107 protein-coding genes, 2 pseudogenes and 1 other annotated feature (2 of these 110 cut by a window edge) are annotated in these 115,343 nt (G+C 41.2%); of the genes and pseudogenes, 21 read left to right on the top strand and 88 right to left on the bottom strand.

All coding sequences use genetic code 11. The features are described 5' to 3' along the window. The 3 genes from MFF31_RS10390 to MFF31_RS10380 all read left to right on the top strand — a co-directional run. A protein-coding gene (locus tag MFF31_RS10390; RefSeq protein WP_238187936.1) for a GAF domain-containing sensor histidine kinase crosses the window boundary here: on the top strand, positions 1 to 1,491 show its 3' portion. It extends 195 nt beyond the left edge of the window; only the last 1,491 of its 1,686 coding nucleotides appear in the window; its start codon lies off the left edge, out of view; the stop codon is at positions 1,489 to 1,491. Next, positions 1,488 to 2,144: a response regulator gene (locus MFF31_RS10385; protein WP_238187935.1), complete on the top strand. Its 657-nt coding sequence runs from the start codon at positions 1,488 to 1,490 to the stop codon at positions 2,142 to 2,144. Before MFF31_RS10390 ends, MFF31_RS10385 begins: the two co-directional genes overlap by 4 nt. Before the next feature lie 256 nt (positions 2,145 to 2,400). Further along, positions 2,401 to 2,949 (top strand): NADPH-dependent FMN reductase, encoded by a 549-nt coding sequence (locus MFF31_RS10380; RefSeq protein WP_238187934.1) that lies wholly within the window; start codon positions 2,401 to 2,403, stop codon positions 2,947 to 2,949. Between the two features lie 50 nt (positions 2,950 to 2,999). Here MFF31_RS10380 and MFF31_RS10375 read toward each other — a convergent pair whose 3' ends face one another. The 3 genes from MFF31_RS10375 to MFF31_RS10365 all read right to left on the bottom strand — a co-directional run bounded on the left by MFF31_RS10375 (position 3,000) and on the right by MFF31_RS10365 (position 5,395). Next, positions 3,000 to 4,133, bottom strand: a complete 1,134-nt coding sequence (locus MFF31_RS10375; RefSeq protein WP_238187933.1) for an amidohydrolase family protein — start codon at positions 4,131 to 4,133, stop codon at positions 3,000 to 3,002. Positions 4,134 to 4,356: 223 nt separating this feature from the next. Then, complete coding sequence (locus tag MFF31_RS10370) at positions 4,357 to 4,890, bottom strand: YceI family protein (RefSeq protein ID WP_238187932.1); 534 nt, start codon at positions 4,888 to 4,890, stop codon at positions 4,357 to 4,359. Positions 4,891 to 5,245: 355 nt separating this feature from the next. Further along, positions 5,246 to 5,395 carry a hypothetical protein gene (locus tag MFF31_RS10365; RefSeq protein ID WP_238187931.1) on the bottom strand — a complete coding sequence of 50 codons (150 nt, stop codon included), beginning with the start codon at positions 5,393 to 5,395 and terminating at the stop codon, positions 5,246 to 5,248. Between the two features lie 261 nt (positions 5,396 to 5,656). On the opposite strand from MFF31_RS10365, the gene MFF31_RS10360 reads away from it, so the two are divergent. The 6 genes from MFF31_RS10360 to MFF31_RS10335 all read left to right on the top strand — a co-directional run bounded on the left by MFF31_RS10360 (position 5,657) and on the right by MFF31_RS10335 (position 11,628). Next, positions 5,657 to 6,253, top strand: coding sequence for a hypothetical protein (locus tag MFF31_RS10360; protein ID WP_238187930.1), 597 nt, complete (start codon positions 5,657 to 5,659; stop codon positions 6,251 to 6,253). 239 nt (positions 6,254 to 6,492) lie between these two features. Further along, positions 6,493 to 6,996, top strand: a complete 504-nt coding sequence (locus MFF31_RS10355; RefSeq protein ID WP_238187929.1) for a hypothetical protein — start codon at positions 6,493 to 6,495, stop codon at positions 6,994 to 6,996. A gap of 60 nt (positions 6,997 to 7,056) precedes the next feature. Next, positions 7,057 to 7,554, top strand: a complete 498-nt coding sequence (locus MFF31_RS10350; protein ID WP_238187928.1) for a hypothetical protein — start codon at positions 7,057 to 7,059, stop codon at positions 7,552 to 7,554. A gap of 64 nt (positions 7,555 to 7,618) precedes the next feature. Beyond that, positions 7,619 to 9,913 carry a PAS domain S-box protein gene (locus tag MFF31_RS10345; RefSeq protein ID WP_238187927.1) on the top strand — a complete coding sequence of 765 codons (2,295 nt, stop codon included), beginning with the start codon at positions 7,619 to 7,621 and terminating at the stop codon, positions 9,911 to 9,913. 71 nt (positions 9,914 to 9,984) lie between these two features. After that, entirely contained in the window at positions 9,985 to 10,695 is a 711-nt protein-coding gene (locus MFF31_RS10340) for a futalosine hydrolase (protein WP_238187926.1), read from the top strand. Between the two features lie 87 nt (positions 10,696 to 10,782). Further along, positions 10,783 to 11,628: a 1,4-dihydroxy-6-naphtoate synthase gene (locus tag MFF31_RS10335; protein ID WP_238188558.1), complete on the top strand. Its 846-nt coding sequence runs from the start codon at positions 10,783 to 10,785 to the stop codon at positions 11,626 to 11,628. 146 nt (positions 11,629 to 11,774) lie between these two features. Here MFF31_RS10335 and MFF31_RS10330 read toward each other — a convergent pair whose 3' ends face one another. Both MFF31_RS10330 and MFF31_RS10325 read right to left on the bottom strand, forming a co-directional pair. Beyond that, positions 11,775 to 12,161: an ArsR/SmtB family transcription factor gene (locus tag MFF31_RS10330; RefSeq protein ID WP_238187925.1), complete on the bottom strand. Its 387-nt coding sequence runs from the start codon at positions 12,159 to 12,161 to the stop codon at positions 11,775 to 11,777. Next, positions 12,136 to 12,603 (bottom strand): SRPBCC family protein, encoded by a 468-nt coding sequence (locus MFF31_RS10325; protein ID WP_248565452.1) that lies wholly within the window; start codon positions 12,601 to 12,603, stop codon positions 12,136 to 12,138. The genes MFF31_RS10330 and MFF31_RS10325 overlap by 26 nt, the downstream gene beginning before the upstream one ends. A gap of 246 nt (positions 12,604 to 12,849) precedes the next feature. Between MFF31_RS10325 and MFF31_RS10320 the strand changes: the two genes are divergently transcribed. From MFF31_RS10320 to MFF31_RS10310, 3 genes are all read left to right on the top strand, one after another. Then, a complete protein-coding gene (locus tag MFF31_RS10320) occupies positions 12,850 to 13,416 on the top strand; it encodes a beta-class carbonic anhydrase (protein ID WP_238187923.1) in 567 nt (188 codons plus the stop codon). A 150-nt stretch (positions 13,417 to 13,566) separates the two neighbouring features. Then, positions 13,567 to 14,409, top strand: coding sequence for a hypothetical protein (locus MFF31_RS10315; protein ID WP_238187922.1), 843 nt, complete (start codon positions 13,567 to 13,569; stop codon positions 14,407 to 14,409). Positions 14,410 to 14,597: 188 nt separating this feature from the next. Then, positions 14,598 to 15,368, top strand: coding sequence for a hypothetical protein (locus tag MFF31_RS10310; protein ID WP_238187921.1), 771 nt, complete (start codon positions 14,598 to 14,600; stop codon positions 15,366 to 15,368). A 73-nt stretch (positions 15,369 to 15,441) separates the two neighbouring features. On the opposite strand, the gene MFF31_RS10305 is transcribed toward MFF31_RS10310, so the two are convergent. The 9 genes from MFF31_RS10305 to murQ all read right to left on the bottom strand — a co-directional run bounded on the left by MFF31_RS10305 (position 15,442) and on the right by murQ (position 24,769). Next, positions 15,442 to 16,629: an anhydro-N-acetylmuramic acid kinase gene (locus MFF31_RS10305; protein WP_238187920.1), complete on the bottom strand. Its 1,188-nt coding sequence runs from the start codon at positions 16,627 to 16,629 to the stop codon at positions 15,442 to 15,444. 34 nt (positions 16,630 to 16,663) lie between these two features. Continuing rightward, entirely contained in the window at positions 16,664 to 17,587 is a 924-nt protein-coding gene (locus MFF31_RS10300) for an N-acetylglucosamine kinase (RefSeq protein WP_238187919.1), read from the bottom strand. A gap of 18 nt (positions 17,588 to 17,605) precedes the next feature. Next, the gene (locus MFF31_RS10295; RefSeq protein ID WP_238187918.1) at positions 17,606 to 18,745 is read right to left on the bottom strand and encodes an exo-beta-N-acetylmuramidase NamZ family protein; all 1,140 of its coding nucleotides are present in this window, start codon (positions 18,743 to 18,745) and stop codon (positions 17,606 to 17,608) included. 20 nt (positions 18,746 to 18,765) lie between these two features. Then, positions 18,766 to 19,473 (bottom strand): PIG-L deacetylase family protein, encoded by a 708-nt coding sequence (locus MFF31_RS10290; RefSeq protein ID WP_238187917.1) that lies wholly within the window; start codon positions 19,471 to 19,473, stop codon positions 18,766 to 18,768. Further along, on the bottom strand, positions 19,470 to 20,441 hold the full coding sequence (locus MFF31_RS10285) for a GNAT family N-acetyltransferase (protein WP_238187916.1): 972 nt from the start codon (positions 20,439 to 20,441) through the stop codon (positions 19,470 to 19,472). The genes MFF31_RS10290 and MFF31_RS10285 overlap by 4 nt, the downstream gene beginning before the upstream one ends. A 35-nt stretch (positions 20,442 to 20,476) precedes the next feature. Beyond that, complete coding sequence (locus MFF31_RS10280; RefSeq protein WP_238187915.1) at positions 20,477 to 21,337, bottom strand: carbohydrate ABC transporter permease; 861 nt, start codon at positions 21,335 to 21,337, stop codon at positions 20,477 to 20,479. A gap of 20 nt (positions 21,338 to 21,357) precedes the next feature. Continuing rightward, a complete protein-coding gene (locus MFF31_RS10275; protein WP_238187914.1) occupies positions 21,358 to 22,260 on the bottom strand; it encodes a carbohydrate ABC transporter permease in 903 nt (300 codons plus the stop codon). 84 nt (positions 22,261 to 22,344) lie between these two features. After that, a complete protein-coding gene (locus tag MFF31_RS10270) occupies positions 22,345 to 23,799 on the bottom strand; it encodes an ABC transporter substrate-binding protein (RefSeq protein WP_238187913.1) in 1,455 nt (484 codons plus the stop codon). 55 nt (positions 23,800 to 23,854) lie between these two features. Then, a complete protein-coding gene (murQ, locus tag MFF31_RS10265) occupies positions 23,855 to 24,769 on the bottom strand; it encodes an N-acetylmuramic acid 6-phosphate etherase (RefSeq protein WP_238187912.1) in 915 nt (304 codons plus the stop codon). Between the two features lie 146 nt (positions 24,770 to 24,915). Between murQ and MFF31_RS10260 the strand changes: the two genes are divergently transcribed. Continuing rightward, positions 24,916 to 25,062 (top strand): hypothetical protein, encoded by a 147-nt coding sequence (locus tag MFF31_RS10260; protein ID WP_248565451.1) that lies wholly within the window; start codon positions 24,916 to 24,918, stop codon positions 25,060 to 25,062. A gap of 8 nt (positions 25,063 to 25,070) precedes the next feature. On the opposite strand, the gene MFF31_RS10255 is transcribed toward MFF31_RS10260, so the two are convergent. Beyond that, positions 25,071 to 25,934: a MurR/RpiR family transcriptional regulator gene (locus MFF31_RS10255; RefSeq protein WP_238187911.1), complete on the bottom strand. Its 864-nt coding sequence runs from the start codon at positions 25,932 to 25,934 to the stop codon at positions 25,071 to 25,073. A 244-nt stretch (positions 25,935 to 26,178) separates the two neighbouring features. On the opposite strand from MFF31_RS10255, the gene MFF31_RS10250 reads away from it, so the two are divergent. Continuing rightward, positions 26,179 to 27,474 (top strand): 6-phospho-beta-glucosidase, encoded by a 1,296-nt coding sequence (locus MFF31_RS10250; protein ID WP_238187910.1) that lies wholly within the window; start codon positions 26,179 to 26,181, stop codon positions 27,472 to 27,474. Positions 27,475 to 27,481: 7 nt separating this feature from the next. Next, the gene (locus MFF31_RS10245) at positions 27,482 to 28,477 is read left to right on the top strand and encodes an N-acetylglucosamine kinase (RefSeq protein WP_238187909.1); all 996 of its coding nucleotides are present in this window, start codon (positions 27,482 to 27,484) and stop codon (positions 28,475 to 28,477) included. A 126-nt stretch (positions 28,478 to 28,603) separates the two neighbouring features. Here the strand turns inward: MFF31_RS10245 and MFF31_RS10240 are convergent, their stop codons facing one another. The 33 genes and pseudogenes from MFF31_RS10240 to MFF31_RS10080 form a co-directional block, all read right to left on the bottom strand. Next, the gene (locus MFF31_RS10240) at positions 28,604 to 29,221 is read right to left on the bottom strand and encodes a LysE/ArgO family amino acid transporter (RefSeq protein ID WP_238187908.1); all 618 of its coding nucleotides are present in this window, start codon (positions 29,219 to 29,221) and stop codon (positions 28,604 to 28,606) included. 111 nt (positions 29,222 to 29,332) lie between these two features. After that, positions 29,333 to 30,889: an ABC-F family ATP-binding cassette domain-containing protein gene (locus MFF31_RS10235; protein WP_238187907.1), complete on the bottom strand. Its 1,557-nt coding sequence runs from the start codon at positions 30,887 to 30,889 to the stop codon at positions 29,333 to 29,335. A 210-nt stretch (positions 30,890 to 31,099) separates the two neighbouring features. After that, positions 31,100 to 32,242, bottom strand: a complete 1,143-nt coding sequence (locus MFF31_RS10230; RefSeq protein WP_238187906.1) for a WxL domain-containing protein — start codon at positions 32,240 to 32,242, stop codon at positions 31,100 to 31,102. Continuing rightward, on the bottom strand, positions 32,223 to 33,299 hold the full coding sequence (locus MFF31_RS10225) for a COG1470 family protein (protein WP_238187905.1): 1,077 nt from the start codon (positions 33,297 to 33,299) through the stop codon (positions 32,223 to 32,225). Before MFF31_RS10225 ends, MFF31_RS10230 begins: the two co-directional genes overlap by 20 nt. Before the next feature lie 353 nt (positions 33,300 to 33,652). After that, positions 33,653 to 33,910 carry a hypothetical protein gene (locus tag MFF31_RS10220; RefSeq protein WP_248565450.1) on the bottom strand — a complete coding sequence of 86 codons (258 nt, stop codon included), beginning with the start codon at positions 33,908 to 33,910 and terminating at the stop codon, positions 33,653 to 33,655. 159 nt (positions 33,911 to 34,069) lie between these two features. Beyond that, positions 34,070 to 40,717, bottom strand: a complete 6,648-nt coding sequence (locus tag MFF31_RS25190; RefSeq protein WP_282570440.1) for a glycine rich domain-containing protein — start codon at positions 40,715 to 40,717, stop codon at positions 34,070 to 34,072. Positions 40,718 to 41,143: 426 nt separating this feature from the next. Next, positions 41,144 to 42,220, bottom strand: coding sequence for an S-layer homology domain-containing protein (locus MFF31_RS10210; RefSeq protein WP_238187903.1), 1,077 nt, complete (start codon positions 42,218 to 42,220; stop codon positions 41,144 to 41,146). Positions 42,221 to 42,886: 666 nt separating this feature from the next. After that, positions 42,887 to 43,480, bottom strand: coding sequence for a pentapeptide repeat-containing protein (locus tag MFF31_RS10205; protein ID WP_238187902.1), 594 nt, complete (start codon positions 43,478 to 43,480; stop codon positions 42,887 to 42,889). Between the two features lie 10 nt (positions 43,481 to 43,490). Beyond that, entirely contained in the window at positions 43,491 to 45,083 is a 1,593-nt protein-coding gene (locus tag MFF31_RS10200) for a pre-toxin TG domain-containing protein (RefSeq protein ID WP_238187901.1), read from the bottom strand. A gap of 523 nt (positions 45,084 to 45,606) precedes the next feature. Then, positions 45,607 to 46,683: an S-layer homology domain-containing protein gene (locus MFF31_RS10195; protein WP_238187900.1), complete on the bottom strand. Its 1,077-nt coding sequence runs from the start codon at positions 46,681 to 46,683 to the stop codon at positions 45,607 to 45,609. Between the two features lie 414 nt (positions 46,684 to 47,097). Next, positions 47,098 to 47,355 carry a hypothetical protein gene (locus tag MFF31_RS10190; RefSeq protein WP_238187899.1) on the bottom strand — a complete coding sequence of 86 codons (258 nt, stop codon included), beginning with the start codon at positions 47,353 to 47,355 and terminating at the stop codon, positions 47,098 to 47,100. Between the two features lie 193 nt (positions 47,356 to 47,548). After that, positions 47,549 to 47,953, bottom strand: a complete 405-nt coding sequence (locus MFF31_RS10185; RefSeq protein ID WP_238187898.1) for a hypothetical protein — start codon at positions 47,951 to 47,953, stop codon at positions 47,549 to 47,551. Between the two features lie 4 nt (positions 47,954 to 47,957). Further along, positions 47,958 to 49,499, bottom strand: a complete 1,542-nt coding sequence (locus MFF31_RS10180; RefSeq protein ID WP_238187897.1) for a pre-toxin TG domain-containing protein — start codon at positions 49,497 to 49,499, stop codon at positions 47,958 to 47,960. A 101-nt stretch (positions 49,500 to 49,600) separates the two neighbouring features. Then, positions 49,601 to 50,251, bottom strand: a complete 651-nt coding sequence (locus MFF31_RS10175; protein ID WP_238187896.1) for a WxL domain-containing protein — start codon at positions 50,249 to 50,251, stop codon at positions 49,601 to 49,603. Between the two features lie 5 nt (positions 50,252 to 50,256). After that, positions 50,257 to 51,279, bottom strand: coding sequence for a WxL protein peptidoglycan domain-containing protein (locus MFF31_RS10170; RefSeq protein ID WP_238187895.1), 1,023 nt, complete (start codon positions 51,277 to 51,279; stop codon positions 50,257 to 50,259). Between the two features lie 142 nt (positions 51,280 to 51,421). Further along, positions 51,422 to 51,676 (bottom strand): hypothetical protein, encoded by a 255-nt coding sequence (locus MFF31_RS10165; RefSeq protein WP_238187894.1) that lies wholly within the window; start codon positions 51,674 to 51,676, stop codon positions 51,422 to 51,424. Positions 51,677 to 51,769: 93 nt separating this feature from the next. Then, positions 51,770 to 52,213, bottom strand: coding sequence for a hypothetical protein (locus MFF31_RS10160; RefSeq protein ID WP_238187893.1), 444 nt, complete (start codon positions 52,211 to 52,213; stop codon positions 51,770 to 51,772). A gap of 39 nt (positions 52,214 to 52,252) precedes the next feature. Beyond that, positions 52,253 to 53,836 carry a hypothetical protein gene (locus MFF31_RS10155; protein WP_238187892.1) on the bottom strand — a complete coding sequence of 528 codons (1,584 nt, stop codon included), beginning with the start codon at positions 53,834 to 53,836 and terminating at the stop codon, positions 52,253 to 52,255. Between the two features lie 52 nt (positions 53,837 to 53,888). Then, a complete protein-coding gene (locus MFF31_RS10150) occupies positions 53,889 to 55,805 on the bottom strand; it encodes a hypothetical protein (RefSeq protein WP_238187891.1) in 1,917 nt (638 codons plus the stop codon). Between the two features lie 2 nt (positions 55,806 to 55,807). Further along, positions 55,808 to 57,673, bottom strand: a complete 1,866-nt coding sequence (locus tag MFF31_RS10145; protein WP_238187890.1) for a serine/threonine-protein kinase — start codon at positions 57,671 to 57,673, stop codon at positions 55,808 to 55,810. A gap of 47 nt (positions 57,674 to 57,720) precedes the next feature. After that, entirely contained in the window at positions 57,721 to 58,527 is an 807-nt protein-coding gene (locus tag MFF31_RS10140; RefSeq protein ID WP_248565449.1) for a protein phosphatase 2C domain-containing protein, read from the bottom strand. Positions 58,528 to 58,529: 2 nt separating this feature from the next. Beyond that, positions 58,530 to 59,279 (bottom strand): vWA domain-containing protein, encoded by a 750-nt coding sequence (locus MFF31_RS10135; RefSeq protein WP_238188556.1) that lies wholly within the window; start codon positions 59,277 to 59,279, stop codon positions 58,530 to 58,532. A 198-nt stretch (positions 59,280 to 59,477) separates the two neighbouring features. After that, positions 59,478 to 60,185: pseudogene (locus MFF31_RS10130) on the bottom strand (serine/threonine protein kinase); the annotation flags it as partial. 69 nt (positions 60,186 to 60,254) lie between these two features. Further along, a complete protein-coding gene (locus MFF31_RS10125; protein WP_238187888.1) occupies positions 60,255 to 60,779 on the bottom strand; it encodes a DUF5085 family protein in 525 nt (174 codons plus the stop codon). Position 60,780: 1 nt separating this feature from the next. Further along, positions 60,781 to 61,230, bottom strand: coding sequence for a DUF5085 family protein (locus MFF31_RS10120; protein WP_238187887.1), 450 nt, complete (start codon positions 61,228 to 61,230; stop codon positions 60,781 to 60,783). Positions 61,231 to 61,256: 26 nt separating this feature from the next. Then, positions 61,257 to 62,435 (bottom strand): hypothetical protein, encoded by a 1,179-nt coding sequence (locus tag MFF31_RS10115; protein WP_238187886.1) that lies wholly within the window; start codon positions 62,433 to 62,435, stop codon positions 61,257 to 61,259. Positions 62,436 to 62,450: 15 nt separating this feature from the next. Beyond that, positions 62,451 to 63,605 (bottom strand): hypothetical protein, encoded by a 1,155-nt coding sequence (locus MFF31_RS10110; protein WP_238187885.1) that lies wholly within the window; start codon positions 63,603 to 63,605, stop codon positions 62,451 to 62,453. A 51-nt stretch (positions 63,606 to 63,656) separates the two neighbouring features. Then, positions 63,657 to 64,022, bottom strand: coding sequence for a hypothetical protein (locus MFF31_RS10105; RefSeq protein WP_248565448.1), 366 nt, complete (start codon positions 64,020 to 64,022; stop codon positions 63,657 to 63,659). Between the two features lie 47 nt (positions 64,023 to 64,069). After that, on the bottom strand, positions 64,070 to 64,372 hold the full coding sequence (locus tag MFF31_RS10100) for a pore-forming ESAT-6 family protein (protein WP_238187883.1): 303 nt from the start codon (positions 64,370 to 64,372) through the stop codon (positions 64,070 to 64,072). A gap of 20 nt (positions 64,373 to 64,392) precedes the next feature. After that, a complete protein-coding gene (locus MFF31_RS10095) occupies positions 64,393 to 64,695 on the bottom strand; it encodes a WXG100 family type VII secretion target (RefSeq protein WP_238187882.1) in 303 nt (100 codons plus the stop codon). Between the two features lie 28 nt (positions 64,696 to 64,723). Continuing rightward, a complete protein-coding gene (locus tag MFF31_RS10090; RefSeq protein ID WP_238187881.1) occupies positions 64,724 to 64,975 on the bottom strand; it encodes an EsaB/YukD family protein in 252 nt (83 codons plus the stop codon). Next, entirely contained in the window at positions 64,968 to 69,584 is a 4,617-nt protein-coding gene (gene essC, locus MFF31_RS10085; protein ID WP_238187880.1) for a type VII secretion protein EssC, read from the bottom strand. Before essC ends, MFF31_RS10090 begins: the two co-directional genes overlap by 8 nt. Then, positions 69,584 to 70,081, bottom strand: a complete 498-nt coding sequence (locus MFF31_RS10080) for a hypothetical protein (protein ID WP_248565447.1) — start codon at positions 70,079 to 70,081, stop codon at positions 69,584 to 69,586. Before MFF31_RS10080 ends, essC begins: the two co-directional genes overlap by 1 nt. Before the next feature lie 52 nt (positions 70,082 to 70,133). Between MFF31_RS10080 and MFF31_RS10075 the strand changes: the two genes are divergently transcribed. Beyond that, positions 70,134 to 70,517, top strand: coding sequence for a hypothetical protein (locus MFF31_RS10075; RefSeq protein ID WP_238187878.1), 384 nt, complete (start codon positions 70,134 to 70,136; stop codon positions 70,515 to 70,517). Between the two features lie 3 nt (positions 70,518 to 70,520). Here MFF31_RS10075 and MFF31_RS10070 read toward each other — a convergent pair whose 3' ends face one another. The 28 genes from MFF31_RS10070 to MFF31_RS09935 all read right to left on the bottom strand — a co-directional run bounded on the left by MFF31_RS10070 (position 70,521) and on the right by MFF31_RS09935 (position 94,684). Further along, entirely contained in the window at positions 70,521 to 70,883 is a 363-nt protein-coding gene (locus MFF31_RS10070; protein WP_238187877.1) for a hypothetical protein, read from the bottom strand. Further along, entirely contained in the window at positions 70,828 to 71,157 is a 330-nt protein-coding gene (locus MFF31_RS10065; RefSeq protein ID WP_238187876.1) for a hypothetical protein, read from the bottom strand. The genes MFF31_RS10070 and MFF31_RS10065 overlap by 56 nt, the downstream gene beginning before the upstream one ends. 48 nt (positions 71,158 to 71,205) lie before the next feature. Beyond that, the gene (locus MFF31_RS10060) at positions 71,206 to 71,907 is read right to left on the bottom strand and encodes a hypothetical protein (protein ID WP_238187875.1); all 702 of its coding nucleotides are present in this window, start codon (positions 71,905 to 71,907) and stop codon (positions 71,206 to 71,208) included. 20 nt (positions 71,908 to 71,927) lie between these two features. After that, positions 71,928 to 72,881: a M23 family metallopeptidase gene (locus MFF31_RS10055; protein WP_238187874.1), complete on the bottom strand. Its 954-nt coding sequence runs from the start codon at positions 72,879 to 72,881 to the stop codon at positions 71,928 to 71,930. A gap of 2 nt (positions 72,882 to 72,883) precedes the next feature. Next, positions 72,884 to 73,879 carry a hypothetical protein gene (locus MFF31_RS10050; protein WP_238187873.1) on the bottom strand — a complete coding sequence of 332 codons (996 nt, stop codon included), beginning with the start codon at positions 73,877 to 73,879 and terminating at the stop codon, positions 72,884 to 72,886. Between the two features lie 7 nt (positions 73,880 to 73,886). Further along, entirely contained in the window at positions 73,887 to 74,333 is a 447-nt protein-coding gene (locus MFF31_RS10045; protein WP_238187872.1) for a hypothetical protein, read from the bottom strand. 12 nt (positions 74,334 to 74,345) lie between these two features. After that, entirely contained in the window at positions 74,346 to 74,780 is a 435-nt protein-coding gene (locus tag MFF31_RS10040; RefSeq protein ID WP_238187871.1) for a hypothetical protein, read from the bottom strand. 2 nt (positions 74,781 to 74,782) lie between these two features. Then, a complete protein-coding gene (locus MFF31_RS10035) occupies positions 74,783 to 75,169 on the bottom strand; it encodes a hypothetical protein (protein WP_238187870.1) in 387 nt (128 codons plus the stop codon). Continuing rightward, positions 75,162 to 75,653 (bottom strand): hypothetical protein, encoded by a 492-nt coding sequence (locus MFF31_RS10030; RefSeq protein ID WP_238187869.1) that lies wholly within the window; start codon positions 75,651 to 75,653, stop codon positions 75,162 to 75,164. The genes MFF31_RS10035 and MFF31_RS10030 overlap by 8 nt, the downstream gene beginning before the upstream one ends. Positions 75,654 to 75,752: 99 nt before the next feature. Further along, positions 75,753 to 76,310: a hypothetical protein gene (locus tag MFF31_RS10025; protein ID WP_238187868.1), complete on the bottom strand. Its 558-nt coding sequence runs from the start codon at positions 76,308 to 76,310 to the stop codon at positions 75,753 to 75,755. A 66-nt stretch (positions 76,311 to 76,376) separates the two neighbouring features. Continuing rightward, positions 76,377 to 76,919, bottom strand: a complete 543-nt coding sequence (locus MFF31_RS10020) for a hypothetical protein (RefSeq protein ID WP_238187867.1) — start codon at positions 76,917 to 76,919, stop codon at positions 76,377 to 76,379. 66 nt (positions 76,920 to 76,985) lie between these two features. Further along, positions 76,986 to 77,537 (bottom strand): hypothetical protein, encoded by a 552-nt coding sequence (locus MFF31_RS10015; protein ID WP_238187866.1) that lies wholly within the window; start codon positions 77,535 to 77,537, stop codon positions 76,986 to 76,988. Between the two features lie 66 nt (positions 77,538 to 77,603). Continuing rightward, positions 77,604 to 78,149 carry a hypothetical protein gene (locus MFF31_RS10010; RefSeq protein ID WP_238187865.1) on the bottom strand — a complete coding sequence of 182 codons (546 nt, stop codon included), beginning with the start codon at positions 78,147 to 78,149 and terminating at the stop codon, positions 77,604 to 77,606. Between the two features lie 75 nt (positions 78,150 to 78,224). Then, positions 78,225 to 80,222 carry a hypothetical protein gene (locus MFF31_RS10005; RefSeq protein WP_238187864.1) on the bottom strand — a complete coding sequence of 666 codons (1,998 nt, stop codon included), beginning with the start codon at positions 80,220 to 80,222 and terminating at the stop codon, positions 78,225 to 78,227. A gap of 3 nt (positions 80,223 to 80,225) precedes the next feature. Beyond that, complete coding sequence (locus MFF31_RS10000; RefSeq protein ID WP_238187863.1) at positions 80,226 to 82,055, bottom strand: CpaF/VirB11 family protein; 1,830 nt, start codon at positions 82,053 to 82,055, stop codon at positions 80,226 to 80,228. Between the two features lie 62 nt (positions 82,056 to 82,117). Beyond that, positions 82,118 to 82,906 (bottom strand): CpaE/TadZ family protein, encoded by a 789-nt coding sequence (locus MFF31_RS09995; RefSeq protein WP_238187862.1) that lies wholly within the window; start codon positions 82,904 to 82,906, stop codon positions 82,118 to 82,120. Beyond that, entirely contained in the window at positions 82,903 to 83,475 is a 573-nt protein-coding gene (locus tag MFF31_RS09990) for a hypothetical protein (protein ID WP_238187861.1), read from the bottom strand. Before MFF31_RS09990 ends, MFF31_RS09995 begins: the two co-directional genes overlap by 4 nt. Continuing rightward, positions 83,475 to 84,536: an SAF domain-containing protein gene (locus tag MFF31_RS09985; protein ID WP_238187860.1), complete on the bottom strand. Its 1,062-nt coding sequence runs from the start codon at positions 84,534 to 84,536 to the stop codon at positions 83,475 to 83,477. The genes MFF31_RS09990 and MFF31_RS09985 overlap by 1 nt, the downstream gene beginning before the upstream one ends. After that, entirely contained in the window at positions 84,533 to 85,348 is an 816-nt protein-coding gene (locus MFF31_RS09980) for a hypothetical protein (protein ID WP_248565446.1), read from the bottom strand. The genes MFF31_RS09985 and MFF31_RS09980 overlap by 4 nt, the downstream gene beginning before the upstream one ends. A 607-nt stretch (positions 85,349 to 85,955) precedes the next feature. Further along, entirely contained in the window at positions 85,956 to 87,215 is a 1,260-nt protein-coding gene (locus tag MFF31_RS09975) for an MFS transporter (RefSeq protein ID WP_238187858.1), read from the bottom strand. Positions 87,216 to 87,579: 364 nt separating this feature from the next. After that, a complete protein-coding gene (locus MFF31_RS09970) occupies positions 87,580 to 88,191 on the bottom strand; it encodes a flavin reductase family protein (RefSeq protein ID WP_238187857.1) in 612 nt (203 codons plus the stop codon). A gap of 28 nt (positions 88,192 to 88,219) precedes the next feature. Then, entirely contained in the window at positions 88,220 to 88,834 is a 615-nt protein-coding gene (locus MFF31_RS09965) for an alpha/beta hydrolase (protein ID WP_238187856.1), read from the bottom strand. 2 nt (positions 88,835 to 88,836) lie between these two features. Further along, positions 88,837 to 89,799, bottom strand: a complete 963-nt coding sequence (locus MFF31_RS09960; RefSeq protein ID WP_238187855.1) for a ring-cleaving dioxygenase — start codon at positions 89,797 to 89,799, stop codon at positions 88,837 to 88,839. A gap of 130 nt (positions 89,800 to 89,929) precedes the next feature. Further along, a complete protein-coding gene (locus tag MFF31_RS09955; protein WP_238187854.1) occupies positions 89,930 to 90,376 on the bottom strand; it encodes a MarR family winged helix-turn-helix transcriptional regulator in 447 nt (148 codons plus the stop codon). A gap of 100 nt (positions 90,377 to 90,476) precedes the next feature. Continuing rightward, entirely contained in the window at positions 90,477 to 91,595 is a 1,119-nt protein-coding gene (locus MFF31_RS09950) for a GerAB/ArcD/ProY family transporter (protein WP_238187853.1), read from the bottom strand. Between the two features lie 28 nt (positions 91,596 to 91,623). Further along, on the bottom strand, positions 91,624 to 91,857 hold the full coding sequence (locus tag MFF31_RS09945; protein WP_238187852.1) for a hypothetical protein: 234 nt from the start codon (positions 91,855 to 91,857) through the stop codon (positions 91,624 to 91,626). 7 nt (positions 91,858 to 91,864) lie between these two features. After that, the gene (locus MFF31_RS09940) at positions 91,865 to 93,061 is read right to left on the bottom strand and encodes a Ger(x)C family spore germination protein (RefSeq protein WP_238187851.1); all 1,197 of its coding nucleotides are present in this window, start codon (positions 93,059 to 93,061) and stop codon (positions 91,865 to 91,867) included. Between the two features lie 36 nt (positions 93,062 to 93,097). Then, complete coding sequence (locus tag MFF31_RS09935; protein WP_238187850.1) at positions 93,098 to 94,684, bottom strand: spore germination protein; 1,587 nt, start codon at positions 94,682 to 94,684, stop codon at positions 93,098 to 93,100. 185 nt (positions 94,685 to 94,869) lie between these two features. Continuing rightward, positions 94,870 to 95,152 (top strand) — a binding site (T-box leader). Positions 95,153 to 95,236: 84 nt separating this feature from the next. Between MFF31_RS09935 and trpS the strand changes: the two genes are divergently transcribed. Beyond that, positions 95,237 to 96,220: a tryptophan--tRNA ligase gene (trpS, locus tag MFF31_RS09925; protein ID WP_238187849.1), complete on the top strand. Its 984-nt coding sequence runs from the start codon at positions 95,237 to 95,239 to the stop codon at positions 96,218 to 96,220. A gap of 114 nt (positions 96,221 to 96,334) precedes the next feature. Here trpS and MFF31_RS09920 read toward each other — a convergent pair whose 3' ends face one another. From MFF31_RS09920 to MFF31_RS09905, 4 genes and pseudogenes are all read right to left on the bottom strand, one after another. Continuing rightward, entirely contained in the window at positions 96,335 to 98,683 is a 2,349-nt protein-coding gene (locus MFF31_RS09920; RefSeq protein WP_238187848.1) for a S9 family peptidase, read from the bottom strand. Between the two features lie 207 nt (positions 98,684 to 98,890). Continuing rightward, positions 98,891 to 99,217, bottom strand: a complete 327-nt coding sequence (locus MFF31_RS09915; protein ID WP_248565444.1) for a hypothetical protein — start codon at positions 99,215 to 99,217, stop codon at positions 98,891 to 98,893. After that, entirely contained in the window at positions 99,214 to 99,414 is a 201-nt protein-coding gene (locus MFF31_RS09910) for a hypothetical protein (RefSeq protein WP_238187846.1), read from the bottom strand. Before MFF31_RS09910 ends, MFF31_RS09915 begins: the two co-directional genes overlap by 4 nt. A gap of 144 nt (positions 99,415 to 99,558) precedes the next feature. Beyond that, positions 99,559 to 99,812 (bottom strand): annotated as a pseudogene (locus tag MFF31_RS09905) (MBL fold metallo-hydrolase); the annotation flags it as partial. Between the two features lie 116 nt (positions 99,813 to 99,928). On the opposite strand from MFF31_RS09905, the gene MFF31_RS09900 reads away from it, so the two are divergent. Then, entirely contained in the window at positions 99,929 to 100,885 is a 957-nt protein-coding gene (locus MFF31_RS09900) for an N-acetylglucosamine kinase (protein WP_238187845.1), read from the top strand. Here the strand turns inward: MFF31_RS09900 and MFF31_RS09895 are convergent. The 5 genes from MFF31_RS09895 to MFF31_RS09875 form a co-directional block, all read right to left on the bottom strand. Next, positions 100,866 to 101,510: a DUF2306 domain-containing protein gene (locus MFF31_RS09895; protein WP_238187844.1), complete on the bottom strand. Its 645-nt coding sequence runs from the start codon at positions 101,508 to 101,510 to the stop codon at positions 100,866 to 100,868. The two genes, MFF31_RS09900 and MFF31_RS09895, sit on opposite strands and share 20 nt — an antisense overlap. A gap of 195 nt (positions 101,511 to 101,705) precedes the next feature. Continuing rightward, on the bottom strand, positions 101,706 to 103,133 hold the full coding sequence (locus MFF31_RS09890) for a GntP family permease (RefSeq protein WP_375541311.1): 1,428 nt from the start codon (positions 103,131 to 103,133) through the stop codon (positions 101,706 to 101,708). A gap of 54 nt (positions 103,134 to 103,187) precedes the next feature. Continuing rightward, on the bottom strand, positions 103,188 to 104,321 hold the full coding sequence (locus tag MFF31_RS09885) for a glycerate kinase family protein (RefSeq protein ID WP_238187842.1): 1,134 nt from the start codon (positions 104,319 to 104,321) through the stop codon (positions 103,188 to 103,190). Positions 104,322 to 104,483: 162 nt separating this feature from the next. After that, complete coding sequence (locus MFF31_RS09880; protein WP_238187841.1) at positions 104,484 to 105,638, bottom strand: CdaR family transcriptional regulator; 1,155 nt, start codon at positions 105,636 to 105,638, stop codon at positions 104,484 to 104,486. Between the two features lie 125 nt (positions 105,639 to 105,763). Then, the gene (locus tag MFF31_RS09875) at positions 105,764 to 106,498 is read right to left on the bottom strand and encodes a MerR family transcriptional regulator (RefSeq protein ID WP_238187840.1); all 735 of its coding nucleotides are present in this window, start codon (positions 106,496 to 106,498) and stop codon (positions 105,764 to 105,766) included. A gap of 175 nt (positions 106,499 to 106,673) precedes the next feature. Here MFF31_RS09875 and MFF31_RS09870 point away from each other — a divergent pair, with 175 nt between their 5' ends. Then, positions 106,674 to 106,892, top strand: coding sequence for a hypothetical protein (locus tag MFF31_RS09870; protein ID WP_238187839.1), 219 nt, complete (start codon positions 106,674 to 106,676; stop codon positions 106,890 to 106,892). 267 nt (positions 106,893 to 107,159) lie between these two features. Then, positions 107,160 to 108,614: a serine hydrolase domain-containing protein gene (locus MFF31_RS09865; protein ID WP_238187838.1), complete on the top strand. Its 1,455-nt coding sequence runs from the start codon at positions 107,160 to 107,162 to the stop codon at positions 108,612 to 108,614. 221 nt (positions 108,615 to 108,835) lie between these two features. Here the strand turns inward: MFF31_RS09865 and MFF31_RS09860 are convergent, their stop codons facing one another. The 3 genes from MFF31_RS09860 to MFF31_RS09850 all read right to left on the bottom strand — a co-directional run bounded on the left by MFF31_RS09860 (position 108,836) and on the right by MFF31_RS09850 (position 114,130). Beyond that, complete coding sequence (locus MFF31_RS09860) at positions 108,836 to 109,975, bottom strand: glycosyltransferase family 4 protein (protein WP_238187837.1); 1,140 nt, start codon at positions 109,973 to 109,975, stop codon at positions 108,836 to 108,838. Beyond that, positions 109,972 to 111,888, bottom strand: coding sequence for a CotS family spore coat protein (locus MFF31_RS09855; RefSeq protein WP_238187836.1), 1,917 nt, complete (start codon positions 111,886 to 111,888; stop codon positions 109,972 to 109,974). Before MFF31_RS09855 ends, MFF31_RS09860 begins: the two co-directional genes overlap by 4 nt. Before the next feature lie 331 nt (positions 111,889 to 112,219). Then, a complete protein-coding gene (locus MFF31_RS09850; protein WP_238187835.1) occupies positions 112,220 to 114,130 on the bottom strand; it encodes a beta-N-acetylhexosaminidase in 1,911 nt (636 codons plus the stop codon). Between the two features lie 248 nt (positions 114,131 to 114,378). On the opposite strand from MFF31_RS09850, the gene MFF31_RS09845 reads away from it, so the two are divergent. Next, positions 114,379 to 115,343 carry the 5' portion of a serine hydrolase domain-containing protein gene (locus MFF31_RS09845; RefSeq protein ID WP_238187834.1) on the top strand. It continues 94 nt past the right edge of the window, so 965 of the gene's 1,059 nt are visible here — the first part of the coding sequence; it begins with the start codon at positions 114,379 to 114,381; its stop codon lies beyond the right edge, outside the window.

The raw sequence follows: 115,343 nt of genomic DNA, 5'->3' as shown, positions 1-115,343 counted from the left end.
CCGCCTGGACTGCTTCATAATGAAAAAACGCTTATGCAATGCGGGTCTTGTTGGTGCATGGACCAATATCATGATGAACAGTTAAACGATGCTGTCAATATTATAAGTTGTCGCAGGCTTAGGCATGCAAGAGAAGTAAACAGCGGCGATACTTGCGGCTTCACCCATCATGCCACTGTCCCACTGAAGATTGGGGAATACAAATTCGGGATACTCAATGTAGGTGCGGCGAATAAGGATCATTTTACACTCGAAGAACTGGCATTACTTCAATCTGTTGCCTATCAGATCGGTGTTGCAGTAGAAAGAATGCGACTTCATAAGATCGAACAACGAAGAGCTGAGCTGTTCTCTCGTCTTGGCCACTTCAGTCGTTCCCTCAATTCGTCTATTAGCGCTGGACTGCTCCATAATCAATTCATAGAGCGTGCGATAGAGCTACTAACCATTCATTTTGACTGGCGGGGTATAACACTGTTAGCAAAGAGTGACCAATATTATCAACTACAAGCTCTTTACTCTGGCAAAATAATGCTGAACGGCATCACTGTCTCTGCTCCTATAGAAGCAGATTGGCTGACTCCTATTGGGAATAACGAACGCTTCGCCCAAGTACATAGCGAGCTTGCAGGTACATTAATTAAGCATTGGGGTAAGCAAGACCACTCCCCTAACATCCATACAGTACTCGCCACAAAAATGTCTGATAGAGATTCGTCAGCGGACATCTACTTACTTATCGGATGTTCAGGGCCACCTTTCCTATCGGGTGTAGATGGAGATGCTCTTTGTGGAATTGTAGAACACATCCAAGCAGCGTGCCAGCAAGCAGAGATGGAAGAAACGCGCAGAGAGCTTATCCGAGCCGAAGAACGTAATCGACTTGCAAGAGATTTACACGATTCTGTTTCGCAAATGTTATTTTCAATCAGTATGACAGCCAAAGGAGCTAACGCACTTCTTTTTGAGCAAAATATTGCAGCAGCTCGCCATGCCATCACTGACATGGGCAGCATGTCGCAGGAAGCATTAAAGGAAATGCGCAGCCTTATTCTGCAACTCAGACCGACTACTTTAAATAATGGTATTGTTACGGCACTAAAGGAGTATGGAACACGTCTTGGTATTACGGTACATATGAGCACTTGCGAGCAGCTTAAAGAGATTTCTCCCCTTATCCAAGAAACACTATGGCGCATCGGCCAAGAATCGTTAAATAATATTTCAAAACATGCTGCAACCGATCGTGTGGAGATGGCACTGTCTATCCATAATGGAGAGCTCATTTTTGTCGTACAGGACAAGGGTTGTGGGATGAGCTTAGCTGACTCAACGGCAACAGGCGGTCTAGGTCTATCCATAATGAGAGAAAGAGTTGATTCATTGGGTGGACGATTGAAGCTGACCAGTACACTTAATGAAGGAACATTGTTAGAAGTGTTTATTCCAATAGCAGCTACTTTGAATAAAAGAGAGGATAAAAGCTTATGAGCATTCGTATTTTATTAGCAGATGATCACAAAATGGTGCGAAAAGGTCTTCAAATGTTCTTATCCTCACAACGAGATATTGAATTAGTAGGCGAGGCATCTTCGGGTATTGAAGCATTGCAGCTCGTAAGTCAGCTAGCACCAGACATTGTTTTGATGGATATACGAATGCCGGATATGAGCGGTATCGAAGCGACAAAAGAACTTTCGCGCTCACACCCTAATGTGAAAGTAATCATCCTCACCTCTTTCTCTGATCAAGATCACGCATTGCCCGCTATTCGAGCTGGAGCAAAGGGCTATCTACTAAAAGATATTGAACCAGATGAGCTTGCTTCCGTCATTCGCCGGGTACATGAAGGGAAAGTGGAGCTTCATCCCGACATTGCGAGTCAGTTAATGAATCAATATATTTCACTCTATCAGGAGGAGAACGCAAGTGAGAAGCAACAACCATATGAACAGCTAACTAAGCGTGAACATGATGTGCTTCGATTGATCGCTTCTGGCATGAGCAATCGTTCAATAGCAGAGGAACTAGTGATTACGGAAAAAACGGTGAAAACGCATGTTAGTCATATTTTGAGCAAAATTGGTGTGTCAGACCGAACACAGGCGGCATTGTACGCCTTAAAACATGGGTTGCATGGATAGTTTGGCATGTATTAAAAACTAGCAATACAACATATACGTGACGTTAGCAATCATTGAAGTCTAATCGAGACTAGGCAGTTCTCATCCTCCCACGCGCTCCTCTTTAACTCTCATACTAAAGTCGTAGAACATTCAGCCAAAAGTTGAATGTTCTTTCCTTATAAAGATCAATCCATATGCTGACGCTACTCTCTTAGAGTCATGTTACGATTACATCAGATCAATAGCCGGTTGAAAAAGAAAGGGGAACATTACTATGAACATCGTTATTTTGGCAGGAAGTAATCGTAAGGATGCTACAAGCACTCGTTTATCCGAATTTGTTGGGAGAATCGTTGCAGAAAAGGGGCACCGCGCTCAAGTTTTTGATCTGTATCAGAAGCCGCTGCCGTTCTATTCGCCAGATGATGAATATGAAAACACAGAAACGATTGTTGAATTTCAACAATTGATGCATCAAAGCGAAGCTATCGTATTAGCTACACCAGAGTATCATAGCAGTATATCGGGTGTACTCAAAAATGCACTTGATCATCTTGGTCAGGATCACTTCCGTGGGAAAGCTATATTGTCGATGAGCTCAGCAGGAGGTGCTGTTGGAACAAGCTCCTTACAACAACTTCAGTCGATTGTCCGCAACCTTCATGGCATTAATTCGGCAGAATGGGTTTCAATCGGCGGTGCTCAGCGCAACTGGTTCGCTGAATCACATACCGATCACGAGGGGGCTGGCGGCGAAGTTGTCGAACGAATTAAGCGTGTAACTTATTCATTCTTGGAACTAGCAAGCCGAATAAGAAGCTAACTAATAGGGCTGTTATGCCAAGTTGGTTCTTGGTATAACAACCCCTATTTTTATTGTTTTGCATATATGATTTTGGCTGCTTCTACTTTAGATAATGATTTCATATCTGGCCTGTCCACTTCCTTAAGATTCAGCGCATCTATAGCCGCAAGTTGCGTCGCTGTTACTGGCTGCTGCTGGATTAAAGCATCTAAATTGTCATAAGCTACTTGCTTAGCAAGCTCACGATCATCAAGTGCATCGATTAGCTGATATACCGCCTCTATTGCAACTTCCTCACTCTCTAACCCAAAGCCTGAATCCGTGCTGAGCAAGAAACGATCCGGGTACTTTTTAATAACGGGTACATAATCTTCAAGCGTGTATTCGCTATCCTTGTTGAACGCAGTAAATCCTGCAAAAAAATCAGCGTAAAGATTGGGACGTCCCTCAAGCAACAACTCTACATGACCTGGAGAGTTATATGCGTTGGCATGTGCAAGAATAAATGTAGTGTCCGGATACTTCTCTACTGCCTCAAGCAACTTATCAATAACTACACCGTTCAGTGGATCAATATGTAGAAGGAGAGGGGCTTTATACTCTGCACATAGTTCATAAATTTGCGGTAATACACCGTCCATTGGATGCTTTGTCTTCCACGGTACATTGGCGAGCAATGGAGAATGTATCGATGCGGCTGCAATTTCACCGATTCCGAAATAACCCTTCTCCAAATTCGCTCTCACCGTCTCGATTCCCGACTCCTCCAACAAATTGACACCAGAGAAAAAAGGAATAAACCGATCTGGATGTTCCAAATAAGCCCTCCATGCCAATTGATCAGTTTCGACAGCAACGGGTTCGGATACAGCTCCGAATAAAACAACTCGGTCAATGCTATGTTTATCCCATACTTCCAGCATTGCATTATATTTTGAGCTGCCTGCATTGTGGTTATGTGCATCAATTATTGGAATGTCCCCGTAAGCCGCCACCAGTTCCTCCAAGGTTTTTTTAGCTGCAGGCACAGGGCTTAATACTGGTAATACCGTCGATTCACTAACTGGTTGGTTTACTTGTTCAGATCCTGAATTTTCATCTACTTCATCCAAAAAGAATTCTTTCGAATAAACTAATAATCCAATGATAGCAATTAAGCTAATAACCAGCTTAGCAATCCGTATCCCCTTTGAGTTTTCCACATCTATGCTCCCTTAACTATTCATGATCGTATCGAAAAGATCATACCATTCGACATAAAATGTGTAAATTAGTTACATATATAAACCTGTAATCGCTGCTTCATTCCACAGATACAAAAAAAAGAGCCGCTCCGCTATGAGCTGTACCCTTTTTGCTAGATCAAACTAACAATTAGGAGTACAGTTCACAATAGAGACAACCCCATTGCTTACATTATATATATTACACTTGCTCAACAGCTTCAATTTCTAACGAAATTTTTATATCATCAGCAATGAGCACGCCGCCTGTTTCCAATGCAGCATTATACGTTAAACCATAGTCACTGCGTTTAATTGTACTCTTTGCACTGAAGCCTGCTCTTGCGTTACCCCATGGGTCTTTGCCTGAACCTTCGTAAGTCACTTCGAATGTTTCAGTACGAGTAACACCATGCAGACTTACTTCACCGGCAATTTCATACTCACCTTCACCCGTTTTCACAATTGAAATAGCTTTAAAAGCAAGTGAAGGGAATTTTTCTACGTCGAAGAAATCTACACCTCTTAAGTGTGCATCACGATCGGCATTACGAGTATCAACACTGTTTAAATTAATAGTGAAAGAAATATCCGCCGAAGTCAGGTCATTAACATCTGCTTCAACTTTAGCGTCGAATGTGTGAAACGTTCCCTTTACTTTCGAAATCATCATATGTCTTACCGAAAAATCGATTGCACTGTGTGATGCGTCTACTGCCCATTGTTTTTTTGTCATTATAAAAACCTCCATATATTTTTATTAACTAACTTAAATTAATTAACTAACTTTTTATATTATACATTTATCTTAAACTAAAGACATTTCATTGTCAACTGCTTTCTAAACTAGCGCTGTATGTACTATTAAACTATATTCTCCCTTATTAATCAGATGGCTCCTGTACAAATAACAAAAGGACATCTCCTCTAAGTAGAAACGCGCCGGCATCCGAGGCCTATCGTTTCTCTACTTACTGAATATGTCCCTCTCTTGCACTCTATTTCAAAAAAACTTCTTAACATGCGAGTATGCTAACGCATTACTAACGATTAGAAACTCGCAAGAGTCTTATTAATTAGTATTAAAATAATTATTCCGCTTCTTCACTTGCTTCTTCGGATGACTCCTCAGCTTCGACCGCGGCTGCCGCTTCTTCCAATTCCGCTTCAACTACATCTGCAGCCTCTACTTCAGCTACTTCTTCCACGCTCTCTTGAACAATTTCTTGTTCTTGGCTCATATTTTTCACCTCCTAGCATATTGTATTTTAATTGTAGCGCTTTCATAGAAACTAACAAGAGGTGTAAAATGTCGTTTCATAGGAAGTTTCTCCGCAAGGTGTATCACCCGCATATTCTTATTTTTATATACCTCGACTCAAGTCTAGGTTAAGGATAAGACTCTCGGAGGTTTTAAGCGGACACTGCAAAGGCTACGATTAGTATACATAAACGAACGGTTCAATTATTGATTCGATACTGATCTAGGAGGAACGAAAGTAATGTACAGCATACTTACTGGAATCGAGCAAGGGGCCTTGCTACTTCTGCTTATTATGAGCCTAATTGCCAGCAATAAAGCATCCAAACTTATCTACAGCCGTACAGAGAAGGAACTTTATCACAAAGCACGCAAAATGAAATTTTGGGCCATTAGTCTAACTATTCTCCCCCTCATTGCTATTGCAACCGACATTATCCTAGCAACTGTCGCACACCCCCTCATATGGATGGATCGACTGCTCTTACGTGCTCCGCTAGCACTATTAACGGTGGTGCTCATCTGGAGACTGAGTATGCCTAGACTGCGTCTTTTGGTCAAACGAACAGCAGGCCAAAGTGAACGAACACTAGATATCGCACGTAGAAGACATGCATCATGTGGTGCACTTGTAGCTCCCTTTACAATTACATCAGTATTCGCCTTAGGCAACTTCTACTTTATAATCTCACCACCAGCGCCATTTCAATGGCTCGGAGCGATACTGCCGCTTATCATCCTCTTTGCTTTAGGCGCGTTGTTATGGATATATCAATCATACCGTAATCAAAAGGCGACAGTTTCCATTGAGGGGTCGCTCAATACGGATAGTATTTAGAATAAATAACGGCTGATTATTTTGTGGAAAAGACTGTTTTTTACAACGAATCCCAAACACTCTATGTTACAATTAACAGAAATACTTAGTCCGTTATATCCCTGATTGGAACATAAGTAGGCGAAATAATTTCGTTTATTATTTACAACTATAATACTATTAATGACCTGTTATAAAGACATGCTTTGATTGTTTATTATGATCCATTATAATTTAAAAGGAACGGAGTGTTCATTGGTATGAAAATCAAGACAATTAGCGGGTCTCTCCTGCTGCTGCTCGGTATTGTGTTATTGCTTAATCAAGGTGAAACTTTTGGCCCCGGCAAAATATTTGCTTACTTTTGGCCATCCATGTTCGTGCTTCCTCTAGGTCTATTCTTCCACTGGTTGTATTTCGGTATGACTGGAAAAAAAGGAGTCGGGCTGTTAATTCCAGGCGGTATCTTAATAGTAGTCGGCATCGTGTGTCAAATTGCTATGTTATTCAATAGCTGGCATATCATGTGGCCGGGCTTCATCCTTGCACCAGCAGTTGGCCTGCTTGAATTTTATTGGTTCGGCAATCGCAACAAATGGCTGCTTATACCCATTAACATTTTGACGGTACTTTCTCTACTATTCTTTATCGTCTTTTCGTTTGGTTCACTTTTTAACAACGTGTTATCGGAGCAGCCGTACTTCGCTATACTCCTTATCGTAGGTGGAGCTGCTATTTTAACATTAAGAAAGAAAACGGACTAAGACGAGTATACTAATCGTCAAATCCATCGTTACCTATAATGAGGAGGCTTACCCTGCAATATGCTTACATTTGAACAAAAGCTTGAAATAATTACGTCCTTTCCTGAACTCCAGCGGAAGGACGTTTCGCTTGGCCGCGTAAACTTTCATTATGAAGATAGCGTCCATGAGAAAAAAACAGTCGTTTATCACTTGCACCCGAATGGCAACGGCTTCGTATTCGCCGGACTATTGAATGAGGCATCAGCAGATGCCAAAGGCATGGTTAATATTCGTGATGTTGAAGCAGAACAGCTTCACCAATTAATCGCCAGATCTATAGCATCATTGTCTGGCGCATCTAATGAAAGTACTACCCATATGTCAACAATTGTAGATAAGGCTAACTACCAGCCTTCACGAGCAGAATTTTGGAGAGGACCAGGCAACGCTCGCCTCACTTTGCTTCTGGAAGATGATCTCTGGTACGTTTATGCAGGCAAAGACCTTGAAATGGCTTTCGAAACTTATGATGAATCCGTCCAATATTTACTAGACGAACAGTTTCGACGCGAGTAGACAGGAATTCCGCCTCCCGATGTCTAATTGTTAACATACATCTTAGACTTCGGGAGGAAATTTCTTGTCCATAAAAGCAAAACTATCCGTTTCCATCTCCATTATTGTTGCTATCATATTATTATTGAATATTGTATTTTCTTATATGTCATCGAAGGTAACTCAGGAATCCACATATGAAGGTCAGATGCAGGCAATTGCAAAACAAATCGTTGTAACTCTTGAAACATTGGAGAAAACCCGAAACACGATGGATCAGGAGCTTGGCATTAAACTTCGCCTCGCAGCTATTGCAGCAAAAGGTGCATTGCCTCCTGATATTCAGGATGTAACAAACGAGCAGTTAGTTTCACTAAGCACTCAATTAGAGTTAGATGGGATTACTCTATGGCAGCTCGGAGATAAAGAAGCTGTCTCGGTTAAATCTTCTAACCCGGATGAAATCAATCTGCGCTCTAAATCTTGGGATTATTGGAACACTGCATTTCTGCAGCTATTTGATCTTAAGAGCGTTGACATACCGCAAGGACATGCACTGCCCCACTTCTGGGCAGGACCAATCAATTACGCAGTATCCGACCCTACACTTATTAATAAGTGGGGTTATTTCTACGATGGCACAACGAATTACATGATCAACACCATTATTAATACGGATAAAAACTTCCAATATGATCTCATTAACGGTACAAATGACGTCATTCAAAAAGTTATTAGTCAGCAGCCTGCACTTCTAGAAATAACAGGCATCGATCCCATTCATTTCGGTACAAAGCCCATTATTAAGATGAAAAAAGGTGTACCTGTTCATAACCTAGATGTTAGAGCTATTCCATTTGGTACGTACAATTATAAAAACACTGCAAAAGACGTAGTTTTAATCCAAAAAGTGCTTAAAACGGGCGAGATAATAACTAGCAGTCATATTTCGAACGGTAAACACATGCTTCGGAGTTTCATCCCTATTCATGCGGACAAGCTTTACGTCATTAGTGTAGCTTTCGATGAGCAGATGATTCTTGAACCTTTGAAGCGACAACTTGTCGTCCATGCTTTTATTTCGCTTGGTCTTGTTCTCATTACGATGGTTTCCAGTTACTTTATAGCTGGTTATATGATGAGATCACTTAATCAGATTTTAAAAACAGTTAATGCTATAGCTACTGGTAATTTAAGCGCTACTACCATTATTCAAAATAACGATGAGTTCGGATTGTTGGCTACACGTGTCAACATGATGGGAGCTAAGCTGAATAAATATACGTCTCAACTCAAGCATACCGCAAGTGAATTGCAACGAACGAAGCAATATTTAGAATCCTTTGTAAATCATACTTCAGATGCAATCCATGTCATTGATTTGCAGGGGAATATCATCCAAGTCAATAAAGCTTTTGAAACAATCTATGGCTGGCGAAGAGATGAAGTAATTGATCAGCCTCTGCCTATCATTCCAGAGGAGTATCGTAAGTCTTATGATGATCTTATCAAATTGATTATTGGTGGCGGATCCGTTACGGATCATGAGACGATTCGATATACAAAAACAGGCGAAAGCATAGACATCAGCATTACGATTTCTGCAATTCGAAATGAACAGGAAGCCATTATCGCTATCGCATCGATCTCCCGTAATATAACTTCTCGGAAACAATCCGAAGAAATGATTAGACGTTCAGAGAAACTATCCGTCGTCGGTCAACTAGCAGCAGGAGTGGCGCACGAAGTACGAAACCCATTAACAACTCTAAGAGGATTTGTTCAGCATCATCAGCGAACAGGTTCTTTGTCGCCATTGTATTTAGAGCTTATGTTATCTGAGCTGGATCAAATTAATATGATAGTTAGCGAATTTCTTGTTCTTGCTAAGCCGCAAGCTGTTCGTCATGATTGTATGAAGTTAAATGAACTTGTCCGAGATATTGTTATGCTGATGGATTCAGAAGCGAAGCTTTATAACGTCGAGCTTATCGTACAACAATTGACTAGAATACCTACTATTCCGGGCGCAGTAAGCCAGCTCAAGCAAGTGTTTGTTAATGTAATAAAAAACGGGCTCGAAGCAATGCCTGATGGCGGACAGTTAATCATCGAGCTAAAGAGCTTTGATGACCAGGAAATTATTATTAATTTCATCGATCAAGGCAAAGGCATCTCAGACGAGGATTTGAAGCGCATTGGAGAGCCCTTCTTTACGAGAAAGGAATGCGGTAACGGTCTCGGCGTCATGATTTGCCAACAAATTATCGGTATTCACAACGGCAGCATGCGTTATCATAGTAAGCTTGGTGAAGGGACGTGCGTGGAAATTCGTTTTCCTGTGCCTGTGCAGTCTATGTGCTTGCCTAACGAAAAATAATAATCCACTTAAACACTAGTCACTACGTCATACGTTTTTGATATATCTGCACATTAAAGGGGATTCGCAATATGTCATTCAAGCAATATGCTTCTAATGATTTAAATAGTGGAAAGATACAGCCCGTGGGCAGTCGCCTACTGATCGTGACAGCAGTGGACGCTGAACGAGATGCGATATTAAGAGGAGTCGCTAAGGCTCCCGCCTCCCGAATTGATGTAATTGCTGCGGGGGTAGGGCCTGCTGCCGTTGCTGCACGAACAGCGATTACACTTGCTAACACCTCTTATGAGCTTGTTATTAGTGCGGGTATTGGCGGCGGATTCCCTCTGCGTGCCAGCATCGGGTCGCTTGTTCTCGCTACTATTATCGTCGCGGCTGATCTTGGTGCGGAGACGCAGGACGGATTTCTATCTGTTGATGAGCTTGGTTTTGGCTCCGCTCGGGTAGCTGTCAGCGATGAATGGAACTCGCAGCTCCTATCTGCATTAGAGCTTAACGGACTAAGTTGCGTATTCGCACCTATCATCACAGTTTCCTCAGCAACTGGCTCAGCTTCCACAGCCGAGCTGCGTTCACGAATTGTGCCGGGCGCAGCAGGCGAAGGTATGGAGGGCTATGGCGTCGCAATTGCTGCACAACAACAGGGCATCCCTGTAACGGAGCTTCGGGCCATATCGAATCCTGTTGGTCCTCGTAACCGTTCTGCTTGGCGAATCGGTGACGCATTAAAGGCACTTGAAGATGCCAGCTATGCGATTGCGTTACTTTTCCCAGAGTAACTGCATTGCGCATATCGTTTACTGATTACCTATTAAGTTAGCATCATTTTGGAGGAGGTTCACAAACATATGACTAACAAATCGAGCATAAACATCGCCTACTCTCCGTGTCCCAACGATACGTTTATATTCCATGCTTGGGCTCATGGCCTCATCTCAGGCGCACCTGAACTGAACGTAACTTATGCTGACATTGATATAACTAATCATCTTGCTGCTCGCTCAGAAGGACCTGAGGTTATGAAAATCTCTTATGCCGCTCTGCCATGGGTACTAAACGATTATCGATTGTTGCCATGTGGTGGCGCACTTGGAAGAGGATGCGGTCCGCTTGTTCTCACAAGAGATTCAATTGATGGTAACATTGAACCTACTTCCGCTGCACTATCTGGCAAACGTATTGCTGTTCCAAGCGAACGCTCTACAGCATACTTGCTGTTCCGATTATGGGCGGAGCAACAAGTTCCCGGAGGTGCTCCGGAAGTTGTCGTCATGCCATTCCATGAAATTATGCCTGCTGTCCGAGACGGCAAGATCGATGCGGGGCTTGTCATTCATGAAGCCCGCTTCACTTATCCGACCTACGGACTTCGAATGCTTGCTGATCTAGGTAGCTGGTGGGAAACAGACACTGGATTCCCGATACCGCTAGGTGCTATTATCGCCCGCAGATCGCTCGATAGTGAAGCCATCAGCGGCTGGATTCGTGCATCTGTTGACTACGCTTGGAGTAATCCAGCTGCTTCTGAAGGATATATTATGGATCATGCGCAGGAACTTTCACCTGAGGTGGCACAATCACACATTGCATTATACGTGAACAACTTTAGTCGCGATTTAGGCGAAGATGGATACGCAGCAATTGAAGCATTATTAGGACGTGCTGCTGCTCAAGGACTCGTACCTGCCTTCGATCTCAGCCTGCTGCGCTAATTGGTAGTACTTAAAAAAACGGTCTCCATCGGCTCAAATGAGCGCATAGAGACCGTTTTTGTGTTTTTGAGGATCATTCCATTTATTTATGAAAAGGATTTTCTATTATACTTCTCTCATTTTTTTGCTCAGACTCATCAGTTTCTTTATTCAGAACGCACCTGTTTATCATCTTTTCCGTTCTCTAAATTGGTTGGCTGAGAGTTATCTAAACCATCCGACTCCACTAAATGCTTCAGCATGGATAACTTGTTATCCCAGAAGCGCTCGTAATATGCGAGCCATCGTTCAAGCTCACGTAATGGTTCTGCATTTAGTGTATACCTTGTTTCTCTGCCTACTTTACGATCCTTAACCAGACCGGCATCTGCCAAAATTCGAAGATGTTTAGACACAGCTGTTCGGGTCATTGGAAAATGTCCGCTTATGGTTGTAACAGGCATCTCCTTGTCACCGAGCAGTTGTAACAGTTTTCTTCGGGTAGGATCGGCTATCGCTTGAAAAACATCATGCTTCTGGGCTGGTTCCGCCATGTTGTTCCTCCACAAATTGAGCAAGCTTCTTCACTATTCCTACCCAGCCATTGCCCATTCGATCACGAACAACGTCGTGTTTTTCATTAAAGGCTGTTACACCTTCTGATAGCCATCCGCCATGTGTAAGTGTGAACCGAGTTCCTTCTTCCATCTCTTCAAGCTGGAATGTAATGATCCAATCCTTGTCCCACTTAAATGATAGTCGATTAGGGGGAGTTATCTCTAATACTTGACACGGTGATTTGCCGAATGGACCTGCATCCACATGGAACTGGAATCCAACCACCGGTTCAAAGTTATTCGGCATAAACCATGCTGCAATTCCTTCCGATGACGAAACTGCCTTCCATACTTTCTCAACTGGCGCATTAATTATAATTTCCTTCACCACATCAGGCAACATCGCTTGTGATTCATTTCTATCGTTATTACTCATCATCCAACCTCCGCTTTATGTCACTTTATATTTTACTTTGTAGATCTGCTGTTAATATGAAACCATTTGGTTTCGCTTTTACGATTATATGATACCATTTGATTGCAAGTCAACAAAACCTTTAATTGACGAATGGCACCTTAATATGAATAATAAATACAAGGGTTGAGCGGTACATGCCCACTTGGTATGTACACTTGTACAGAGACGAATCCAATTGATTCACCATTATTTTGAAGGAGGACGCCCATGTCTATAGTGTCTCAGCTTGTAGCATTTAATAAACAATTTGTTGAAGAAAAGCAATACGAGGAATATTTAACCGATAAATTTCCTGAGAAAAAAATTGCCGTTCTTACTTGCATGGATACACGACTCGTTGAACTGCTTCCTAAAGCGCTTAATTTGCGTAATGGAGATGCTAAGTTCATCAAAAATGCAGGCGCCATTCTGACGCAGCCATTCGGAAGTGCGATGCGCAGTATTCTTGTTGCGGTCTACGCACTCGAAGCACGAGAGGTGCTCGTTATTGGTCACCATGGCTGTGGCATGACAAACCTCGACACTAAAGGTTTGATCGAAAAATTCAGTGAGCATGGCATCGATCCGCTCGCTATTCAGACGCTTGAAAATTCAGGCATAAAAATGGAGAAATTCCTTCGCGGATTCAGCAGTTCTGAGGAAGGCGTTATGCACAGTGTTCGTATGATCCGCAATCATCCACTGTTTCCAAAGGATATTCCTGTCCACGGCTTTCTCATTCACCCCGATACCGGTCAGCTTGAAGTCCTCGTTGAGGATTATAGAGAAGAATAAAAACGAGCGTTTTCCTCTAGCGGGGAAAACACTCGTTTTTTTTGTTTGCTTATGATTGTCTCGCATTTTTACAACTTTTCAAAGATAAATACCGTCTAGTTAAGTATAATCAACATAATTATTTGTGAAACGAAGGAAGTGATTTTCCCTATGACAACCCCATCGATTCCCGCTTTATTAAGAGATATTATAGCTTGGGAAAAAGAAGTCGCTTCGCTTGTACCAGATTTAACATGGCCCTCGGGTTTGCAATTGGGCGTTCAAGAAACTGGCTGTGGCCATTACTTCTGCTCGCCAGCTGATTCTATTACATTTGGCTATACTGGAGGCGATGGTATCCATTATGCGATACTTACAGACTTCGGGAGAGTAGTTAATTTAGAGGAAGCTCCTATTATATGCGTATCACCAATGGATTTTGGAAACTGCGTGTGGTTAGTCGCGAGAAATTTACGCGATTTCTTTTCTATTCAATTTTCAGAGCATGTTACGCTATTATTAAATTACTTCGAATCGAAGGAAAGTTACTTGGAGGCTCTGCGCCGAGATAATGCGGATCAAGAAGACCCGTATTTTGATAAGAAAGAATGGCTCCGGCAGAAGAAAGTAGTTAGAACGCTTGCTAGTGAACGATTTAATTTACCTCTAATTGAAAATCCTTACGAGTACATAGAAGAGCTGCGTTCAGAGCGGCTTGCACAAGTTGCGTTAAGGACGGTGAATCGTTTAGGAGTTCTACCAGACCCATCCTCATCATCAAATTGCCCTTTTGTCGGTCACCCCTGGCAAAATGATGAGATTCCATATGATATCGCAACGCTGTTGCCCGACTTTCTAGCTTCTGCTAGTAAAGAAGCTAAGTTCGCCTTCATAAGAGACTATCAAGAACAATTTATAACCGATTCTGATGCATTGCAATTGCTTTGTAAGGAACTGCGAAATCTAAATTTGCCATGGACGGCCGAACGTTTGAAAATAAGTATGAATCAGTAGAGGTGCAGTGTGCCTGTCACAGTCAAATACTCATCCTTGTCCAATGCACTAATGGGGGGACTATTTTGGTTAACCTCTATCCTCATACTATCAGCTATTGTAAACTGGGCAGTTAGAGCCTCTATTCAAAAAAATAATGGTTGATGAAATCCACAGATAGTTAGGTCGTATAAAGGAGACTGACAGAAATGTTACACGTATTTGGAAGAAAGGTTCTGAGCACTTATATCGCTGCGTTCGCTCTTGTAGTCGGCATTCCACTTATAAGCATGTTGCCGGTATTTGGGGAAGTATATCAAATCGATAAATTTCTAAGCTGGATTTCTATCTCCGGACTCGTTGCGTTTCCGGTTATACTCATCTATGGTTCCTTAATATCTGTTGCCCTAGAATTTGGTTTACCTAAATTAATGACTAAACGATGGCCTTTAATTATTACACAAGGCATCGGCCATGTCGTATTCGGCGCATTATTTGCCCTTCTGATTGATGTGAATTGGTTTATTTATGTGACCGCAGCTACATCTTTTGTCTATTTCTTAATCGATCAATTATTGATCCGTATCGAAACAAATAGACATCGCAAGAAGGTCTGGTTAGCTTTAGTTATTTCTCCTATCGTCATCACTATTGTGACAGCTGCCTTACTTCCACCGCCTGCACCTCCAGCAGCACTTCTTCCCTTCACTAAAGTAAATGCACTGGCATACGTGACAGCAGAAGATCGTCCCGGTGATGGTTATCCTAATTACGTCGGTGAAACCATTATCGAGATTGATGGTTATTCGGTAACACGTGTGACGAGAGTAAGTGAGTTAGGAGAAGAGAAATACGAGGTATTATTTATCGAACGTTGGAATAAAGGCGAGTCAGACGGTGAACGTTGGTTCTCTTATGTTGTATCCCGATACGGATTGGAAGCCAAAGGGAGCGGCGGTGACACCGCACCCTTCTCTTAATTCACCCTTAAAAGGGAAACGTTATCTTTCATCACATTGATCGTATTACTATCATTCAGCGGATATCCTTTATTTAAGGCAGCGCAAGCTTGCCCATAATTGTCGGACGTGATGCTCCTGTAGCTGCTGGCACGTTGTTCGTATTTCCATGTAGGAATGCGTGCCCAAGCAGTGCAAAAATAACTGCCTCCTTCGCATCATCTGCAAGTCCAAGTGCACTTGCATTCATAATCTTCTGCTCAGGTAGCAAAGCGGCAAGCATGGTAAGCAAGGTGCGATTATGTGCGCCCCCTCCACTTATAATTACTTCATCGATTTGACATCGAGGCAACACAATTTCCTTACACGCATTAGCGATTGTATGCGCTGTGAACGCAGTAGCCGTCGCAACAATGTCAGCAGCAGCAATCCCGCGTGCAACAGCACGATTAAGGAAATCAGCAGTGTAAGCCTCGCCAAATAGCTCTCGACCAGTCGACTTTGGAGCAGGCATTCCGAAATACGGATGATCGAGCAGCTCTGCTAGCAACAGTTCATCCGGCGTGCCTAATGCCGCCCAGGCTCCTTCTGCATCATAGCTCATTTTGCCATCTGTCAACGTATGCACAATTTGGTCAATGATCATGTTACCAGGGCCGGTGTCGAAGGCGAATGCATCCTCTGCTTTAGCTCCAGGCGGCAATGCTGTACAATTTCCGATGCCACCAATATTTTGCAGCAATCGTCCTTTGCTCTGATCCCCGAATAAGATAAGGTCGCCATAAGGAACTAACGGCGCACCTTGACCACCTACGGCCATATCTGCTGGGCGGAAATCGCCAACAGTCAATCTTCCCGTTCTCTTCGCGATAACGGATAAATCTCCGAGTTGTAGGGTCGATCTCACTAAAAATGGATCATGGGCGGAAGATTCCGGCATATGCCAAACCGTTTGTCCATGCGAGCTTATGAAGTCAATCTCATCGAGCGGAATTCCCGCCTCTAGCACCGCTTCCAGTGCTGTATCAGCGAACAGTTCCCCAATATAGGCATTCATGCCGCATATTTTGGAAACATCCGAATGTTCAGGGTCGCAAAGCTCCTTTATTCTCCCTCGTAGCGCATCATCATAAGGTCTTGTGTAGTAGTGTAAAAGCTTAACTTTTGCTTCCAAACCAGATCCTTCGATTTGTACGACAGCAGCATCAACGCCATCGAGTGATGTTCCTGACATAAGTCCAACCGCAATAACATAAGGCTTATTATTCGTCCACTGTAACATGAATCTCCCACGCTCCCGTCTATATCCCCTCGAATTACATCTCAGCTTGAAAGCTGTCCAGTGCAAGCAGCACTGCACCATAGGATGCATCTTGTTTCGCTTCGATACAGTTCAGTCTTGGATATCGTTCTTGCATGCGCGTCTTGAATATCTGGCGTATTTGACGATTGTTAAGTAATACACTACCGAGAAGAGCAAGCTCACCATTCTGAATTCCCAACTTATCTACCGTTGCAGAAGCAAGCTCAACAAGCGCATTAGCACTCTTAATTGCGATGCGCTTAGCTACAACATCACCAGCATCACAAGCGACTGAAAGTAAGGAGGCAAGAGCGGCAATGTCTTTTTTGTTTCTCCCCTTATCGTAAACAAAACCGACAATTTCCTGTACTGTACTTAATTCTAGTTGGTCATATACAAGTTTAGAAATAATCGTCGGCTCTTCCCGTCCATCCGAAGCTCTAACAAGCGCAGAGAGCAGGTCCCGACCAATGCTATATCCGCTTCCTTCATCATCGATGAGATGCCCGAAGCCGCCCGCTCGATGTACATCTTCTGACATATTCCGGCCGTAACAAATCGAACCTGTCCCTGCAATAACAATAACTCCGTAGCGTCCTTCATGTGCACCACATAGAGCTGTTTCATGATCACCTAATAGAACGAGATTACCAGTGTAGCCACTCTCTCTCAGCCCCGAAGTCAATCGCCCTTTGACAACAGGGTTGCTTATACCCGCTGCACCAATACAGATGGCTACACATGCATTAAGATCGTTATTGCATCTAAGTCCAATCTCTTCACAAATCTCTGCAAGAGTAACTCTCACACTAGCCTCATCTTGCCCGTTATAGTTAAGTGGTCCCGCCACGAACGTTCCCACAATCATTCCCTGCTCATCCGCAATGGTTACTGCAGTTTTCGTCCCTCCGCCATCCAATCCCGCAACATATCTCATCTATCTATCACTCCAATATCAATAGAGATGGAACTGTTTCTTCCGCTCTCCAAAATCACGACTCTCCTCTTCAAATGATTGCAACAGAGCATCTACGTCCACAGACTCATTCCGATAAACTTGATCTCCGCATAATAGATCGATAAATGGTCTTCCATTCTCTCGAACAGGAGGGAGAAACGCAAATTCCGAATACATCTCCTTGATCGTGAACAACAGCTTAACTCCCGTCTCTACTGTACGGACAGCCCGCTCATCCAAAACATGAACATAGACACCGCCGCATATCACTCCCTCATGTTTCGAGAACGTCGGTTTGAAGTAGGCAGGACGGAAATATACACCCGGAAGTCGCTTCGCATTCATCTCTGCAGATAGCCGCTGCGAGTCTATATATGGTGCTCCGATCATCTCAAATGGTGCCGTCGTTCCTCGCCCTTCTGAAAGATTCGTCCCTTCGAACAAGCAAGTACCCGGATAAAGCAGCGCCGTATGGAAGCGAGGTATCCCCATTGATGGTGGAATCCAAGCTCTTCCCGTCTCAGAGAAGCTCATTGCTCGTTCCCAACCTTCACAGCGAACAACATGAAGTTCTCCATTCCAACCCATCTCTTCATTCGCCATTGTTGCAACTTCTCCAGCTGTTAATCCATAACGGACAGCAAGCGGATAATTACCAACGAACGACTGAAATTCCTTCTTCAGCACATTGCCTTCCACTGTTACACCATCAAGAGGATTAATACGGTCTAACACAACAAATGGCTTACCCGCTGTTGCACAATCCTCGAGCGCATAAAGCATCGTATAAATAAACGTATAATAGCGTGTACCGACATCCTGAATATCATATACAACGATATCAACAGCATCCAGCATTTCCGCTGTCAGTCTTTTGGAATCCTTCCGATAAAGACTGTACACCGAGACACCTGTTCCAGAATCAATATAAGTATCTACTAAAGCACCTGCTGCCAAGTCACCTCGAACACCATGTTCGGGTGAAAACATCGCTGCGAGATGAAACTTCTCATGCAAAATATCAATCGTCGATCGAAAATCGTTCCCCAGTCCCGTTGGAGAAGTAATTAGCCCAATACGCTTACCTTGAAATAAATGAGCGTATTTGGAGATTGAATCGATACCGTTTAGAATCATATTATTCACCTCGTCCGAATTTACAGCTCGGATTGACGCAGTCGCATCGTCTCTGCTGGAATCATAAACGTCTCCGCGTATTCCTTTCTCGCCTCAAGACCGCGAACTCGTGCCAGTGACTTATAATAGTCCATATAATTAAATGACTTGCTGCCCGTCACGAACCAATGTGTAGATAACGCTTCGATCCATAGATCAAACGCCTCTTGGTTAAAATCAACATAGACATAGGGCACATAGTCGACAGCATCTTCCCAGTTTTCGCCGTAATAGAGCTTAGGTGCAAAGTGTGAAGGTAACTCTCTTTCCATTGCACGCAAACCCGCAAAAAATCTTGCATCGTTTACAATCCGATGTGTAGTAGCATGATCTTTATGCATACTATTGCAATGATGTGTAATGATGATATCAGGCTTTACTTCACGAATAACGTCACATACACGAAGTCTAATTGCTTGATCGTCTTCGATTTCTCCGTCTGGAATGTCAAATACACGAGCCTCGCCACCCAGCATTCCTGCAAAAGTGTGAGCCTCGCGAATTTTCTGTTCGCGATATTCATTTACATCTTGAAAGTCCGGTACTCCACGCTCACCTGCTGTTAGCGCCAGCGTCGCTATTTTGTCACCCTTCAGAAAATGGCTGGCGAGAACGCCCCCTGCTACCAACTCCACGTCACCTACATGGGCACCAATCCCCAATATCGTAATCGGTTTACGTTCACTCATTGTGTAAGCTCCCTTCTCATGACCGCAAATGTTTTCACCGTCGCAAATCCGGCTTTTTCATAGATGCGAATGGCAGGATTATTACTTCCTGTATAAAGCGACATATACTCTGTACCCATATTCTCGAACGCTTCACATAACCTAAAAAACAAACTTGAGCCTAATCCGTGTCCCTCGTGCTCAGGATGAACACCGATACCAGCAAAAAAACCGCGGCCATCTTCCCCCTTAATGACAGGGCCAGCAAAACCAACAGCACGGTCATTGAAAGCGGCAATAACAACTGGAACACCTTCCTTAACACTTCTACTAATTTCTTTCTGCCATAAAAGGTTATTGAAGCTCGTTAACAGTTCATCCATTCCACGATGAATCTTCCCATCAAACAACTCTACTCGATATCCGAGAGCAGCCGCCTTTTCTTCCTTAGACACAATATTCATTGGCACTTGAAATCCATCAAGTGACAAATACATTGCACACTGCGTCGCACGCTCTTTGTACCCCACAGAGGTTAGAAACATATGCAGCTTGCTCCCTACGGGAAAGCCCGGCGCATTATTATGCTCATGCCGGGCTGTATCAGGAATATACCATGGTAGTTGCATGGGATTAAAGAAAAGTACCTCAGCCTGCTTCTTGCCAAGCTCTTGGAACCTAAGCTCCATTACATCTAACATTAGTTTGAAACGTTCATCCGTACGGTAGTTCTTCCTCAGAACGATACAAGTAATATAACCTGCTACATCGCCAAGAGGCAGATCATTGCCAGTACAGCCGCATGCGAACCCTTGCACCCGGCCGTCCTGAAGCCATACGAATGTGTTCATTGCATCGAAGTACGTATTGCGCAAGAAGATTCTATTAAAGGACTCCTCTGTCATTTCCTTATAGCCATCCTTCACCGCCTCTTCGTTCCATAAGGCGATTACTTCGTGCGTATAGCGGTCATGCCAAGTCGCAATCATTGTGTTCCTCCTTCGATCACCCATTGTGAGGCGGATTAACCTTTAACCGCACCTACTGTTACACCTTCCAAGAAGTAACGCTGTAGGCTAAAGAAGAGAATAAACATTGGCAAGGCCGAGATTGTCGCACCTGCCATCATCGGTGCAAAATATGTTGTGTTTGCAAAACGGAAGTTTTTCAAACCAACCTGAATCGTTTGCATATCCATTGTGTTCGTCACAAGGAATGGCCAGAAGAATGTATTCCATGCTTCCATAAACGTCAGAATCGCCATAACGGCCATAACCGTTTTGGACAACGGCATAATAATTTTAACAAAAATTTTAAATTGGTTTGCACCTTCTACTTTAGCGCTTTCCAATATCTCTTTCGGAATCGAACTCATAAACTGCTTCGCAAGGAAGATGTTGTATACCGTAACTAACGAAGGCATTATAAGTGCTTCATACGTATTTTGAATCTCGAAAATATTAACGATCAGAATATAAAGAGGCACTTGCGTCACTTGATACGGAATCATCATGGCACATAGCAATACTGCGAACAGTACGTTGCGGCCTTTAAACTGAAGTTTGGCAAATGCATATCCCGCCATCGTAGCGAATATGACATTCGAGATCATTGTAACGGTTGCAACAATTAGCGAGTTCCCTATCCAACGATACGAATATTCGCTATAGTCGAAGAAAAACTTGTACGAATCCAAAGAAAACTTACCTGGCCAGAGAGAATAACTGATTGCTCCTGCTTCTACCGGATCCCCGAAAGACGACATAATCATAAAGTAGATTGGAAATAATGTCGCAATCGCAAATAGTAGAAGGAGGACAACTATAATGGTATTACGAGTATATCTGGCTGCGCGATTTCCCAAATGGTTGTTAAATAAGGCCAAGTCGAGCCCCTCCTTCTACTTTAATATTCCACGTCTTTACCCAGAAACTTAAACTGGATAAACGCGATAATGCCGATAATAAGTGCAAGCACAAGCGATTGAGCTGCTGCTGCGCCGAACTCGAAATATTTGAACGCTGTATCGAAGACCAATAGTCCAACCATCGTTGTTGAATGATCCGGTCCACCGCCTGTCATGAGGTAAGCGTTCTGGAAAACTTGGAATGAGCCGATTACACCAGTTACTAATAGGAATAGTGTCGTTGGCTTCAAACATGGGATAACGATATGCCACATCTTCTGCCAGAACGATGCACCATCAATATCTGCTGCTTCATAATAACTCTCATCAATACCAAGCAAGGCAGCTACATAAATGATAATGCTAGTACCATGACTAGAGAGCCATGACATTAATACAAGTGAAAACATAGACGTAGAGCTGGAACCTAGCCAGTTCTGACTATCAATGCCGAAAAATCCGATTAGCTGATTAAGCATACCGCCTGCCATTGGATCGAAGATCCAAAGCCATACAACCGATAATGCTACACCTGACGCAACAGCAGGCAAATAATAGACTGCCTTAAATGTTGTTTGCGCCCACTTCTTCAGCGGCATAATCATAATTGCAACGCCGAATGAAAGAATGAGTGCAACAGGTACTGTTAAAATCGTATAGACAACCGTATTCCAAATCGCTTTTCCAAAAAGCTCACTCTTAAAGATAGCTGCATAATTGTCTAGCCCTACATAAGTGGAGCCTAACGGTTTGTACTCTTGGAAACTAATAATAAAGGCGCTCAAAACGGGATAAGCTGTAAAAAGTGCATAAACGATAAGAGCAACGGCGATAAAGCCATAAGCCCACAGGCCGTCTCCTTTATTTAAGCGAAAGTTTTTAGTCGATTTTGCTCGAGCCATGCTGCAGGACTCCTTTCCAATAACAGTTCAAAACGTAGATCGGATAGCCCGCCCCGATCAAGGAGCGGCTATCCGAGTGTTAACCTACTCTTTTACTACTCCGTCTGCACCGAATGCTTCGATAGCAGCTTTAGTAACTGCTTCGTGCATTTGTTCTGGTGTAATTTCATTAGCAAGCAAAGCTTGCAGCTTAGGAATGATAACTTCTGTCTCAACCTTGATCGCTTTAGCACCAAGATCTGTTGGGATGTCTGGACGAGCTGGTGCTGCATTTTCTAGCATTTTGTCAACTGCTGCAATGTTGTCCGGGTTGCGAGTGGACTCCATGCTTTCAGCTGCTTTGCGAGCGCTATCAGTAATAAACGCTGCGAACAGATCGCTGTTTGTTGTCGCTGATGTTTGACCAGATGCTAGGAAATAAGCTGCTTTAGCTACATTTGCTTTGTGCTCATCTGTTGGAGCTTTTTTACCACGGAAAGCTACATAGCCGTCAACAACTGCATGGGATACTGGCTTATGTTCACCGAAAGATGGAAGCGGCAATACGATATATTCTACTTTAACGCTGTTAGCAACTGCACTGCCGTCGTTAGCGTCAATTTTCTTGTTATTAGCATTAGCAGAGTTTTCGAATACGGCTAGACCTTTACCTGTGATCATCGTTTGACCAGTCAGGAACATGTTCCAACGTTTACCAGCGTCAACGGAGCTAAGCTCTTTCGGCATGGAACCATCGTCGATCATTTGTCGAACCGCTTTCAAAACTTCAAGGAAGTTTTTGCTTGTGTACGTGTACTTATGATCCATTGTGAACGGTGAAGGCAAACCAGCATTCTTCACAAGTATACCTAAGTAGTCTCTAGCTGCAACACCTGATGTTGCAAATACGAAGCCATAACGGGAAGTTGCTCCGTTTTCTTGAACAACACCTTTTTTGATTGCTTCGCGGAATTGATCATAAGTCCAACCTTCTTGTTGCACTTTCTTCCAGTCGATACCTGCTTCTTCTAGGAACTGCTTGTTACCGCCGATTGCGTGAACTTCCATGTATGCTGGAAGACCGAACAATCCACCGTCTTTCTTCATATAAGAAAGTGGTGCTTCGTCGAAGTCAGCAACCATCTCTGGTGTTACTGCATCACTAATGTCCATCACCATGTCCATTTGTGCATATTTCGAAATACCTTCAGAGTTGATGAAAGCAAGATCAGGAGGGCTGCCCGCATTTACTTGCGTATCCAGCTTCTGAGTCATGTCTTCCCAGCTTGCAGGTTCAATTTTTAATGTTAGGTTAGGATAAAGCTTGTTGAAATCTTCTTCCATTTGCTTAAAGTTCTTTTGATAGTTTGGAGACACTGGCGGAAGCAAGGCCGTAATCGTGTCTTTCGCACCACCTGCGTCAGTCGGGCTTGATGTACTGTTAGAGTTAGGCGAATTGCTTGGAGCAGGTTTGTTGTTGCCTGAACTACATGCAGTTAATGAACCGACAGATAACATAAGAGCTAGTGCTGTTGCAGCAAATCTTGTTTTTCTTTTCATTGCTAAGATCCTCCCTTTAATTTAAGTTCTATATGCTCACATCCAGCAAAGCCCCTTAAATCGCTTTGGAACAGATGCGTATAGCCTTTTTCAGGCTGCCACCACTTTCGGCCAATGCTTTTTTCGCTTCATCAGCTTCTAATCCGGACTTAATCATCATAATGGCTAACTTGCAATCTAGCGATGCTTTCTGCAAAGCTGTCTCTGCTTCCTGATGATCGACGCCAGTTGTTATTCTGACCATGCGCAATGCCCGAACATACAGCTTTTTGTTGCTTGCCTTCATATCAACCATAAGATTGTTATAGGTCTTGCCAAGCTTCACCATCGTGCCAGTTGTCAGCATATTAAGTACAAGCTTCTGCGCCGTTCCTGCCTTCATCCTTGTTGAACCTGAAATAACCTCTGGACCTACAACTGGAGCAATACAGATATTACTTACTTCTTCTAGATTTGTACCTTTATTGTTAACCACACAGATCGTAACTGCACCAATCTCACCAGCTCTTCGCAATCCCTCAATTACGAATGCTGCACTTCCACTTGCTGAAATTCCGATGACAGCATCCTTGTTCGTCACTCCGATGCGGTCGATAAGCAGTTTACCCTCCTCACCGTCATCCTCGCAACCTTCAACAGCAACCCGCAGTGCAATATCTCCGCCTGCAATATGTCCCTGTATGAGTGCTGGATCAGTTCCAAAGGTAGGTGGACATTCCGAAGCATCAAGTACGCCAAGTCTTCCCGATGTCCCTGCACCGATGTAGAACATCCTTCCGCCATTCGATAACACTCGATGAAGCGCTTCCACTGCACGGGCAATGTTTGGCGTTTCTGCCGCCACAGCCGCTGGAACCAATGCATCTTCCCCATTAATGAGTGTTAGCATCTGTTCTGTAGTCAGCTCATCGATAATGCTCGTTTCGGAATTAATCCCCTCCGTCGTTAAACTTGCAAGATAGTCAGTCATAGTGATTCCCCTTACGTGATCATGTTTAGGTTACGATAACCCGTCTGATCGATTCGTTTCTTTGGTTTAACATAGTTCTATATTAAGCAATTTATTTCAATCTCGTCAATACATTTTGAAATAAATTTTTACCGTGAAATAAATTATTGGAATTTTATATCGATCCTTATTGTGAAATTACGACCGCTGTCGAAGCAGTTGCTAAAAGAAAAAAACGACATCCAATGCCTGTAAAAACAGGATTGAATGTCGTCTTTATTCGCTCTATTTTGCAACTTCTATCAGCGACGTAATACCGCCTCTATCTTCTGCGCTTATTAGCAATGATATTATGGCTCTTGGACAAATACTTCTTCACTTGCTGATAGTCAGCACTTGCAACACCAGCAAATAACATATCGATAATCGTTAACATCGCAATACGCGAACCCATCGCTCCGCTTCGAATCGATATCTCCGGTGTAGAAATGCTCAGAAGCGTGTCTGCCCGATCGGACAATTCACTCTTGCTGTACTTTGTAATAGCAACGATATGTGCATTGTTTTTGTGCGCGATTTCGAGCGAATCCAAAATTTCAATCGTATCACCTGAATTGGATATAAAAATCGCTACATCATCCTTCGATAGCAAGGCAGCAGCAGTAAGCTGACTATGTCCGTCTGTGAAGGCATGACAAATTTTATTGATACGAGTAAACTTCTGCTCTGCATCTTGAGCAACGAGTCCCGACGCCCCTATGCCGAAAAAAATAATTCGCTTGCTCGTACGAAGCGCCTCTACAGCGCGTGCTACCGCACTACGATCAAGCACGCTAAGCGTATCTTCGATTGAACGAATATTGTTCCTGCTTATGTTAGAGATGATTGTATGCAATTCGTCGCCTGGTTGAATGTCGGTGTACTGGTCTCCAGAATCATCATCCATAGAGCCCAGTGATGCAGAGATGCTGACGATAAAACTACGATAGCCATTGTAGCCCATCGTTTTGCAGAAGCGAAGAACCGATGCATCACTTGTCTTGCTGGCTTGGGCCAGGTTCTTAATAGAGAGATGTGGAATCTCTTCTTTGTTGGATAAAATATATTCGGCAACTAATCGCTCGACAGGTGTAAGACTGTCCTTGCGGTCCCGAATTTTGATCAACACGTTATCGTTTATCGCCATGTGCCGCTCCCTGCCGCTTCATATTTTCGCAACTAAATAGTATACGTATTACTAACAAATTACAAGTATTATTCCTACTTTGCAATATAAGGATATTTTACACGAATAAAATTTTATTTCAAAACTTTTTATCAAAATGATTAATTTATTACAATTTTAATTGTTGGACGGAATGGTGCGTGCTATAATAACGTTGCAAATAGGTTCATAGCTCTCTAACAATTGTGGCAAAGGATGAGTGAAAATGATGAACAACAAGTTGAAAATCGCGATTATTGGCGCAGGAAGCACCTATACACCTGAGCTGATGGAAGGCATCATTAAGCGCAAAGATGCCTTACCTCTCTATGAGCTTGCACTTATGGATATTGACGAAAGAAAACTAGATATTGTAGGCGGTCTATGCGAGCGAATGGTAGAAGCAGCCGGTATGGACTGCAAAGTGGTCAAAACTCAAAATTTGGATGATGCACTTCGTGGAGCTAACTTTGTTCTTGGACAAATTCGTGTAGGCAAGCTGCCAGCACGTGTTCTGGACGAGCAAATTCCGCTTAAATATGGTTTGATTGGGCAAGAAACATGCGGTATTGGCGGATTTTTCAAAGCGATGCGCACCATTCCTGTCGTGCTTGATATTGCTAAACGTATGGAAGTCCTTTGTCCAGATGCATGGCTCATTAACTTCTCTAACCCAGCGGGCATTATTACTGAAGCCGTTCTTAATCATACAAATGTCAAAATGTTAGGTCTGTGCAACGTTCCATATAACATGTACAAGAGTATCCGTGAAACGTTAGAGCTACCAGAAGCTAACCTCACATATGTTGGACTAAATCATCTGAGCTGGATAACTGCTATCGAGCATGATGGCAGGGATTATTTGAAAGATGCCTTAGAAATGGGTCTGAATAGCGAGACGATGAAAAACATACCATCCAGCGGTTTTAGTAAAGAGCTAGTCCAACTTGTAGGCGCGATCCCTTCTTCCTATATGGAATATTACTATTTTAAAGACAAGAAGCTGAAGCTATTGAAAGAAAGCGAGCAAACACGCGGTGAAAAATGTATGGATATCGAAGAAGAGCTTCTGGGAATCTACTCCAATGCGGAACTTCATTCGAAACCTAAATTACTCTCTTCGCGTGGCGGAGCTAACTACTCCGAAGTCGCAATCAGTCTAGTAGACGCTATCTTTAATGATAAACAAGAATACCATGTCGTCAATCTGCTTAACAATGGCGCACTTCCGTTCATGGAGGATACCGATGCAATTGAGGTCGGCGCAATTATCGGCAAAGACGGTGCTAAGCCGGTTCGTCTATCAGAGTTCAACAATCGCCATATTATCGACTATATGCGCATGATAAAAGCTTACGAGCGTGAGACTGTTGCAGCAGCCGTAGAGGGCAGCGAAGAAGCGGCAATGAGAGCACTTATGATGAACCCTCTCGTTGCTGACTATCAGACTGCATATGATTGCTTCCACGAATTAAAAGAAGCACATCGGGATTATCTTCCGCAATTTGTTCAAGGGGAATGAGAACGTTATGGCTAAGCAGTTTGTAATCGGTGTTGATGGCGGGAATAGCAAAACGGATTATTATTTGTTTCATATGAACGGTGAGTTCAAGGATCATATTCGTGCTGGCACTTGCAGTCATGAACAATTCCCAGGCAGCTATGAAAGTGCATGGCAAGAGATGAATAAACAAATCGGTCTGTTACTTTCCCGCAATGGGCTGTCGATGGAAGACATTGCTGCTGGTGCTTTCGGACTTGCCGGGGCAGACATTCCTTCACAGAAAGAGAAGCTTAACGAGATCATTGAGAGAATGGGCTTCACTCACTATGCAATGGACAACGATTCTTTCCTTGGCATCAAAGCTGGCAGTAATAAGGGTTATGGCATCTGCTCCATCAATGGCTCTGGCGCTTGTACAGGTGGTATCTCCCCGAGCGGTGAGAGATTACAAGTTGGCGGCGTTGGCAGTGAGTTAGCAGGTGACGAAGGCGGTGGCTTCTTCCTAGCGCGTAGAGTAATTCGTACAATCTACGACTCGTTTTACCGACTAGGACCGAAGACTACTCTGGCTGCACCCGTTATGAAGCTGCTTGGTGTACCGAACAAAGAGCGGTTTATGGAGCGTGCATTGGAAGGCATGGTTGCACGTAAACTTCCTAATACGGAACTAGTAACTCTACTATTTGCTGCCGCAGAAAAAGGTGATACTGTTGCGATGAACATCGTAAGCCAGTCTGCCTTGCAAATGGCTTATTCGACAGCAGGATGCTTGCGTCAGTTAGATTTCGGAACAGAGCCCGTCGACATCATTATGGCAGGCTCTGTCTGGGTAAAGGCGGAATCACCAGTCATGCGCGATCTCTATAAGCGCTATGTTGATGAGCTTGCGGGGCGCGCATGCCGCTATACATTATTAGAAGTTCCACCCGCAGCCGGGGCTGTTTTGTGGGCGCTGGAATTAACTTTGAGTGGTCCTGTTGATGAACAGATACGGAAGAAAGTGATTAGTGCGGTGAGCTAACTGAGGGCTTCCTGATTGAGTTAGTTAGCATAAATGATCACATTATAAAAAGGAGCTATTTTCAAGTTAAAATCCACTTGAGAACAGCTCCTTTTTCGAGTTGTGGTGCGATTAGCGTCTTCTACTCTAGAACATCTTAAACAGTTCAATAGCTATGTACAGTGCTACTACCCAAATGATGATAGCTGATATTTTATTTATTGCTTTTAGAAGTTTGCCTTTCGTATCAAAGTTTCCAACAACTTTCCCTGCTATCGCAAGCCCTAGAAACCAAAGCCAAGAAATAATAATACATGCTGCAGTAAATGCTATCTTTTCTGAACCTGAATAATTCAGAGAACTAGTTCCAATGACACCTACTGTATCAAGAATTGCATGGGGATTAAGAAGAGAAACTGAAATAGCTATCATGATCTGTTTCTTAGGCGACATAGCACCTTCCTGTTGACTTAGATTCTCAGGAACACTCCGCCAAATAGACCACCCCATATAAAGAAGAAATAAGAGTCCAACAGTAAATATGACTGTTTGCAGGGCAGGAACAGATAATACAATGACTGAGACCCCAAGCGTTGCTAATAGAATGAGTATAGTATCACAAAGTGCTGCTGTAATGACAACTGGAATTGCCCTTCTAAACTTGGGCTGAGAAACCCCTTGATTAAACACAAATACGTTTTGCGCACCAAGGGGAAGTATTAGCCCGAAAGCTAATACGATTCCATGAAGAATAGCCCCCAACATAATGTTCTCCCTCTCTACTAAAATTTTGTTAATGCAAGTTGCAAAAAATACACCGCACAGAGTTTTCGTCCTCTGTAGCGATGTATTCAAATCTTTTATTTCACCCGTCTATTACTTTACGCTCTCCATGGACCACGCTTCTACATCCCATGTTTTTGTTACCCAATCCTCATAGAAATCAGGTTCATGAGAGACGAGTACAACTGTACCTTTGTATGCTTGTAACGCACGTTTCAATTCGGCTTTAGCGACGATGTCCAAATGGTTCGTCGGCTCATCGAACAAAATCCAGTTGCTTTCTCGCATCAACAACTTGCAAAGACGAACCTTCGCCTGCTCTCCACCGCTGAGCTGATTAAGAGCTCGTGTAATATGTTCATTCTTAAGACCACAGCGGGCTAAAGCTGCCCGAACCTCATGCTGGTTCATAAAGGAAAACTCATCCCACACGTCCTCTAACGGAGTCATCGTTGGAGCTTTGGCTTCCTGCTCGAAGTAAGCAGGGGATAAATAATCGCCAAGATAAGTTTTGCCTTCAAGTGGAGGAATAACACCCAAAATCGTCTTAAGAAGCGTTGATTTACCTACGCCGTTACAACCTACGATCGCAATCTTGTCGCCTCGCTCAATAACCATATCCATTTTAGGAAGAAGCGGCTTATTGTAGCCGATAACCATTCCCTCTGCTTCAAACACGGTCTTTCCGCTTGACCTGGACTCTTTAAAATTAAAGGTCGGCTTTGCTGCTTCTTCAGGCTTATCGATGCGATCGATACGGTCGAGTTGCTTTTCACGGCTCTTCGCACGTCCTGAGGTTGAAGCGCGCGCTTTATTTTTTTGAATGAATTCTTCTTGCTTCTTAATAAAGTCCATTTGCTTTTCGTAAGCGTCAATATGCTGCGCTTTGTTCAGTTCAGCCATCTCCAGAAACTTCTCATAATTAGCCGAGTAACGCGTCATCTTCGTAAATTCAAGATGGTAGATAACATCGACAACCCCATTCATAAAGCCCGTTTCATGAGAAATAAGAACAAACGCATGCGGATAGTTTTTCAAATAATGAGTGAGCCAGTTAATATGCTCTTCATCCAAATAGTTCGTAGGCTCATCCAGCAATAACACTCCCGGTTTCTCAAGCAGAAGCTTGGCGAGAAGAACCTTTGTCCGCTGTCCACCGCTTAGTGCCGTAACGTCGCGATCAAGTCCAATTGCGTTTAAGCCGAGACCATTAGCCATTTCATCAACTTTCACATCGATCAAATAGAAATCACCAATTTCAAGTTCCTCTTGGATTTCTCCCATACGCTCTAATAGCTGCTCCAACGTATCTGAATCAGCATCGCCCATCTGTGCAGTAATAGCGTTAAGCTCTTCTTCTAATAAAAGCAAAGGCAAAAATGCATCTTTCAAAACGTCTCTGATCGTTTTACCTGCTTCAAGCTTTGTATGTTGGTCCAAATAACCGTAACGAACACGTGGTGTCCATTCCACCTTGCCTTCGTCCTTCAATAGCTTACCAGTCAAAATATTCATAAGTGTAGATTTACCTGTACCATTCGCACCAACTAGCCCAACATGCTCACCCTCAAGCAAACGGAAAGACACATTTCTAAACAATACCCGATCGCCAAACGTATGCGATAATTGCTCAACAGTCAACAAACTCATTTATCTTTATCTCCATTCATATATACACATTAATTAAAAACTTACAAATCTCTCTAATTGCCCGTACCATTGTACCACAAAAACGTTCAATCTATAGTTATTATAAAAGTCTACCAGTAAAACACTATTAATCAGCAAAGGCCGAAGTCCCCAATTGAGGAGCTCCGACCATTCTAATGTCCATAATGCTTGGACACGTGGCGAATATACTTATAATCCTTCTCCAATAGTGAAGTTTAGTGTAGCTGTGTAGAAGCCCGCACGAGTACCTACAAGCTGACCCGTGCTAAATTTGCTGCCCGTTCCGGATTGACTTGCAATTTCTAATGCCTTCGGCAGCACAAGTGTATAATGGATAGGAACGTTGTAAGCTCCCATACCGAATCCAGGTTGCGCTCTAACTACAGTTTGGCTCGCATTGCTAACTGTAAAGCTAGCAGCTAGCGGACCATTCACGGGATCAATAGGTTGTCCTGATACATAGTCAATGTTAGATGATTCCAAACTTAAAGACGAGATGGGGATTTTAAGAACGAACGATGCGTTGCCTGCAGATGATGGATCTGGAAGACTAGCGCTCAAAAAGTCTGTAGCTGAAATTTTTACCGCCCATCCTGCACCAGTACCTCGGTTATCACTAATACGTACTGTAGAGGTTGTATTTGTTCTCATTACAGCTTCGTTATCGAGATCTACATTTAGAAACGATCCCGAGATGGTGCTAAATTCAAGTTCTCCGCTCAGTACTCCTACCTGAGTTTGATTTCCTGAAGCCAATACCTTATTCAGTTTCACATCATCTAAATAAAGATTGTAGTAGCCGCCGTCCGCAGTAATGATCGATTCAAATTTAACTGTGATATGATCAGTCTCCGCTGGCAATACAGTGGTCAGCTCAAATTCAGAAAAGCCAGATGTCGAAGATGTGATGTCTACTACGCCTCGACCGATGTATTGCCCTGCTACATTATAAAACTCCACTTTTGCGCGAAGCTTCGCCCATACTAATGAAGTTACATTCGCTTTAAATGTAAACTTCACAGGTTGCCCTGCTGTGAAGCCTGTATTAATGTTATTACCAATTTCCAATTTTTGATTCAAAAGGGTAGTACCGTCATGAGAAAGTCTTTGAGAATAAATACCCTCTGACACGGATGCTGATGAAACTTCGGCTATAAACGAAGCTGGCGATCCTTCCGAACTAAATTTCCATCCATCAGCAGTGCTACCCGAGGTGAACGATTCAAATCCCCCGTTGTCTACAATGTTGGCAGTAGCAAATACAGACATTGGAGTGATGACGGTAAGGATTAAGCTAAACACTAGAAGAACTCTAATTACTTTCATTCGCATCGAATATTTCCCCTTGTTTAATAGATGTTGCAACAAACTTCTTCTCTCTCCCTCTCCTAATTAGAAGTATTACGAATATAAGCAATAAAATAATTATTACTGTAAGAATTACTAGAACCCATATCCAATACAAATACAGTATTTCTAAAAGCCAGCTCTTGTGAGTCTTCCCGACCTGCTGTGCCTTATCAAGGGCAGATATGACTTCTTCAGCAGCAAGTTTAAACTTATATTCACCCTTCAACTCAATGTCTTGATAATTTATTGTGTAATTTAAGTTATAGGAGCCTGGACGTAAAACATCTGATACCCTCATATCATATAATCCTGATGTACCAACATACACGGAGTCCATCGCATATTGTTCTGACTTCACAACATCGCCTGATGAATTTTTCAATGTCAGTGTTCCAGAAGGCTTTTCCAAAATCGTACCTAAATTATGGTGTGGAATAAAAATAGATACGAGACCGTCTCCTCCTATTTCATGATAAACATTATTCACTTCCATCTTATGAATTGCTTTATCCCTGTTTATGTTCACGACTGTCTGAATTGGCAGTCTTATATACATATCAGATACGATAGCCATTTCGGAATTAGCTGCTATTGTAGGTGCAGGGATAAACTCTTCCAACACAATAGCCCCTATGTATTGACCATCTTTAACGTCTCCCGGAATATCCATAGTAAAAGCGTAAGTTGCTCCTGCTCCTGGTTGCAAGGTACCTTCCATTACAACTTCTTTAAACCAAGAACCTACCAGAATCTTTGAATCGGAGCTAGCAGGATAACTCCATCCCCCTCTTAATGTCGGCAGCACATCAGTTGCATAGATCTTAAATGAAGACGCTTTGCCACTAATGTTGTTAACCCTCACCTTAAAAGATAATGATGAACCTGCTTTGGAATTCACCATAAAAATAGAGTCACTTTCAGATTCTAGCCCAACCATAGAAAATGAAGCTTTTGGGGGTTCTCCTTGTATAGATTCAGCATTTACGCTTGCAATGTAGTAAAAAAATAGAAAAATGAATAGCAATACTGTTTTTTTCATCGCGCACTCCTATGTGCATTTAAAAATAGTTAAATAGAACCAATTAAACTTTGCAACCATTTAACTATTTCATTTTTAAAAATCGTCATTACATTACTTTATTCACAGTACTTTCTATATGAAATCACCTATTAACAAGGACTTAAAGCTTATTTTTCTTAACTTTAACACACTTTCCCTTGAGTATAAATACTTTTTATTACAAAAATCGGGACTATTAGACTAATCTAGCATCATGCAACAATAGTTGATTTAACCCCAAGCAAATTTCCATGAGAGAAAAGAAAAAAAGCCAACCACGACGGCATCCGTCTATGACTGACTCCTTATATGTAATCAAAAATCCTCTTTTTTTATCGATACCTCTTCCTAATGATTACGACTATAATTCCAGCAATTACGACTAGAGCTACTGATATCCACAACACATATTCTAATATCCCGGCAGAACCTTCAGTTGATTGACTCTTCGTTAGTATTGCTTCTGCCGGAATTTCTACATAGCTTTTTTGCAATTCAGTATAATCTACACCCCATGATGAATCTTGATTTTCATCTGTTGTAACCTCATGTGGGTTAGCTGGTACTTCTTCCGGCATTTCTTTCTTCACCTCTCGCTATTCATCATTCTTTTCTCTTCCCATGATTGCTTAATTTCCTTTTATGTTTCTCTACGACTTCTCTTTCATAAAACAAATAGAAGAGGACAGGTTTTCGTTCTGCCCTCCTCTTCTACTGTTCTATAAATCTAAACATATTACATTTCTACATTAGTGCGTACCTGAAATTTCTAGATCATCGGCTGCTGATTTGTGTGCAGAATAGACATTTAGTACTGGGTATGGAATTTTTTCAATAGGCCAAGACGTCCCCGCAATTTCGACTGTCGTATTCTGACTTGGTGATCCATATTTTAAGGCGTAAGTGTCACCATAAGCATTAATATCCGCAGCCATTAGAATGACAGTCTTGTTGTTTCTATAGGTGTCAATGTTATCTTGAGTGGGCTTCTCATTTTTTTCAACTACTACAGCAGATGAAGGTAACCCATAGGTGAAGTGCCAACGCTGAGCTTGCATGTTGAATAATTCAGTAGGTATCGCTCCACCAGGATTTTTATCATCCCCATTGGTTCTGGTTGATCCGATAAATGTTCTATTTCTACCCGTCAGATTCATAATATCAGCAGAACCAAAAGGAAACCGGTCTCCAAAAGGCTGCTCTAATGATTTTTCATCTCCTGGATCATTCGTATTCGCATACTCCATCACTGTATTGGTCACATTGGCTTCGAATACATCATAATTTCTCCTGCCATGTTCCGCATCCCAATCCAAAGTATAATTAAATTTATGGATAGATTCCGGTTTATAACCCGTTTCACCCCTGCTACTTTTATTTATCGGTTTGTAACTTCCGCCAACGTTCATATACACATCTACTTCTTTTATATCACCTGTTTTTAGATTAAGTGCATAATATCGAGGTATGATCTGCATACTTCCATAATAATTGCCTATTGTCTGAACATCAGAAAAAACTTTATAACCTAAACGCATAGGTTGCTTACGCAGGGCAGCTATATTGTTCTTCTCAGGAGATAGAGGTAAAGGTATTGGTTCTCGATTCAAATGCGTTAATAATCCATAAGTGTTTAAATAATTCCTTACATCTTGAATCTTTTCGCCTCTAATGTCCACAATATCCCCAACTATTGCGTTTTGCTTGTTAGGATCAACTTTCTTAACAAGATTTTGCACAAGCCACTTTGTTGGGTACATCGGTTGCTTGAACAGGTTAGAGAACCTGAAATCTCCAGTATCCTCTATGACTAGATTTCCTATTCTACCTACTATATCAATGTTAAAGCTCTTTAAGGCACTATGAAGAGCCTGTAGCGCTTCATCTCTGACCTTATTGGTAGGCTTTGCTCCAGGTTCAAGAGTGTCCCCATTTATCGCTATAGCTTGAAATTCAACTAAAGCACTTATCGCTTCCCTATTACCTAATGGAAGATAAAAATCATACATACAACTAAAATCATTACAGATGACAGGTAGATCTATCCATTCCCCTGCGGCATGTGTTTGACCATCATAGATAACATTAAAATCGAACTTTACAGCTTTAGACTGTGTCCATTCTGTAGTATCCATATTATCTACAAACCCTTTACCGCGATTAGCAGTCACATTTGGAATACCCCATGCACCATCCCCGAAAAAATTCCCATTATTCGGGAAGAATATCTGGAATCCGTAATCCAAGTTAATAAAGTTCCCTGGTTCGAATTTCCCTAAACCAGGTACGTTAACTGGAGCGGTTGGAGAAGTTTCAATTTTTTTTGTTATATAGGCATCCTCCGGAGGAACGGATGATCCAGAATCCAGCATCGTTTCCACTTCAATGTATTCTGGGACATTCGCACCTATTGGTGAATGAATCCTTATAAATCCATTTCCCGAATGTCCGGTCTGATTCCCACCAGACGGATTAGGTATCGATTGATCTCCAGCAATTGTAGATCCTCCAGTTAGACCTTCTACATAACCGGAACCACCACCACCGCCTCCATCATCTAAGTCGTCATAGCTTGAGTAATCACTACCTCCGGCACCGCCTCCGTAGTAACCTCCACCACCACCACCTGCTCCTGAGCCAGAACCCGCATTATTACTTCCTCCGACTCCTAGTACTCCTGCACCACCAGTTGTTAAACCGTAACCTCCTGAACCTCCTGAAGTTTGTGTACCACCTTCTGCACCTTTACGGTTATCTGCTCCGTCTTTACCTCTGCCTCCGGAAGAACCTCCACCAACTCCTCCATTAATACCACTTCTACTTCCCCAACCTCCGCCACCACCGGCGACGATTATTCGGTTATTTAAACCTGTACCACCCTTTCTTATATCAGTAGCACCACCACCAGAGTCAGTAATTCTACCATGCCCTGATCCGCCACCGTTCCATCCAGTCTGACCTCCGACATGGAGAGATAACTTATCACCCTTATTTAGATTCATTGAACCTACAGAGTAACCACCCTTACCACCAAACCCTGAAGTACCTCCTTCTGCTCCCCATACTTCAAACTTGTAACTACCTGATCTAGGAGCTACAAATTCTTCTGCACTTCCAGTAAATTTAAAGTCTAACACCTCTGGAGCAGTACTATAGTCTGGATTCTTAACTAGTTCGTAACCATATATAGGATCGACCGGTATAAACTCCTGCAAGGACATGTTTTGCAAAGATAAATTGTCAGCAAAAACATGTTCTGTTACATTCTGCCCGCCACTACTTTTGCCTTTTACGATATGCACTCTAACTTTTGACACATCGGCAGGGGTAGTAAAGGTTAATTCTTTATTATGCTTAGCACCGGTATTAACAGCAGTTGTACTTCTTACAGTAGATGCAGCTTTGTTAGTATCTGCCCCATATATATCTATGTAGAAGTATCCTTCACATCTGTGACAGCTAATATCTCCTGTAAATTTGTAATTCGTATTCGGCTTGACTGTCACATCTTTGTAATATACTGCATCAATATTTTTATTCGGAGTAGTATATATTTCAAATGAGCTTTTCCCATTCATAACCCACTCGTCATCGTCACCTATTCTACTACTCGTAAACGTTACATCTGAGGGAGGAGCAGCAGTCCATGTTTGCCATCCAGCTACTGACCCTTTGGTATTAAGAAACTCCGCGTCACCATTAGACAATATATTTTGTCTGTAGTCGGGTTTAAGAATCTTTTCATATTCAATGGTTGGTGGTTGTAGATTTCCACCTATAGCTTTCGATTCAGTTGTTCTTTGATCTCTTTCAGCAGATAGTGCTTTAACAATAGATTTCTCTACTGATACTGGATTATGAAGGACAATATCATTGACCTTACTATGAGAATCAGAATAATTACTCATGAAAGAAACGCCCGCTTCTCCATAATCCCCATCAACCGCTGTCGAATAAGGTGTCAGTCCTTTTCCTTCTTTTATCAACAACTTGTAGAAAACAGAAGACGTTCCTGTTACATACAAACCATTAGGATTTGTAACAATAGGATTCACATTCGTCTCCATTAATCTTAAAGAGGAGCTAGGCCTTGCTGGTTTATTTATACCGGCAGGGTATTTATCAAATATCGTTTCTAATTTGCTGTTATCATATCCTGAATATTTGGTGTTCGGATTTTGATAGTTGCCGTTATACGATCCTATATTTATTTTATCTGGCAACCAATCTGCCGCTGAATTTTTGTTGCTAGTCCACTGGACATTAAAAGATGTTTTGGGTATATCTACTTGCCTTTGCGGCTCCACAGGACTCGATGTCTTTTCAAAATACATGACAGACTGATCACCAGAGGATGTTTGCAAGACTAAGAAATCAGATATTGCTGTTACCTCTACCGGTTCTGTTCTAAGCTCTTTGAATTTGTTAAATTCCACCGTTTTTTTATCATCTTCTGTAGAATTTAGAATATGATAATCAGGAATTTCACTGTATTCCTTATAGTTATTATAGATAATACCTTTGGCCCAATCAGCTGTCTGTCCAGGTCCAGAAATTAATCCATTATCACCATTACCGTCATCTTTATTTGTTCTACGACCTAAATTCCAAACGACCTCATCATGTTGATTTGGTTCTATAGAATACCGAAGCCTGCCCTCTTCACTAGCCTTAGTAGGTAATTTCCCCTCTTCAGCAATGTTAAAGAAAACAGTAGGATCTCCTTGTACAATAGAAGCGGTCAAATCCTCTGTACCTGTTAACATGGTCATTCCATTTACTTTTGATTTGTCCAATTTCCAAACGTTTGCTTTCGTAATTTTAGTGTAATCATAAGTGATTTTTTGTTTCCACTTATCCTCTACCATTGGTAAATCATAGGTAGAGGATGGACCATCTATAATTTTTGCAGGAAGTTTGCCCTCAACAGTTATCGTATACGTACCCGGGCTTCCGTTTTGCCCGCTAGACGGTACTTTAGGTCTGCCGCCAACACAAGGTGTTCCAGAACATGGAACAGCAGCACTTCCTGCATTAGCCCAACCAGCAGGCTCTACTTTGCGATCATTAGTTATTGATGCTCCCCAATTGATGAAGCTTCTTTCCTTACTATCACTAGCTGCTGTATGGGTTATTTTAAAAGAATTTACAGCGCCAGCCCAAGCAGAAGCTTGCGATTTAGCCGTATTATAATCACCATAATCCCATTTGTTATTTACATTTGTCCAGTGATCTCCCCAAGTTACAGAGCCTGTGTAGGGCAATGTTCCAGTCCAAGTAGCAGTAACCGTTCCACCCTGATGACCATTAACTGTTAAGCTTTCTGAGGAAGCGCCGCTTGGAGATGGTACTGTGTAATTTTTCGCTTGATCTCCTATTTTGAATTCACTAGGCACTCCGCCAGAATAGAACGCTCTATAGGTTCTAGTTGACTCAGCCTCAGGAACGTATTCTACTTCAACATCCACTATAAACTCAGAACCACCAGATGCGAAATATAGGCTTCGCGTTGTTGGAGTTCCAGCCATAGCTTCAAATGTTTCATTGGAGCCCGTTCCAGTAGTTGAAGGTGAACCTTCTTTTATCTCCGACCAAAATTCAGGGACAGACGTATAACTACCTGTCTCTTTTATTGGTGGAGGTGGTTCAGCTCTCCAGAATGTTATTTCAGGAGATTCTTTCAGTAAACTCTCACAAGTCAGTGTTTCAAGTTTTCCATCCTCAGTCCAACTAACTGTTATCGAAGCATTATAAGCAAATGTCACTTTGCTCCCTTCAGGCATATCATAATTCATCAGATCATCCGTATACATGAGTTGGGACTGACCTTTCACGTATTTTAATAGTTGTACAGGAGTTACAGATACCTCTTTCGCTGGATCAGGAATTTTCCCTTCCTTAGACCATTTAGCAGGAGTACCATCGCCTCCTTCTCTATAGTTTCTATGAAGAGTTACTTTCATCTTAAAAGCAGTCCTACCTGATTCAGCTGCTATAAATTGTTCCCACAGTTTTATGACCTCATCAGTTTGTTTTATATCAATAGGCATATTAATTTTCTTGCCAATTTTATCTGTCTTGACTTCGTCAGATGAAGGAGCAGCCTTTTCATCCATCTTGAGAGATACTTTTTGACTACATTTACAATCAACCTCTTCCGGATCTAATCGGTTATGGTGTCCTCCAGCAATCATGAATCCATAATAAGATCCACTGCTATTAAACTTTAACGCTTCCATAATTCCGAAGTCCACAGATCCTCTACCGCTCCAAACGCCTTGACCAGAAGAGGTTTTGAACATATATCCGGTTACTCCGTTATATCCATAAGCAAATCCGTTACCTTTGGCAGACTTATCTGTTATTCTGTCCCTGCTAGGCATTTCTTTTTTCGACAAATCTGCAGATTTCTTTATTAAATCTTTAGTATTACTGCTTACGCCAGTTGCATCGAAACTAGATTCTCTAATGTCGCCTTTCGGAGTTGCACCATGAGCCCATAACACAAAATCTATACTAGGCATGAATAAATATTTTGAACTATACTTAGGAACCGAATATCGGGATACTGTATCAATAGCTATAAGGACAGGATTAGTATCTATTTTGGTCTTGCTTATAAATCTATTAATTTCAGATTCATAAAATGCTTCATCCTCTTTAGGCACTAGTACATAAAGGGTCATAAGGAGGTCTAGATAATGCAAACGAGCTTCATAGCCATCTATTCCATCCCCATCAGCATATTTGTCGAATGTAAACTGTTTAATTCTCTGTTCAATAAGTTTGTGATCACTTAAAATCCAATTCCAAATATGAGATGCATACTTGGCACAGCCATCAGCGCACCCCCCGCTCCAATCAATTACATTTTTCCACTTTCCGTTCGCTAACTTTTTTATGTTCTCTCCATCTTTACTATAAGGTGCATATTTTTTTAGCTTCGAAAAGAAATTAGAATCATTTCTTTCTGGACTCCCAATCTCTCTTAATTTTGCTGCCATATAAGCAGGAGGCTTTTCTCCAAAGTTCATTTCTCCAGCACTCGAAGAATACCATCCAATGACTGCATTCTGCGTGTAGTTAGCCTTCGGAGCAAATAATATGGAACTATCCATTTTAGGAAAATGATTTCCAAAGTGATTTTGTAATTTCCCTTCTATCTTTTCCCTAGACATATTAATCCCTAGCTTGTTTTCAGTGCTTAACGTTTCTTTCGCAATTCCTACTCTATATACTGCATTTAGATTCACACCACCGTTTGGTCCTGGGGTACCTCCGCTAGGTATAGATCCCGACCCACCTAATACAACAGCTTGAACAGTATTTGTAGGGCCTTGAGAGAAAATCGAAAGCAGAATAACAAATATTAAAAATATAGCTACATATTTCTTCATTTCTTTGCACCCTCTCTTTCATTCAGGCTATATTTCATTTCCTTTGGAATATCTTCATTCAGTACTCACCAGTCCGAAAAACTTACTAATCGCAACTTTTTCCTATAATAAAATATTAGACCTTCCAATACTTCCTATTTATCTCGAAAACCCTAAATCATTCCTGTATATACTCTAGCATATTTTACCTACTTATTGAATGTTTTTATGACAAAAATCAGGACTATTGGATTATATTAAAATTGAGACCAACGTCTTCCCTTATCACTGTAAATATGAAAATAACAAAAAGGTTAATCGTGGTTACATCATCCACAATTAACCTGTCTTATGTTTCATTTAGGCTATTATTTATACTACATGCTGCTAATGGTTCAATATAACTTTCAATTATTTAAAATTTATACAATCGATAGTTATTAACCATTACTTAACTTCTTTTGGGGTCACTGCTACTTGCGGGTACCCATACGTATAGCCAGCTATTAATGAAGAATAGCCTGGTACGTTCTTGAATTTAAATTCCATAATACTATCTTTGTTGAATGTTGTAAGCGTCATATATCCGTAATCAATTTTTACTGATTTATTTTTGAATGTATTCGTTAATAAAGCTGGAACATCACGACTCTTTGTCACTTGTTGGAATTCATAAAGGATTGCCCCTTTTGCTGCATCAAATGGTTGAGCTTTCGTTTCTTCATACGTTCTCCACTGGTCCGCATAGGATTCTATTGCACTGTTATTTGCAGAAGCCGTTTCGTCAAATTTTACTTTTACCGAGTTCTTTGTCACGATATAAGAGATTTCATCAGTATCTGTTCTTGTTACGATATTCCCTCTTAGAGCCACTTCGTTTATATATTGACTGTCGTAGATTCGTTTCATAGCTAGTATTGACTGCTCTCTTGTATACTTACCATTATAATCAAACTTACCTCCAGTACCTTCCATTATATCCGTAGCGTGCATTAGCATAACAGCAGGCTTAGCCCAAGTCGCAATTTTGGCGAAATCTGAATAACCATATCCCGTAGTGTCTTCTTTGTATGCAAACCCTACTTGAGTATGTATCGTATTCGCCATCATTGTAGCAGCTTCTTGACGAGTGATTGTCGCGTTTGGACTAAACTTCGTATCGGTTACACCATTCACACTGCCAAGAGCAAAAGCTACTTTAATGTAGTCTTTATCTGTATCTGTAAATCCAGTACGTATTTCTACTTTCTTAAGGAAATCTTCTAGCTTCCAATGTTCAGAACCATAGCTAGCATGCTCGTAATTTGCAAACATCGTTTGTACAAGTAGTTGGGCAAACTCTCCTCGTGTTATTGGTTTCTGGTAGCTGGATTGTAGATTGCTTGGAACTATTCCCGCTTTAATTGCAGCAGCTACATCTGCTTTCGCCCAACTAGAGGGCTGATCTTTCGTTGCTGCAAACGCAGGCTGCAACGTGAAAAGAAATGACAATGCTACAATAGTCGCAATACATTTTTTGATCATGATTTTATATCTCCTTTTATGTTTCTCTATGGTTTTTTCTTTCATAATACAAGATAGAAAAGGTTTGGCATTCGTTCCGCCTTCCTGCTTTAGGTCTTCGCTACTAGAATTGAGAAATCGCTTACATACCTATAATATTCCAGATAATACCTTCGTTTACTTTAGCACAATTTACCTAATTTATGAATACTCAAATGACAAAAATCAAGGATATTCGATTGGATTTTACATCTAACATAGTTTTAAGGTTGATAATTCCTTAATAGGATTGGGCAAACGAGGTCATTCTCCTATCAATTATTCAGACAAACCTAAATAACAAAAACAGGTTAATTATGGTAGTATCTGACCATAGTCAACCTGTTTTATGTAACGCTTAATCGTTATTTAGATTACAAAATTATCAAGTATTATTGTGCGAACAAACGAAATAATGGAATGTTTAAATGAGTATTACATAAGATAAATGTGTTTACTAATTATATCATGATTTCGTTCAGCAATGGGTAGGGACATTGAACAGCTGCCGCTTGTTTGCATTGTTTAGCATATAACGGAGGATAAAAAGAAACCCCAATATGATCTATTATAATCTTTATATATTGAAATTCTTATCAAAACATTCATATTTGCTAAAATCTTATGTTACAACTAACGGCTATTTACTTACTCACATTTTTCTAACAGCCATTCCTTTGCTTTTTCTGATTTCAACAAAATAGGTTCCTCTAATGTACCTATGTTAATACTTTTAAAATGAGCTTCTTCTATACCTTTAATATTTTTTAATGTCACTCCGTTTAATAATGTTTCTTCAAATGTCGCTACACTTATATCTACATTTTCTAGTCTTGCATCACTAAAATCAGTTAAGTAGAAAAGTACATTAATCATATTACAATCTACTAAATTTGCATTTCTAAATATTGCTTCCCAACAATCACCTTTACTAAACCTAGAGTTTTTAATGACGCTATTAGAAAAATCTGTATATCTAAGATCAGATTTATAAAAATCGCATTTATCTAAATACGCATTTTTAAAAGTTGATGAACATAATAGTGATGTATGAAAATCGATATTCTCCAAATTAAGATCATCAAAAGTGCATTCTATTAAATATGCTTGTTCAACCAATTTATCGGATAAATCAAACCTTCTTAAATCCACTTCATCTAGCCTTAACATTTCACCTTCTTTACCTATTGTCTCAACCCACTTTTTATGTAGTTCAAACTTCCTAATAATATTTCCTTCCATTTCGTCACTCCTAAGGATACCATATTATTTTATCTGCTACTCCTGCTTCATCAATCGCTTTCTTCAGTTGATCAAGATGCACAGGCTCCATTTTTCTCGTGTCAATAATAACGTTATTCCCATTATCAAATTCTTTTTGTAGCTTTTTCATGCCTTGTTGGATAGTAAAAGCACCCTTTTTGGGATTTGTTATAGGTACTCCATTATCACCACTTGGATATGATTCAAAACTTTTCACGTCCCACTTTAAACCAGAAGTAGTATCAATAAACTCTGCTCCCTTTTCTGCTTGGGGATCACGTATTAGCTTTCCTAAGTCACCTCTTGCTTCTACTGCTAATCCAACTTCCCTTTCCCTTATATTTTTAGGTTCTATTTTCCCACCACTTGCAGGATCTCGAGCTAAATCATCCAACTCTTCTTGATTTCTTCCTCCGTTATACTTACCATCTTTATCGAAAAGATTACCTTTACCCGTACCATCAATCCTACTATCTCTTGCACCATCATAAATATCCGTATCATCAAATTCATCAATCGGTTTGTTTCTACCAGGTCCACTTGGCGGAATATTATCAACTACTTTATCGCCTTGTTTAACGATATCCGCAACCGTTCCAGCTTTGCGGATCCATGGAATAAAGACGCCTCCTGCCGCAAGCCATCTATCGCCGGTAGATAATTCATCTCCCGTAATCACATTTTTACCGGAAATACCTTCCAAGAGCGCTTTGAAGTTTCCGACAAACGGGATAACATCCAAACCAAAGGAAACTCCATCTTGGAACCATGTTGGACCCTCTTTGTTTTCCTCATAATAGTGTCCACGCTTTTCCACATAGCTTTGCGCTCCAGAATCGGTTTGAATCCCCTTGCCCTTATATTGGAATGTAACGGGATCATAACCCTCCGAGATGGCATACTTCAGAAATTCCTCAATCTTTTCTTTGTCTACGCCTCTTACTTGCTCAAATACGTCCGCAGGCCACATCTCTACCATTTTGCCCGCGTTATATGTATATAACAAGTCTTCTAAGTTTTTGAACCCAATGACCGTCTTCTTCCCATCCGACGTATAGACAACATAATCGTTTTCATCATCATCAAACTTATATTCCTTCACAGTAACATTGGGTTGTACATAAGTGACTGGCGGGGCGCTTGCTTGCTGTTCCTTCCACTTGGCTTGCCTATCCGCCCATCCTTTCATCATATCGAACATGGTTCTTCCCAGCATTGCGAGCGCTGCTGCCTGTTCCGGAGTTAATTTAGTTGGTTGCTTGCCCTGTCCTCCATAGCGGTTTACTGTAACCGCTTGAATCGTTCTATTAGGTACTGCTCTATTAATTGCCTTCTCTGTAAGATCATACTGCTCGGTGGCGTGATTGGTAAAGGTTTGCAGTGCTTTTATTCGTCTCTCCAGTTCCAGTAGCCTGCTATTTGTACGATACAGACGAGTGCCAATTTGACGACGGGCTGTTATTGCGGAATCTACACGAATGAAGCCTACACCTCTTATTAGTGTCGATGATCGTTGTACATGTTGACCTAAGCTCACTTTTAATTGCTGCATTCGACCAATATCAATGTGAATTGGAGACATCCTGTCCCTCCTACTAGGAGTTAATTAAGACGTTGAAATCAGAGTTGTTAGGAACCATTCCTACAGTACTATCTTTCAGTGAGCAAGCAGACCTATCATTTATCCATTTCCTTATTTTACACATTATACCTATCTGAAATCTAGCACAAATTCCCTATATTAGAAACACCTTATCTTCTACCGCAGAGATTAATAACATAATCTTATTTGTAAAATAAATGATGGACTTCGTATGGGGTCCAATAATCTACGGATTGACTTTACCCAGCGAAATCTTGGACAAAATTTCAGAAGATCCAGAGTTCATTTCTGTCCACATATGTTAGGTTGGATTTGTTTTCAGTTGCATAGAAGTGAAATACTGCAAGAATATGAATATAACAAAAAGGTTGATCAGGATGGTGTTTAACCGTGATCAACCTTTCCTTTGTAACGATTACACTTTTATCTATACTACAGGCTGTTAATGAATCAACATAAATTTCAATTATCAAATATCTAGAAAATCGATAGTTATTAATCATTACTTAACTTCTTTTGGGGTCACTTCTACTTTAGGGTATCCATACGTATATCCGGCTACCAAAGAAGAATATCCTGGTACGTTTTTGAATTTAAATTCCATAATACTATCTTTGTTGAATGTTGTTAGCGTCATATATCCATAATCAATTTTTACGAATTTATTTTTGAATGTATTTGTTAATAAAGCTGAAACGTTACGGCTTTTTGTCACTTGTTGAAATTCATAAAGGATTGCACCTTGTGTTGCATCAAAAGGCTGATCTTTCGTCTGATCGTACGTTATCCATTGGTCTCTGTAAGATTCTATTGCACTGTTATTAGCAGAAGCCGTTTCATCGAATTTCACTTTTACCGAGTTCTTTGTCACGAGATAAGAGATTTCATCAGTGTCTGTTCTTGATACGATGTTTCCTCTTAAAGCTACTTTCCCTACTCTTCTTCTGTCATAAATACGTTTCATAGCTAGTATTGACTGCTCTCTCGTATACTTCCCATTATAGTCAAACTTACCTCCAGTACCTTCCATTATTTCTGTAGCATGCGTTAGCATTACAGCAGGCTTAGCCCAAGTCGCAATCTTGTCGAAATCGGAATACCCATATCTAGTAGTGTCTTTTTTGTAAGCAAAACCTACTTGAGTATGAATCGTATTCGCTATCATTGTAGCAGCTTCTTGACGAGTAATTGTCGCATTCGGATTAAACTTTGTATCCGTTACACCATTAACACTGCCAAGAGCAAAAGCTACTTTAATGTAATCCTTATCTGTATCTGTAAATCCAGTATGAATTTCTACTTTCTTAAGGAAATCTTCTAACTTCCAATAGTTGGAACCTTCGTTAGCATGCTCATAATTAGCAAACATCGTTTGCACAAGTAGTTGGGCAAACTCTCCTCGTGTTATTGGCTTCTGATAGCTGGATTGTAAATTACTTGGAACTATACCCGCTTTAATTGCAGCAGCTACATCTGCTTTTGCCCAAGTAGAAGGTTGATCTTTCGTTGCTGCAAACGCAGGCTGCAACGTGAAAAGAAAAGACAATGCTACAATAGTCGCAATACATTTTTTTATCATGATTGTTATATCTCCTCTAATCAAAATATTCCAGATAATTGCTCCATTTACTTTAGCAGAATTTACCTACCTTTTGAATACTCAAGTGACAAAAATCAGGGATATTCGATTGGATTTGACATCTATACACAGTTTTTAGGTGTGATAAGTACTAAGAATAATCGGGCAAATTGGCCAATCATTTAGATTAACGTAAATAATAAAAAACAGGCTGATTTTGGTGGTAACTGACCATAATCGACCTGTTAGGTGTAACGGAAAAACTTTATTTGGGGTATAAAATTCTTCCGACCATTCTTTGCTGACATAATAAAATGCACCCCTAAAACTCCATGGAAATTAACCAAAGGTTTATCCAATGACAATTCTAAGGGGGCAACTCATTTAAGCAGTTAGTAAAATGATATTCCTCCGCTACTGCCGTTTTCGATTACGTCTTTCTTCAAACCTTTTATTAATTCTTAAACACTCTATAACGTGCGAAATAGTCTTATCCTCTTCATCATATTCCCCAATGACCCGATATAAGACTCTCTCATCAGTAGAATAAACAATCCATTTGCTATCCCTATATTGTGTTCCGACCTCATTAGCTTGAACAGCATGGTCATCGAGATTATAGCCACTTAAACTCTCATTTGCAGTAACTTCGAGTGCTTCTTGTTTTGTCATATCGCTACTCCTTATTTACTTTTTTTAAGTACCCTAGATCCTCCAATATATCTACTGATATTGGAAATTGATACTGAATTCCGCCAACTTAACAGAGAAAGAAATAGACCACAATATGGGCGGATAGCTCATATTGTGGCCTGTTGGTTGTATTATATGATCTAGTATCTGTAAAGTAAATCCAGGAAATCAATTATTCATAAACAATACATACTCTATTTCCATTAATAGTTGCCTGCTCTAAGAATATAGTAATATCACTTGCAAGTGCTGGAAGAGTAGCTATTATATTATTTGATATTTTAACCTTATCTTCTGTCAATTTAGTAGCATCGAATGATTTAAATAACTGTATTGCTTCCTCAATTTTTGTTATTTCCCAAGGACTTTCCTCATACCAACCCTCATAAATAGAATATTCGTGCAGAATCCCACTTCGATCTGTGAATTGCTCGAACATACAATTTAACAAGGTTTCAAAATATCCATTCCACAGTCGCAACTCGTACTTATCATTTAGGTTTTCGTATATGAATGTTATTTGAGGCTCTCCTTCAAATCCAAAATAATATGAATCATTTATCATTTCTGAACTCATAATATTACTCCTTCCAATGTCCTTGATCCAAAATTCTCACTTGTTCAGGGGTAGCCGTTCCTGTTTTTCTTGCATCTATTGCATTAAACCATTTATATCCTTCTACCCACTCATCCTCTCCAATTTTATAATATGTCTGTGGTTGTTGCCCACCATTACCAGGTACCTTTCTCTGAATAACCCAAGTATTCCCCTGATCAATTGGAGCACCCGGGGTTCTAGTATGCCACCTAACTTCATATTTATATGACCCATCATTCCAAGTATAGGTTATTTGTTCATAGCCAGCATTCATTGATTTCGCCTTCATATTTGCATTCTCTGGAATTTCAATCGGTGCTCTTTGGGCATAATGCTTTGCTATAGCTAATTGTTCTTCAGCACTTATCTCAGAGAACTTTTTATTAGCTCCACCCGCCCCATCAATCCTACTATCCCTTGCACCATCATAAATATCCGTATCATCAAATTCATCGATTGGGGTCGTTCTCCCAGGTCCACTTGGCAGAATATTCTCAACTACTTCATCGCCATGTTTAGCTACATCCGCAACCGTTCCAGCTTTACGTATCCATGGAATAAAGACGCCTCCTGCTGCAAGCCATCTATCGCCGGTAGATAATTCATCTCCCGTAATCACATTCTTACCGGAAACACCTTCCAAGAGCGCTTTGAAGTTTCCGACAACCGGGAGAACATCCAAACCAAAGGAAAATCCATCTAGGAACCATGTTGTTCCCTCTTTATTTTCCTCATAATATTGACCACGCTTTTCCACATAACTTTGCGCTCCAGAATCGGTTTGAATGCCCTTGCCCTTATATTCGAATGTAACGGGATCATAGCCTTCCGAGATGGCATACTTCAAAAAGTCCTCAATCTTTTCTTTGTCTATGCCTCTCACTTGCTCAAATACGTCCCCAGGCATCACATCTACTATTTGATCTACATTATATTGATAGAGTAAGTCTTCTAAGTTTTTGAACCCAATGACCGTCTTCTTCCCATCCGACGTATAGACGACATAATCGTTTTCATCATCATCAAACTTATATTCCTTCACAGTAACATTGGGTTGTACATAAGTGACTGGCGGAGCGCTTGCTTGCTGTTCCTTCCACTTGGCTTGCCTATCCGCCCATCCTTTCATCATATCGAACATGGTTCTGCCCAGCATTGCGAGCGCTGCTGCCTGTTCCGGAGTTAGTTTGGGTGTAGGTTGCTTGCCCTGTCCTCCATAACGATTTACCGTAACCGCTTGAATCGTTCTATTAGGTACTGCTCTATTAATTGCCTTCTCTGTAAGATCATACTGCTCGGTGGCGTGATTGGTAAAGGTTTGCAGTGCTTTTATTCGTCTCTCCAGTTCCAGTAGCCTGCTATTTGTACGATACAGACGAGTGCCAATTTGACGACGGGCTGTTATTGCGGAATCTACACGAATGAAGCCTACACCTCTTATTAGTGTCGATGATCGTTGTACATGTTGACCTAAGCTCACTTTTAATTGCTGCATTCGACCAATATCAATGTGAATTGGAGACATCCTGTCCCTCCTACTGTCAACTTATCAAAACAGTACAATCAGAATATTTGTAACCAATAATCTAATAGAAATAATCTTTGCGGAGGAAATTATGAAGGAAGCTAAATCCCAGAAGTTAGCGTATACGTAAATGTAGCCTTATAGTTAGAAGAAACGATACCAACCTCTTGATTCAATGAGTAGCTGCTTGTTGCAGCGTCTGACAGGCTGTTTACATACCCCTTATATGGAATCGTTAATGTGAAATTAAGATTGTTTATATAGCTTCCCATACCAAAACCTTTTTTTGCTTCAACTAATTGCAGTGGAATAGAATTCAGAGCTACCATAGATGAATTAAGCCTATTTGGACCATTGATTGGGTCTATATCTTGTCCATAATCGTTATTTCTATAAACAGACCAATTTTCTACCTTTAAAGAATTGTCAGGAAACCGGATTGACATCGTACTTCCAGAACGACTATTCGTTTTGTCAGAAACAGCATCGCTTATAAAATTAGTAGCCGATAAGGATAAAGACCAGCCTCCACCTGTACCTCTTGAATCCACAATCCGATTATTAATTCCTTTACTAAGCTCAGTTACTCCCTCTGAATTAATTGTGACATTTGAGAAGTCAAAAACTTCTGGAACAAATGACAACGTTCCACCAACAACCCCTACATTGGAATCTACCGATTGTGCAGATACCGTATTTACATTTCCTAACGCCAATACAACAATAATTGCAGCCAGTAAAAATTTCTTCATATGTTTTATCCTCCAATTCCTTTATTAGCGGATGAATCCTTGTTTGCTTTTTTTCTTATTATGAAGAAAATCAGTAACAATAATAAAACGATGATTACTAGCAGGCTTCCTACAATAAAATACATGACTGTAGATGTTTCATTTTGCTGGACTTCTGAAGTAGATCCTTTAGTTTCTTTTAAAGCTTTTAATGACTTCTCTACATCTGCTTTCTTTACAGAAAAATCAAACATTCTTTCAATAGATTTATTGGAGTACTCTACGATTACTTGAGCTTTATAATTCCCACTTTTTAAAAGTTCCTGACTTGGTAGTCTTACTATTTGTTCTGTACCTTGGTAAAACGATAATTGATTATTTAGAACAACAGATTCTACTATCGTATTTTTGTCTGATTTTATATGTATCGTAATTTTCGGTTTTTCTAGTATAGTTCCATTATTAGTTAGTACTGTCCCGATTACTGGAGATCCATCAGAATCATACGTATAGGAGAATGAATCAATCGTTATACTTCTAGTAAAATTAGTGCCAACATTCAAAACGATTTGTTTAGCTATTACAAGGTCTACTGGACCGCTTATACTTGTATTCTTATCCGTCTTAGTTGAGATCGTTGATACATTTTTGTTAAGGGATACAATTGCGAGAATATACTGACCGTCTGTTATATGATTTGGTATGCTAACTTCATACTTAACAGTTTTCGTTTCATTCGGGGAAAGTTTAATTACTTCTTTACTATTGCTAAACCATTTGCCATTTCCACCTATTTCATCATCTATTCCGATAAAAGCTTGCCCACCATTAATCGCAGTAAGCTGCTGGCTCGGATAAACGAACGCCTCGGCAGCCTTTGTACCGTTGTTTATCAGTTTAAATTGGAACGTTTTCACTTGACCTGTCGAAGCTTCAACATCGTAATAATCTTTGTCTGAATCAACAGCAATTATATTAATTTCTGCCATAGCCCTATTAGAAACTAACAATAAAAAAACTAGAGAAAGGGCTATAATTTTTTTCACCATCCATCTCCCTCCTATAAATTCCATATTTCAAAAATCCAATGAAAAAAAGATATAACTAAAAACAGGTCAATTATGATGCTATCTAACCATAATCGACCTGTTCAACGTAACACTACGCGTTAAATAGGCTATAACCTATACATCAATTACTAATTGTTCTTTTATGTTGTAAAAACACTAGTTCGTAGAAGTAATCAAACGCATCAGACTCATTATCAAATTCCTTGATAATATAATGGCCCAATCGTTCACCCGTTTTATAGATTTTCCATACTCCTTCATCAAAGCAACATCCCATCACATAAGATGCATCAGTAATAGAATTTAACTCGATGTCATATTCGCCTAAATTTAAATTATTTTCCTTGATTTTATTTAAAAACTCAGCTTTATTCATAATTCACCTCTCTAATGTTGTTTCAACACTCCTAGATGCATTAAGTATGAATACAAGCCAAAACACAGAACAGTTTTATTTGATATTACACGATTATTTAATACTTTTTGCAACCAAATAATTCTCTAAAGTTTCCTTGCTTTTTAATATGTTTTCACTTAAATAAAGCAATATATCAAACTCTTCGGGATCTGCATCATAAATCAGCATCCCGGGATCGATGTATGGTTCGTATATAATATCGCAAATTACGACATTCTTATTTGCAAGCTTAAATTGTCTCGTTTTATTCGATATATAACTATTTGAACAGATGAACTTTTCCTGATCAATTCTGTATTCCTTATCATCTAGTAGAAAGAATGTTTCATTATTTCTCACAAATACGCCTACCATATTTTTGTTCTCTGTGAATCCAGCTATCCCCTGCTCTGGCCTAATATCTACAACAACATCAACAATTCTGGTGTCACTACCGTTCCAAATTATTTGTTTTTTATACTCTGAATAACTACGTAGTATTACCTCATTGTTCATTTGATCAAACCTTTCAATAATAATAACTATCTATACAATTTATTTCTTTATCCCTAGCAACGTATTTATAACTTCATCTTTTCTCAATGAACCTTCAATTACGTATTTCCAGACTTCTTCATCGGAAACATTAGGATTTATTTTCTCTAGTTTTCCTTTATTCGTCTGGAATAACCATTCTGCATCTGGCCCAACGGGATTACCATATTTCTGAATATTCCTTTTTTCAAGATTAACTACTTCTTCTTTTGTCATGGCAGCTCTAGCTGTCACTTTATCTTGATTTCTCATATCAGTAACTACCTTAGCTATTTCCTTTAATGATTTCCCTTCCAAGGTCATATTGTTTAAAGTTATCTCTATTTTCTTCGTTTGTTCTAGATATTCTTTTCTTATTACCTGATTAGCTATCGTTTTATCAACATCAGTGAAATCAAAATTAGCGTATGGAGTTCCTTCTTTAGGCAAATATCCAAACGCACCCGATTGATTTGAGTAAATTTGTTCTAGCACTTTTGGGTTAACTTGGTCTAGCGGAATACCCATGCCCGTTTTTCCGATTCCTGTAAACCCATTTTCTCCTTTATGATCATCCCCAGACTTCCCTTTCGAATCAACATCCCCAAGACCTACTGCTTTAAAAGCCTGCGAAACACCTCTCGTCAATACAATACCTGTAAAGAGGCTGCCGATATAAGTTCCTTTTTCAGCAGTATCTCCATACCAGAAATGTTTACCTGTCTCTTTTAAATAGTCATAGTTATTTGTTACAACGCCCCAAGGATCGGTTGTTACCGCTTTATAACTGTTCTCTACCTTTCCCCAAGCCACTTTACCTGCTTCTTTCGGGTTGCTAACTGTATCTACTATTCCATCGAACAATCCTGTCAACGTTTTTTCTATGCCATAACCAAAGCCAGCGGCAAACCCGTCCCCATATCGCCATCTTTCCAAAGACCACTCATGCTCTCTTTTGGACTTCTTCGCCTCTGCAATCACCTCTTTTTGCTCTTGCTCTGTCATTCGTCCAAATGGACCTTTCATCAACCGCTCATAAGCTTTCGGATCATCACGGTTCAAGACATCTTCATACGAATAATATTTATCAGGTTCATAGGGCAATAGCTGTGGTTGGTCGCTTCTATTCCCTCCCGTTCCCGCACTTATGGGAACAGAACTTGTTGATTTGGATTGATCCTTAAAGATACCCTTCAACCAATCCATCGCCCCTCCTAATGCCAAGGCCATAATTCGAATAATATCTTTTATATCCATCTTAGCATGATCACCATTCGAAGATGCTGGATTAGAAGCAGATGATTTGGAGGATCCATTGACTATCATCTCTGCTTTTCTGACAAGCTCAATTTCAAGCCCGCTATACTTTTGCTGCGCACTATTCATAAACGTATTTAACGAGCGTAATCTTCGCTCCAGCTCCCGCACTCGCTGCACTGACTGATCCATCCGAGAGCGTATATTTCTACGGGATGTGATTGCATAATCGACTTGATACATGGTTGAAGGGAATCTTCCGCTTACTCGCGTGCTCTTCTGCACACCTTGATCCAGCTTCAGCTTTGAGGCCTCCACTGCTTTTAGATCTATTCTAATCGATGACAATGACTACACCATCCCAACATACAGCAATGATTTCAATCAGCCTATACACTTGTTACCGGAATGCTTCTTCGAACACTTCCTCAACTTCCTTACTTTCATATGGCTTCATTCGATTAAGTGAGCAAGCACGAACATGCTTAAGATGCGGCAAAACAATAACTTTAGCCAATAGCGGATCGATGCCAATATCATTGACTAATCGAATTGGGTCAACCGGTGGATCAATTAGTATAACCTTCTGGGCAATATTAGGCTCTTGGAATGCCTCGACGACTGGCTTTAACAACTCTGCTCCACGAGGTGTACAATCGGTAATAAAATGAATGGACAATGCCGAAGAAGCAAGATGACTCATCAATGCCGTTTGTGAAGCATCTAGCAATACATGGATGTGAGCGTAATAATTAAGTCGCTTCTTTAATTCCGACACGATAGCTTCCACTCGATCTACCATATTGTCCGAATTTCCGGCAACGCATAGGAACTGTCGCTCCACTCGGGTTTCCAAAAATTCATCCAATTCCATAGGCTCCACACCATATTGCGCAAGCTTCGTCTGACCAGTCAAATCAAGAAGCAGCGTATTTTGCCTGCGGGATACGATTCCCGACCAAGTTAAAGCGGTAGCCGTTCTGCCTGTATCTGCAGGTCCAATAAATAGTCGAAGCGAGTTTTTTATAACGTGATCAACTATAACAACATCTTCTACTCTTTGAGATTGAAGTAGCTTGATGAGCTTTTGCTGATAGGCAATGATCGTCGCATCTTCTTCGCAAAGCTTGAAAACAAGATTGATAACGCTTTTTATCTTTTCTTCTATAATAGAAAATGTTAATTTATTTCGATGCAAATCGTTTAATAGTCTGCTCGTAATGGCTGCCATATTTTGCGGAATGAACAATGGCTTAATCGGGTCCATAATTTCGTTAATGTACGCATAGTTGGAAGGCCCTTTATCTTGAACGTGATCAATCAACTCGTTCACACTTAAGTCCATTGCCTGATACATTTCGATAATTTCTTTTGAAAGCTCCATTAAATCCATTTGGACGGACAATCTGGCATTAATGAGCTCCTCCAACTTGCCGTGATCTTCATAAAGGAGCCTTGCTGATGTTATCGTATCAAGAGCTTCCCTCATTTGATTAATACGAGCATCCACAGTTTCTTCAGCCGACAATAAGACAGACTCCATAACGGAAGTCAGCTTGTCCGCAACGAGACTGCTCTCAAGCCCTTTGTAAGCAGCGCGGTTCACCCCTATGTGCTTTAGCTTCTCGAAGCGCATATCAGGTGGAATAGATGAATCTTTAAACACTTTAGCTATTTGCGAATCCAGTTCATCCAACATGTTGACAACTTCAGCGTATTCCATATTCTGACGGCTCAAATCATGCTGAATATGTTCTTTGCTCAGCTGTTTCTTCAAATAGTCAAATCCCGTGAATTTGCCAATCTCCACGACGCGTTCCTCAAGTCCGGCAGACACCTCCAACTGGGCAATCTGCTGTACGGCGAATGGTTGTGGCGTCTCTAGAGGCTCTGTATCGACTTCTTTTTCAGATTCGTTCTCGTTATAGAGATAGCCCCTCATGTCAGCCGATTCGAACATCTGCTGGTCCTCGCTGATCACTTTTCCATCAATAACGGTTTGAACAGCTTCCGACACTTGCTCCAGTGTCAGCTTCTCCACTTTGATCTTTAATATATCGCCCTCTATGAGATCTATTTCTGAATCCTTCTGATAAAAATAAATAACTCCGACGGATGAATGTTTAGCCTTAACTGCAGCTTTTAATGCTTTACCTTTCCATCCGCTCACATCTTTAGGGCCAAGCACGACAGCATCCATCTTGGATACGCTCGAATCAAGCGGAAGCAAGTCGATTAATTTCTGGCTGTTTGTTTGAAATCCTTTGTCCGTAATCGCCTTTTTGACGAACGGTCCTAGTGATGCGCCATAAATCATAATTAAGGCCCTCCTGGCAAAAAGTTGTCTTTGTAGTCCGTATAAAATTTATAGTTCAACTGTGCATTTCGATTGTTGTTATAGATAAAAGGGAAGTAGTAACTTTCGACAATGTTCATTTCCTCCAAAAGCATACTATCCAGGTTATAGGCATTTTTATAGTACTCGTTAACATGATTCATATAAACTTCCGTAGCTTTAAACATTTTTTCATGCAGTTCCTTATCTTCAATCGGATCTACCTGTGACAGCTTCTGAACTTCTTGATACTGGCTTACAAGCTTTTGTATAAGCTCGTCGCTGCGCTGTTGCATCGGTTTGCGAAGCTCAGCTACTTCCTTCGTTAGCCCTTTGATCTCCTTATCCTTAGCAGCGATTTCTTCCTTCAACATTTTTATTTCTTCATTAATGACTTTCTTCTCTTGTTTGGTAGGAACAGGCCCCGCTTCCGCCAACCCTTTAAAGTAGTTATATCCTGCGTAACCGCCATAGCCGAAACCTGCGAGTATGACTACTATCGCTACAGGCTTAATTATTTTTTTGGACAACTTGCCGAATGATACCTTGCTCTTCTGCTTGTTCTTCTCGTTCATTTGTTTCTGCAGAAATTCAATTGCAATTTCGATTTCCTTGGCAACGCTGGAATGGGGATTAAGCGTCTGCACAGTTCGATAAGTTTCTATCGCTTTTGCTAGATTTCCTTTGCTCTCGTATTCCTTCGCCTTTTTCATAAGCTGGTTATAGCGGGCTTGATTCATCGAATCAGCTTGGCTCGGTCTGGCAGATTCTTGAGGCTTTGGCTTTGGTGCGGCAGCAGCGGCAGTCTCTTGGCGTGCAGAAGTAACGGGAGCAGAAGCTGGTTCTTCACGGCGGGCTGCTGGAGTCGCTTTCGGCTCCTCTCGGCGCGGCATTGATACCGTTGCGTCTTCCCGCAGGGCAGATTGATCGACTTTGGACAGCTCCAGCAACCACTCGCCAAAGGTAGGACATTGAACTAGCTCATCGCTCTCCCAAGCCTGCTGCATAAGATTCGCGATGCCAACTCCCCATATCGGTCGAATCACTTGAATTAAACGATCATATCGTTCGCAATGCGTCTGAAGCTCATTCGGGTCAAAATAGCTCTCTCCCCAAGCCTGTTGGATAAAGACACTAGTACTTGCAGCAAGCATTTCCATAATGAGAATCGATCCAGCGAAACGATCCGATTGTGCGTTCCACATTTGCGCATTTACATATTTGGGAGCATATCCGGGAGAACCAGTCGGTAAATATTCAGGTCTCTCAAATTGATTAGAAAACATTTGCTCCAAATCTATCAGTTGTACGAAATTGGAGGACTTAACTTGATTTCTTCCTTCGGCGAACATCGGCATAATTATGTTGGGACCGGACAGATCACAATGCGCCAGCCCGCGTTGTTCCATTGTGACTAAAATTTCCGCCAACGCGTAAGCTGCCGTATAACTTTGTCTGCGGGTGAGCTGTTGCTTGTTTAAAACCATATCCATCCAAGTAGGACCATCTATCCATGGCATGACAACGGCATATAGCAAGTCTGGCTCTTTGGCTAACAATTCCGGGTTATTATGCGGCGTTATCGTATTCCGCTCACAAGCAGCCATTCCATCCATTGTGGAGAACTTATTAATCTGTGAAGAGAGATGGACAGTAGACGGATTAATAAGCTTAGATCGAAATACCTTGATCGCCTTCTTCTGACGATTGTCCTCCGATTGAAGCAAGTAAACCGTGCCTTGTCTTCCTTCTTGTCCATATGGGACCCCAGGTGCAAAGGGATGCTCTCCGATGGCGTATGTCTCACCATTAATAACCAGCTTGGAATGAACTTCTGTCTGAAATGCCATGAACCGACTCTCCTTGTAATTGAATAAATAGAATATGACTTATACTTCTATAAATGCCACTGCACCTGAAAGATCGACATATCATCGCTAGACAGATTCAATGACTCACTTCTAATAGTAGAGGACATCTCCTCAGGCAATACTTGCTCCATACTATCCAAAGCCTGCAAACCATCGGAATACAACAATAAGCCCCCCTCGCTTCCCAAGCCCAACAGATCACCCACATAGGTGTGAGGAGAACCCCCTACAGGACCCGATACACTGTTCCATTGCTCTCGAGTGTGGAACCTATTACCGAATAGCCCTTTTCTTTCATGCCCTTCTGACCATAATCTGATGCGAATATCCCCTTGCCATGCCAGTACGATGCGTCCCTCTGGATAAGCTTCGCACGGCCAATCTATTCTTCCGCAACCGTAGATTGATCCGCTTCCCAGCTTCTTCTTCGATAGCAATACATCGCGCAGCATTCCCTTTATGTATGTCGGAATTTGATGATCCTTTAATCGCTCGTCTGCTTCCTTCGCCTTATCCAACAAATAGGTATGCAAATGTGCAGAGAGCGCTTCCGTTTCAACCTCTGCTTCATCTATTGTGAGCAGCCATTGCAATAAGCTTTCGCCGAGGAAGCTGGATGCAAAATCTCCGTAATAGGACATGCTTATTCCATCGCATATAGCAAATGACACATAATCTTTCTCCTCAAAAAATGTCAAAAAATCTTGTCCTATATCTTCGGACTCTCTTGCTTCTGTCGATCGAGAGTAACCATAATGATAACTCCATTTCGGACGTTCCACGCTGACAATTTCCGTCTCGCAATATTGGGGAAGACTAATTTTGATCGCCATTACTAATGGATTGGGGTGGCAGCTGACATTTGGAAGCCAAGTGACACCAGTTCAGGATTAGTTCCAGGGAACATAAGATAAGCGCCGTCTGCAAGATTGTAATTAGCCTCACGCATCATTTGCCGATAACTTTCAGGTATAACGGAAGACATCCGCTTCAGTTTTTGACCATATTCATCTCGGAAATCAGTATGATCCTGTACCCCTTGCCACCTTTTTGGCTGATCAACCTCTTGTTGTAGCACATCTTCCGAGATAAAAATATTTTCGACCAGAACATTGCCGTCTTTCACCGACATGTCCATAATTCTACGCACAATTGGTTCTGGATCTTCCCCCGTATATATCCCATCAGTCATATGACAGATCAATGGCGCAGGTCCATCCTGTATACGAGGCAGTTCCGACTTAAGCAGTTGCTCTGCATGTTGGAACGCTTTGGCAGTATCCGTGAAACGCTGAGTCTTCAATGTTGGAAGCATCCCGGTATGCATAAGCTCATCAATACTTTTGACACCGCCGAACACATCCTCAACATCATCGCTGTAAGCATATACAGCAATACGATAACGGGAAGAAATACGGCTGCCTTTCGTTGATCGAAATACCATTTGCTTTAATGCCACGTATAGAGAATCCGTTACAATATCAAGTCGTTTGCGTTCACCGTTCATCAGTGTCATAGAGCCGCTTACATCCAGCAAATAAATAATGAGTGCCGGATGGCTTTGCGTTGCCTGCATCGTATGCATCTTCCGTGAGGAGGCTTCCATCTTGGGCTGTTGCTGCATATAAGAAACAGTATGAAGCTGATAATTTGCAAGTGATGCTGGAACCGCCGTAGATTTGATCATTAGCGTTTTCAATATTTCGGATTCTGGAGCGGCAAATGTGCTTCCTTGCAGCTGTTGCAGCACAGCAGTAACCTCGTTAATGTTCTGATAACGCTGACTCGCATCGGTTTCGAGCAGCTTTTTGAGCATTTGTATAAAATCTTGAGGAAACTGTGCCAATACCTGCGAAAGAGGCATCGTATTTCTAAAATAATAATGACCACCGCTCGCCAAATAATAGAGAATAGCACCAACCGCATAAATATCCGTTCGCGGATCGGTTTGCCTATTTTCGAACTGCTCAGGCGCAGCAAAAGCAATTGTCCCCATCTGTACCGTATCAGACAACTTGGCTTCATCATATTTGCGTGCAATGCCGAAATCGATCAACTTCAAACGCCCGAATTCATCCAACATCAAGTTAGAAGGTTTCAAATCTCGGAATACAATAGGGTGCTCTTGATGATGCAAATAGCTAAGCACTTCACATAGCTGGGAGGCATAGGAAATAATATCTTGCAGGGGCAACTGACAATTGGCATCTTCAAAATGCTTCTGCAACGTTACCCCTTGGATGTATTCCATGACCAGATAGCAATTGCCCGATTCGTCCGGTTCGTAATAATCGGTAATTTTCGGAATGCTCGGATGGGAAAGACTTGTTAGCATACGGGCTTCTTCGAGGAAGCCTTCATTATTGTCGATCTGCGTCATCTCTTTGACAACCCAGACCTTATCGTTCAACTTAGCATCCTTAACTAGATAGACACAGCCCATCCCTCCCTTGGCTAATAGAGACTCTACCCTATAACGGCTGCCAAGCATTTCTCCCTGCTGCAACAATTGCTATCACCGTTCCTTTGCATAATTGTTATGTTAATACCGATCGCTTTTCTAATCTCGCCACACTAGTTCTTTTGGTTCTTCTGGTTCTTCTGGTTCTTCTGGTTCTTCTGGATCTTCTGGATCTTCTGGTTCCTCGGGTGCGATTCCCATCTTAATGTATACATACTGCAAGGAGGTGTCGCCTGATAAAATATGAAAAATAGGTGTAACCTGGTTAAAATTGTTTTGATCCACATATTGAAGCAGTGCACTATAAGCAAGTTCCGTAGACACTTCAAACTTATCGTAGATGCAGAAGGTAATCATATCTTCGATATTATAGTAACTATGAAAATTCATATCTTCTTCTACGTCGACTCGGTTCTCATGAACGGGCATAAAAAACTCTGCATTCACCATCTCGTCCATCGGTACATTGTTAATGGAATAAAACATTGGACCTTTGACCGTCGCTTTCACTTTTACAATGTCATTGATGAAACTTTCCATCACATCGTTCATTTCGCTGTAATGATAGCGATATCGCTTCGAAATTACATTCGTATAACGGATTGAATCACCTAGAAGTACCATGCTAGCCCTCCTTTAGGATCGGGGCACAAATATCAATAAGTCCACCACCGAATACATCCAAATAAATATTATAGAATGGCTCCTGCAACGTTAGCTCGTTTGCTTCTGCGCAAGCTCTAAGAAGCGCGTATGAATCTTCAATATCCTCATCCAGATCGGCATGCCTGTACACTAGCGCATCCTGTACCAACCACTTTTCCTCAAAGCTGTATTCATCGTTCTCCTTCATTTCAATCGGCTCGCTGACGGGAATGAAAAAGGTATATTCGGCTTCGTTCGTCTGTTCATCCACGTTGCCTATTTGATACATGACAGGACCTGTTCCATACAACCCATTTCGTATAATGGCATTACGAATTCCTTTAACTCCTTCATGCCATTGATCAGTCGGCGATGTTACTTTGGCGCTAATGACATTGTTGAACATAATCGGACATCTTCTAATATGCATGTTTTCTTCCCCTTCTCAAATCCTTGTTATTGTTCATTTTCATCTGGATTTTTTTCGATATCTTCTCGTTTTCCTTTTCTCTTAAGCAGTGCAATAATATTGACATTTGCCCATAAAAATATAGATAAAATAGCCCCCACTGCTAGCACCCATTCAAGATTTAACGCCTCCATAGATTGATTAGCTATTTTTTCTATATATGCTGGTATAACAGCCGCAGTCATTATAACTAGCATAGCGTTGATGTAATACTTTCCTGCGCCACCAATCTTATAAAGACAAATCCACTTTAATAAAAAATATACGAATACTACCATAAGAATCGTACCAATAATAATCGCCTGAGGAAGAATACCAAACGGGAACCCAATCGCAACAAATGCGAGTAAACTATACTGGATCGTTTTGATTACAATAGTAACCAAAAAATTAGGCAGTGTATTTGCTAGCTTCTTTACATTAATCGTTTTTTTCTCATCTGCCTTGTCAGCTTCAATCATAATCTCTGGATATTTAAATATGAGATATGTGTACAATACAAATTCTGCGAATACAATGGACAACAAATATTGAATGAAACAAGCAAGTGTTAGAATGATGCCTACCGTTTTAACAGCTTCCGTATGAATATCAAAGCTCGATTGATTATTTACATATGCAAGATAATATCCCGTAACAACATAAACAACAGGAACAATTAAATGGAGTACATTTCTAGGGAAGTTATACATTCTGTTTATACTTTTTTTGTTTATGCTTCTAAACGCTCTTACAACGTAATAAATAAAAGAGAAAATCCCACCCAAAAAGATGTATAGAACAGTTTGCAAAATGAACTCCGGATAATCTTTTACAACCCAAATGGAAATAGTGACATAATATAATATGTTGGAAAAAATAAACATAGATATACTAACAAAAGTCGCTTGCATTTTTTTGAACTTAACTCTAAAGCTATGATTGAAATATAATAATGCAAACGCAGCTTGAACAATAAATACAGTGGTTATTATATAGAACAATATTCTCGTTAAAGTTGTAGCAACGTCGTAAACATGCAATATATTAGCTGAACTAAGCCCTACCATAATAATATTCAAAATAAGCACACCGAGTGGGACTGTCGTTAAGTAGTCTCGCTCACAAAATTCGCCCATTCTAGATTGATAGTTTTGAATGCGAGTTTTATCATTTATTTTAATCACTTTGATTCCCGCCATTTACCAGAATATTTTTGAGAGCTTATTACCAATATTGTTAAACCCATCACTAACTGCATCATAGACATCCTTCGCTTTATCAACTATAGCATCTGCTACATAATCTACTCCTTCTTTAGTAAGGTCCACTATACTTTTATTTCCGAATAATGGTATTTTATAATTCATTGCAAAATTTACCGCAAGTCCAACTCCTGCTCCTACTATAGTTCCTAATGGAGGTACTATTAATGATCCGATTGCAGCGCCTGTAGCCATTGCCGCTGTGCCGCTTATAACATCAACAGCAGTGTGAGTAACTTTTTGTACGGCATTGAGTTTTGGATCAAAAATATTCATCCCAGCTGTAATTGCCGTCCCCGCTATGCCGAGTCCTTTAGTCACTTTAGTAAGTTTTGTAGCGTCTTTCCATCCTTTATAATCAGTATTAAGTTTTATTTCTTGCTTAAATGTACTTAGCATCTTACTTCGTTTAGTTTGATCTAATGTACTTAAATAATCATCCAGCGCATTGAATTTGGTTCCTGTCAACTTAGCTTGATTATTTGCAATATACCCCTTGCTCGGCCCGCTATTTCTATATAAAGGAACTCCGTCATTAACAAGCCTCTGTAAAAATTTCTTCCTCCATATTTGGGAATCTCCAAGATGTTCTTTCATCAAGTCTCTATACTTCAGGTAATCTGCCTTAGTGAGAATTTTTCCTCCCACTATTTTCAAATAAACATTACCATTTTTATTTATTGCTTCAAACCGCAACCCTTTACCTGCATATAATAATTTGTTTGGATCCATTTTGTTTCCAAAACTAGTTAAATTGTCCACCACACTTTTAATAGCCTTCACTATTGCTACATCTTGGAAACTCTTGATTTCCTCTGCCTTTTTAGCCGCGGTAGTTTCACTGTCACTGTACTTTCCTATCGACGCATTGATAAAAGTATCCATGGCTTTAAGCTTTGACTCAATAGAATCTATCTTTATTGCAGCATTATTTAAACGCGATCCAATATTTCTTCTTGATGAAATACGGTAATCCACATTATTTTTTGTCGATGAAAGTTGACGTTGATTATTATCAATTTTAATAATATTTTGTTTTAATCCTAAACTTAAGCTTTGTACGATTGGTCCATTAAAAGCGATTACTGACATAGAACATAACCCCTCCGTTCCTGTAAAAAATTCAATTATTCACATTAATTATTACCAGCGAAACCCCGATGACCTTGGTTTGGATACTACAGGAATAGCTGCGGCTCGTCTCTCAGCTTCTTCTTGTTTAATCTCTTCACCTCTAATTTCGGTAGCCACCGATCTGATATCGCCGCTAAGTGACTCTAACTCAGAAGACAAGGATGTAATATCAGTAATAATCGCGTCCAGAGCCTTATTTAAGTATTGCATTTCATTAGATTTCCAAGCTTGATTAAGACTCGTCTTATATTGCATTAGTCCGGTTTTAATTCCACGCAAGTCAGAAGCGTATCCACTTATGCTGCTTGCTTGGGAGTTTGCCATCGACACATTAATTCCCATACTTATGCACCAGCCCTTTTTATCAAAATTCATACAACAAATCGGGGTACAATCGACCCCGATTTGCCATGATTTTCAGTTTATTTAAACATGCCTGCGTTGCTGTTGTTTTTTGTTTCTACTTCCGTATATAGTTCAACCGTCTTATTCAAGAAAGCTGTATATGCCGCTATAACTTGAAAGTGGTTTTCAAAAGCAGGTTCCAGCGCTTTAAACTTCCCACTGATCGTAGTTGCCGCTTCACTCTGCCATGATTGATTAAGAGAATCCATCTCTTTTTTTACTTCCTTAAGTGAATCATTTAGACTTTTATTCGTATTATTGATACTCGTCGCCGCATCTGAAACTCTTTGTAATGTAATATCAATACCTGCAATTGACATTTTTAATTCCTCCTCTTAAATTATTTAACTAGAGTTTTGACCATATTTGTCAAACCTTCTTGAGTTTTATTGTAATTATCTCCACTAACTTTCAAGTAATCTGAATAAGCTTTCAATACTTGTTCCATTGCTTTAAAATCTTTCTGAAAATCTTTAATACGAGCTGTAAATTCTAAATTGTCCTTACCTTTCCAGCCAGCAGCCATTGCGTCAACCTCTTTATACAGTTGACCGTAATAACCGATGTACTCCCCAACAATAGTTGCGATATTACCAGATGCTGTAATCAACTTCTCTGGATCTACTAAAATTCTCTTTGACATGTTTATTACTCCTCTCAAAATAGTTAATTTATATTAACATCAGCCTGGAGCCATTTTGCAAACCTAACTCCATAGCTGACTTGTTAATATCCAGCAGCATTCCGCTTAACGTGTCGCATAACACCGTATCCTGTCTCGCGGTAAAATAGCCATCAGATAGTTCCGTGATAGCAGCAACCAATAAAGCTTCGACTTCATACAGCTTTACTAGTGCCGGGATGTAAACATCATAGCTTCGGTTTAATACTGGGATGTAAACCTCGATTAAATATTTATCCAACCATATCCACCTCCAACTCGGCTGTAATGGAAGAAACGAGCTTAACCAGCGTCGCTTTTCCTTTTACAATGGAGTAACCGAACTGATCACCAATTTCCTGATAGAACTCGCTGGACATTTTGTTTACCTTCAACTGATATTGATCAGAGAAGTTATTACCAATCCAGATACCATCATTGGTCGAAACATGCGCCTTAAACCATTCCTCGTAAGTAAACGCAGATATAGCAGATACAGCATCGCTAATAATAAAATTGACATTATAGGCTAAGCTGCCCTTCTCAAGCAATATTTTAAGCTTGTCCTTGGAATCATCAGATACTTTGGACATTAAGCTAGATAAGGAGTGAATGATACAAGTTATCTTCTGGAATTCCGGTGTTGGCAAATCTGCATCCTTAGCATCTTTGTAGCTATTGTTGCGGCTTACCAAGATGTTGAATAACTCCAAGACCATATGATCCAATTGTTTCTCATCTTGCATGTACTCATATTGCTTCTGCTCATCTGGCTCGAAGAGACCATCAGCATCAATAACAATAAGCTTGGATTCGGAATAACTTGCAATAATCTCCGATATCCCTTGAATAAAGCTACTTTCCTCATTGTTTTGTGACAATACAAGACTGATATATCGATTAAAAGAAAAGTTTGCAAGCTGCAAGCTGTTCTTCTCTACCCCTATAGGCAAGACATTTGGTTCTGTTGACTTCGTTTCCTGATCCAAATAAGGAACGTCAATTTTATCCGGTAATATCGGAATTCTTTTTGCACTTGTTCCACTCCACTTCTGAGCGTATTGGCTGCAATATTCACGTACCCGATCCAACGTCTGCTCCACTTCCTTAAAGACGTGAGCAATCTGGAATTCATAGACACGATCAGTTTTCATAATTCCTCTGCCTTTTAATTTTGAAGGATGTATACCTTCAACATTGCCTAGTACAGACGAATAGTCTCCTGAGTCGTTGAACTGTAGCACTAACAACTGTTTAAAGTTTGGAAGAATACGGAATCTAACCGCATTTGAATTCAAAGCAGTAAAGATAAAGTAGATTCCATACTTCACACCCTCACGGGTTAAATAGGATATGGCATCTTCTTTCTCTTCATATGTCTCCGCAAAAGCTGCGTAGTTGTGTATCATAACGATAATTGACTCGATTCCAGACTTCGTAGCCCTAATATAAGAATGGTAATCGCCACCATAATCAGAAAACAGTTTTTTTCTACTCTCAATTTCTTTGTATAGCATCTTAAATAAATTGTTTATTTTCTCAACATCATGAGCAAGCAAAACATCTCCAACATGAGGGGCTTTCGAAAATGCCTTCAACGTTTCAGAACCAAAATCTAAAATGTACATCTGAACTTCCTCAGGCGTGTGGTCGGTCATAATGGAATAAATTAAAGATGTCAGGAACGTTGTTTTTCCATTACCAGCTGAACCATACACAATCACATTTCCTTCTTGGCTTAACGGAAGAGTCATTCCAAATTGTCGCTGACTTGCCGGATCATCTACTTCTCCAATTGTCGGATTAATCCAATATGGTTTAGCCTTCGGCATGTCATATTTACTTTTTAAATCATCAACAAAAATGAATTCAGGTATTGGGTCAAGCCATAATGGCTTAACAGTAATTCCCTCTTCCTTAGCAATGTCAGCCAAATATTTGTTGATTTCATCGATTTGTTTCGGTGGATTAGCTGATACCGATTTGCGCTTGTCGCTTTTGACTTGTTTCAACGGTCGTCCTAGATTATCGATAATGACGATGCTTTCGTCTTTATGCTTCTCAACACGATCTGCTGGATAATAAGGTGCCCCCGCCCAAGCGGATTGTCCTAATTCAAACAACTCATTAAAGCCAACTTGCACATAATAACGTCCGGTAATAGACAACTCAGCTGCATCAGGCCGTTTAATCATATCCATACTGTCAGCCTTTTCCTGAACTTTAAGACAGATTCTGAACTTACTGTTACTCCAGATCTGGTCGTCTACGACACCAGCTGGTTTCTGAGTTGCTAGAATCAAATGGACACCTAAGCTTCGACCAATCCTGGCCGCACTTATAAGCTGTTCCATAAATTCAGGCTGTTGTGTTTTGAGCTCTGCGAATTCATCCGATATCATAAATAGATGTTGTAAAGGCTCATTTACTAAGCCCTCACGGTATAGCTTTTGATATTTATAAATATCAATATTACTCGTATTTACCTTTTTGCTAGTTTCACTAAAGATAGCCTGTCTACGCTTCAATTCACTTTGTATGGAGATAAGTGAACGTTTAACTGCCGCTCCATCTAAGTTCGTAATCGTTCCTGCCAAGTGAGGCAGTTGCGTAAATGCATTGGCCATCCCGCCGCCTTTATAATCAATAAGAATAAATGCGACTTCATGTGGATGATAGTTAACCGCTAGTGAAAGAATGTACGTCATAATAAATTCACTTTTACCAGAACCCGTCATCCCTGCAATAAGTCCGTGAGGACCATGATATTTCTCATGCAGATCCAGCTTAAACAATTCACCTGATGGATCTACCCCAATTGCTGCTTCAAGTGAAGTTGTCGGATCATTTTCTTTCCAGCGCGTAAGAGCATTAAGATGTTCGATTTTGCCAACTCTGAACATATCGAGAAAAGTCATCATAGTAGGCAATGCGAAATTCGCATCCGATGAATGCAATTTGAGATTAGCTAAATTAACAGCTAATTCCCTTTCATCCTGCTTCAAATAGAAATCCGGCTGGAATCCTACATATTGCCCCGAAATATCATCTCTATCAAAAATTTTGGATAAATTGCGATCGGATTCAACTACAATGGAACATTCCTTCGGCAAGTTCATTAGCTCGTCATATAAATGAACAACACTTACGCCTAGATTATTTTTGTGCTTGTAGATAGAACCAAGCAGCTCCGTTCTAGTAGCCAATTCTTTGTTCATTGCAAATATGACATAATAAGGGCTCATTTCATCCAATTCGTTAGACTTAGAAGTGGCACTTTCACGTCTTGCAAATTCCTTCTCCAAAAAAACGGACATTTCTTTTACTTCATTCGGCTGTGTAGCAATAAATCGAATTCCTGGCTCACTATTCCAAACATGCGGCAACCATTTGGCGAAATCCCAAATATGTTGTTCCTTACGATCATAAATAAACACAAACTTGAGTTCATCATAACTATGTAAAGAAGCCAATTGCAGAATAAGTCCTTTAGTCATATCAATAACACTATTCCGGCTACCGATAATACCAGAGATGCGATCTTCAACAAGGGATAATGTAACGGGAACATTCTCTAACGTTTTTGGTTCGTCTGTTAATTCATACAAACCATCTATTAAATTGTCATCCTCTAGAGAAAAGCTCTTCTCTTGTACTTTAATATCTGCATTTAGCGGCAATGTACCGATTCCTAACCTCATTTTCAAAAAGTCATCTTGCCCAAACGTTCTTTCCCAAAGATTACGCTGACGATGTCTTATCCGGTTTAATGTATGGTCTAATGCAGTGTGGTTCTCTCGAAGAATTTCACTTTGATGCTCACATTCCGCTATTATTTTTTCGTTCATCTCTTCTAAATAATGTTTGTACTTTTCTTGACGAAGTTTTTCTCTCTCTTCTCGTTTTTTGGCTTCATGTCGCCGTGTCAATATCGGCCAAAGAATAGCACCTAATAACATACTTATAGACATTACAACTGAAGGCATCGCTTGAGTAATATTACCCGTATTTTTCAATGTGTTTTGCACTGTGAAAAAACCCATAAATAAAGCTGACATCCCCATCGTTAGTGAAGGACCTAGCATGAGCAAAAGTGGCGTTGGTTCCTGATTGCCGAGTGCTGGAGGGGAATCGATCTTGAATTCCGTTCTTTCAGCCTCTCTCTTAAACCGCGGCGAGCGATAGAAATAATCTATTGAGACCTCATCATCCCAAGCCTCATCGTCTTCAGATCGAATGATCGATTGCTTGGAAAATGGAAACAGCATCGAGCGATTATAAGTTAATTGGCCATCTGGATTGTTGACCGAAATAAAGCCTTTCCCTACAATTATTTTCAAACCCATAATGTAAATAACATCGCCAGGCATGAGTATCTTGTGATTGACCCTAGAACCATTAACAAAGGTACCGTTTGAGCTGCCCAAATCCTGTATGGAAAGCTCATTTGCGGAAATGACTAGCTCGGCATGCTTGGATGACGTATACAAGTTGGAGTAGCACATATCGCACATAGCGGCGCGGCCGATGACTAGCCTGCCTTCCGCTGGGAGCTGCAGTTTGGTAAATTTCTTCCGATCGTCAGTTACTGGTTCGGAATAAAGCCAGGCCCTCTCATTGGTTCGATTGAGTGTGAGACCATAGAATGCTTGCGGCTCTAGTACTAATTCTTTTATGCGCAAATGATTCTGATCGACCAAGGTGGCGTGCTTATTAGATTTTAGAATCCACTTTCCTTCAACACCTTCTACGCCAATTACTCTTTCCTCGTACCCGTCATCATTAATTTGCGTCACCCAATATTGACCTTTCTGCCTCTCAGGCAGAACACAGGTATACAAGACATTTTCTTTCAACAACGAAAGCTGCATTAATACACCTCTTTTTCTAGTTCGCTATCTGAATTAACAGCTTGGACTTCGAAACCGCTTGAAGTAACAGCTATTTCCCAATATTCAATCATATCGTCGCCGAGCTTAATCCTCATACCGCGTTTCACCTTCACTTGTCGGTGAGAGATGCTCTTCTTCAGCACAACATAACGTTCTCCATGCGCTAACACATCCCAACTTCGCCTTCTATGTTTTCTTGAACCAAACATTTTGGGAGGATTGCGGTACAGAAACTCAATCAGTTCATTACAGGCTTTCCCCGAAGCAAATTTGCTGAAATACATGATGTCCAACGTTGCATGTGTTAAAATGTATGCATCGTCCGCTTTTTCAACAAATTTCATTAGAGCTTCATAATCGAAGGGATAGTCTCGCTGAGGCAATTCGGACTTTCGCTCTTGCTGAATCAAGAAGTAGATTCCATATAAAACAGCAACAAAAACGAGAACAAATACAACTAGCAACACTTCATCCACCGCTTTGTAAGTTAGTCACTCTTCGATAACATCATTAAAGGAGCTGTATGCTTTGAAAACGATTGAAGTTACGCCCTATCGTTTTTCAGCGAAATTCGGATCGGAGCATATCGCTGCCGGTTCATTCACTTACTACGAATGTGATAATGGGTTAGGTATTGTTAAAGATAACGTGAGACAATCCATTCAACTGATCCACCCGCCTCATATCCAAATTAGCGAAATTTCGCAAGAAGACGAGTTTACTTTACTGTCTATGGTTTGCGGAAATTTCAAACCGGATATTACGATCGCCTCTACCGATATACTCTCTGACTACGAATATCGTGAGAAGAGCGCTTCTAGAGCATATTTTGCAACTTGGATTGGAATCGCAGTCGTGTTGTTGGCGTGCACGCTTCTCGCACTTTTCCTGTACAGCTATCTTCAAGCATAGTTTTTATTTCTTTAAGTAGATTGCCGTTCGAAAACCCTCAAGCTGTATTCCTGTACTAGATTGTTTGCTTTGTATCGCCTTTTCCATTAACACGGCGTCTGCCAATCTCGCTTCTACGAAAGATTGCGTGGACTCCAACTCTTCCTTGAGCACAGTTGCCTCATCTATTAACTCCAATACAATCTCTCTCGTAAGGGTACCTGACTCATAATCTAGCGATCCTGTGTGAATCAATAAATCATTTAGATTGCTGAGCTCCTTATGAATTGCCTTAATCCGAGTGTCGGCTTGCTCATTAAATAGCCGACTTTCATGATATAGCTCGCTTAGCAAAGTCGGATCCAAAAGATGGTTCTTCCCTCCCACTTTCATTACCTCCTTCTACTAGTTGCAATGCGATGCTATTTTGCTCTTCTACAACTCTTGAAGTCAATTGCTGAAGAATAACTAGCATATCCTCATATTTTTCTTCAATAATTTTTATAAAAGTCAAATCGTTCCTCTCGGCAGCTCCTGCATAAACGGTTTTCATTCGTGCTGCCAAAGCATGCAGCGAAGTCAATTCATGAACGATTGCTGCTATTAGTTCCTGTACCTCGTCTGCCTTTTTTTCAACTGGCAACTCCAGTTCTACGCTCATCTTTACATCGCTCCTGCTCTTAGAGAAATTTGATAAACATATGAAACGTTAGCCAAGCAAATTTTTGGTCGCTTTTCTCTCTGCTGCAGTTGAGGCAAAAAGTGATGATTCAGACTCCTGAGCAGCCTCTTCTCTAATTTGAGAAAATCCTTCTAGTAGAGTGGTTGAATCTATTGGTACGGAAGCTTGAACGTGATTTATATTAGACAGCTCTTGAACGTTTTCTTTGAAATTTCCCACAACAGGCTCCATTATCGGAGAACTTGACATTCTAACAGTCACTGGTGCTCCATACAGCATATTGCGTTGCTCATATGGCAACGCAGTTGCGAAAAATCGGTCCCATGCCATTTCGTACTCCTCTTTGATCGTGAGGGAAAACGACACACTTTTCCTTACCTCTTGCGGTTTTTGGACAAAATGTCTTGCATGGATAAGAGATGTAATTACATGCAAGACGCCGCAGCATATTTCCAAATCCTGTTCAATTTCTCCATCTATTAAAGAAAGAAAAGGAGCAAGTATATGTATGGGCTTAGGAGCTTGCTCATAGAACCATTGGACTGTGTCGTCGTTCCTGCCAGTACCGCCTACTAATTCGGCTAGTTCGTGCAAGCTTTCGTATCGATCCGACAATATAACTGCTTGGTCATACACATCACGATGAATATAAAAGTATGTTTCATTTGCGCTAAGAACCAGTGTATTTACAGTAACCGGCAAATAACGTTCTTTGGATACAACTAACATAATCCAATCACTCCTTTCTATTAATGAGGTACAAAGACGCCGGGGTTAACAGACTTTCCGTTAATATAAACACCAAAGTGCAAATGTGGTCCCGTCGTACGGGAACCTGTATTTCCCGATCTTGCGATGCTATCATATTGCTCCACTTTATCTCCGGCGGACACCTGATAACTTTCTAAATGACCATATAACGTTTTTATTCCACAGCCATGATTCACAATGACGTAGTTGCCTAACTCCTCGCCGCTTGCCGCTTCTTCCACCACACCGTTAAAGGCAGCCAATACCTGCGTTCCTTCTGGTGCACGCATGTCCATTCCATGATGGAAAGTAATAACATCCCTCGTAACAGGGTCCAATCTTTCCCCATAAGGAGAAGTCAATTGGACGGAAATTTCCAAAGGTGAATAAAAGGCGTTCACATCCCCTAAGACAGGGCAACCTAACGCTGATTCATATTTCTTTTTTTGCTTTTCCAGCTTTGGACTTAATGTTTGAAGCTTAGTGCGATCCTGCTTTGCCTCTTCATGATTTAGCACAGTTACTTCCTTTTTTTGCTCTGTCCAAGCTGTTCTTTCCTGTTGTTTCGACTCCATCTCCCCGATAGCCGTCCTATAAAGGGTATCCAGCTCCAATAAATAGGGTACATCACGTTGTTGGCTTTCATTCATCAGCGTCTCAAGCTTGCTTAATTCATTTGATAGCTCGTAAATTTCAGAATCTATTCGAATTAGCGCCATTTTCTTCTGTTCCGAGCGCAATTCCATGGCTGCCTCAAGCATCGTATTGGTATTCACTTGATAAGAAAGCGTGCTGTATTCTTCCTCTAATAGTTCTAGCTTCTTTCCTTCTTCTACTGGATCAATGGAAGAAATATTGTATTTCTGAAGCAACACAGACGCATCTTCCGCAGAGGCCAGCGCTGAAGGCAGCAGCAGCGTAAGGAGCAGGATGAGACTTAGTTTTCTGTACACGTTTATCCCCCCTTCGGCTTCGGCTTGCTTTTAAGTGTTTCAAGATCAGGATAATACTTATTGCTTGCGGCCTCGTTTATCGTATAGAATAGTTCGTCCACCGTAACACCAGCTGGAACACGATCTGCAAAGGTGTAATAATTAACCCCATCTCGGACATATCCAACCACCATTCGCCTCATCTCTACCGATGTTCCAGATACGCTGAACCCGCTAATCGCTCTAGTCGTATTCATCTTTAAATTCTGTACCAATACGAGGAAGCTTGGTCCTTCAATCGGATTGACACTGTTAAAAGTGGCGATCTGATTTGGAATGAAAAAGTTGTGCCTCCAATTTGGATTAGCATCATTTATCAGGTTAATGCGATGGGCCATTTCATTAGAGACTGTGGTGTTAATCAAGTCTTTGGCATCCCTGGTCGACATTCGACCATTATCCGTAAGAGGCAAGCCCTCTAACCTAACCATTTGATAATCCTTTAAAGCAACCGTATTTCTAAATCCCATATTTAAAGCATAATTGACTCCATTATGTTCATAACTGTAGGGGCGCTTCATTTCAAATACCAAACCCCATTCTAAATCCTTGGCTTTCCCCTCTGGATAATCGCCACTGGATGTTCGTATAACTTGTTGAGATGCGATATAGTAACCGTCATACCCCGTCACTGCAGCTACAGGTATATACTCTTGTACATAAGCTTTATTGCTTAAAGTCGGGAAGAGATCATAATTTAAACAAAAGACATCTAAAAAAGTATCTAAAGCCAATGTCGGATCTACCTGAAAATATTTTTCCTTCGTATAATCCATATCCAAATCAGCCGTCTTCAGCATGTTAATGGCTGCTGCATCTGACGCGTAATCTATTGCGTAAGATAGTTTCAGACGCTCTATCTCATCTCTTTCCTTGCTAATATAATTCATATACCCGATTAGAAGTGCCGAAAAGAACAATACTGAAATGAGATTGATAATGCCAAAGGCCTTACCCATATCACACCTACTTCCTAACCATACCGGCTAATGTTTGGTCGAACTTGGGAGGAGTAAGTCTTAACAGCCTGTTCTGAATCCTTTGCGCACCCGAGTAATCTACGGCCTGTACTCTAACTTTAATAATGTCTCCCTGATTCCATATCGTATTGTCATCAACCAACATGTACGTCGTTCTCGTCCCCGCTCCATCTGGAACGACAACCTTCATATAACGATATACCGTAGCATCCATTGCAACGCCATGAGAGGAAATACTTGTGTAGAATGCAGATAATTCTTGTGATGACAATCTGCCATTGTCTGTCACCCTGTCAATAAAGTTCGTCATTTCGTTCAATACACTACGGTTCATGGTGAGATCTTTATTCATAGAGGTAATGACCAGAGGGCCTCCAACTAGTATGGCGAATGCAATAAGCACGCCCAGGATTTTGTTAATAATATCTGCCATTACTATCCCCTCCTAAGGCTTTGGCTTTGGCTCACTCACATTCCAAAATCTAGTCCCTGTTGGACCTGCATGCAGCCCGATCTCAACTTCTATATTATTGGGCATTGCTGCTTTCGCAAGTTGAATCTTATTAACCTTATCGATCAAAAAAGATTCATCTAGCGGTATATCAAGCAACTTACCCTGAACATTCATATTTATATGTTTGGGTTGTGGAGTGAATCTATCGGCGACGACCAGCATTAGTAGAACGTCGTTTGTTGTTATCTTGTTTACGACAGGAACGATCTCTCGCTCTGTCTCTAGTGCTGTTTTTTCAATTTGAACGTTAAACCCACCAACTTCCCCTTTGAATAGAGGAATAGAACAATAAATCATAATAGGTGTAAACACTGCAACTACCATAATCAGTATAAGAACATCAAAGGCGTCATCGCTCTCTTGCAACGTTATTCCTCCCCGATTACAACATCATAGATCCCTTTGTTATCTTCTTTTTCTGTGACAGTCATTGTCACTTTCTTATCTAGTAATGGAAGTAAATCATCGGGTTTCTGAATCCACCACTGACTATAGGCAGAACCGCTAATTCTATCAATAACAGATGCATTTCTCTCCAAAAGAACAAAAACAGCAGCAGCTGGCATAGGACCATGAGCGGCAGATTCTATTAAATCGGATGAATAAGCACCAGCCTGTATGGCAGCTACACTATCCACTGATCCTCTTGAGAAATTTTGACCTAACGCAGTAAACAACAAAATAATTCCGATAACGACAGATATAACCATCAAGTTAACGGCAATATGTATACCATTGCTTAGCTCATTATCCATTATCCTGCCTCCTGAACTCGATCCGGCTTACTACACCATTAGCATCTCGAACCAAACTCGCATCATACCTAAACTTATATATTCCCTGTTCTTCTTCCTCTTCCCCTTCCTTCTTCACAACCAGATCATCGAAAAATTCGTATAAATGTTTTGTTTTGAAATAATCCTTATAGTATTTTTTCGTGTCTGTCGTCCACTCTCTAAACTGCACATTATAGGTTCCAGGTTGTACATCTACTGCAATTACAGGAAAACCGCTGGATTCAGTGATTGCGCTCATCACATCGATAGCTAATAAATTTGTCGTTCCATCATAATGACTGTATTCTCGATATTCCTTCACTATCGCAATCGCATTGTCGTCATGCTGCTGTATCTGAACGGCTTCTCTAGCGAATGACCCTAGTAAAAAAATTAGAGACAATACTAACGCCGCTATCATAGCACTGACACTCGCCCATATTGCCGCTGGCCATTCATTCATGATGAAACCTCCTTATACATCCGCTAATTCAAGGGGTGAGACCTATGCGCTTAATATGCATAGATCTCACTTCGTATTCATGCTGATAATGACAAATTCCTATGATGCTTGTTGCGTAAAACAAACACCTACAATTGTTCCTGTAGTATCTTTAATTAATTCTGCTAGAAACTTAGCTGTTGGACGAACAAAAGCATCTGTGCCCGATACTGTAGTTGGGAGATATTTCATGTTGTATTTAATTTTACCTTCCGGTTTCGTCGTAGTAATATCAAGTCCCAATTCATAATGAGAACCGGTAAGTTTCGCCGGCATTGTAACTATTACATTATCTGGAGTGGCACCTATAAGCAGTGCACCATAATTATGGCCAGTATGTGCGGTTTTCAATTGCGCAGTAGTTCTAACTACTTGTGCAACTGGACGACCTTCAAACAATTTAATTGCGGATACGACTTGAGTGCCAGACAATATTTTCTGATCATAATCATCAAACTGCGCTAAGGACATAGAATCCATGGAATTGGCTACCGTTGTAATCCCTTGATTTGTTGTTCCTCTCGTAAAGCCCAAAATAACGAATATAATAGAAATAATCACCCCGATTACAATTAGTGCGATGGCTATTCGTGCGCCTGATCCCAACTCACCTTCCATTGTTCACTCACTCCCTTGAAATACGGATAGATTTCACTTCGTATTAGTGCTGCTAATGACAAATTCCTATGATGCTTGTTGCGTAAAACAAACGCCTACAATTGTTCCTGTACTATCTTTAATTAATTCTGCAAGAAACTTAGCTGTCGGACGAACAAAAGTTTCTGTGCCCGATACTGTAGTTGGGAGATATTTCATGTTATATTTAATGCCGGCCGCAGAGTTAAGTCCCACTTGATAATGCGATCCTGTAAGTTTATCCGGCATTGTAACTATGCCTTTTGCATCAACACCCACAAGCTGTGCACCGTAATTATGGCCGGAATAATCTTTAGCATTCAATTGTGTAGTAGTTCTAACTACTTGAGCAACTGGACGACCTTCGAATAATTTAATTGCGGATACGACTTGGGTACCTGACAACATTTTTTGATCGTAATCATCAAACTGCGCTAAGGACATAGAATCCATGGAATTGGCTACCGTTGTAATCCCTTGATTTGTTGTACCTCTCGTAAAACCCAAAATAACGAATATGATAGAAATAATTACCCCGATTACAATTAGTGCGATGGCTATTCGTGCGCCTGATCCCAATTCGCCTTCCATTGTTCACTCACTCCCTTGAAATACGGATAGACTTCACTTTGTATTAATGCTGCTTATAACAATTTTCTATGTTGCTTGTTGTGTAAAACAAACGCCGACAATTGTTCCTGTAGTATCTTTAATTAATTCTGCTAGAAACTTAGCTGTTGGGCGAACAAAAGCGTTCGTTCCCGATACTGTAGTCGGAAGATATTTCATGTTGTATTTAATTCCCTCCTTAGTTTCGAGTCCCTTTACATAATGAGATCCTGTAAGATCAGGCATTGTAATTATATTTGACACCTGTCCATCAAGCAGCGCACCGTAATTATGACCGGACTTTGCAGCACCACCAGTAGTTTTAGGATCCATTTGTGAAGTAGTTCTAACTACTTGAGCAACTGGACGACCTTCAAACAATTTAATTGCAGATACGACTTGGGTACCCGACAATATTTTTTGATCATAATCATCAAACTGCGCTAAGGACATAGAATCCATGGAATTGGCTACCGTTGTAATCCCTTGATTTGTTGTACCTCTCGTAAAGCCCAAAATAACGAATATGATAGAAATAATTACCCCGATTACAATTAGTGCGATGGCTATTCGTGCGCCTGATCCCAATTCGCCTTCCATTGTTCACTCACTCCCTTGAAATACGGATAGACTTCACTTTGTATTAATGCTGCTTATAACAATTTTCTATGTTGCTTGTTGTGTAAAACAAACGCCTACAATTGTTCCTGTAGTATCTTTAATTAGTTCTGCAAGAAACTTAGCTGTTGGACGAACAAATGTATCCGTTCCTGATACTGTAGTTGGGAGATATTTCATGTTGTATGTGATACCGCCTTCAGTTTCAAGTCCCTCAACATAATGAGATCCTGTAAGAGTTCCCATTGTAATTACACCTTTATCAGTAGTATCAGCAAGTATTGCACCGTAATTATGACCAGAACCCGCACCACCAGTAGATTTCATTTGTGAAGTAGTTCTAACTACTTGAGCAACTGGACGACCTTCAAACAATTTAATTGCGGATACGACTTGGGTACCTGACAAGATTTTCTGATCATAATCATCAAACTGCGCTAAGGACATGGAATCCATGGAATTGGCTACCGTTGTAATCCCTTGATTTGTTGTACCTCTCGTAAAACCCAAAATAACGAATATAATAGAAATAATTACTCCGATTACAATTAGAGCGATGGCTATTCGAGCGCCTGATCCCAATTCACCTTCCATTGTTTACTCACTCCTTCAAATTGTTTTTAGAACTATTAATCAAGCCTTATGGCTTCACTCTTGGTTATTTAGCCGCTATGTTGTACCTACATGAGACAATGCATTCATAAATTCCTTGAAGCCTAATATGCCAAGCGGTACCAGAATATACAGTATCGCTGTCAGTACTAGCGGAGCCATCGACAGTGGACTGACATATGTCCGTTTCTTGCTTAAGGTGGCGTTTTGCGATATTTCACGAATCCGCATCACATGGTCTCTCTCCGTGACGAGATCGCTGAATGCTTCCGCAAGCGTTATTTGATGAACCGTTAAAATAAGCTTGTCCACCATTCGCTTGAATCCTGGCAGTACAGCCTTCGCTTTCATCCGATTAAGCGCCAAGTCTGGGTCAGATGCATATTCATGATAGGCATCCAATATCGCATTTTTGTGAACACGACTTTGCTTCTCCAGCCAATACAACGTTTCCAGCGTGTCGGCTGATGTGTTCATTAATATTGAAATAATTGTTTGAAGTTGAAGCACATCTTCTTCACTTTCCGTCTTAAGCATCCATGCCCTTGCCCTTAACATCAGCTCAGGTATCATGAAACTTCCTGCGGCAGCGGCGAAGGCAATCAACACCATCCACCATTTGAAGTACGTGTTGTAGTAGCTTTTGTACTTTTCTTGAAGCCTCTTCACTTGCGCATCCTGGTCGAATGCTTCCAGATCAGGAAGTTTGGCTATTACATAATCTTTGGTATGACTTTCTCTAGGAAGCTCCGGCATAGATAGATATATATCATCCATTTGTTGTCGAATCTTTATATCTTCTTCTTTAAGCTTCTCTCCACCGACAAGGGAAACCTCGCGTACATTTTCGCGGATGAACTGTTTGCCTAGGTTTACCGCAAAAAACATACAGCCAATCGTCAACGCAAATGCCATAACTGAAAACAAAATTTTGCTGGCATATAGATGTCTCAAATCCGTCATGCTCAGCGCGCCTTTTACGAGACGCATTTTCCTTGCCTTCTTCATCAGCTTCTTCGGCATGACATCATTAACGATTTTTGAGTACCAGGATTGCCTGAGCAGATACATGACAAGCGGATTTCGATCGTCCTTCTTTACAGAGACAGCGCTGTTCACTTTAACAATGACGGTATAGCCAATAATTGAAGCAAGCAAGATCAGAGCGCGGGAGATATAGCCGATAGGCCCATGATAAATAACGGACGTTCCCGGTATAATGCTAGTAAAGAAAGTTTCGATAACTCCAATCGCGAACAAAGGAGCTACTGGCAAATATTCTAGCGATCCGAATCTAGCTTTTTGCAACGATATACGTCTTATTTCCAGATTCACCTCGTCAGCCATCATTCCCATAGCTTGCAAGAAGTTGGAGGAACCATCCTTAAGTTTCGTATCTCCTGAGTTGTTCAAAATATAACAAACGCCTGCTAATGTGCTTAATAGCCGAAATGGCGTCGTTGCATAAAATTCATTAAGTCGGGATTTGCCACCAGGGTCTGTCAAAATGTTGTAAATCTCTTCGAAAGCGCGATGCAGCTCTGAACCCGTTTCCGCCTCTGCAATCGCCTGCGGGATAGAATTCAACCGAAGATAATTTTGCCTCAAGGATGACAAAGCAGCAGACAACTGCTTTAACAACTTGAAATGAATTCGGTCAATTTGTTTGCTTACCAGCACCGTATTCATGACCACTGCATAAAGAACAACTAACAGTGTCGAAAATAAGTCTTGGAAAATGATTGCTCCTACAATAACTAAAGCCAAGGAAGAAATTGTAGCTGTCGCATAAACCTGAACTGAAAACACTTTTATTTCCTGATTGGAATAAACGGATAGCATGGCAACACGTGCTTTTACTTTCCGATATCCTCCGCGTGTTAAGAAAAACTCTTCAAGAAACTGACTCATTCTAAAATAAGTTGATAACGAAATTAAACTTTGTTTTTTACGATGATTTCCTTTTCGATGTCTAGCGCGTTTCTTGTCGGAGACGATGATCATCGTTACGGCTGTAATGGCCGTAAGGACAAGCCCTATAATTATAAATACCACCTATTACAGCCTCCAATTATCCAGAATGAATTTTTTGAAATCCTGCATCTTGTCCAGCGGCATCACATCCAGCATTTTCTGGGTGATCTCCGTCGTGAACCAGTCGTAGGTTTCATATGTATTCGTCTCCAGGTTGTACTTCAATATGTCTCTTGTCGTAAACGATTTGCGATCTGTGCTACGGTTGTAATATTCTTTCGTAATTTCATTCATCGAGTGCAATGGATTATTTTTGTCATAATCCGGATAGGGTACGCTGATATCCAGTCTGACGATTTCCGATATTCGTTCGATATACCTTCGTCCATCGGTCGTATAGTTGAGATGGATGTCTACACGGATAACATCTATAACTTGCTGCTCAGCCGTTAACATATTGCCCGTGAAGCCTCCGGCATTAACCAGTGAGTTCCGAATCGCATAGACGAGTTGTTCCGCCATATTCGCATGGTGAGAAAATATGGTAAATATCGAAGCTACTTGACCCATTTGAATCATTCGGGCAGCAATACTGTCAGTTGCAACCTCACCTACAATAGATACAGCGGCATCGGATTTTTTCAGAGCATCTTGCAACTCCGCCGCAGATACATATTCCGTTTCTTGAACCGAAAGGATATTCCGTTCAGGATATAGTTCCCGCAAATACATCTCAGGTGCCATTTCCAATACACGGAGCGTGTATCTTGGATCAATATACTTAACCGCGGCTGTCATCATAACCGTCTTACCTGCCCCTTGCCTTCCTGTAAAGCCGCAAGTAATTTGCCCCATCATGAGATACATGACAAGATTAATGGCAAGGAATGCTTGATTGACATAAGGCTTGTCTATTAGTGCAGGCAGAGATGAATCACTAAGCGTAAATTTACGTACAAACACTGCCCAATACTCGGCTGCTGGCGGTCTCATGGCGAGAACCCTCGACTTGTCATACATCGTATTGACCATATAACCCCGTTTTTCCGTCAATGGACCGGGATTATTATAGCGGACCAGCAGCTGTACCACCCTTCTAAGTTCCTCTTCTGTATTGAAGCTTAGGAAACGGAGATGAATGTACTTACCATTAAAGTAAAGCCAAACAGATCGAGGTGCTTTCATAATCTTAATATCTTTATTAAGAAGAGCACTTAGAATCGAACCCGATGTACCACAGTTGAATCCGTTGATATTCATTTCCCGAAGCGTATCCACGACGCCGAATCCTTTATACCTCTGATAAATCATAGTGACCATCATGTCCAGCATTACGTTATAATCAATATCGTAGTTTTTCTCGGCAAAAATCGTATCAATATCTTCATCGCTTATTAAATAGGAAGGCTGCGATTTGTCCTCAATCTCATATCTTTCTCTGGCCAGCTTGTATTCACTAATAAGTTCCGCCAATGCGTCTTTACCAAAGGACTTCTTATAAAAGTACATCAATATTTCAAACTTGATGCGCGGCTCTAAATAGGTTGCACGGAAATTATAGACTTGCAAAATTTCTTCTTCGGTTTTCATCAAGTCAGCAAGTATGCTTCGAATAAGATCCTGTACGATCAGCTTTGCCGAATCGATCCCGTACACACAATTTTGCATGGCGTCCTGTATTCGTGCTTTTCGTTTGTACATGGACTCAAATTCTTCGTCCGCTAACCCTGTAAAATTCTCGTCTTTGATAAGGTCCGCCAAGCTATACTTTACAATTTCCAGCAACTTATCCATCGTTAGCTTGTCAGATAGCTCCACTTCAGGACGCTCACGCTTCGATTTCCAATAAAGGACTCCCACAAGGATGAGGATGCCAAGAAGGGTTGCTAAGATAAGAAGTGTGTTCAATTTCAAACTTATTTCCCTCCAATCAAGCTAAGCTGTGCGCTCTTCATAGCACTAAGCTTAGTTCTTCTTTACGAAGTCCACACCATTCGTTTCCCCAGATTGGCAAGCACTACGGTCAAGCATTCTTTCAAATCATTATTCAACTCCATTACACGAGGATCTTTTTCCAAAATGTAAGGCAAAATCGTTTGAAGCTTACCTATATTGCTAGTTCGCTTTATAAACGGGTTATAAGAAATTTTGGCGCAACGAGCATGCTTCAGCTTCATATTTTTACTTGTGTCCCTAAACGCTTCAACGTAAGGATCATATTGATTTACAATGAAGACAAGCCCCTTCTTGTTCAGCTTGGCCATAATTTTGGCCGCTTCCCAATGTCTGAGCTTTTCTTTTATTTCTCTGGATTGTGTAATAACCATTACAATTAAGTCGGAATTTTCGATAATGATATCTGTAATTTCCTCATAAATTTCGGTCGTAACATCCGTAATAACAATTTGATGGGACAAGTTGCTAATTGCGAATTTCAGAAGCTTCGCATTTTCTTCGTCTGAGATCGAGTCTGATGCCGTATCAATCATTTGCAGATTCGGAACTCCAGGCACCTGAATGCAATAATCTAATATCTCATCGCCAGAAATAGCGTTTGCCTCCAACAGCTTTATAACTTGTGTTATACTTCTCGTTTTGTCCTCAGATGGCTTAATCCCAAGCGCTCCCGAGATGGAAGAATTATTATTTCCAGTGTAAGTTAAGCAAGTCGTATAATTTTGTGTTTGTGCCAATGCTATAGCGAGCATTATGCTGATCGTTGTTCCGCCTTGTCTCCTATCGGGAGATATAACCGATATTTTCATCTCGACCACTTCCTGTTGAGCAACGTGAATGCCGATTTCATTGTGATTTGTAGAGAAGGGGCCAGCATGGTTGCAAGCCCTTTATTCAATTCTTTGGACGGGATGGGATTCAATATCTTGTAAAATTCGATTTGTTCAATCGACTTCCACATACTCGTGGAAGGGATGACGTTGATCGCATTTTTTTCACTTTTCCCGTCGTAGTTCAGTTTAATTACCCGGTAATCACCAATAAGTTCTAGGAACGCCCGTTCATCCTCGTTCGGATTATACGTTTTTACATAGATGGCATGGGTCAAGTTGTCGGGTATCGTATCTTGAATATCGAAAATGACATGTTCGAAATCATCTGGTGTATAGCCCACTTCTTTGAAAATTTCATCAGGGGTCGCGTCAGATATGGCAATCATAATATTCGCCATATGTCCTTGAGACTCGCCCTCCTCCAACAAACGTTTATAATGCCGATTATTGCTGAACAATGCGACATCGCCAGTAGTTTGAAGCAACTTCATTAGCGCATAGATGACAGGGCGCTTATCGGTATATCCGTATACACCTATTTGCATTACTCCACGACACCTTTCTCAATTTCAAGGATCGGGTTTGCCGGTAAGGATGGATCGGAAGGCGTCACTCCTGCGTCAGGTTCGGCACTTGGAGCTGTTGGCTCAGATGGAGCTAACCCTTCACCTTCAGCAAGAGCAGCTTGTTCCGCTGCTTCCCTCAATTCCTCTTCTAAGTTATTAAACTCTGTTTCGCCCGCATCAATTTTACCTGAAACTTCACCGCGTCCTTGTGCAATATCTCCCCCAACTTCCTGAGTTACATTTGCATTGCCCGCATCTATAATCTTTCTTGTTTGATCATTTATGCTTCCATTCAACGTTTCCAAAATATTCGGATTGGCTGTCATTATCGCTAAAATATTTTTTGGAACGGCATAATAAGGGGTTGCAGCTTTCTGAATGCCCGGCTCCAAATACTTCGTCAAATAAAGCGTTGCACCATTTTTCGATTGTAAGAAGAAATCAATTAATGCCGCTTGATAGTAATGGATTTCCGTCTCACTCATCTTCAGCTTGATCGTCTTGTCATGAATCGCCTCTACTCGCTTATGCGGAAGGACAATATAATCTTCTCCTAGAGGATAGATGATACGGTAATCAATATAATCGCCAACCTTTAATCCGATCGGCATTACACTGGCAACAACATCGTACTCTCTAATCGTATCGTCCAGCGGATCTTCCATAACCATGTCTGTCGACAACAACGTACCTGGAAGCATGCCGATGCGATAATATTTTCCTAAGATGGTTTCCGGGTTCAAAACTAAGCTCTGGGTGACAAAAGATTCCGGCAGCTCCCTCATCATCAAGTCGTCCTGTGTAATCTGCCTGCCAGCAAACATATCTTCGGCCTCGTCCTTGATCGCCCACACGCTTACAATAGGTCCGATTCTTTGAAGCTCTGCATCTAGAACCGCGATTCTTTCTTCATAAGAAACTTTCATATCGTTTATCTTCGGTTTCCAAATAACGTAGTATTGACCTACGTTCGTTCCGATAAACAAAACAACAGCAGCAGCCATTATCGCAATCGTCTTGAAGTTCCATTCGATATTCACTTTTTCGTCCCCCAATAAAAGACCTTTAAACTGCCCTCTAAAACAATAGCTCTTGCTTTCGAATCCCTGTTTGACAAATAAAAATCCAAATAAAGCTCCCCCGCTTCTATTGAATCAATTGCCCATCCAGATAGTTGAAGAGACTCCAAATAAATTGCGCTTTGCTCCAAAGATGCATTATAGGTATAAGGAATAGACCGTTCTATGCCGATCTCTAAACTCACAGGATCCAATATTGATGTGTCAGTAATGAAATCTTGTGTCACTATTGCAAACTTCCTTGCCCCGATGAAACGATTCAACATTTGTTCTGCTTGTCGAACTGAATGACTGTCTCCTTCTCCTAACTTTGCGTCAGAATAGGAAATAATAGCATTTGATAGTGTCAGCCTCAGCCACCACTCTCCATCCTGAATCTGAAATCCAAAATCTTTAATATTGCGATCGAAGTTCAAGTCCCCCTTGGACTCGCCCTCCGAACTAAACGGTTTTCCTGACGAAATAAATATACGGAGTATTTTTTTTTCCGAATTTAATGCAATTAAATTCAAGATGTCTGAATCTAGTGATAATTGCAGCCAGGAATGAATGTTGCTTTTAATGCTATTAAAAGAGCTAGGCTCTAAATAATCTATATTAGTTGAGATGTTATCATATATTTTGTCAGCAAAATCAGAAGTAATAGTATCCATTTGTTTTGCTGTTAGTGATACTACTTGGCTCTCAGTTAGAGGGCTTTTGCCCCATAGCCAATCATCTATTTGATTTCTAAAAACGAATATGGACAAAAGTAAAGCACTAATCACTAGCATTAGAAGTATTACTAATTTCCTATTAAAACGAAATAAATCTGAATCATTAGACATGTTGGCATCACTCACAAGTCATTTAATTAGTCTAATAGACCCCATATATTATTAAACACTTCTTATAGGTATGTTCTGCATACTGAGGGAAGTGATTCTTATAATCCTTGTTAAATCTAATATTGTAAATATTAGTTACCGACAGAATAGCACATATTTCCTACACATTCCAACGCCTTTAGACACTATTCGGGACTATTCGATTATATAATTATCTAATATATGACAAATGATTAGTCTTTTTTCCCTATAAATACAGATATATCAATGCTTCAGCAGGATTCGACATAGGTCTAATTTACCTAAATTATTACTCTAATCTTTGAATTATTTTCAAGAAATTTTGATATGAGATCAATATAACGACAGCAAGTAATGAATCTAAACATAAAAAATACACCGCCCAAGGCAGAAGCCTCACATGACGATGTATTCACGTTCACATATATTCAATACAATTATATTCCTAGTTTCCCAATCGAGTTCTAGTGCTCTCTAGTAGTCCCGATAATGAGATAACACACAGCACATGCATTCTACATTAATTAATCCCTTACTTTTGTTCTACAGCTATTTCTATTTCAACCGGCATTCCAGCTTCAACCAAACGTTTGTTACGAATAAATATAATGGAGAATATAACCATCAACAAACCTGTACCAATAAGCAACCATTCAATATCGATCACATCCGATAGCGGTCCGAATATTAGCATGCCAATTGGCATCATGGAAGTCGAGATCATACCGAATACACCAAATATTCGTCCCATGTAATCCGGGTCTACCTTTTCTTGCAGTAAGACGGTCGTCGGTGTACTGAAGACTGGCATCGCAACACCGAATATAGCCATCACCGCTAAATATATCCAAAATATTGGTACAACACCCAAAACCATCGTGCAAACGCCCATAACCAGGCTCGCAAATGTCATCGTATAGACTTTGTTGCGGAAGCCTCCCCATGATGCAATAATAGCTCCTCCAGCCATCATTCCAACAGAAAAAGCAATTTCAATGGCAGTCAATCGCCAATAATCATCTCCGAAACTGCGTGTTACTTGTAGTGGCGTCAAAAAGGCAGCTGGTGCCATCAACACAAAGAAAATGGCGAAAAAAATAAAGAAGGTTTTAAGAAATGGATGGGTTTTAATATAGCTTAATCCCATTTTAAAATCTTCCAAATAACTAGTTGTTTGTTGATCGGCTGCCTTTTGATGCAACGGTATTTTCAAAAAGAATAATAAAATTACGACCGCTAGCAATGCCGTAACAACATCAATAAAGAATATCACTTCAATTGTTGCCATTGAAAGCAACATCGCACTGACTATAGGCGCAACAAACATCATAAGCGCTTGAAGAGTTCCATTTATTCCATTTACTTTTGTCAGCTTATCGGCCGGTACAATTTGAGGTAATATAGCCCCCACCGCCGGCGTTTGGATACCAGCTCCCAGCGCACGAACAGCAGCGATGGCAAACAATAACCAATTCTCTTTATAACCGAGTAAAAAAGTAATGGCAAGCATCAACGTTGAAATTGCTATCATGGCATCAGCTATTAAAATGAGATATTTACGATTGAAGCGATCCGCCCACACGCCTGCAAATGGCGATAACAAAAAAGTAGGAATGAACCCGCAAATAATAAATAATGTCATCATCATGCCCGATTTTGTAGTGAGCGTAATATGCCACATAATCGCATATTGCACTAATGCGGAGCCAAATAATGATAAGGTTTGACTACTCATAAAGAGAATAATATTTCTTTTCCAATGGTTTTTACTCTGGTCTTCGGTATGTAACATAACTACCCCCTTCTTATCTCTGTTTTCTATTTCTTATTATTAAGTCATTTCCATATTCGATATTTTGAAAACAACCCCTTAAAAAAATATCTTAGTAACAGGACTAGTCTCATTGAGGAATTACCCCTATCCTCCATTGTATCAGAACATACGTTCCGTTTCAATAAAAAGATTGTCAAAGTGACATGGCCTTGTATAACTTCCATGCATTACCTCCTGACCCATCTTGAAATCATGAAATTCAACTTTCTATATCACTTAGGAAAAACTAAAAGAAATGAGCCCGGTGCATCACCGAACTCATTCCTAGAATATTATCTAATAAGAACATGTTATTTACGTTTAATCTTTCACACTCAATCACTTAACTTGGTCGAATCACCGTGAATTGTTGGCCTAACTTCGCATAATCGTTGCCTGCTAAGCGACTGACTGGCTGTAGACCATTAGCATCAATGCGACCATTGTTGTAGAGGGCATCGTCAATGTGGAATTGCACCACTCGGCCGATGAGTAGATCACATGAGGGTGACCCATCCGTTCCTCCAAGCGGTAACGCTTGTTCCAGCACACATTCCATGCGAATTCTCGCTTCCGCAATTCCTGGCACTTCTATATTGGTGCTTGCAACAGCCGTTAGTCCCGCTAACTGTACTTCACTAACGTCAGGCGGCAAGCTCGCCGCCGTTTCGTTAATGGCTTCAATGTAATGTTCATCTGCAATATGAGCAACAAACTGTCCACGACTAATTGCATTGCGTGCTGTGTCCTTCTGTTCTCCATTTCGCCGCTGGACCGATACCGCAATCATCGGAGGATCAGCCGTCACGATGTTGAAGAAGCTAAATGGAGCTGCGTTCAACACACCATCTTCGGAGAGTGTTGATACAAAAGCTATTGGACGCGGAATAACACTTCCGATAAGCAACTTGTAATTTTCCTTAACATCCTGGTTTTTCGGATCAATAGCGATCAACACATTCTCCCCTTTTCGTACAGCTGGATTATTTATTTCCGAATGTTTGACCGAACCATGCAGCAGCAGCCGCTGCTTCTGTGCTAGTCAATTGGTGTCCGAAGTGCTCCCAATGAACCGTAACTGCTGCACCTGCTCCATTTAATAAGCGCTCTAATTCTTTTGTTTCAGGAGGAGTGCACATGGAATCATTTTCTCCTGCTCCGATAAAGCAAGGAAGACCCGTCATATCCGGGAGGACTACATCTCTAATTGGAACCATTGGGTGATGCAGAATTGCTCCCTTTAAGGCATCTTTATTGTGGAATAACAAGCTTGCTGCAATATTCGCACCGTTTGAGTAGCCGACAGCTACAATATTGCTACGGTCAAAGCCGTATTCTGCCGCAGCTTGATCAAGGAAATCATGTAGCTCCCCCGTCCGGAAAATAAGATCCTCGATATCGAATACACCTTCGGCTAGTCTCCGAAAAAATCTCGGCATCCCATTCTCAAGTACATTACCTCGGACACTTAACACGGAGGAGGAAGGCGAGATTAACTCCGCCAGTGGAAGTAAATCCCGCTCCGTTCCGCCTGTTCCATGCAACAATAACAATACAGGTGAATTCGGGTCCGTACCTTGTTTAAATATATGTTTCATTCTTATATTCCCTCCAATTCTCTTACTGTGAACGGCAACAACATCTTTTCGATTTCAGTACGATGCTTCTCATACCATTCTGGTAACATAAGTTTCTCACCCAAATGTGCTGCCTCCTCATCTTTAGCAAAACCAGGAGGATCTGTAGCGATCTCGAACAATATGCCGCCTTCTTCACGGAAGTAGATCGCATTGAAATATTGTCTATCTACGATTGGTGTTGGCTGGTAGCCGCTGTTAGCTACATGATTTCTCCATACTTCATGTTCAGCGTCGTCTTTTGCTCTCCAAGCTATGTGATGAACAGTACCGCTTCCGCCTGAACCCGGAGCCATTGCCTCCACATTAACATCAATAATGTTACCTATCTCACCAAACGATTTGAAGCGTGCATAACCAGCATCTTCGCCAACTTTCTCAAGCCCCATCACTTCCTGCAAAAGCTTCCCCGTTAAAGCAGGTTCAGTACTGAACAACACAGCTCCACCAAAACCTTTAATCGCATTTTCCGCTTCGATACCTCCGAATGACCACTTGCTAAGTGCACCTTCTTCTCTTGCTACAATTTCTCCCCTTAGCCCATCAGGATCAGTAAACTGCAAATACTGTTCCCCAAAGCGTTCCGTTTCCTGCACCTCTACGCCAAGTCGCACTAAGCGCTCTCTCCAGAATGAATAGGCATCTACTGGCACGACATAACTTGTAATGCCGACTTGCCCTCCTCCAACACGTCCTTTACGGGATTCTGCCCAAGGGAAGAAAGTAATAATCGTTCCTGGGCTTCCAGCATCGTCACCGAAGTAAAGGTGATAGACTTCAGGTGCATCGAAGTTGATCGTCTTTTTGACTAAGCGAAGTCCTAATACGCCAGCGTAAAAATCTGTTGTTTGTTGTGGATTGCGAACAAATGCTGTTATGTGATGAATCCCCGCTGTTTTTGTTGTTGATGTTGTATTCGTTGACATAACCAACCACTCCTCATTGTTATAATCTTAATATTAAGATATGTGACCCGTATATGCAGTCATATCTAGAAAAGCTCTAACCAAGAGCTAAATGAATGACTGCAGTGCAATTTTCTTGTTTATTAGACTGCTATTTAAACGACTCCTGAGCGAATCTGCCCAGCTTCTTTAGCAATTTGCTTGCGACTTGCTTCTCTTCAGCGGTAAGTCCTCCCGCAGATTGCTCAATTACACTAGTATGACCAGGAAAGATCTCTTCTATAAACCGGCTTCCCTCTTCCGTAATTTCAGCGTAGATCAATCTACGATCTTCTAAGGAAGCACGTCTTCTACAGAGTCCCTTTTTCTCCAACTTATCAATTACATAAGTAATATTGCCGCTGCTCATAAGTACTTTACCGCCAATCTGTTGAAGCGGCTGCGAGCCCTTATGATAAAGCAACTCTAGTACACCAAATTCCGTTCTATTCAGACCATGTTTCCGTATATCTCGATCAGCATGTGCATTCACCCATTGACTTGCTCTGGATAATGCGATGAACAAATCTAATGATTCATTTGTTGTTTGCTCAGCCATACAAGCACCTCTAATCTCTACAATTGAAATATCTTAAATTAAAGATATCAAACAACAAACGTTCTGTCAACCCCATAAAATAACATCCCTTGCATTCATTTTATGAAGTCTTTTGGCCCGATCTTTTTTTCCAAAACTTGCGTATACCGTATGCCATTAGTAATAATATCGGGAGCACTAATCCATATGTAGCGACATATGGCAGCCACGTTTCCTTATTGTATGCGTTAGAATGCAATATGCTAGGATGAACAATTAAAGAAAAAACAACGATCATTAGACCAAGTGGATACACGAGAATTCGATAGTCTTTAATATTGAAAATTTGTGCAAGACCTTTATTAGCCGCATAGAAGTAACAAGACATTTTGAAATAAATCGAAATAAACCACATACCCGCCATTACAATTTCAATACGTTGGAGGAAGTTTCCAACATTTATTTTTTTGGCTAACATATAGCTTGGATAGGTTTGTCTTGCTGTCGTGTTTTCTCCCAGTACCAAAATACATAACAATATAATAATAATCAGAGCTATACCCCCGATCAAAACGCCCTTGTAGAAAGCGCCGCGACCTTCCTTCAATCGATTAACGGAAACAGGGAAGATCATTAGAAGGACAATGGGGGTGAACGCAAACGTACTGGCAAAGTAAAGACTTGCCGCGAATATGGACGTTACATCTGCCTCCATAATAGGCTTTATATTCTGCATATTGATTTGTGGCGATATAAAAATAACTAAAACTAAAAACAATATAACAAACAGAGGAAATAATAACTCTGCTGCACGAACGAGTGTTTCAATACCAAGTTTGGCGCCCATTACTACTATGCAGGCCAAAATAATGTTAATTACTTCAATTGGCGTTTCCGGCATAATCATTGTAGTCAAAAAATTACCAGTGAAATAAATTAGCTCTGAAGCTGTCATTAAAGTGAAAAATACAAAAGTTAATCCTATTGCCTTGCCAACCCATGATCCAAGTAATATAGACATCACTTCAACTAAACTTTTGGATGGGTACAAACTGCCCAGCGCATTAAATAAGATAACGAGCAGCATCCCGAGCCCAACTCCAACGATAGAAGCAATCCATGCATCTTGATGAACCTCTTCAGCAAGTCCAGCTGGAATAATTAATATGGTTGTCCCTATCGAGAATAAGATTACCAAAATACCAAATTGTCTGGCACTTACTTTCTCTTGCCCCCTCATACGTCACCTCCCTCTCGTAATTTCAGGATCATATCAGTACACCGTTCAACAGCTCACTAATTGGCATATACAGCTTCATAATCCAATCAAGAGGACTGGGCATCTTCACATGCGAACTTTCAGCGATACTTAAAGCCGTCCCTAATAAGAGCAGAATTGAGAATATCCACAACTCCTTGATTTGATGCTTTCTCTTAAGGGCAGGCACTTCGATAAAAGCGATCCACGTAGAGACAATTAATATGCCGATAACAGTAAGCATTACTACTCTACTCCTTTACTTGATTAATGAAAGAATCTCCGACGGTACCTGTTCGCCTAATTCTTACATCCACCTTTATCTTCACAGGCAACTCGGGAAACAACTCATACCAATTATCTTTTACCTTTGCCCAATAACGCGGATCAGCTTGATGAATGACTGAACCAAATCCGAATATATCGCTTCCCATTTTTTTACCCTTTCGAATTGTCTGCATCATGTTTGTAATAATAACTTTTTCTACTTCCTTCTCAAGTGCACTAATTTCTTCAATTTGCGAAAAATTGATTTTGCATCCTACTTCCCCTACATTCGCTTCCGTACGCATACTTATATTAATTTCCGGCTTTCCGGCTTTTACTTCGCCTTTAAGATTCGTCTTCGAGCGAATAACCTCTACGCCCAACACACCCCCACTCGGACAAGGGACTTCTATAATCGTACTATACAGCTCATTCGTTATATTGCTATATCCTTTACTTTCATTTTCGTTCAGCCAACCGATAAGCTTATCGCTATTGAACACAGCAATTCCTGTATATTTTAAATTAGTTGGGGTGTCAGGCTCCTCCAAATTTTTTCTCTTCTTTCCTGTTTCAACGTCACCATCAACTAAAATCCCAGTCAAAGCCGCCTCCTTGCCAACGCTCACAATATCAGTAATAAACTCATCCACATGAATGGAAGCCGTTGGTGCCCAAGCCTTCTCCGATACTTCCAGTGATGAGAACATTTTACTGGCTGGAATTTTTTCCATCGGGGTTAATATACCCAAAACATCTGAAGCCGTAGCTCCTCTAGCCACAACAACATAAAAGTCTGTACGAATTTCCGGATCACGGGAGAAGAAATCCAAAGCATCTGCTATTCCTTGCTTGGCATATTCATCACCAATAATTAGCATGCGAAGATGGGCAAAATAGAGCTTTCTCGACGTAATCGTCGTCATTTTTCTGATCGCTTCAAATAAGGTATCTCCCGTTCCATGGTAGATGGTTACTGGTGAGCTTCCACTCCTCCCCTTATTCGCAGCTACTTCTGAAGGGTCGACAACCTGCACAGAAACGAGAAACTTATCATCCTGTTTATCAATCCCTAGAGCTGCTACAATGGCAAGATCATTGAGTTCACGGCGGTTCCAACAGCCTGTGGTGGACGTGAGCAATATTACAATTAGGGTAAATAGGAGTATGTTGCGCTTCATGTTGTTGTCTCTCCTCCTATGGTTTTACTGTCGCTGCTATTTCTTTGCACCCGGTTTTTTTGAAGATGGATTGTTTGCTCGTTTTATATTTTTCTGGCTTATTAACCTGGGACGTGAAGTCATCGCCCATTGCGGAGCCCTAAATATAGCATCCTTCTGATCAGATAAAATGAGTGGCGCAAATGGACTCATATATGGAACACCAAAAGTACGCAAACTACATAAGTGCAATACAATAGCCATAACACCAACAGCAATTCCAAAAATTCCGAACGTCGCAGCAAGCGCCATTAATGGGAATCGCAGCATTCGAATAGTGTTAGCTAAGTCGTAGGACGGGAACACAAAACTTGCAATAGCGGTCGTCGATACGACAATAACCATCGCTGCAGATACGATTCCTGCTTCAACCGCAGCTTGCCCGATGACTAGTGTACCTACAATGGACACCGCAGGTCCGATTGTTCGCGGCATACGAAGCCCAGCCTCCCGCAAAATTTCGAAAGCTACCTCCATCATGATTGCTTCAATAAAAGCAGGAAATGGAATACCTTCTCGCTGGGCTACAAGACTAATAAGAAGCTGCGTCGGCAACATTTCTTGATGATAGGTCGTAATAGCCACATACAATGACGGCCCGAACAAGGATATAAACACACCCAAATAGCGTAAAAGTCGAATAAGACTGCTCACATCTGCGCGATGATAATAATCTTCAGCCGAATGTAAGAAGGAAACGAATAACGCAGGAACAACGAGTACAAATGGTGTGCCATCTACAAGAATAGCTACCTTTCCCTCCAACAGCTCTGCTGCGATTACATCTGGTCGTTCTGTGTTATAGATTGTTGGAAATGGTGTGTACGTCTCATCTTGGATCAGTGCCTCGATATAACCGCTCTCCAGAATGCCATCAATATCGATTCGATCCAGCCTAATTTTAACTTCTTCTATTACTTTATCGTTTGCAATCCCATTTATATACATAATGACAACATCAGTCTGGGTAACGTGACCGATTTGTTTCGTCTCTATCCAAAGATTGGGATCCTTAATCTTTCTGCGTACGAGCGCAGTATTTGTACGAATTGTCTCCGAGAAGGCTTCCCTAGGACCCCGAATAACAGACTCTGTTGAAGGTTCCATTACACCGCGATCCTTCCAGCCTTGAGTGCTGGCTGATATCCCTTTATCACAGCCATCGATTAAGATAATCGTTTCACCAGACAATAAGGAGTGAAATAGCTTTTTGTAATCGGCAATTTCTAATATTTCCACAGTAGTTAGAGCGTGTTTTTTCAATATAGTAAAAAGATCTTCCGTTGGAATTTCACTGTCTCCGAAATCAGCTATTTGTGAATGCTTCAAAATAGAGTTCATTATGAAATCATCTACGACAATCTTATCTGCTAAACCGTCCGTATAAATAACTGCTATCGCCTGGCTGCCGTCCTTACCTACAAACACTTCACGAACGACGATGTCAGTACTGTTTCCTAATGTTTGTTTTATCTTCTGTACGTTATCATTCAAGCTTGTTAGGATCGGTTCTATCTCATCTTTTCCCTTAGTAGCGCTCTTATCAGCGGTGTTAGAACGGTTTCCAGCATTTTTAATTGTCATTCATGAAGTCTCCCTTGCATGTCATCGCTAATAAGCCATTATTACCCTCCCTCTCACAACTTAGACATTGGATTCGATATCAAACTGAGTTAAAATGGGGTCGCACTTTCCATATTTTTATCCACGCCCCCTACTTGACTCGCTATTCAAACATGAGTAATATATTTAACAACAAATGGTATAAGCAAAAAGCCATGATGGGAAAGAGTAACTTATGCGCGAATGCATAAAGCGAGCCGGCGATTGGTGAGAGGTCCGGCGCTTCGCACGTTGTGAATGGGTCCCATCGCTTCAAACCGAACTTCTGTCAAGGCAGAACAGTAGGCTTTGACGGACTCTCCTCCGTTATCCATGGGAGACATGATCGAAAGTATGCAAGCAGCAGCGCTGTTTTGCTCCGTTCATGGCAAAGAGCGGCCTATCGGCCGAATTCGGGTGGTATCGCGGAGCTAACGCTTCGTCCCTTACAAGGGGACGTGGCGTTTTTTTTGTTGCCTGAAAGTAATGTTCGCTCCTATCTAGTCCAATACAACTAAAAGTGAGGTTATGAAAATGAAACGACTGTTATCCGGCATTAAACCGAGCGGTGATCTCAATATCGGCGGCTACGTAGGCGCACTTCGCCAGTTCGTGAAGCTGCAAGAAGAATACGAGGGCTACTTTTTTGTACCCGATCTACATGCCATCACTGTTCCGCAAGACCCTAAGGAGCTGAGAGAACGCTCGCGCCAAATCGCTGCCTTATATATCGCAGCAGGCGTAGATCCAGTAAAGAATACAATCTTCATGCAGTCCCAGGTTTCTGCCCATGCTGAGTTAGGCTGGATTATGGAAACGCAAGCTCATTTCGGTGAGATGAGCCGTATGACACAATTTAAAGAGAAGTCCGACGGCAAAGATGCTGTAAGTTCTGCCTTATTCACATATCCTGCGCTTATGGCGGCCGACATTCTGCTCTATCAATCCACACATGTGCCTGTGGGAGAAGATCAGAAGCAACATTTGGAGCTGACACGTGATCTTGCGAGCCGCTTCAACAACCGTTTCGGCAAGACTTTCACCATTCCAGAACCGGTCATTCAAGAAATTGGTGCGAGAGTTATGGGCCTAGACGATCCATCTAGTAAGATGAGCAAAAGCAATCCAAACAAGAGCAGCTATGTGCTACTACTTGATAAGCCTGCTGACATTCGCAAAAAATTCGCACGAGCTGTCACCGACTCCGATATGAGTGTGCGTTACGATTGGGAGACGAAACCTGCCGTCAGCAACTTAATCGAGCTGTATGCCGTATTTTCGGATGAGACTATTCCAGTTATCGAAAGACGTTATGAAGGGCAAGGGTATGGAGCGTTCAAAAAGGATTTAGCCGAGGTTGTTATTGCAAAGCTGACTCCATTGCAGGAGAAATATGAGCAATTAATCAAGTCCGAGGAGCTTGATCATATTCTACAGGACGGTGCGCGCAAAGCGTCGCATGAAGCGCAAAAGACGCTGGATGCTGCCAAAAGAGCGATGGGTCTATTAACATACTGATATACTCAAAACGAAAATAGGCGCTCCCTCATCAGTAAACTAATCTACTAAATCCGGGGAGCGCCGCAATATTTACAACTTAACTTAGAAGTAGAGATGGTATAGTAAACCAGGTTATAAGCTAGTAACAGGTATTAGTTCCTTTGCAGCTGCACCAATTTCGAATTGTTTAGGCGGCTCCATCTCTAACAAGTGTCGTACAAAGTAATCCCATTTGCGTCTGATAAAATACGGGTTGTTGTTAATCTCATGTCCCACATTAGGCAGCAGAAGCAGATCGAAATCTTTATTCGATTGAATAAGTGCATTAACTAGCCCCATCGTATGATTCAAATGCACGTTAGTATCCAAATCCCCGTGTGCAAGCAATAGCTTACCCTTTAAATTAGGTGCTAGCTTCGCATTAGCCTGATTCGCATAACGTTCTGGATAATTAGGGTCAACTGCTCCTTGGAATCGTTCGCCCCAATTTACAAGGTAACTACGCTGATCATGATTGCCTGCGGCAGATACAGCTACTTTATAAACGTCAGGGTATTGAAGTATCGCCCTCGCTGATCCATATCCTCCGCCAGATACACCCCATATCCCGACACGTTCAAGATCAATAAATGGATGACACTCCGCTAATTGCCGAAGGGCCAGCGTATGGTCATTCAAACCAGCGGCTCCTTCTATATTTTCAAATGCATCGTCGTGAAACGCCTTGGAACGGAATGGCGTCCCCATCCCATCCATAATAATGACTACAAAACCAAGCTGTGCTAAGCTCTGCGCGCCAAATGTTATATCGGTACCAAATACTGCTGTATCCCACTGAAATGATTTAGGTGTGACTTGTAGTTGCGGACCACCATAGAAGCAGTCAATAATCGGATAGGTTTGACCTGGGACAAAATCTTTGGGCTTAAACATAATGCCATATAAATCTGTATGACCATCACGTGCTTTGACGCTAAAGCGTTCAGGAAATTGATAACCTTGCTCCAGCAAACGCTCAATATTGGCTGCTTCTAATACATCTATCAATACACCATTACCTGAATACACAACCGAAATAGGGCCTTGATCAACTCTTGAATACGTATCTACAAAATAACGAAGATCAGGGGAAGCTGTAATTAAATGATGAGAATCCTCTGGTGTTAGTAACGTCAGGTCGGAACCAGTAAGGGAAACACGGTAAAGTTGCTGATAATACGGGTCAACGGTATTCCCACCACCACTAGCTGTAAAATAAATAACCCCCTGCTCCTCATCTATCCCAACGAGACGTCTCACATTCCACTGTCCTGATGTTAACTGAACAACTAATTGTCCCGTATTGCCATCGAACAGATAAAGATGCCCATAGCCGTCACGCTCGGATAACCATACAACATTGCCATCTAGTAGCAATTGGAAGTTAGGTCTGCCACTTGCGAAGTGATAAGGATCTAGGTTTCCGTATCCATAGGAGTCTATAAACAAAAACGTATCACTTTGCTCCTCTACTGCCGTTCTTGCCGTTCCATCATCTATTTGAGCAATGATTAGCTTGGCAGATTTGCAATCACGAGCCAAATTGAGGTAATAAACTTCCTTACTGTCCGCACTCCAAGCCGACAAGGGAATAACGAGGCTAATGATCGAATTTACATCAGCTGTAACGCGAGGGCTTTTGATGATAATGCTGCTTTTTTTCTCAATATCACAAACAACGACATCTGCCTCTGCTACATGCTCATCTCCTGGATAAGCATACTTTGAAGTATGCAATATTGGTCTTTGCGTATTTGGATCTAAGGGCACATTCTGAACGACATGTAATTCTTTCAAATAGCGTTGGTCATTCTTTACCGTTAACAATTTCTTTGAATCGGGCGACCACATAATTTGCCGTGGAGTAGAACCACCTACGTCAGTTGCTGCCTCTGGTCTTGATGCGTAGTCGTAATACAGCTCACCATCATATGTAAGCTGCTTGATCTCGCCCGTCATTATATGACGAACATATATGTTGTACTGCTCGGCATAGGCAACCCATTGTCTATCTGGCGATAGAACCTCATGCCCAGCTACTTTCAGTTCAGGTTCCTGAACAAGTGTACATAGGTAGCTGCTCAGATTACACTCCCAGTACCTGTCATCCATCTTGAAACGAACACTATTGCTATCTCTATCAAATTCAATCTTATCTAGTTTAAGATGCTGTGGGGACAATGTTTTGCTAAGCAGTACGCTTAACGATGCCGCCAATCGCTCATGATCGAAAGCAGGTGTGGACGAATGCTCCGCTGGATTTACAACGATGTACTCTGTTCCTTTTCCTGATTCCAGACGCAAGTCGCGACGATACCAAAATCTGCTCGAATCATCCATCCAATTAGGTACTACACGGCCATTATACACATGATCCATCCAATGCTGAAACAACACTTTCTCCGCGCGTTCATACTGTTCTCTAGGCATCTCGTTACTCATTTTCATCCAACTCCTTTTTGTATGTTACTTACATTAACAGTATAAAAAAGGAATATGAACATAATATGACATGAGCAAGGAAGATGTTTTCGGGGAATTATCGTGGTTATTTACCTTGAATATAGTATAGTATCATTCATAGTTGATCACATTTTATTGTTGTCAGCTGTATAATTATTCATCTACTGTGGCTGGAGCGGTTCGATTCTATGCGAGAACTTCTTCACTTACCGAATCGATTTTCCATTGTTCATCCGATCGCATCAAATCTACCGTCATGATACGTGAACTTACGATGGAATCGGGATCAGGTACTTGCATATAGGTACTAAACTCCAACGTCACATGATCCTCACTCTTCTCTAAAACGTTAAGACTCGGCTCGTACATTAAAATGGCATAAACGAGACCATACGGCTCCATTAACCATCCGGGATTTTGTTCATAAGTAGTCTTCCAAGATACTGCCATTTGCTCTGAATTATACTTCAACAATTCTGGCATCAACTCGTCAAATGTCGGAGTTTTACTCAACCTATCGAGGGCAATTGCCAAGCAGGGTCTGACTCTTCCATTGGAATAACTATGCTAGTATCCAGATTCACTATCTTTACTTCTTCCTTCGCCGCCTTATTGCAGCCTGCAAGTACTAGGCTAACCAATACAGCAAACGCAGCCGAACTAAGAAGCCTTACATCCCTTCTATTCCCCCTCACGCCTCTCTTTGCCACGCAACTACACCTCCACACACCATTTTCCTTATTTAACGCTAAAAAAGGGATGATGGTTGACATTGCGTTTGAGCTATATTAATTTTTGTCTATTTGTTTTTAGGACAAGGTGAAGCTTCCCCAATGGATCGGCAATACTACCTATCCTTGTACATCCTCATGGGCTTGAACAGCTTCTTCTGGAAGCATATGAATAGCTGCCCATTTCTCATCATATTGTCCGCATTCCATCATAGTCAGATCAAAGGGAGCATATCGTTTACTTCGACCAGAGAAATGACGGGCAGGTGTACAGGCTAACTTAATCCTCTGCAGCTCCAGCTCATTCCACCAATCCAGCTCTATAATTAAATCCGCTTGTACGCCCAACGTCTCAGATGCTGATCCACTCCTAACGGATCGTTAATGCAACAACCATGGGCTTCCCTCCGTCTATCTTTTTATAAAACTCCACCAAAAGATTCCATATTTATTTTATAATTATCACTAATTATACTAGGAGGATTAAGTTCACATGATGAACACATCTGTTGTTATCGGCATTGATGGAGGCGGTACAAATACTCGGGTAATGGTATGTGATCTCGAAGGGAAAAAGCTTGCGTATGTAGAAGGGGATGGCGCTTCATCCATATACAAAGACAAAAATGCCGTCCACAATGTGAGGAAAGCTATTACAGATGCTTTGGCTGCCGCTAATCGAACTACAGGCGATGTCCGCCATCTTGTTGCTGGAATTGCGGGGTACGACACACCGGAAGATTTATCGTGGGTATCAGAACTGACATTGCTCCCTGGCTTAGACTGCCCCAAGCTGCATATTAATGATGCCGCTTCCGCACATGCGGGGGCTTTATTAGGAAAGCCGGGCATAATCGTCATCTCAGGCACTGGTTCGATTATAGTTGGCATTACTGAATCAGGCAGACAAATTAGAAACTATGACTTTCATCATTATGCTTCCAGTGCCGCTCGTTTCATTGCCTATGAAGCTGTTTATGAGATTTTGGCCGGCAACAGAGATACTTCTGATAAATGGCTAGTGGAACATATGCTGCATCATTGGGGAGCAGCCAGCATCCATGAGATGGCAGAACTTTCCTTTGCAGGCTTTGATTCCGATAAGTTTGCGCGAAACAAGAAATTCGGAGATTTCGCCCCCTTTGTTACCACCGCCGCAGAAGGTGGTAGTTCTGTTGCGAAGGTAACCTGTAGACGAGCTGCCGAGCAACTAAAAACCGGCATTGAGATGATAGGCTCCGCCTTTTCAACTGATGAGGTTGAAGTTGCTTTTATCGGCAGTGTTATAACTAGTGCTTACCTATCCAATTTGCTCAAAGACTTACTAACGAGCGGCAACAATAAGCGTTATGTCGTTACTTCGCCTAAGCTTAAGCCTGTTGAAGGCTCTGTTCTACTTGCTCTAAGAGAGATAGGCAATTCTGCTCCTATTACAGCTTTAGAGGCTTAGCAGCGGTTGGAAGGACCATTTTTATGACATACTCAGCCAAAATAAATAATGTGGGAATCGTAGCAAAAATACCGATCGTATAGCTCTCAACATAAGAGACCCCAAATCCGTAGTGCAAGATCGAGCTATACAAATGAATGAACATATTAGTGAAACAAAAGGCATAGCTGCGAATATTCCATTTGCGATGCTGATCCAATTGCTTCTTCCTTATTTTTATGATAGCTATAACTGTCATTGCGAACCAAACCATACTTAACAAATTAAACGCCACACTGTTTATTTTGCCGCCAGTTGAGTACGGCGCCATATAACCTGAAGAAAGAACGACAAAGAACACACAAATTAAATACAAGTAGCCGTTAATTCTATGCCACTTTGGAAACGAACGAAGAAATCGCTTTGAAAAATTCGTTATCCCTACTATCATCGCAACACATGCCAAAATCGCATGGACACGCATAACGTTTAACCACAGCTCAACATCAGGGGGACGTTTTACGCTTTTGTGACTTAAAAATCGGGATGCGTCGGGATCACGAAAGAAATACATATATACAACATAATTTATAAATACAAAGGCAACAAATATAACTAGTCCATAAAGCCTTTTGTTTTTAACCATAGTCCCTCGGTTTCTCCTTCAACTATTGTGCTTATGCAATAATCGTATATCTATTTGGGCTATCATTCACTAACGAAATGTTACAATTCAAACTATATTTCATGTATAAAATGTTACATAGGGCATGAATATCAAAAGAAAAGAACCTTCCAGCCCGCCATAAAAGCGAGATAGAAGGTTCTTTTCAAGTTAGTATTATAGGAAGATCGCACCTAGAATACACACTACGATGATACCTGTCAGACCTTGTACTAAAGTAGCCATCGTTTGTGCTCTGTAGGCAGTTTTCAAATTCATGCCCGAGAACTGCGATACAACCCAGAAGTAAGAATCGTTTACGTGACTGACCGCCATCGCACCAGAGCCGATAGCCATTACCGTCAAAATCTGTCCCAGCGGTACCGTACCCATCATTTCCATCAATCCCAATGAGGGCATCAATGGCATCATGATCGTCGATGTTATAATTAGCGCTGCCGTTGAGCTGCCTTGAGCTGTTTTTAATACCGCGGCAATAAGGAAGGCCAAAATCAATGCACCTACACCGACCATAGCTGCATTGTCTGATACTAACGACTTAACATAATCTGCAATAGGTGTTGCTTTAATGACCGATCCAAGTGCTCCACCTGCCCCAGTAATCATAATAATGATCGCTGCATCAAGAAGGCCATCACCCATCAGCTTAGTCAAATTCTCCTCGTCACGTTTAGGCAGCAAGGTGAAGATAGCAAGCAATACGCCTGCGAACAAAGCATTAACTGGAGCCCCTAAAAAAGTAAAGAGTGTGTGAGCAAAGCCTCTCATTAACATTTCTTTGTTGCCATCTACATCTGTACCGATTGGGAAATTAGCGATTGAACCAAGAGCAAGCAATAGAAGAGGCAGAGCAATTGGACCAAATGCAGCCCATGTTGATGGCAACTTACCAAATCTTGCTTTATACTCTTCAAATGTTTCTGTTGCTTCATCTAATGATGTAGGAAGCTTGCTTGCTACTGTACGAGCCCAAATATGTCCCGCTAGTGCTACTGGAATCGATACGATAATACCGATAATGATTACCCAGAAAAGGCCTGATGACCCGATACCTACATTGGTTGCAGCCGCTATTGGTCCAGGCGTTGGCGGTACAAGTGTGTGCGTAGCATACAAGCCAGTCGATAAAGCAACTGATAGTGTAACCACACTAACACCAGACCGTTTTGCAAGTGATTTCTTCAGTGAGGACAAAATAACGTAGCCAGAATCGCAGAATACTGGAATCGATACAATCCATCCAATAATGGACATTGCTATGGCTGGGTGACGGTCTCCCAATAAACGTAGAACAACTTCAGCCATTTTGATTGCTGCACCCGTCTTCTCAAGCACTTTACCAATGATCGTTCCGAAAATAATGACGAGACCAATGCTCGCAATAATGCCACCGAAGCCTGATGTTATCGTTGCCCCGATATCCGCGATAATGGGAACCTCTTGTCCGGACAGCTTGCCGATTAGATTTGTCCCCAGCGCGAAGATGTACGTAGACGCTATTATAGAAAGAAACGGATGGAGCTTCCACTTGGCAGTGGCAAATACGATAAATAGAATACAAGCGAACAACAAGCCTAGAATAATTGGCCCTAGCTGAATAACTTCTTGGCTAATTTCCGTCTTCATTCTAAGTTCCCCCTATACTTTTGATTGGATGATCCGAATGACTTGCTCAGATGCTGCTGCCAAAAGTGTATCCGTCTCCTCCATCGCTTCTTCCAGCGTCATAGGTCGATTTACGATACTGAGCACAGCTGAAACACCATATTCATAGAGGACATCTACTCCCTCTCCAATAGAACCTGCTAATATAATGACGGGCACATTATGCGACTTCGCTATTTTTGCGACCCCGTAAGGTGTCTTTCCTCTAACCGTCTGGGCATCTACTCTCCCCTCTCCAGTAATAACAAGGTCAGCGTCCTCCATTGCATTAGAAAGTTCAGATACCCGAGCTACTATAGATACACCGGATTCCAGCTTGCCATTCAGGAAAGCAAGTATCCCGCCAGCAAGACCTCCAGCAGCACCGGTACCCGGAATATCGTGAATCGCTATTCCAAGCGTATTGTTGATGACATTGGCGAAATGCTCCAAGTTGCTGTCAAGCTGCCCTACCATCTCTGTCGTAGCACCTTTTTGAGGACCAAATACAGCAGAAGCGCCTTTCTCACCGATAAATGGATTGTCGACATCGCAAGCGATAATGAACTCGCACTCGCTTAAGCGTGCATCCATCCCTTCAATGCGAATTGTGCTGATACGTTCAAGCTCCCCTCCGCCAAATCCAATTTGTTCGTTTTCAATATCTAAAAGCTCAGCACCTAATGCTTGCAGCATTCCTGCTCCACCATCATTTGTAGCACTGCCGCCCAACGCCAGAATAAATTGTCGGCAACCTCGATCGAGCGCTGCTTTAATGAGCTGTCCGAAACCAAACGTTGTCGTGAGCAGTGGATTACGCTCATACCTTTCAATTAAATACAAACCGGAGGACATCGCCATCTCAATAATGCACGTTGTGCCATTTCCCAATATGCCATAGCCCGAATCGATTAGTCGTCCCAAAGGATTAACGACGGATTCGCTGACAAACCTTCCCTTAGTCGAGCTGATTAAACAATCCATCGTTCCTTCGCCGCCATCTGCCATTGGAATTACTTTGATAACGCCTTCAGGTAAAACCTTTCTAATCCCTCTTTCTATAGCAGCACCCGCTTCTAGTGCAGATAAGCTGCCTTTGAACGAATCTGGTGCAATTACAACTTTCATCCTTTACAACCCCCTCATGCAGCAACCTTCTTCTTGATAGTTCTCATTATAGAAGAGTCTACTAAGCATCAACAATGTACAAAACGCACAAGAAAGCGCTTTATATAAAGCGCTTTCTTGTGCGTTTAAACCAATTCACATTTTACATTTTTGTGCTTATTATTACGTTTCCTTAATTCGATATAGCATAAGGGCAAGTTGTATACGCATCCCTTGCTTGAACTGACGCGGGTCTTCTCCAATATAGGTGGTCACACGTTCTAAACGATATAACAACGTATTGCGATGAATGCCAAGTGCACTCGCAGTTGCATTGAAATTCATATCATGATCATAAAAGGCTTGCAACGTTTCAAGCAGATTGGGATGCTGCACAAGCTCACCAAGCACTTGTACGATGAGCTGCCTTGCTGAACTTTCTGTAACCTCCGACAAAATCAGTTGAAGAGCAGAATTTTCACTATGAAGTATTGCTCCTCCTTGTGTTTCCTTTCTTGCAATGTCCAGCATCTTGACCGTATCGATAAATGATTCACCAACATCCTTAATATCGGTACACAATCTACCTATTGCCACATGCACAGCAGTATGAAACCATTCTGTAAGCAAAGAAGTAATCTTAGATGCGATATCTAACAGTGCTTTTTTGGCATGCCGACTCGTCTTGTACACTGAAGCATCAGCAAGAATCATCCAGCGGCCTCGTCCGATCTGGGCAACAAGCGTTTCTTTCGGGTTTGGAAACAATGCTTCAATTTCTTTGAATCGTACAACATATTCTTTCGTATCATCAAGCGGAGTCAACTGAATAAGAAAAATAACCCGCGGCAATCGTAGATCAACACCAAGAAGATCCCCTCTTGTATAGAGACCATCCCTTGTCGTTTGATCTACATTCGTGCTAGTAATCAGCTCCTGCACTAAATACATTTTGGAGCGTTCCTTCATCTCCACTTGCTCAGACAAATAGGATTGTTGCAACAATAATTCCGTCATCATGCGAACAGCGCGTCCAAAAGGTACAACCTCAGTCTCATGTCCCGTAATACCAATAACACCAACAACTTCCGTATGGAAATAGATAGGCATGTTAATACCGGGCTTGCTTCCAGCCCATCGACCAGCCTGTGCCTCAGTAACAGTCAGTTCCTCACCCCGGCGTACAACCTCTGCTGCTGCTTCATGAAGCATGCCAATTCTCACTGGGTCACTCGAGCTAATAATGATGCCATGCTTGTCCATTACATTCATGTTCAGCTGAGTTAATTCTTTCGTCTTATTTACAATAAGATCTGCTATCTTCCTCGTTATTCTCATGCAGCCTCCTGCAGTCAGTCGTTATAGACATATAATGAGCATAATCCCGCCTAAATCATATGGTCAACTAAAAAAAGTAAAGCCCCCAATCTTCCGTGGAAGATGGGAGCCTTACAAAGTATACATTAGTTTTGCCGATTGTCCGCGTAAACAGCCATAGCATCTCGCATGAATAACGCTAGTCCTTCGCCGAATTGATCAATGTTTTTCGTAAAACGCTCATCGTCAACATACATTTGGCCAAGTCCTTTGAATGCTTCAAAGGAATAGCTGCCCATTTTATTCAGCAATACGTACCATTCGCCAATCGTCGTTTGCGCTGCAACAGATGCAGGACCTTCATGGCGTACAGCAGCAAGCTTACGATAGAGCTCATTAAACGTCTCCTGAAACCCTTCTTTGTCCTTCTTTGCATTAAGCTTTGCATTAGAATCATCTACTACTTTACCGCCCCAACGTTCTCTTGCCTCTTGTTCATAAGGGTTGTTGCTAAAGTCAAAACCTTGAAATTTTTCTTTATTGGACATTGTAATGCCTCCTTTGGCATGTTGTATCGTCTTCGCTACCGTCTTCAAGAGCCGATCAAGCTGGCTGCGCTTCTCTTGCAGCATTTTCTCATGCATAGTTAGAGCTTCGAGTCTGTCAAAAGACGGACTTAAGATGATTTCTTTTATCTTTTTTAAAGGAAAATCAAGTTCGCGGAAAAATAAAATTTGTTGCAACAGCTCCAAGTTCTGCTCCGAATAGATACGATAACCGGACTCTGTCAATTGGTCTGGAACAAGTAAGCCAATTTCGTCATAATGATGCAGTGTGCGCACACTGATCCCTACTAGATCTGCAACTTCTTTTACTTTCATGGCGTTCTCGCCTCCTTATGTCTTTTACTATAAAGTATCACGCAACGTGAGAGTCAATATGTAATTTCATCATTATTAAAAGGTTCAAACCTTCAAGTTGCCCACACCAAAAATGTGATCACTTTATACAATATAACAAACAGTTCAAAAATGAAGAACAAGTGGAGGGATCGTTTTGTCTATTGATCAAGATTTCAAAAGTGTACTCTTCTCAAGTGAAGTTGCAAAACTCGTGCTGGTATATGAACAAGGTAACACAGACGTATATGAACTAGGTGAAGGTGAAGAAGCCCGTAAAGTAATCATTAAAAACCTTCTTGAAACCATTCAATGGAATCAAGTAACTGAAGTGAAGTTTGAACTAGCATTAGACAATGTGGATGCTACTGTTTAACAAATAGATCTTTACATGTTGAAGATTGCATATAACCCATGTGAAATAGCATGGGTTATATGCAATTTTCAAGTATTAAACAACTAATGCTTTCAATGAATCAGGCACTACAAAAAAAATAGCCACTCTCAACGCTGTTTTTCCATTCCTTAGTATACAAAGTGTCACGTTTGTAAGGTTATGTAACCTGAATCGATGGCGACTGAATTACGTTTTCCAGCATAATAAGGACATTGGAATTGAAAATGCTGGAAGGGGACATTGCATTTGTTTAACTTATCAATCCGTACTTTTCTGATTGCAGTCATCGTGACAACGACAAGTCTACTGGTACCAACACAATCAAGAGCAGAATCAAAAGAGGAATCGTCACAGTTTGAAAAGATCGATGCACTTGTTGAATCAACAATGGCGGAATACCGTATTCCTGGTGCATCAGTTGGAATTGTAAAGGGTAATCAAACTATATATATGAAAGGTTACGGTATCTCTGGACCAGACCAAACACCAGTAACACCTCAAACACCTTTTGTACTTGGTTCTACTACTAAATCGATTACGGCAGCCGCTATCATGCAACTTGTAGACAATGGGAAAATTGATCTGGATGCACCTGTTCAACGTTATTTGCCATCGTTTCAATTAGCTGACAAAGAAGCCTCCGAAACAATTGTAGTGAAGCATCTCCTGCATCAAACGAGCGGCCTCTCCACTTATGATGGACAAGCCCCTTTAACAAAGGGAGACAAGCCACTTGAAGAGCATTTAAATGGTTTGGAAAATATTAGCCTTTTGGCAGCAGTCGGATCGGAGTTTAACTACTCCAATCTAAACTACGATATTTTGGGCGGCATTATTCAGGCTGTATCTGGCTTATCCTATAGCGATTATGTAGTCCAACATATTTTTAAGCCGCTGAACATGAAGCATAGTTATGCTTCTCCAAAAGAAGCACAGAACGCTGGATTAGCGACCGGGTATCAACCCGTATTTGGACGAATGATTCCAACCAAGCAGCTTCGGCACGAGGGCACGCTCCCGTCAGGATATTTAATGTCCAGCGCTGAAGATATGTCGAGCTATCTCATTGCACATATGAATGGAGGTGTTTACAACGACAACATCGTATTCTCTGAAGACAGCGTCCGTCAGATGCATGAGCCTGCTTCCAGCATGTGGGGCGGCATGCATTATGCGATGGGTTGGACAGTCCATAACAATCTTATTTCTCATGATGGATCAACAGAAAATACCTACTCAAAGATGCAGCTAGACGGCGAATACGGCATTGTTATTCTTATCAACGCAATGGATGTTTTCCATATTGATAATTATGATTACCTTATGACAGGAATAAGCAACATTTTGCAGAAAAAAGAGCCACTACCTCTGAATACCGGATACACAAAAACATATGTAATACTTGATCTGATCGTACTCGCAGCTATCGTTTTTATTTTGTACACCATCTATGGTCTCTTCAGCAGAAAAAACAAAAAACAACCTACTAAGCTGCGTACCGTTCTAAACGTTGCATTCATTCTTATTTTCCACTTATTGCTTCCAGGCGCACTATTACTCTTATTGCCCAAACTGCTTGTCCCTTGGCCTGTCGTGCTTACTTTCTTGCCTGGCATTGGGCACGCTTTAATCATACTCCCTTTAGTGTTGATGGTAGTCGGTGCGATTAAGATTGCTATCAAAGTTCGTAAACGCATTTAAGCGAAAAGAGGCTGTCCCAAAAGTAGATTCACTTACTTGAGGATACAGCCTATCTCCCATAGCTAACGAACCCAGTAACTCTTATTTGATCAACATAGGATTCGTTACAAGGGTTGATCGCACCGCTCCGTGCTGTGCGAGAAGCACCCTTGCAACAACAAAAAGACGATGCCCAAAGTAGATTACTCTGCTAATGGGACATCGTCTATATTGAAGAGTATTTATTTACCCCACACATCCAAAACTTGACCAGCTACATGAGTCCATGTGAAGTTTTCCTCCACTAGCTTGCGACCGTGAAGTCCCATCTGACGCGCATTGCCGACGTTAGAAAGCATACTGTTGAGATGGGTAGAATACTCAGCAGGGTCCTCCGGATTTTGAATAATAATGCCGTTATTATTTCTTATTATTTCTGGATTACCACCTCTAGCAGTCGTAATTAGAGGCAGCCCTGCCGCCATTGCTTCGTAGTGAACCCGTGCAAGCGGCTCTTCCCAAATCGACGTACAGACGAATACATCTGCCGCGCAAAACCACCTATGCACGTCACTAGCCTGCACATAACCTGTTGTCACTACTGGTATTGGAGATTTCTCAGCAAGAGCACGCAGATACGCAATATAATCACTCACCCGATCATCGCTGTACCAGGCGGCACCAACGATTACGAGCACAGCATCAGAATGTTTGAGCTGGGACATTGCTCTAACAAGTACATGAGGTCCTTTATTTCGAGACAATCGGCCAACGAACAAAATAATTTTTTTGTTCCCTAAGCTATGTTGCGCACGAATACTATCTCGATCCTTTTGCGCGGATGCAGATGCCTTCCATGGAGCAAACTTCGATAAATCTACGCCCGAATAAATCGTTCTAATTTTCCCTTCTGCTTGCGGATAGTCTCTACAAATCGCTGCACCGATGTAATTGCTTATCGTCACAATCGTTTCTACACGTTCAACGACAGCTTCTCCTTCTTGCTTGCTCAGCTTAAGCGGATTAAACATATCATTGTGCATACTGAGCACAATTCTTGCACTAGGTCTTACGGAATCTATTGGGAGCACCAACTTTGGACGATTGAAAACATGAATAATATCGTATTGTTCGCTGCTTGCAGCCAAGTAAGGAATCACATTTTGCATATAAATATCGAGCATTCCATGCGATTCAAACCGAACATAACGTACCCCGTTTACCTTCTCATCATTTGAAAGATCTGGGTCGCTTCTACCGAATATTGTAATGGTATGGTTTCTGCTAAGCAGGTCTACTATACCACCGATATACGTCTGGATCGCTCCGCCTCTAATATTAGGAACTGGCAGCTTCTCCGTACAAATCATGAGTATATTCATAGCGCTCTCCCCCTTCCCGATCTTCTCTTTCTATAGGCAGAGATATAAGCTTTAGTGCTCGCCTTATTGGACTTGTTGCCTAACTTTGTAAGCGGTTTGGAGCGTTTCGATTGCGCTTGCTTTCTGTTGACTGCCCCGCTCCCTTTCGCAAGCTCGGCTCTAATTTTCTTTAAATCTTCAAGAAGCTGCTTTGCGTAAAGTGGCCTTGAAGTTGGCTTAGTTGGCTTAGTTGGTTTAGTTGATTTAGTTGATTTAGTTGGTTTGATAGGTTTTTTAGTAGCAGTACTTTTTTTGAATTTAGGTTCCTTTATCTTTGGGGCAACGGGCTTAGGAGTAGCCGCCTTTTTCGAGCTTGGCTTCCTAACTTCGCCAACTGATTTGTGGAGTTCCTCTAACTTTAACTTCTGTTTCTTCTGTTTCTTCTGTTTTCGACCTTGTAATCGTCTTCCCTTCGAAAGACTTTCTCTTAAGCGTTCCTCTTGTTTCTCTTGTTTCTCTTGTTTCTCTCTTTTTCTAACCTTCCTCACTGGTTTACGCTTCGATTTTTTGTCGTCACTTGCGTCAGTTCCAGGTAAAATAATCGCTTTGCCATCGGGATTTACGACCAGTTGTATTCCCTTGTTCTCTTTTTTATCTTTTTTATCTTTCTTATCTTTCTTATCTTTCTTATCTTTCTTATCTTCCTTGTCATCTTGTTCCTCACTTAGTTCTTGAGCCGGAATTATCGATCCTCCGCCCCTTGCATAGTCTCTATAGGCAAACGGAAGATCTGGCGTTTCCTCTATTTCCGCATAGTCCCCAGCGGCATATTTTGATTTATCCTTTTCAAGCTCCCTTAGTACTTCCCACTTATTTGCCTCCGTGGCAACTACCCGATCCAGTATCGCATCAAGCTCCGTGTTCATGAACGTAACCGGCTCAAATACGACCTCTTTTGTATGCTTATAAAATTCATTCGGAAAAGCCATATCAATCCAAAGCAGCTCGAACGTTTCTTGGTCTAATGGATTGGCTTGATGATAAGCATCGATAACACCTCTAATCCATGCAATATCCCACGCACCCATGTCATCCATCGTACTTGTAATAATTTTGCGTAGATCTCGGATCGGAAGATCAAAAGCAACTCCGTCTAAATCAATAACCCATATACCGTTAGGACCCATTTGCCCATTGGACCAACCATAATCTTGATGAGCAAGACCCCAATGCGCTTCTCCTTTTCGAATCATTTTCTGATAGGCAGATTCTTTAAATCTCTTAAAAATTTCCTCTGCCTGTTTTTCAAACATATCTAGTACAGATAACAAATGACCACTTGCCATAGTTTCTGGATAAGCATTAGCAATGTGACGGAACCAACCAATTTTAGCTGTAATTTTCTGGTATTGACCTTCCCATTTAAAAATCCGAGAAGATTTACCCGCTTCCAATGGCGGCACATAACCCTTCGACCATTTATGGAATTCTCCCAAACCATGACAAAGTGTCATTGCACCTTCAAGATCAATTTTGGCGACAGGCGTAAGTGTGTCGATCCAATCGGTCACAATCCAAAGCTTCCCGCCAGCAACGACTGAATTTTTGCCATCTTTGGTCAAAATAATTCCGGGTACTCTCGCTCCATTCTTCACCACATATTCCTGAGCTCCTACGCTAAATAAGCTCCGCTGGGGGGTCCTATGCAGTACTTTTAGACTCCTTGGGCCGTGATTCGTATCTATTCGCCATATTGCCCCACCCTTATCGGGCTTGGAGGTAATCAGTGTCATTCCTTTAACGTCCATATCGTATGACTTGCACACTAGATGTGCGAGTTGCTCCAGCTCAGGCGGGACATATTGCTCAAGATTTATGCCCGCTGCTTCTTCCTCCAACATGTTATCCCATGGCACAATTTGATATTGTTCCAAATAAGCTTCCTCCACTCTTAATCGCAGTATAATGTCCTATTATTTATATGCGGACTGGGAGGGCATGGATATGTATAGGAGTGGAGATTTGGATATTAGCGGAACTGCTTGACCGCAAATGCTGTTGCTATTTAATAGTTGTTGTCTTGTTGGATGTGGGATTTCTTACATCAGCAACATTGATTAATTATTAACGTCTAATTTTTTTGCTATGATTTAAATTTTAATTTCGACACCATAATACTTTTTGGAAATGAAAAAAGGCCATACCCGCAAGTTGAAACTTTGCAGGATATGACCACTTCGTACGTACAATATTAACGCCTATCTATTAAAATGGATTTATAACATGGAAAAATACGTTCGGCGAAGCCATACGGTAATAATAGCTGCACCAGCCAGCCCCTTTATTGGTGAAACGATTCGTTGTGCTGTACAGCAACCGTTCCTGTTCCAGCTCTTCTATTCGCTCAATGCGACCTTCCACATAATCCTGCAAACGCATGACCGCAGTATCTAGTCGATTGATTACTCCTCCATAGCGAATATCGATGACTTCCCAGCCGAATACTTTGAACATCGTCAACCACTGCTTGCGGTGCGCAGCGCGCAGCTCAGTAACAGCGGTAGCTATCACCGGAAGCACATTAGTAGCGATGTGTGATAGGGCGGACTTATCACCAGCATCGTATGCTCGCTTAAGTTCAATGCCAATCTCGCTTTTCTGTTTCAATACGGTGCAAAGCTTCTGTGGTACATCAAACAAATAATCAAGCTCTGCTGAAGCGTTACGACGAGCTGCGAACTGCTGCTCTAGCCACGCGTAATGAGCTGACATCTCTAAATCTTCAATCTGCTTATCAAACAATCCTAACAATACATCTTGATACAATAAAAATTTAGAAGGATTGCTCTGCTTTTGATTATCCGGCTCGGCTCCTGGCGTTTCGTCCAAATATTTCAACTGAATATACGTATCCGCATCAATACCTGTACAGAACCTGACTCGTTCGGCCACAACCGCATCATCTGGCGAACCTTCCGTATATGCATGCTCTGCATAAAGCTGTAAACCTAATAAAGCAATATACGGATTGCTCTCCATTCCATCGTCGCCCCACATTGTTGCGTAAATTTCGCGGATACCTTCCTTCTTACAAACTTGCAAAGCGATATCCGTTGCTGGCAATGAAAGACCATAGTTAACACCGAATGTATTAAACACCCATACTGCACCTGCGAAAATGAGATTGTTGCCTAGCGGGCGATGCTTAGCAATCAGCTTTTCGTAATCTTCACTTTCAACATGGTTATAATCCCAATAGACCATATCTACATCTTTCGGAATACGTTTCGCCATTTCTTCTGGAATTTGTGTGTCATGCCCGTAGTACTCTTCTCCGTTTTCCGAAGCCAGCTTCAGGAACATATCACTCCACATCATTGGTTTAAGCCCAAGGCGACGTGTAATTTCCAACACTTTATCCAAATGACCCGTCATAATGTCGAAACGGCTAACATGTCCATTGTGATCCAAATATTTGCCGCGTCCAAGCTCTTCTGCTTCGTCCATACCTATATGAATTTTCTTACTACGGAATGGTGCTGTAATACTAACTATCATATTTTCTACTAAACAATCCGTTTTCTCATCGCCTACTAGGAGGGCACCCTTCGTATCTTTATATGCCTTAACGGGCTCCCATTTCAGAAACTCTTCCAAATGAGCTAACGTCTGAATACTCGGGAATGCCTCAATACCGAATTGATGAGCATAATCATCGATTTCTCTCAGCTCTGCCTGCGAATAACGACCTCGCATATAGCCGAAGTATGGCTCTCCTTCTATTTCGTACGTATCTTCCATATATAACATAACGGTATTCATACCCATTAAAGCCATTTTGCGAAGCAAAAACTTGAAGGCATCAACAGTAAGCACGCCATTACGCGAAAGGTCGAACATTGGTCCAATTGCGTCGAACTGCTGCTGTTCGCTTAACTGAAAGTCTGCGCCACTTTGACCCTTTTGAATAAGTAGACTTAATCCACGGAAAAATTGATGTTTAGCCGCATAACGAATGTAAGCCTCATTACCCTGTAAACCAACTTCAAGCTTCTCCTCAGACGGCTCTACAGTTACAACGATTCCGTCTTCTGACTCTGTCACTCCAAGATCCTTTAGCAATAACTTGATACCTTGCGCAAGCTCCGAAATATTGCCTTGAAACTTCACTTTCATCTGAGGTTCCTCCCAAGAGTGATTGATTCGTTCATATCTATGTATTTTACATCAAAAGGAATGATCGAATCCATCATAAATAATTGTCACTGTTTACTATTTACTATTAATCTATGACGACAAAGGATGCTATCCATCTCATTACAATTTTCTATTGAAAAATAAGAACGTGTGTTCTATAATTTGAGAAGAAACTTGTTCATTTCTGTCACAATCTAAACGGATTACTATAGGAGGCTTATTAAAACATGAAATTACCTAGCCGTATCGATATGAATGAGCGTTTGAATCATTATAATGTTGCTGGTTTAAGTATTGCACTCATTAACAATAGACAAGTAAGCAAGACAGAAGGTTTTGGTATTATTGAGAAGGGGTACATTAACGCCGTAAATGAAAAATCTATGTTTAACGCATGTTCAATAAGCAAATTTGCAACCTCATTGTTAGTACTCAAGCTAACTGAAGAGGGCCTCTTAGATCTAGATGAAGATATAAATGACCGACTCCATTCTTGGAAACTTCCCGATGGACCATACTATCCGGGCAATCCCGTTACACTTCGCGCTTTGCTAAGCCATCAGTCAGGCGTTGTTGATCCTGCCGGAAGTTATTATGAACTTGATCACACTGGGTATTTTCCAACGATGGCCGAACTATTAGATGGCTCTACCTCCTATTGCAAAGAAGCAGCTACGATAACCTATGAACCTATTAGCGACTTTCAGTATTCGGATACAGGATTTTGTATGATACAACAACTGATAGAGGATGTTACCAGGGAACCCTTTCATCTTGTTATGAACAAACTAATTTTTGAACCACTTCTATTAACCAACAGTATCTATCAACCATCCATCTCAGCATCTAACAGCACACAATTTGCATGCGGGCACTCGAAGGATGGCCACGTCGTAAACAGCCAGCATCCCATCTATCCCTATGATGCTGCTTGTGGACTATGGTCCACACCGACGGATATAGCTCTACTTGTCATTGAAATAATGAATGCTTTGCAAGGCAATAGCAGAATAGGCCTTTCTGTACATACAGCGAAGGAATGGATGAGCCCTCAATTGGGCAAAGCGTGGACTGGACTAGGCATATTCCTCGACAACACCGAACAGGCATTAGAAGTCTCCTCCCTTGGTTGGGGAGTTGGATTCCAATGCATGTTGGTAGCATACCCTCATTTGGGAACTGGAGCGGTTAT

This window comes from Paenibacillus sp. L3-i20, assembly GCF_022180385.2.
Lineage (GTDB): Bacteria > Bacillota > Bacilli > Paenibacillales > Paenibacillaceae > Pristimantibacillus.
This window is presented reverse-complemented; position numbering and strand designations above follow the sequence as displayed.

Excerpts from the sequence above, each read along its gene's own strand:
- MFF31_RS10095 (WP_238187882.1), bottom strand. The coding sequence starts at position 64,695 with ATGTCAAAGAGAATTTTAGTAGATCCAGAGAAGTTGATTACAGCATCT.
- MFF31_RS09850 (WP_238187835.1), bottom strand. The coding sequence starts at position 114,130 with ATGAAAGTGAAGTTTCAAGGCAATATTTCGGAGCTTGCGCAAGGTATC.
- MFF31_RS10180 (WP_238187897.1), bottom strand. The coding sequence starts at position 49,499 with ATGTCTCCAATTCACATTGATATTGGTCGAATGCAGCAATTAAAAGTG.
- MFF31_RS10110 (WP_238187885.1), bottom strand. The coding sequence starts at position 63,605 with ATGTCAGTAATCGCTTTTAATGGACCAATCGTACAAAGCTTAAGTTTA.
- MFF31_RS10300 (WP_238187919.1), bottom strand. The coding sequence starts at position 17,587 with ATGAGATATGTTGCGGGATTGGATGGCGGAGGGACGAAAACTGCAGTA.
- MFF31_RS10190 (WP_238187899.1), bottom strand. The coding sequence starts at position 47,355 with ATGACAAAACAAGAAGCACTCGAAGTTACTGCAAATGAGAGTTTAAGT.
- MFF31_RS10225 (WP_238187905.1), bottom strand. The coding sequence starts at position 33,299 with ATGAAAAAAACAGTATTGCTATTCATTTTTCTATTTTTTTACTACATT.
- MFF31_RS10050 (WP_238187873.1), bottom strand. The coding sequence starts at position 73,879 with ATGGGTAAGGCCTTTGGCATTATCAATCTCATTTCAGTATTGTTCTTT.
- MFF31_RS10370 (WP_238187932.1), bottom strand. The coding sequence starts at position 4,890 with ATGACAAAAAAACAATGGGCAGTAGACGCATCACACAGTGCAATCGAT.
- MFF31_RS10195 (WP_238187900.1), bottom strand. The coding sequence starts at position 46,683 with ATGATAAAAAAATGTATTGCGACTATTGTAGCATTGTCTTTTCTTTTC.
- MFF31_RS10255 (WP_238187911.1), bottom strand. The coding sequence starts at position 25,934 with ATGGCGATAAACGATAACGTGTTGATCAAAATTCGGGACCGCAAGGAC.
- MFF31_RS09940 (WP_238187851.1), bottom strand. The coding sequence starts at position 93,061 with ATGAAGCGCAACATACTCCTATTTACCCTAATTGTAATATTGCTCACG.
- MFF31_RS10340 (WP_238187926.1), top strand. The coding sequence starts at position 9,985 with ATGTCATTCAAGCAATATGCTTCTAATGATTTAAATAGTGGAAAGATA.
- MFF31_RS10200 (WP_238187901.1), bottom strand. The coding sequence starts at position 45,083 with ATGTCTCCAATTCACATTGATATTGGTCGAATGCAGCAATTAAAAGTG.
- MFF31_RS09885 (WP_238187842.1), bottom strand. The coding sequence starts at position 104,321 with ATGAAAGTTGTAATTGCACCAGATTCGTTCAAAGGCAGCTTATCTGCA.
- MFF31_RS09860 (WP_238187837.1), bottom strand. The coding sequence starts at position 109,975 with ATGAATATACTCATGATTTGTACGGAGAAGCTGCCAGTTCCTAATATT.
- MFF31_RS10030 (WP_238187869.1), bottom strand. The coding sequence starts at position 75,653 with ATGAATGAATGGCCAGCGGCAATATGGGCGAGTGTCAGTGCTATGATA.
- MFF31_RS10235 (WP_238187907.1), bottom strand. The coding sequence starts at position 30,889 with ATGAGTTTGTTGACTGTTGAGCAATTATCGCATACGTTTGGCGATCGG.
- MFF31_RS10100 (WP_238187883.1), bottom strand. The coding sequence starts at position 64,372 with ATGTCAATTGCAGGTATTGATATTACATTACAAAGAGTTTCAGATGCG.
- MFF31_RS10350 (WP_238187928.1), top strand. The coding sequence starts at position 7,057 with ATGCTTACATTTGAACAAAAGCTTGAAATAATTACGTCCTTTCCTGAA.
- MFF31_RS10385 (WP_238187935.1), top strand. The coding sequence starts at position 1,488 with ATGAGCATTCGTATTTTATTAGCAGATGATCACAAAATGGTGCGAAAA.
- MFF31_RS10240 (WP_238187908.1), bottom strand. The coding sequence starts at position 29,221 with ATGTTGGGGGCTATTCTTCATGGAATCGTATTAGCTTTCGGGCTAATA.
- MFF31_RS10210 (WP_238187903.1), bottom strand. The coding sequence starts at position 42,220 with ATGATCAAAAAATGTATTGCGACTATTGTAGCATTGTCATTTCTTTTC.
- MFF31_RS10045 (WP_238187872.1), bottom strand. The coding sequence starts at position 74,333 with ATGGCAGATATTATTAACAAAATCCTGGGCGTGCTTATTGCATTCGCC.
- MFF31_RS10150 (WP_238187891.1), bottom strand. The coding sequence starts at position 55,805 with ATGATTTATGGCGCATCACTAGGACCGTTCGTCAAAAAGGCGATTACG.
- MFF31_RS09975 (WP_238187858.1), bottom strand. The coding sequence starts at position 87,215 with ATGTTACATACCGAAGACCAGAGTAAAAACCATTGGAAAAGAAATATT.
- MFF31_RS10170 (WP_238187895.1), bottom strand. The coding sequence starts at position 51,279 with ATGGTGAAAAAAATTATAGCCCTTTCTCTAGTTTTTTTATTGTTAGTT.
- MFF31_RS10065 (WP_238187876.1), bottom strand. The coding sequence starts at position 71,157 with ATGAGCGTAGAACTGGAGTTGCCAGTTGAAAAAAAGGCAGACGAGGTA.
- MFF31_RS10365 (WP_238187931.1), bottom strand. The coding sequence starts at position 5,395 with ATGAGCCAAGAACAAGAAATTGTTCAAGAGAGCGTGGAAGAAGTAGCT.
- MFF31_RS09880 (WP_238187841.1), bottom strand. The coding sequence starts at position 105,638 with ATGAGAATAACGAGGAAGATAGCAGATCTTATTGTAAATAAGACGAAA.
- murQ (WP_238187912.1), bottom strand. The coding sequence starts at position 24,769 with ATGACTGACTATCTTGCAAGTTTAACGACGGAGGGGATTAATTCCGAA.
- MFF31_RS10105 (WP_248565448.1), bottom strand. The coding sequence starts at position 64,022 with ATGAATTTTGATAAAAAGGGCTGGTGCATAAGTATGGGAATTAATGTG.
- MFF31_RS09965 (WP_238187856.1), bottom strand. The coding sequence starts at position 88,834 with ATGAAACATATATTTAAACAAGGTACGGACCCGAATTCACCTGTATTG.
- MFF31_RS10165 (WP_238187894.1), bottom strand. The coding sequence starts at position 51,676 with ATGAATAAAGCTGAGTTTTTAAATAAAATCAAGGAAAATAATTTAAAT.
- MFF31_RS09950 (WP_238187853.1), bottom strand. The coding sequence starts at position 91,595 with ATGAGGGGGCAAGAGAAAGTAAGTGCCAGACAATTTGGTATTTTGGTA.
- MFF31_RS10205 (WP_238187902.1), bottom strand. The coding sequence starts at position 43,480 with ATGGAAGGAAATATTATTAGGAAGTTTGAACTACATAAAAAGTGGGTT.
- MFF31_RS09945 (WP_238187852.1), bottom strand. The coding sequence starts at position 91,857 with ATGCTTACTGTTATCGGCATATTAATTGTCTCTACGTGGATCGCTTTT.
- MFF31_RS10010 (WP_238187865.1), bottom strand. The coding sequence starts at position 78,149 with ATGGAAGGTGAATTGGGATCAGGCGCTCGAATAGCCATCGCTCTAATT.
- MFF31_RS10145 (WP_238187890.1), bottom strand. The coding sequence starts at position 57,673 with ATGGCATTTCAGACAGAAGTTCATTCCAAGCTGGTTATTAATGGTGAG.
- MFF31_RS10285 (WP_238187916.1), bottom strand. The coding sequence starts at position 20,441 with ATGATTGCGACTTGGCATGACCGCTATACGCACGAAGTAATCGCCTTA.
- essC (WP_238187880.1), bottom strand. The coding sequence starts at position 69,584 with ATGCAGCTTTCGTTGTTGAAAGAAAATGTCTTGTATACCTGTGTTCTG.
- MFF31_RS25190 (WP_282570440.1), bottom strand. The coding sequence starts at position 40,717 with ATGAAGAAATATGTAGCTATATTTTTAATATTTGTTATTCTGCTTTCG.
- MFF31_RS09995 (WP_238187862.1), bottom strand. The coding sequence starts at position 82,906 with ATGAAAATATCGGTTATATCTCCCGATAGGAGACAAGGCGGAACAACG.
- MFF31_RS10275 (WP_238187914.1), bottom strand. The coding sequence starts at position 22,260 with ATGGCTCGAGCAAAATCGACTAAAAACTTTCGCTTAAATAAAGGAGAC.
- MFF31_RS10245 (WP_238187909.1), top strand. The coding sequence starts at position 27,482 with ATGGCTAAGCAGTTTGTAATCGGTGTTGATGGCGGGAATAGCAAAACG.
- MFF31_RS10025 (WP_238187868.1), bottom strand. The coding sequence starts at position 76,310 with ATGGAAGGTGAGTTGGGATCAGGCGCACGAATAGCCATCGCACTAATT.
- MFF31_RS10185 (WP_238187898.1), bottom strand. The coding sequence starts at position 47,953 with ATGAGTTCAGAAATGATAAATGATTCATATTATTTTGGATTTGAAGGA.
- MFF31_RS10140 (WP_248565449.1), bottom strand. The coding sequence starts at position 58,527 with ATGGCGATCAAAATTAGTCTTCCCCAATATTGCGAGACGGAAATTGTC.
- MFF31_RS10160 (WP_238187893.1), bottom strand. The coding sequence starts at position 52,213 with ATGAACAATGAGGTAATACTACGTAGTTATTCAGAGTATAAAAAACAA.
- MFF31_RS10020 (WP_238187867.1), bottom strand. The coding sequence starts at position 76,919 with ATGGAAGGCGAATTGGGATCAGGCGCACGAATAGCCATCGCACTAATT.
- MFF31_RS10035 (WP_238187870.1), bottom strand. The coding sequence starts at position 75,169 with ATGGATAATGAGCTAAGCAATGGTATACATATTGCCGTTAACTTGATG.
- MFF31_RS10250 (WP_238187910.1), top strand. The coding sequence starts at position 26,179 with ATGATGAACAACAAGTTGAAAATCGCGATTATTGGCGCAGGAAGCACC.
- MFF31_RS09900 (WP_238187845.1), top strand. The coding sequence starts at position 99,929 with ATGATGAACACATCTGTTGTTATCGGCATTGATGGAGGCGGTACAAAT.
- MFF31_RS10305 (WP_238187920.1), bottom strand. The coding sequence starts at position 16,629 with ATGTTACAGTGGACGAATAATAAGCCTTATGTTATTGCGGTTGGACTT.
- trpS (WP_238187849.1), top strand. The coding sequence starts at position 95,237 with ATGAAACGACTGTTATCCGGCATTAAACCGAGCGGTGATCTCAATATC.
- MFF31_RS09960 (WP_238187855.1), bottom strand. The coding sequence starts at position 89,799 with ATGTCAACGAATACAACATCAACAACAAAAACAGCGGGGATTCATCAC.
- MFF31_RS10380 (WP_238187934.1), top strand. The coding sequence starts at position 2,401 with ATGAACATCGTTATTTTGGCAGGAAGTAATCGTAAGGATGCTACAAGC.
- MFF31_RS10355 (WP_238187929.1), top strand. The coding sequence starts at position 6,493 with ATGAAAATCAAGACAATTAGCGGGTCTCTCCTGCTGCTGCTCGGTATT.
- MFF31_RS10360 (WP_238187930.1), top strand. The coding sequence starts at position 5,657 with ATGTACAGCATACTTACTGGAATCGAGCAAGGGGCCTTGCTACTTCTG.
- MFF31_RS10015 (WP_238187866.1), bottom strand. The coding sequence starts at position 77,537 with ATGGAAGGCGAATTGGGATCAGGCGCACGAATAGCCATCGCACTAATT.
- MFF31_RS10330 (WP_238187925.1), bottom strand. The coding sequence starts at position 12,161 with ATGGCGGAACCAGCCCAGAAGCATGATGTTTTTCAAGCGATAGCCGAT.
- MFF31_RS09955 (WP_238187854.1), bottom strand. The coding sequence starts at position 90,376 with ATGGCTGAGCAAACAACAAATGAATCATTAGATTTGTTCATCGCATTA.
- MFF31_RS10290 (WP_238187917.1), bottom strand. The coding sequence starts at position 19,473 with ATGAGTGAACGTAAACCGATTACGATATTGGGGATTGGTGCCCATGTA.
- MFF31_RS10310 (WP_238187921.1), top strand. The coding sequence starts at position 14,598 with ATGTTACACGTATTTGGAAGAAAGGTTCTGAGCACTTATATCGCTGCG.
- MFF31_RS10315 (WP_238187922.1), top strand. The coding sequence starts at position 13,567 with ATGACAACCCCATCGATTCCCGCTTTATTAAGAGATATTATAGCTTGG.
- MFF31_RS10060 (WP_238187875.1), bottom strand. The coding sequence starts at position 71,907 with ATGTTAGTTGTATCCAAAGAACGTTATTTGCCGGTTACTGTAAATACA.
- MFF31_RS10135 (WP_238188556.1), bottom strand. The coding sequence starts at position 59,279 with ATGCATACGATGCAGGCAACGCAAAGCCATCCGGCACTCATTATTTAT.
- MFF31_RS10175 (WP_238187896.1), bottom strand. The coding sequence starts at position 50,251 with ATGAAGAAATTTTTACTGGCTGCAATTATTGTTGTATTGGCGTTAGGA.
- MFF31_RS09980 (WP_248565446.1), bottom strand. The coding sequence starts at position 85,348 with ATGCTAGTGATTAGTGCTTTACTTTTGTCCATATTCGTTTTTAGAAAT.
- MFF31_RS10295 (WP_238187918.1), bottom strand. The coding sequence starts at position 18,745 with ATGATTCTAAACGGTATCGATTCAATCTCCAAATACGCTCATTTATTT.
- MFF31_RS10125 (WP_238187888.1), bottom strand. The coding sequence starts at position 60,779 with ATGGTACTTCTAGGTGATTCAATCCGTTATACGAATGTAATTTCGAAG.
- MFF31_RS10270 (WP_238187913.1), bottom strand. The coding sequence starts at position 23,799 with ATGAAAAGAAAAACAAGATTTGCTGCAACAGCACTAGCTCTTATGTTA.
- MFF31_RS10120 (WP_238187887.1), bottom strand. The coding sequence starts at position 61,230 with ATGCATATTAGAAGATGTCCGATTATGTTCAACAATGTCATTAGCGCC.
- MFF31_RS09935 (WP_238187850.1), bottom strand. The coding sequence starts at position 94,684 with ATGACAATTAAAAATGCTGGAAACCGTTCTAACACCGCTGATAAGAGC.
- MFF31_RS09875 (WP_238187840.1), bottom strand. The coding sequence starts at position 106,498 with ATGAAAGTAAAAGAAGTTGCAGATCTAGTAGGGATCAGTGTGCGCACA.
- MFF31_RS10320 (WP_238187923.1), top strand. The coding sequence starts at position 12,850 with ATGTCTATAGTGTCTCAGCTTGTAGCATTTAATAAACAATTTGTTGAA.
- MFF31_RS10325 (WP_248565452.1), bottom strand. The coding sequence starts at position 12,603 with ATGATGAGTAATAACGATAGAAATGAATCACAAGCGATGTTGCCTGAT.
- MFF31_RS09895 (WP_238187844.1), bottom strand. The coding sequence starts at position 101,510 with ATGGTTAAAAACAAAAGGCTTTATGGACTAGTTATATTTGTTGCCTTT.
- MFF31_RS09920 (WP_238187848.1), bottom strand. The coding sequence starts at position 98,683 with ATGAGTAACGAGATGCCTAGAGAACAGTATGAACGCGCGGAGAAAGTG.
- MFF31_RS09990 (WP_238187861.1), bottom strand. The coding sequence starts at position 83,475 with ATGCAAATAGGTGTATACGGATATACCGATAAGCGCCCTGTCATCTAT.
- MFF31_RS10230 (WP_238187906.1), bottom strand. The coding sequence starts at position 32,242 with ATGCGAATGAAAGTAATTAGAGTTCTTCTAGTGTTTAGCTTAATCCTT.